The organism is Dyella marensis, assembly GCF_900112865.1.
GTDB lineage: Bacteria > Pseudomonadota > Gammaproteobacteria > Xanthomonadales > Rhodanobacteraceae > Dyella_D > Dyella_D marensis_A.
On the sequence record NZ_FONH01000001.1, the window covers coordinates 57,672 to 173,014 of the forward strand.

Consider the following 115,343-nt stretch of genomic DNA (forward strand, 5'->3'; position numbering starts at 1 on the left):
AACGACTTCATCATGAAGGAGTGGCAGCTGCTGGCTACCGACGACGTTGCCGGCGGCGAGTGGATGCACTATCCGTCGTTGCTGCGCCCGGAACAGGTGTTTGCCTGGGCGGCCGCGGGCCGCGCCTATGCTGGCCAGATCGTGCGCGGGCCGGATCGCCGTTATTACTTGTATGCGCCGGTGGAAGAGCGCGATTCCGCCAACCCGGACAAGTTCGCCATCGGTGTCGCCGTTGCCGACAGCCCGCTAGGGCCGTGGCGCGACGCGCATCCGCAGGGGCCGATCGTGTCGCAGTCGCTGCCCGAAAAGAACGACATCCAGAACATCGATCCGACCGTGATGGTCGACGACGACGGCCGCGTGTATCTGTACTGGGGTACGTTCGGCCGCCTGCGCGGCATCGAACTGGAGCGCGACATGCTGACACCGAAGGGCAGGGCGGTCAGCGTGACCACGCTCGACGGCTACTTCGAAGCGCCGTGGTTGTTCAAGCGCAACGGTACCTATTACATGGTCTACGCCGGCAACAAGGCCGGCCGCAGCTCCGAGTGCACGCCGACGCTGTATCACGCCTGCATCGCCTACGGCACGGCGGATGCGCCGCTTGGGCCGTGGACCTACCGCGGCGTCATCCTGGCCCCGGTGTCTTCCACGACCTCGCATCCCGGGATCATCGAGTACAAGGGGCAGTGGTACATCACCTACCACACCGCCGATGCGCAGGGCGGCGGCCACTTCCGCCGCAGCGTGGCGATCGACAAGGTCGAATGGGACGACAGCACGACACCCGCGCGGATGCGCCGTGTGGTGCAGACGCATGCACCGAAGGCCGAGCCGCCGCCGCAGCGCAATATCGCGCCGGCGGCGCTGGCCAGCGCGTCCAACGGCCCCGATATTCCGGTGCAGTACTGGCTGCATGCGCTCAACGACGGCGTGGTGAAGAAGTCGCCGCTGCCGCCGGACATGTGGGGCAGCTGGACGCCGCACAATCCGCCGCGGCAGTGGATCCAGTACAGCTGGGACCGGCCGGTGACGATCGACCGATCGCGCATCGTGTTCTGGGCCGACCATCCCGCCGGTGCGGATGTCGGCATAACGCCGCCCAGATCCTGGCACCTGGAGTACCGTCACGACGGCGCATGGCGGCCGGTGCCGAAGGCCGTCAACTATGGGCGCAGACCGGGAGTCTTCGAACAGGTTGCGTTCGCGCCGGTGACCACGCGCTGCCTGCGCGCCATGTTCGACGCGTCCGGCGAGGGTGCGCGCCACGCCGCGCTGGCGGTGCAGGAGTGGGAGGTGCTGGCCACCGCGCCGCAGCGCCTGCCATCCGCCACGGCCGGCGCCGACGAGCGTTGCGATGCGCATTAGGGTCAAGACGCCACTGGCGATCTGTTCGATATTCCGTCATTCCGCTTTACGCCGATTCCATTCCGGAGTTCCCGCATGACCAGGCAACCGCTTTCCGCTGGAGAACATCACCAGGCTGCGCCGTCGACGGCGGATCTGTCACGCCGCCGCTTCATGCAGTGGAGCGCGCTCGCCATGGCCGCCGGTTTCCTTAAATTTCCGACGGAAGCGGCCGCTTCCACGCCGGGCCGGGTTACGGCCGTACCCCTGCAGGCGGTGCGCCTGAAGCCGTCGCTGTTCCTGGATTCGCTGGTCACCAACCGGCGCTACCTGTTCGAGCTGGAACCGGATCGCCTGCTGCATAACTTCCTGCAGTATGTGGGCCTGCCACCGAAGGGCGCGGTCTACGGCGGCTGGGAAGGCGACACGATCGCCGGCCACACGCTGGGCCATTACCTGAGCGCGCTGGCCTTGTTGTATGCGCAGACCGGCGACGCCGAGGCGAAGCGGCGCATCGACTACATCGTGGCCGAACTGGCGCGCGCCCAGGCGCAGGACAAGGACGGTTACGTCGGCGGCCTCACGCGCAAGGACGACAAGGGCAAGATCGACGGCGGCAAGATCGTGTTCGAGGAAGTGCGCCGGGGCATCATCAAAGGCAGCGCGTTCAACCTCAACGGCAGCTGGTCGCCGCTGTATACCGAGCACAAGCTGTTCGCCGGCCTGCTCGATGCCCATGCCCTGGCTGGAAGCACGCAGGCGCTGGAGGTGCTGGAGAAAGTGGCCGGCTACTTCGCCGGGGTGTTCGACGCGCTGGATCACCAGCAGATGCAGACGCTGCTGGACAGCGAATTCGGCGGCCTCAACGAGTCGTACATCGAACTCGGCGCGCGCACCGGCAACCCGCGCTGGACGGCGATCGGCAAGCGGCTGCGCCACGAGAAGGTCGTCGATCCGGCCATCGCCGGCAAGGACGACCTGCCGCACCGGCATGCGAATACCCAGGTGCCGAAATTCATCGGCGAGGCCCGGCAGTTCGAAGTCGCCGGCGACACCGACTCGGCCGCCGCGGCCCGTTTCTTCTGGGAAACCGTGGTCACGCACTACAGCTATGTGATCGGCGGCAATGCCGACCGCGAATATTTCCAGCAACCGGACACGGTCGCGTCCTTCCTTACCGAGCAGACCTGCGAGCATTGCAACAGCTACAACATGCTCAAGCTCACCCGGCATCTGTATCAATGGACGCCACAGAGCCGGTATTTCGACTACTACGAACGCACGCTGCACAACCATACGATGGCGGCCCAGCATGCCGAGACCGGCATGTTCGCGTACATGATGCCGATGATTTCCGGCGGCGAGCGCGCCTTCTCCGACAAGTTCGATTCGTTCTGGTGCTGCGTCGGCACCGGCATGGAAGCGCATGCGCAGTTCGGCGATTCGATCTACTGGCGCGACGAGCAGTCGCTCTACGTCAACCTGTATATCTCCTCCACCCTGGACTGGAAGGAGCGCGGCCTTGCGCTGCAGCTGGACAGCGGCGTGCCGGACAACGGCAAGGTCAGGCTGCAGATCGACCGCGCGGACGGCAAGGCACCGCGGCGGCTGCTGCTGCGCGTCCCGGCCTGGAGCGAAGGGCGCTTCTCGCTGCGCGTGAACGGCCAGGCGCAGCATGCCAAGGCCGAGGACGGGTATGTGGTGCTCGCGCGTGCATGGAAGGCCGGCGACGTGGTCGACGTCGAGTTCGACATGCCCTTGCGGCTGGAGCACGCGGCGGGCGACGAGAACAGCATCGTGGTGATGCGCGGCCCGCTGGCACTGGCGGCGGACCTTGGCCCGGTCAGCGAGCCGTACGATCAACCCGACCCGGCGCTGGTGGCGGATGCCTCGCCGCTGTCGGGATTCAAGCCGCTGCCGCAGCCGGGACGCTTCCTGGCCGCCACCACGCGGCCGCAGGCGCTGACCTTCGTGCCGTTCTTTGCCCAGTACGAGCGCCGCAGCGCGCTGTATTTCAAGCGCATGGATTCGCAGCAGTGGGCGCAGGAGGTGAAGCGGCGGGAGCAGGCGAGGGCGGAGCAGGCCGCCTTGCAGAGCAGCGCGGTGGACATGATCCAGTTCGGCAACGAGGCATCCGAGAAAGCCCATAAGCTGGCCAGCGATACCTCGTTCGGCGGCGCCTACCGCCGCAAGGAATGCCGCGATGTGCGCGGCAAGGGCTTCGTCGAATTCGAGATGAAGGGCGATGACCGCCCGCTGGCCTTGCGCCTGCGCTTCTGGGGCAGCGACAAGGGGCGCTTCAATATCCTGGTCGACGGCAAGCTGGCGGTGGAAGTGAAGGTCGAGCGCGGCAACGTGATCGACTTCGTGGACCGCGACTATGCGCTACCGCCTGCACTCACCCGCTCCGCCAGAACCTTGAAGTTCCGCATCGAACCGCAGCACGGCGACACCGCCGGCCCCCTGTTCGGCGGCTGGCTCATCCCCGCCTGACCCGACGGCGTAGGTTGGGGTGAGCCGAAGGCGAACCCCAACGAACCCTCCAGACACAGGAACCCCCATGGGAATCTCGAGCGAAGCCCGGAGCCCCCGCACCCGCTGGCTGCTTTGCGCGCTACTGGCACTGGCCTGGATCAACGGCGGTGTACACGCGCAGCCGCAGACCGGCACGCCAGCCCCATCCCTGGAAGGCATCTGGGTTTTCGACAGCGGCCCATCGTTCCCCGGACCGCGCTACCTGCGCATCACGACCGCTGCCGGACCAGCCAAGGGCGCGCTCACCACCGACTGGTACGGCGACCTGCCGATGAACAAGTTGCACATCGAAGGCGACGTCGCGCATTTCGAGATCGACAACGGCAACCCGCGCCTGCCACCCAAGCCGTGGACCGCAACCCTGGCCGGCGGCAACTTGCGGGTGGTCGGCGACATCTGGTCCACCCACGTCGACATCAAGGGCCGCCGCGGCAGCGAGGCCGATGCGCAACGCCTGGCTTTCAAACCGGCAGCGCTGCCGCCGCCGCAGAAACTGGCGCCGGATGGCCAGGCGCCGACTCCGCCGATGGGCTGGAGCAGCTGGAACAAGTTCGCCGAGCATATCGACGACCAGACCATCCGCGGCATCGCCGACGCGCTGGTGTCATCCGGCCTGCGCGATGCGGGCTATGTCTACGTCAATATCGACGACGGCTGGCAGGGCAGGCGCGATGCCCATGGCGTGCTGCAGCCCAATCCACGCTTCCCCGACATGAAGGCGCTCGCGAACTACGTGCACGCGCGGGGGCTGAAGCTCGGCATCTACAGCTCGCCCGGCCCGCGCACCTGCGCCGGCTACGAGGGCAGCTACGGCCATGTCGAACAGGATGCGCAGACCTGGGCGGCATGGGGCATCGATTACCTGAAGTACGACCTTTGCTCGGGCGAAGGCATCTTCCGCCAGCCGCAGGAAGTCCGGCTGGCCTACCAGCAGATGGGACAGGCGCTGCGCGCGACCGGCCGGCGCATCGTCTACAGCCTGTGCCAGTACGGCCGCGACGACGTCGGCAGCTGGGGGCGCGAGGTCGGCGGACACCTCTGGCGGACGACCGGCGACATCGAAGACAAGTACGAAGTGATGGCGCGCATCGGCTTCGACAGGAACGGCAATCCGGCGCATGCGGGGCCGGGCGGCTGGAACGATCCGGACATGCTCGAAGCGGGTAACGGCGGCATGAGCGAGGACGAGTACCGCACGCACATGTCGCTGTGGGCGCTGTCGGCTGCGCCGCTGCTGCTGGGCAACGACGTGCGCGACATGTCGGCGCGGACGCTGGCCCTGCTGCTGAATCGCGAGGTCATCGCCATCGACCAGGACGCCCTGGGGCGGCAGGGCAAGGCCCTGCGCAAGGCCGGCACGACCGAGATCTGGACCAAACCACTGGCGGACGGTTCGGTCGCAGTGGGTTTGTTCAATCGCGACGCGCAGATGCACGAGATCGCGTTCTCGCCGGCCGAAGCGGGGATGCCGGATGGCGCGGCGATCCGCGATGTGTGGCGTGGAGCATCGATCAAGGGAAGCGAGCACACCTTCAAAGTGCCGGCCCATGGCGTCGTGCTGCTACGCCTGTCGCGGGTCGGAAGCGGTTGACCGCACGGATGGAGCTAGACTTCCGGCCCCATCCTCGATGGACAAGGAAGCCGCAATGAAGCTCCTCCTCACCTCTGGCGGCGTCAGCAACCCGAGCATCCGCAATGCCCTCGTCGACATGCTGGGCAAACCCATCGCCGAGTCGACCGCGCTATGCATTCCCACCGCGATGTACGGCATGCTGCCCAGGACCGCGGTCATGACGTGGCGGCAGATCGCCGGGCAGACGCCCACGCCCATGGTCGAGCTGGGATGGAAGTCCGTCGGCATGCTCGAGCTGACTGCGCTGCCCAGCATCGACAAGGAGAACTGGATCCCCTTGGTCCGGGAGACCGATGCCCTGCTGGTCTGCGGCGGCGATGCCCTGTATCTGCACCACTGGATGCGCGAGTCCGGCCTGGCCGATCTGTTCCCGTCGCTCAGCAAGACGGTCTATGTGGGATTGAGCGCCGGCAGCATGGTGATGGCGCCGCACATCGGCGAGGCATTCGTGGGCTGGAAGCCGTCCGCCGGTGGCGACAGCGCGCTGGGCATGGTCGGCTTCTCGATCTTCCCGCACCTGGATAATCCCATGTGCCCGGAGAACAGCATGGCCGATGCCGAGCAGTGGGCCGCGCGCGTGCCGGTGCCCGGATATGCGATCGACGACGAGACGGCGATCAAGGTGGAGGACGGGGCCTTGGAGATCGTCTCCGAAGGGCACTGGAAGTTCTTCGAGCGCTAGACGCGCTGCATCCCGGAGGCCGTACCAGCAGCCCGCGCGAGGCCATGAGACCTTGAGTTCTCGCCCGTGGCGTCATTGCGGCAAGAGATTCGCCTCAGGCCGCAGGCCGCGGCCGTGTTCCCGGTGACGAAGTCGCAATACGAACGCATGACGCCGGCACCGGGAAGGCAACCCCAAAAAAATCCCGCGAATGGTGACGCACATCGTCTTTTCGCATTTCACCTGATCGGCCAGGCGTCATACGGCCATCCGTCGAATTGCGTCGTCTTTCGGGCGCGCGTATCAACGCCGCGGAGCAGGGGACTCAAGTTCCGAACCATTACAGGGAGGGTGCCGCCATGGTGGCCACGAGCCGTTGGATAGTGCTTGCCTTGGTCTGTGCAGGATTGATTGCCGGCACCAAGAGCAACGCACAGGCCGCTGCTGGAACTGCACCCACCGATGCCGTGTCACTCGGGCTGACCGAGCTCAAAGACGACCTGTCCCGCCAGCAGCTGTTCGGTGAAATACAGGCCACCGACCGGCGCAGCGGCAGCGCATCTGCCCGGCGAGCCGAGGAGGCGGCCGAGTCCTTCGATCTGCGCGGACCATTCCGCTTTCCCGCAGACACCACCTACGACCCCTCGGCGAACGACGGCGCCGGCGGACCGCGCGTCGACTCGTACTTCGGCATCGACATCAGCCACTACACGAGCCCGTCCTTTCCCTTGGACCTTCTGAAGATTCGCAATGTCCAGTTCCTCTACATGAAGGCCACCCAGGGCGCGAAAGGGCTCGACGGAAAGTTCGCGTATTTCTGGAAGCGCGCAGGCGAGCTGCCCAAGGGCAGGCAGGTTCATCGTGGCGCCTATCATTTCCTGTCGGCGTGCCAGGACGCGGACTGCGCGATCGCGCCCGCCGCCTGGGGCAAGTTGCAGGCTGAAACGTTCGTCAGAGTAATCAACGCGAACGGCGGCCTGCTACCCACCGATATGCCGCCGGTCGTCGATCTCGAATGGGACAAGGCGAGCGCCAACGGGCCCGATCGCTGGCAACGCCGGTCGCCGCAGGAGATCGTGCAGATCGTCGACGCATTCCTGGCCGAAGTGCAGGCCGGGCTCGGCCGCACGCCGATGATCTACACCGCGCAGGCCTGGTGGAATGAGCGCATGAAGGCCACGCCCATGAGCCCCGCGATGAAATCGGCATCGCTGTGGCTGGCCGATTATTCGAAGTCCTCGCGCGCCATCGAGGTCCCGCGCACGATCAACGCGACGAAATGGGCGCTATGGCAGTTCACCGATGCGGGAACCATGGCCACGGGTTTCGCCGGGGCGTTCGACACCAACATCTACAAAGGCTCCCTGCCTGATCTCTACCGCTCGCTTGGGGTGCAGGACTTTGCGCCATGACGGCCCGGCCCGGCATGGCGAGGGCCATGGCGGCCGCCTGGGCACTGCTGGCCCTGTTGCCGGCCGGGCCGCTGCGCGCGCAGAGCCCGCCGGCGCCGTTCGAGGGCACCTGTCCCAGCGGCGCACCCGCGAAGGAGCACTACTGCGCATTCTTCGTGCGCTACAACACCGGCGACGGCCCTCTTCAAGCGATGGTGGGGGATTTTCTCGGCGTCACGGAGGCGTCGCAGACACGATCCGTCGGCCTCATTATCGCCATCGACGACTACCCGAACCTGCCCGGGCATAACTTGACCGCTGCCGCGGTGGACGCCCGGCGACTGCAGGATTTCCTGATCAACGACCAGCATTTCGACGAAGTCATCGTGCTGCGCAATGCAGATGCCTCCGCCGAGAACATCAACTATTTCCTGGAAGACTATCTGCCCAGGCATGCCGACGACTACAAAGGCAGCGACGGCAAGAGCAGGGCCAGGCTCCTGATCGCCTACAGCGGGCATGGCAGGGGACGCAGCCCGAGCGCGCAACCCGCCTTCATCCTGAGCGGCGCGACGGATCCGGAGGGCTCGGACGGCATCTACAAGATGACGGAATTCACCGGCGACGTCGCGAACCTGGCGACGCATTATTTTCACGTGCTGACGCTGATCAATGCATGCTTTGGCGCCAATGTCTTTCCGAGCGGCAGTACCGGTGCGGCAGCGTCGCCGACGGCGCCGGGCTCCTTCATCATCACGGCCGGGTCGCCGAATGACGAAGTGCAGGCATTGATTCCGTCGCGCGGCAGCCTTTTCTTCGACCTGGTCGTCAACAGCATTACGCAAGGGGAGGCCGACCCGCAGAGCTATCAGTACTACTCCTCGAACCAGGACGGTTCGGTCCAGTCCGCGGGCACGCTCACCCTCACGCTGGCCCTGGACAGCTATCTGACGGCGGCCTTCTATCGGATCAATGCCATCCAGAAGAAAACCGATCCGGCGTTTCATGCGATCAGCCCGCCGTATTTTGGGCCGGTGCAATCCGGTGTGGCGCAAGGCGGATTCTTTTTCGTGGCGAACAAGCCGCCGGGCGATCCTCTTGCCAGCATCAGTCCATACCTCAAGCCGCTGGCGCCCGGATCACCGATTGAGACGGCGTCGATCGGCGAGATGCCACCCGCACCCGGACTCCCGTCACGAAGCTACGCTTTCTCGCCAAGGCCGGCATCGACGGAGGCTACCGCCGACCAGAGCGTTCCCGTCGGCCCGGTCAGCAGCATCAAGGGGCACCCCGATATCAAGATTTTCAAGCCGCCCGTGATCTATCCGATCAAGGGCTACGACCTATCGTCCGCCGATGGACGGATCGATTGGAATGCCTTTGCCCGATCGCCACGCCCCAACTTCATCTATGCACGCGCGCTGGGCTGGGCCGGACCCGATCCGACCTTCGCCGATCGATGGTCGCATGTGAAAGGGCTGGGGATCGATCGCGGCGCGTACATCAAATTCAATTTCTGCCTTTCGGTCCAGGACCAGCTCGACCAGTTTCAGCGCCTGGTCGAAGCCGACCCGGACATGCTCCCCGTGGGCATCGAGCTGGTGACGCCGAGCGTCGACCAGAGCCAAGGCGCTCGGCAACTGGCCTGCTACCAGCAGCTTGGCGCAGCGCAAGCCCGCGAGCGGATTCTGCAGCTGGCCCAAGGGATCAAGCTGCAATCCCGCAAGACACCGATCCTGCTCGGCAACAGCTACAACCTCTCCGTCCTGACCGACGAGCGGTCGGAAACCTACATGATCTGGCTCAATGCCTATGGCCCCCACAACGCGATCAGCAGCAAGCTGAAGCTGCGCGGCCGCAATCCGTGGACCATGTGGCAATACTCCGGAACGCTGCCGGTGCCCGGCATCGGCGCGCAGACCACCGGCGAGGTATTTTTTGGAACGCCATTGCAATACGAGGCGTTTCGGCGCGGGGAGGGCAATGTGGGGCTCGAGGCGGCGCGATAAGGACTACTCATCGCGCCACGGCGATTCGCACCGGCTACGGCATCTTCTGTACGCTCAGCAAAGCAGTCCCGTGCGCCGGCAGGCTCAGGCTCAAGCTGCCGGATGCCCTGGAGCTTCGTCCGCTCCATAAGTCGCGCGCGGCGTACCTGCCGGACTCCAGGCCCAGTTCGCCCCAGGCCGCTTTCAGCGCGAACGGCTTCTCGCCCAGATTGAACAGCGCCAGGTAGCGCTCGCCGTTGCGCCCGGACGCCACCCAGGCGCGCACCTGTTCGTAGCCCTCGGGAAGGCGATCGACCGGATGGTTGTCGTGGCTGTGCTGATCGAGCGCGATGACATCCTGGTTAGTAATCAGGGCCCTGGTCGTCTCGTCCAGCCGGGTAAGATTGGCGCCCAGGACCAGCGGCGAGCGCGCCATGGCATGCAGGCTCAGCAGCGTGCGCTGTTCTTCCGCCGTCAGGCGCGAGCTGCGCGCATCGCCCCAGCCGGGATGCGGTGCAAGCGTGCCCAGCGGCAGCATGTCGGCATCGGGCCAGCGGCCGTCGCGAGCCTGGCCGGCCCAGGCGGGCAGGCGGTCGAAGAGGTCGCGCACGCCCATCGGAAAATCGTCGTTGGGATGCTCCCGGGTGAAGGTCCATCCGTCCCAGACATCATTGGAGATGCGCCACATCTGGCCGAACTGGCGAATCTCCGCGGCATGCGCGAGCTGGGTCGGGCCGGGCGACAGGCTGAGCACGATCGGACGGCCGGACTTGCGGATCGCCGCCGCGATCTGGCGAATTTCGCCGATCTTGTAAGGGTGGTCGGCGATGCAGTCGACCTTGAGAAAATCCACGCCCCAGCGAGCATACAAGGCCAGCATGGCGTCGTAATAGGCCTGTCCGGCGGGTGTGTCGCGCACGCCGTAGTTGCTGTCGTCCCAAGGGCAGGTGTCCGTGGTGTCGGCAGCGTCTTTCGCGCGGAACGCGGAGTCGGCGATGGGCAGGTTCGATGTCACGGCCTGCTTGGGAATGCCCCGCACGATATGGATGCCGAATTTCAATCCTTGCGCATGCACCCAGTCGGCCAGCGGCTTGAAGCCCTGGCCAGCGGCGGCGGAGGGGAAGCGATTGAGCGCCGGAATCAGCAGGCCGTTCGCGTCCAGCGCGTAGTCACGGGTCTGCAGCTTGTCGCCGAAAGGCTGGCGCATGTACCAGCCCTGGTCGATGACCGCATAACTCCAGCCGTGGGCGCGCAGTCCGGCGAGCACGCTGGCATTGGCCTTGAAATCCGCCTCGTCGATGGTCAGGCCATAGGCATCCCAGCTGTTCCAGCCCATGGGCGGGGTGGGGCTGACCTCTTGGGCCGCTGCCGTCCCGGCCAGCGTCAGCACGCAAATCAGCAGTGTGCGCATCGCATTCCACATGAGGCTTGCTCTCGCCATGCCGTCGGCAACGCGCCATGAGACGCCAAGCCGCTCTGCGCCGCATTACGTAGAACGACAGACGTCGTTATGAAATTTGCAAGAGACCGGGGTGTTTCCATGCGAAGCGCTTACCGCGCGGCGTCCCGACGGCTCGCCTTGATCCCCTGATCACGTTGCGGCCAGAATGCTGCGGATCGGATATCGATATCCAACCGAGGGTTGCAGCGCCCATGACGGAAGAATCGAAAATCACGAAAGAGCAGCAGGACCAACAGGTCGGGGGAGCCTCCGGGAATACGGAGGCGCGCGGCAGGATCTCACGCCGCGAATTCCTCACCGGCACGGCCATCGCCGCGGCCGGGCTGATGATCGTGCCCCGCCACGTCCTGGGCGGACCCGGCCACACGCCGCCCAGCGATCGATTGAACATTGCCGGCATCGGTGTCGGCGGCATGGGCCTGCACAACATGCGCGCGCTGGCCGGCGAGAACATCGTCGCCTTGTGCGATGTGGACTGGGGCTATACGGAGAAGTCCTTCCGCGGGATGGTGGACGGCTTGCCGAAAACGCAGGCACGCCTCGACAAGGCCCAGACCGCTAAGGAACGCCGGGAACTGCAAGAAGAGATCGCGCAGACAAAGCTGCTTTCCGGCAAGTTCAACTCGGCCAGGCGCCACACCGATTACCGCCGGATGCTGGAACAGCAGAAGGACATCGACGCGGTGGTCATCGCGACCCCGGACCACCTGCATGCAGTGATCGCCAGCGCGGCGATGAGCCACGGCAAGCACGTGTATCTGCAGAAGCCGCTCACCTGGTCGATTTACGAAGCCCGCGAACTGTCCAGGAAAGCGCAGGACCATCCCAAGCTCGTCACGCAGATGGGCAACCAGGGACACTCGACCGACGACGCCCGGCTGATCAACGAGTACATCGCGGCCGGGGCGATCGGCGAGGTTCGCGAGGTCCACGCCTGGACCAATCGCCCGCTTGCCTTCTGGCCGCAGGGCATTCCACGCCCGCAAGCCAGGCCGCGGCCGGACGATGCGAGCTGGAGCGAGGACGCGGTGATGGACCGGCTCGCCAACGCCATGGCCGGCAACTATCCGAAGCCCGAAGGGTTGGTCTGGGACCTCTTCCTCGGTCCCGGCCCCGTCGTCGACTACCACCCGGTGTATCACCCGTTCAACTGGCGCGGCTGGGTGGATTGGGGTGTGGGTGCGATCGGGGACATGGGGGCACACCTGATCGACTCCCCGTTCTGGTCGCTGGACCTGGGCTTCCCGACCGCCGTGGAGACCGTCTCGACGCCATTCAACGAGGCGTCGTATCCCATGGCGACGATGACGCATTACGAGTTCCCCGCGCGTGGCAGCAGGCCGCCGGTGAAGCTCACCTGGTATGACGGCGCGTTGCTGCCGCCGCGGCCGAAAGGGTTGGGAGCAGGGCAGATCAGCAAGGACGGCGGTGTCCTGTATGTGGGCGACAAGGGCGAACTGATCCACGAGACCTACGGCGCGAACCCGCGCCTGTTGCCGCAGTCGCTGCATGACGCGGTGGGCACGCCTCCGCAACGGTATGCGCGCATCAAGACCTCGCACGAGATGAACTGGGTGGATGCCTGCAAGGGGAGGGCGGAAGCATCGTCGCCGTTCTCGTACGCCGCACGGCTGACGGAGGTCATGCTGCTGGGGGTTGTGTCGCTTCGCGCCGGGGGAAGGATCGAGTACGACGCGGAGAACATGCGCATCACCAATATGCCTGACGCCAATGCGTTTCTGCGGCGTGAGTATCGCGACGGGTGGGCGCTCTAGGGATTGCTGCGATACACAGAGGACGTGTTCTTGGACGTTTTCGATCTAGCCAAAAACCCCGACCAGATTGGCCCGGACTATCTGTTCCATCTCATCTTCGTGGTGCTCGGCCTGGGCGGGTCGGGCTTCATGCTGTACCTGATCCGCAGCGGACGAAAAGGTGCGTGGTTCTATCTTTTGCTTACCGTGGCCATCACGGCGGGCGCGTGCTGGGCGATGCTGCATGAGATCCGTCATGCCGGCATGGTGAAGGCGCAAGTCCTGAGTGGCCGCTTTGCCAGCGTCGAGGGTTGCCTCGATCAGTTCCACCCAGGGCTGGCCTCATCGAGCGAGGCCGATGCCGGCGTGGAGCAATGGTCCGTGGCGGGGCAGCGGTTCGATTACGCAGCGGACGAAATCCGGCTTGGCTACCATGCGACCGAGCCCGCGGGCGGCATGGTCCATGCGGATTCCTGGGTTCGGGTCGGTTATGTCCGTGACGACGTGCTTGCACGCAACGACATCGTACGGCTTGAGGTAACCCGGCATGCGTGTCCGGTGGCGCCGGATTTCGCCAGGTAGGCTGTCGAAAAGTGCTGCGCAGCCTCGGTACCGCGTACCGATCGCGCACTTCAGCTTGACAGCCAATCCCTATCTTCCAGGCCGAGAGCTTCATGCAGTCTTCGCTCGCCGGATTCCGGCCGACCGCGCTCACATCCGCATCGTCCGCGATCCGTACAGCCGTTCCGCCGTCAGTCCGGCTTCCCGGCAGCGACCGATGAACTTGTCGGACTCGACGATCTGCTTGCTCTGCGGGGTGTATTGCAGTCCGGCAACGAAGCGCAGCCAGGGCTCCTGCCCCATGGCGTAGACATAAGCCGTCTTGCAGCCGATTTCCTCCACGATCCTCCAGGCGTTTTCGCTGCCGGATCCGGACAGACGCCGCGAGTCATCATCCTTGCGGCTGATCGGCTGGCTCAGATAAGGGCCGTAGAGCCAGGTGAGCGGCGCGCCATCGCATTCCATGCCGATGAACAAGGTATCGACCTTGCCCAATCTCTGCACGATGCGCCGATAAAGCGCGCGATCCTTGCCGTCGGAGTCCGCCAGGAACATCAGCGTCCTGCCTTGCAAGTCCACATGCAGGCCGTGCTTGCTGGCAATGCTCAGGTCGGCGTGCTCGCCATAGAAAGGCAAGGCGGTAAGGTGGCCGCCGGGAATCGCGACGCGCTCCATCGGGTCGAGTACCTGCACGCGCGGCTGGCCGATGGCCTGTAGCGCAAGTTTCATCGACGGGTCGGCAAGACTGTTGGCGTTATTGCGCGGCACCAGGATCGTGCCGATACGGTCGCGCAGCTGCAGCAGCGTCTCGACGCTGAAATGGTCCTGGTGGTTGTGGGTGAGGAAGACATAGTCGATGCGGTCCGGCAGGTCGTGGAACGTAAGCCGGCCGTCGTCGCCGTCGTCCCAGGCCAGGAAAGGATCGATCAGCACCGAGACCTCGGCACTCTGCACCAGCACGCAGGCGTGTCCGAAGTAGCGCACGCGCACTCCTTCGCCAGCAAAATTCGGTTCCTTGCGCGGCGGCGGCGTCTGCGCGAAATAGCCGCGCAGACGCGCGCGCTCTGCATCGCCGTCGACACCCAGCGCATTAGCCAGGACGCCGAACGGGACCGGCGAGAGTCGGCTGCGGGACACCAGATCGTATGCGGCACTGTCGAACGGCAGCGGCACGACGAAGCGGTCCTCACCGTCCAGCCGCGGTGTGTTGATGAAGAAGCTGCGTTCCGCGTCCGGCGTCTTGCAGAAGGCGATCTCCTGCGCCGCCGTGCCGGCCAGTTCGCCCCGGTAGATCAATTCCTCGAGCACGCGCAGCGAAGGATGGTGATTGAGGTCGTAGTTGGCCTCCACCAGGCCCGCGAGCGATGCGGGCAGCGCACCGTAATGGTGGTCGAGGCTGAAGCCGGTCTCACTCTTTTGCAGCTGGCGGTCCAGCTTGAGCAGATCTTCGGCGAAGCCGAGCAGATCCGCTCCGCGCGTCAAGATGTCCTGCTGCAAAGCGCGCACGGCTGGCAGATCACGCTGGCCCAGCTCCAGAAACGACCCGCCAAGCATCTTCGGGTTTTTCCTGGCCGCCTCGTGCACCGCCGGATTGGCGACGAACGATTTCAGCATCGGCAGGTGGCGAAAGGCCAGCGACAGCGCCAGTTGCACCGGCGAGACCAGATGGCCCCAGGCATACCAGCGGAAGACCAGCGGCTCGAGCTTGGTATCGGGTGCGAGGCATACCAGGTCGCTGTCGGCGGCGGTGGCGTTCATGCTTTCTCCATGGCGAAAATCGGATCGCAGGCTGGGGCGCGGCGAACGGCGCGCCGGAATCGCGCGTAACGGATGGCGTCGTTCACAGCAGCGAGGCTCCTTCCGTATCGCGAACCGCCAGCACGATCTTGCCGATGTTCCGGTTCTCCTCCATCTCGGCTTGGGCCAGCGCGAGATCGGCAAGGGCATAGGTGGCGTGGATGACGGGACTTATGTCGCCCTGTTGAAGGGGCTTGGCCCAACGCTGGCGGAAGCGCGCGTTCACGCCGCGCTTCTGGGCCATCGGGCGCAACCGCAGCGACGAACCCTTGATCTGCAGACGGCGCTCCACCAGGAACAGCAGGTCGATTTCCGCCGACAGTCCGTCCAGCAGTCCCGCCGACACCATGCATCCGCCAGGGCGAAGCGCGCGAAGGTTGCGCTCCAGATACGCACCTCCAACGAAATCCAGGACCAGCGCAACGCCCTCGCCGCCGGTCAGGCGCAGCACCTCGGCGAGGAAATCCTGTGTCCTGTATTCGATGACGTCCGCGGCGCCGAGTCCGCGCAGCGCCTCGGCCTTGGCCCGGGAGCCGACGGTGCAGATCGGCCGCGCCCCGGCGTGCAAGGCCATCCGCATCGCCGTGGTGCCGATACCGCTGGCGCCGGCGTGGATAAGCACACTGTCGCCCGGCGCCAGGCCGCCGAGTTCGAACAGGGTTTCGTTGCAGGTCAGAAAGGACTCGGCCGTCGCCGCGGCCTCTTCGAAACCCACTCCGTCGGGAATCGGGTTGGCCATGAGGCGGTCCAGCAGGCAGAACTCGGCGAAGCCGCCGCCTTCTACCACGCCGTAGACACGCTGGCCGCGGGAGAAACCCGAGACATGCTCGCCCCAGGCTTCCACCGTGCCCGCGATTTCCACGCCGGGAATGGTCGATTGCCCGGCGGGTATCTCGTATTCCCCTTCGCGTTGCAGCACGTCGGCCCGGTTGAGGGCGCTGGCATGCACCTTCACCAGCAGCATGTCCGGCGTGCACACCGGCATGGGCAGCTCGCGCCGCGCGATGACATGCGGACCGCCGGCGCCTTCGTAGACCATCGCCAGCATCCGCTCAGTATCCGGCATGGTCTTCAGTCTCATGGCCGCGCGTCGGCACCAGGAAGCTGCGCTCGAACGTGAGGAATACTTCGCCCGTGGACAGCAGCCCCCGCGTCAGGCAACTGACGATCCCCGCGCCCGGTCGGGTCTGCGAAAGCCGCTTGGCCAGGATCTCGCTCTCTGCATAGATGGTGTCGCCGGCGAAGACCGGGTGGGTGAGGCGCACCTTGTCCCAACCCAGGTTGGCGAGCGCGCGGCCGCTGGTGCTGCGCACGCTCATGCCGCAGACGATGCTGAAGGTCACCAGGCTGGACATCAGTGGCCGTTTCCACGGCGTATGCGCGCAATACTCGGTATCGATGTGCAGCGGCGAAGGGTTCATGCTGAATCCGGCCATCCACAGATTGTCCGATTCGCCCAGCGTGCGTCCTGGACGGTGCTCGAACACGTCGCCCGGGCGGAAGTCGTCGTAGCAAAAGCCGATGACCTCGCGATAGCGGTGCTCGCCGACGGCCCGGTAACCCCATAAACGATCGTCTCGATCCATGCTCAAGCGCTCTCCTGACGGCATCGGGCTCATGCGCTGGCCATCAGTGATTCGACGGCATCACAGAAATGATCCAGGCGGTCGGCTTCCAGATCGGCGCGAAGCATCACCCGGACGCCGGCCGCACCTCGCGCGACGATCGGGAAGAACACCGCCGAGCAGTAGTAGCCGGCCTGATAAAGCTGTTCGGACAAGCGCACCGCCAGATCCTCGTCGCCCACGTCGATCAGGCGGATGGGCAAGCCGTTGCCTGAGAAGCGGGTGGGGAACCGTCGATCGAAGACATCGATGTTCCGCTGCAGCTTCGCCTGCAGCTGGCCGAGTTCCGCCGTGCGGTGCAGTTCTGCGCTCGCGAGGCAGGCGCCTACCGCGGCCACATCCATGTTCTGCGACCAGGTCACCGGACCCGCATTGCGATAGAGGAACTGGAAATCGCGCTCGCTGCCGAGCATGGCGACGCCGCCCGACGCACCGAAAGCCTTGGCCAGGGAGCCCACGATCATGGTCAAGGGATTCATCTCCATCCTGGAACGGACATAGCCCTCGCCATGCGGGCCCTCGATCGACAGCGCATGGGAGTCGTCGAAATAGAGGAACAGTCCGTAGCGATCCTGCAGCTCGATCAGGCCCTCCAGCGCGGTGCGTCCGCCCATGGAATAGGCACCGTCGGCGACATAGGCCACGCGCGGGTATTTCTTGCAGATGTCCTCCAGATAGTTCAAGTCGTTGTGCGGGCAATTCAGCACCAGGGCTTCGTCCCCGCAGATGGGCTTGATGTAGGCCATCGAGAAGTGACAGAAGCGGTCGAAGACCATCACTCGCGGTCCGCTGCCGCCGCCGATGTGTCCGGAGGCGATCAGGGGCAGGATGCCGGCGGTGAGCACGCTGCAGCTCACCCCGGGCAGCGCGGGCGCGCCATAGAGATCGCGCAGGCTTTCCTCCAGTTCGACCAGCAGGTTCAGCCGGACCCGCACTTCCGCGATCGACAGCCCGGTGGTCCCGGCCTTGCGCAACGCGGACACCGCGCCCTCGATGATCTTCGGGTGGTGGTTCAGGCCCAGGTACGAGCAGGAGCACAGCAAGGTGAATTCGTGCCCGCTATCGCGGACGATCAGGCGATCGTTGGACTCGTGGTCGACCTGGATATTGAGCAATCCGCTGTCAGCCGCGCGCAGCCACACCCGCTCGCCATGGGCGAGCATGGCTTCGGCATTCCGATAACGACGCGGTCCGACGATTTCGTTCGAGTCGCTCTGGTCCATGGCGGTCTCCTGGCTGATGGGTGTCGGCGATGCGCCCGGACGGCGCGCCGATGCGTAGGGAAAGGGCGGCACGGGACGGCTCATCCGCGCTCCAAAGGCAAGGTCAGGCAGTGCGGCCCGCCCCACCACGGCCACAGATCGCGGCCGTCGAAGGCCTGCACATCGACACCCCGGGCTTGCAGCGCCGCATGGGTGCGCGGCGCATCGGCATACGCGAGCACCCGGCCGGGTGCGGTAGCCACCAGATTCGATGCTTGCTTGTCGTGCTCGGCGAGCACCACGCGGAAGAAATGCTCCAGGTCGAGTGCATCCGCGGCGCCGCCGACGAAGTCCACCTGCCACCCCCATGCGCGGACCAGGTCCACCAGCTTCATGCCTTCGCAGCTGTCATCCACATCGCCGCTTCCGGCCCGGTAGCGACGAACCCATCCGATGCCCGCCAGGTTGGCGACGGCGGCATCCGCCTGCTGAGCGTCCACGGTGGGCTCCACCAGCAAGCCTTTGAGAAACCGGGTCAGCGGGTCCCGGCCCGCATATCCGGCTTCGAGGAAATAGGGCAGGGCGACCGCGAGCTTGTGGTCCACACGTGTGAAACAGCTGTCCAGGTGCAGGAACATATGCGCCAGGACGCTATCGTCCGGCTTCCACCGCACCGTACTGTCGCCGCGCATCCGCACGGCGATCACATCCATGTCGAGCCGCCTGGCCAACAACGGGGCAACGCGCGGATCCGTGCAATGGCCCACCCCGACCAGCAGAGTTCGCTCGTCTACGACCTGCAGGTCTCCGCCCACCAGGCAAAGCCCCGCTTCGAGGGCGTCGAACAGCACGGGATATTCGCGCAGCGAGGGCGAGAATTCCGCCGCGAACCGCATGAGCGAAGCCTCGCCTCGCCGCGAAGGCGAGATGAAGTTGCCGAGTATCCATCCGCGTGGCGTCATGACGGCCAGGTCACGGGTGAAAGCAAGCCCGAGACGGTGATCGACGATATGGCGGTAGACACCCTCGGCATCGGTCTGGAACTGCACGTGCCCGGCCCGGGCCAGCAGCGTTGCACCGGTCGCCGAGCCGGCCCAGGGCGCGAGCCGGGGCAGGGCGGCGCGCAGCCAGGTCGCGAACTGTCCTTTCCGGCGGGCTTCCTCGATCGCTTCGTCCAGCAACCGCTCCATCGAGAGCACTTCCGCGCCGGAGGCCGCAAGCAGGCGTTCGAGTTCCCCGTGCTGTCGCGCGGCCGCTACCGGTGGCGGGTTGTAGTGCAGGAAATTGCCGGTTGCGACCTCAAGGTGATAGTCGGCGGGCGACGGTGCATTCACGATCACACGCCGCAATGGCGCGATGTCGGAAACCACATACGGCGTCGCCGATACGGCGGCCTCCTCGAACGGCACCCTGTGCGTCAGGCGATTCATGCCTGGCCCATGTTCGCGGGTTCCGCGTAATAGCCCGTGGCCATCGGCCGTGGCGCGTCGAACTCTTGCAGCAAGCGCCGGGCGGATTCGATGAACGGCGCGCCGACGGCGATTCCATCGATCAGGCATATGCCACTGCCGTCGCGGGCGCTCGCGGCGACCAGGCGCCTTGCACGATCGATGTCATCCTGACTCGGCGAAAAAATCTCATTGATGATCGGCACCTGGCATGGATGCACCGCGCCCATGCCGCTGTAGCCGAGCTCGCGGGCGCGCCTGGCCGCGATCGTCAAGCCTTCCGCGTCGCGGACATCGAACCAGGGCGAATCGAGGGGATGCAGACCCGCGCCGCGCGTAGCGGTGGCCAGGCGCGAGCGCGCGTAGTGTTGCGACTGCCAATCGATCGACATGCCGGTGGTGAGCGCGAAATCGGCGGCCCCGAAAATCGTCGCGGTCAAACGGGCCCGCGTGGATACCGTGGCGGATATGTTCTCGATGCCCAGCGGCGTCTCGATGATCGCAATCAGCTCGACCCCGTCCCCCAGCAGGCTCCCGGCGATCTCCAGATCGCGCGGCGATTCGACCTTGGGAACCATCACCACTTCGGGCTTGTACGGACAGCCGCACAGCGCCAGCAGATCGAGCAGTCCGTCGGCGCTGCCCAGGTTGTTGATCCTCACCGCGCGCCGGCACGAAGTTATCGGTGGCCTGGAGAAGAAAGCCACGGCCCGGTTCCTGGCCTCGGCCTTATGGACCGCGGCGACGGAGTCCTCAAGATCGATCAATGCGATATCGGCGTCCGCGGCGTCCGCGTTGACCGATCGCTCGGCCACCAGGGCGGGCGTGAAGAGGATCGATCGGCAATAACGGCTGAACTTTTTCATGTTCACCACCCATCGGCTGACAACTCTCTCTGAGTTGAAATGCCGGCTCTGTGCTGCATGCGCAGAGCCGGGACGCATCCCGCGACCTCACCCGCCGGCGCCAGGCCGCCGCTACCACAGCATGGATGTCTCCTGATCCAATCGCGCTCCATGCCCGGCGGACCGCTGCGGCGCCGTAATGACGAGGGTCGAAGCGATATGAGCCGGAAGCACCGGGCTCAGGCAGCCTCGAAGCTCATCCGCATCCACGGATTGGCCAGGTCCGGTGATGACATACGACACCAGTTGCTTACGTCCGGGTTCGTCCTCCCGCAGCACGCTTGCCGCGTGCGCGATCGCGGGATGCGCGCGCAGCAGGGCGTCGACCCGCTCGATGTCGATGGCGCAATCCGTGCCCTGTGCAGGGCGCTCGGCGGGTGCGTGGAGCATCAACGAACCGTCCGGCGACCAGGATGCAAGATCCCCGGTCCGGTACAGGCGACGGCCATCGGCGAACGGATGGGCGATGAAGCTGCACGCGGTCGGCGCAGGCGAGCCTGCGTGATGGTTTTCGATGCCGTCCCCGGCGAGATACAGCGCTCCGGTCACTCCCGCCGGTACTGGCTGGAGCGTGCCATCGAGGATGTAGGCACGAACCCTCTCCGCGCGCAGGCCTGCCGGCATCGACACGCCGGGAACCGCGCGCGTGTCGGCCGACCATTCGCCAAGGATGCGGGCGGTTTCATCGTCGTCGAGCAGGCTGCGCGCACCCACGGGTGCGTCCGGAGCCTCGGCCATCGTCTGCAGGATATCGGCATAGCCATCCGCGTAGCGCTGTAGCGTAGCCCGGTCGTAGAGATGGCTGTGACCGGTGACCGTAGCGGTGATTCCGTTCGCGTCGCGCTGGAAATCCATGCCCAGCGGGAAGGCCGAATGCCCCTCGCCACTGCCTACGTCGAGTTTCTTGCCCAATTCGTCCAGCTGGTCGTAAACGTGGAAGTGGATGTAGTTGAAGATGACGCCTATCCCGTTCCTCAAACCGCTGTCGCCCAGGATCGCAGGCAACGGGTAGCGCCGGTGGGGGAACAGGCGACTCTCCGCCTCCATGACGTCCCGGATCAGGCCTCTCCAGCTGACGCTGCCGATGCGCATGCGCAAGAACACCGCATTGAGGAACAGGCCGATCAGCTTTTCGGCATCGACGGCTTCGGGGCGGCCGTGGCAGACGATCGCCGTCGCCACGTCACGGCTGCCGGTCAGCACGCTCAGCGCGGCCATGTGGGCGGACAACAGGATCGTCTTGAGCGGAACCTGGCTTTGCTGGGCCAGGTCGACCAGGCCCTCGAAGGTCCGCTGCGAAATCCGGATGACGGCAAAGTCTTCCGGCTGCGCGTGGGACGCGCCTCGCCGCGCCGGCAGGACGCTGCGTTGCGGCTCTACCGGCCTATAGCCTGCCAGCATGTCACGCCAGAAGCGCTGCGTGGCCTCCGACGCGATCGCCTGCTGCTCCAGCGCGATGTAGTCGCGATATCTGACGGGCAAAGGCACGGCGGGCAGCGCGCGCCCTTCGAGCCTGGCCTGGTAGCGCTGCATGAATTCAGTCACCAGGCTGGCGTCGCTCCACCCGTCCAGGACGGCGTGATTGAAGCTGAGGGTAAAGCGGAACTCCACGTCGGTCATGCGATGCACGAAGACGCGCAGCAGGGGAGGCACGTGAACATCGAAGGGGCTTCGCGCCTCCTGTCCGCACCAGCGGTCGAACGCCGCTTCCCGCTCTGCCTCGTCCAGGCCGCGCAAGTCGTCGACAACCAGCGGCACGCGGGCGGATCGATGCACCAGTTGCAAGGGCACGCTGTAGCGATCGAAGTCGTAGCTGGTGCGCAACACCTCATGGCGCAGGGCCAGCTCATCGAGCACGCCACGGATCATCGCCTCTTCGAAAGGCAGGCGCATGGATGCGCAGAAGACCACGTGATACACGGATGAGGCGGTGTCGTAGCGGTTGTAGAACACCATGCCCGCCTGCACCTGGCTGAGCGGGTAGGCGTCCTCGACGTGGTCGGGGACGCACTGGCGATCCGCTTCGGAAATGAGTTCGAAAGCCTCTACCGGGCGCGCGCTCCCGCCCACCGAGAAGGTCGCGATCGCCGCCAGCCTGGCGACGCTTTGATGATCGAAAAGATGGGCCAGATCGAACGCGACGCCGGCGTTCTGCGCGCGCGCCTTGAGCTGTATCGCCAGGATCGAATCCCCGCCCAGATCGAAGAAGCTTTCGTCCATGCCGACCTGTTCCAATCCCAGGATGTCGGCGAACAGCCGCGCCAGCAGAACCTCTTGCGAGGTGCGCGGCTCGCGGCGTCCGGCCGGGGCGAAATCCGGCGCGGGCAGCGACTTATGATCGAGCTTGCCGTTGTGCGTGAGTGGCAACGCCTCGAGCAGCACGATCGCCACCGGCACCATGTATTCGGGCAAGCGCTCGCCGAGTCGGCGGCGCAGCGCCGCAGGATCGGGAGCCTGGCCCGGAGCGGCCACCACATAGCCGACCAGACGCTTGTGCCCGGGCTGGTCTTCGCGCGCAACGACTACCGCCTGAGCTACGCCGGCCTGCTCGCGCAAGGCCGCCTCGATTTCGCCCGGCTCGATGCGGAAGCCCCGGACCTTGACCTGGCCATCGATGCGGCCGACGAAAACGAGCTGGCCATCGGCGCGCCAGCGCACCAGATCGCCGGTGCGGTACAGGCGGCTGCCCGGCGGGCCATAGGGGTCGGCCACGAAGCGCTCGGCCGTCAATGCGGGACGTCGCAGATAACCGCGCGCAAGCCCCGAGCCGGCGATGTAGAGCTCTCCGGGCACGCCGATCGGAACCAGGCGCAACCTGCGATCCAGGACATAGGCGCGTGTATTGTCCATGGGAGCGCCGATCGGCACGCCGCCGTCGGCGCGCCAGCGCGGCGGCAGCGGATGGCAGGTCGCGAAAGTCGTGGTCTCGGTCGGACCGTAGACGTGCACGACCGTTGCGTGCGGACAGGCGTCCAGCACTTTCTGGAAGGCTTGCGGCGATGCCGCCTCGCCTCCGCTCCACAGGGTGCGTACGCCGGCCAGGCAGTCCGGCATGTCGGCGATAAGGCGAAACAGCGCGGTGGTCAGGAACAGCGCCGTGACCTGTCCCTCCACGATCGTTCGCGCCAACGCGTCGATATCGGTCTTGCCCGGCGGGGCGATCACGATCTCGCGCCCACTCAGCAAAGGCACCCAGATTTCGTAGGTGGACGCGTCGAAGACCTGCGGCGAGTGCAACAGCACGCGCAGTTGGCGCTCGTCTTGCCAACGCCGGTCCAAAGCCAGATCCAGCACGTTGCGATGGGTGACCGCGATGCCCTTGGGCAAGCCGGTCGAGCCGGAGGTATACATCGCATAGGCCAGATGGGCCGCTTGCAATGCGTGCCCGGGCGCGGTCCGCGGCTGCTGCGCGATTGCCTCGGCTTCTTCCTCCAGCACGACCAGCGCTCCCCAGTGCGCGGGCAGCCGATCGACCAGCTCCGCCTGCGTGACCAGCACCGGCGACATGGTCTCGCCCAGCATCTGCGCCAGGCGCTCGGCCGGGTAATCCGGATCCAGCGGCAGATAGGCGGCGCCCGCCTTGACGATGGCCAGGGTGGCCGTCAGCAGTGCGGGCGAACGCTCCAGGCACAAGCCCACCAGCACATCCGGTCCTACGCCCAGCGACTGCAAGTGGTGCGCGAGACGATTAGCGTCCGCGTCGAGCTCGCCATACGTCACCGCCCGTTCGCCGGCCCGCATCGCAATCGCATCGGGCGTGCGCGTGGCGACGGCGGCGAAAGCATCGGCCAGATTGTCCGCGGGCACCGGGTGAGCCGTCGCGTTCCAGTTTTCCAGCACATGCCGGCGCTCGGATTCCTCGAGCAGGTCGATCCGGTCCAACGGCAGATCCGGCTGCCCGGTGGCTTCCGATAGCAGCCGCAAAAACCGGTCGACCAGACGTTGCGCGGTGTCCGGCTCATACAGGTCGAGCGCGTATTCCAGGTCGCAACTCAGTCCCGTGGGCGCACCATCCTCGTCGAATGCTTCGACGAAGCCGAACCCAAGATCGTATTTGGCAACGGCCACGTGCATGAAATCGAAAGTCAACTGCAAGTCCGCGAAATCGCTCGCGGCGGAAGCATTGTTATTGAGCACCAGCGCGACCTGAAACAAAGGGTGCGCGCCCTGGGTACGCAGCGGATTGACTGCCTCGACGACGCGTTCGAAGGGCAGCGCCTGGTGGGAAAATGCCGCCAGATCGACACTGCGCGCGCGGCGGAGCAGTTCGCGGAAACTTGGATTGCCCGAGGTATCCGTGCGCAGCACCAGCAGGTTGACGAACAGGCCGACCATCGCCTCCATCGCTTCGTCGTCGCGACCAGCCACGGAAGTGCCGATCGGCAGATCCTCGCCCGCGCCATGCAAGGACAACAGCGCCGCCACCGCGGCGTGCAGCGCCATGAACAAGCTTGACTGGGTCTCGCGGGCCAGCTCGCGCAGACGGCGGTGCACCGATGCGGAAACCTTGAAGACAACGCTCGCCCCGCGGTGGCTGGCATGCGCAGGGCGCGGCCGATCGGCGGCGATCGTCAGCTGCTCCGGCAGACCGGCCAGTGTCGACGTCCAGTAGGCGATCTGGCGCGCCACGCTGCTGTCCGGATCGCGCTCCTCGTTCATCCATTCGCGTTGCCACAGGCTGTAATCCGCATACTGCACCGGTAGCGGCTCCCACGCCGGCGCCTGGCCGCGGCGGCGCGCCGCGTAGGCAGTCGCCAGGTCGCCGATGAGCGGCGCCAGCGAACTGCCATCGCTGGCGATGTGATGCAACAGCAGCAACAGGACATGCTCGTCCGGCCGCAGCCGGAACAAGGTGGCGCGGATGGGAATTTCTGTAGCCAGATCGAAGACGTGTTCGGCCGCCTGCCGTTGCGCGGCTTCCAATGCGCCGGCATCGACCTCGCGCAGCTCGAATGGAACCCGGGCCTGCCCGGCGCCGCGCACGATCTGCCGGCCCACGCCGTCGACGTCGGCGAACACGGTGCGCAGGCTTTCATGTCGGTTTGTCACGTCATCCAGCGCCGTCTGCAGCGCGTTCGCGTGCAGCACGCCGCGCAACCGCAGCAGCAGCGGCACATTGAACAAGGTGTTCGGGCCCTGCAGCTGCTGCAGGAACCAGAGCCGTTGCTGGGCGTAGGACAAGGGGATCATGAGGGAGATTCCGTGGCGCGCATGGGTCGCAGCGGCGCACGGGCAGGGCGGCGCGTCGTCTCCATCCGTGCCGCGAGCTGGGCGACCGTCGGCGCGTCGAAAATATCGGCCAGCGGTACCTCGGCGCTCATGACGCTGCGGATGCGGGAGATCAGGCGCGCCGCCAACAGGGAGTGGCCGCCCAGTTCGAAAAAACTGTCGTCCACGCCGACCTGGTTCAGGCCTAGCACTTCGGCGAACAGGCCCGCCAGGACCTGCTCTTGCGGCGTGCCCGGCGCACGCACCTGGGTGCGGTCGAAATCCGGCGCAGGCAAGGCTCGATGATCGAGCTTGCCGTTGGCGGTGAGCGGCAGCGCGGGTAGCGGCACGATCGCAGCCGGCACCATGTAGGCGGGCAGACGCTCGCCGAGCACCCGGCGCAAGACGACGGTATCCAGCGTCAAGTCTGGCGCGCCAACGATGTAGGCCACCAATTGCTTTTGTCCGGGCCGATCCTCGCGAACGACCACCGCCGCCTGCCTCACGCCACGCTGGGCAAGCAGGGCCGTTTCGATCTCCACCGGTTCGATGCGAAAACCGCGCAGCTTCACTTGCCGATCCGCGCGTCCGACGAAGTCCAGCGTCCCGTCCGCGCGCCAGCGCACCAGGTCGCCGGTGCGATACAGACGCTCGCCGGCATGGAACGGATTCGCCACGAAGCGCTCCGCGGTCAACGCGGGACGCGCCAGATAGCCGCGGGCGAGGCCGGACCCGCCGAGGTACAACTCGCCCACCTGGCCGACCGATGCCAGTTGCAAGGCGCTATCGAGCACGTAGGCGCGCATGTTGTCGATCGGCGCACCGATGGGCAGGGCTCCGGCCGGTTGCGATCCGGCGCGCATGGGGTGCAGGGTGGCGAACGTCGTCGTTTCGGTCGGACCATAGGCATTGCACATGGTCAGTTGCGGACAGGCTGCCAGCAGCTTGGCGACGTGCGGTGGCGACAATACTTCGCCTCCGGAAATGACCCGCCGCAGACCACTGAAGGATTCCACGTGGTCGTCGACCATCAGATGGAACAAGCCCGCCGTGACCCATAGATCCGTGATCCCGCCCTCCACGACGGCGCGCGCCAGCTCCCGGGCGCCGATCTTGCCGCGCGGAGCGACGACGATCCGCCAGCCGCGCAGCAGCGGCACCCAGATCTCGAAGGTGGAAGCGTCGAACGCCAAGGGCGCATGCAGCAGCAGGCGTCGCTCGTCGCTCTCCTGCCAGCGGCGGTCGAACGCAAGATCGACCACGTTGCGATGCGTGACCACGATGCCCTTGGGCGCGCCGGTAGATCCCGATGTGTAGGTGGCGTAAGCCAGATGCCCGGCCTGCAGCCCGTGCGGCGGCGCCAGCTCCGGCTGCGCATCGATCTCCGCCTCGTGTTCCTCCAGAACCAGCAACACGCCCCAGTGCACCGGAAGCCGGTCGCGAAACGCCGTCTCGGTGAGCACGATGGGCGCCATGCTTTCGTTGAGGATGGCGGCGAGCCGCTCGGTGGGATGCTCCGGGTCCAGCGACAAATAGGCGCCGCCCGCCTTGAGGATGGCCAGCATGGCCACCAGCAGGTCCAGCGAACGCTCCATACACAGCCCTACCAGCACGTCCGGGCCGACGCCCAGGCCTTGCAGATAGTGCGCGAGCCGATTGGCGCGGCGATCGAGTTCGCCGTAGTTGAGCGTGCGCTCGCCGTCGGACGCGACGACGGCATCCGGATGGCGCGCCGCCTGCGCCGCGAACAGATCGGGCAGGGTGCCGGACGGCACGGATCGAGCGGTGCCATTCCACTTGTTCAGCAGGCGATCGCGTTCTTCTTCGCCGAGCAGGTCGACACGACTCAAAGGCAGATCCGGCCGCTTCGTCACCGTCTTGATCAGGCGCGCGAGTTTTTCGGCGAAGCCGTCGACGGTGACGCGGTCGTAGAGATCGACCATGTACTCGATGTTGCATGAAAGTCCGCGCGCGCTTCCGTCGGGATCCGACTGCTCGACGAATTCGAACGTCAGGTCGTACTTGGCGGTGCCCAGAGGCAGGAATTCCGTGCGCACCGCCAGGTCCGGCATCGAAACGCTGGCGTCACGGTTGTTCTGCAGCACCATCGCCACCTGGAATAAGGGATGCTGCGACGATTGGCGCAACGGATTGACCATGTTGACCAGGCGTTCGAACGGCACCTCCTGGTGCGAATAGATCGCCAGGTCGGTTTCACGCACCCGGTCGAGCAGTTGATGGAAGGAGGGATCGCCGGAAGTATCGGTGCGCAATACCAGCAGGTTGACGAAGAAACCCACCAGGTTGTTCAAGGCCTCGTCGTGGCGCCCGGCTACCGAGGTGCCGATGGGCAGATCGGTTCCGCCGCCCAGCTTGGTCAACAGCGCGGCGACCAGCGCGTGCAAGACCATGAACAGGCTGCAGCGGTGCTGGTTCGCCAGCTCGCGCAAGTCGCGCAGCACCTTGGGGCCGAAGTCGATCTCGACGCTGTCGCCGGCGTGGACCGTCCTGGCCGGGCGCGGGCGATCCGTCGCTAACCCAATCTGCTCGGGAAGTCCGACAAGATTGTCTTTCCAGAACGCGAGCTGCCGCGCGATGTCGCTGTCGGGATCGGATTCCTGGGCCATCCACTCCTGCTGCCACAACGAGTAGTCGGCGTACTGCACCGGCAACGGCGCTTGATGCGGCGCCTCGCCCTGACGGCGGGCGGCGTAGGCGACGCCCAAGTCCTCAATCAAGGGCGCCCAGGACCAGCCATCGCTGGCGATATGCTGGACCAGCAACACCAGCGTGTGGCGGCGAGGCGCCGACCGGAACAGCGCGGCGCGTAGCGGAATATCCCGGGTCAGGTCGAAGCGGTATTCGGAGAATGCTCTTGCCGACTGCGCCAACGTTTCCTGGGAAGCATCGATCCGCTCGAAGGTCAGTTCGACCGCGGCGGGATCGAGCACGATCTGCTCGCCCACGCCGTTCGCTTCACGGAAGATGGTGCGCAGCGTTTCGTGCCGGACAACCACGTCGCGCACGGCGGCCTGCAAGGCGTCCGCGTCCAGCTCGCCTTCCAGGTGCAATGCCAATGGCACATTAAACGTGGTGCTGGGACCCTCGAGCTTGTGAAGGAACCATAGGCGCTGCTGGGCCAGGGACATGGGGATCATTGGGCAGACTCGCGTGGTTGCATGCGGCGCAAGCGCAGGCGGGTGGAATGGCGCGCATGGGCCAGCTGTTCGGCCAGCGCAGACAGGGTAGGAGCCTCGAACAGGGTGCGGATCGGAACATCCACATGGAGCGCGTCGCGCATGCGGCTCGCGAGCTGGATCGCCAGCAGCGAATTGCCGCCGAGCTCGAAAAAGTGATCGCTGCGTCCGACTTGCCAGACCCCCAGCAGGCTCTCCCACAGCTCCGCCAGCAGTTGTTCGACATCGCCCTGCGGCGGCTCGTAGGCGCGGCGCAGCACGGCGGCACCGGTCGGCGCAGGCAAGGCCTGGCGATCGAGCTTGCCATTGGCGGTAAGCGGCAACTCGGCCAGCACGACGATCGAGCCGGGCAGCATGAAAGAGGGCAGGTGTTCGCCGAGGCGTTCCCGCAGCGCAGCCACGTAACCGCGATGGTCCTGCATGGCGCCAGGGTCGTGGCAGAGCGGCGAGCCGGCTGCGATGGTCGGCGCGAGATACAGGCTGTCGAGCGCGGCGCCACGCGCGTCGGACACAGGCAGGAACACGGCGTCGAAATGTCGGCCGGTGCGGTCCGGCGACCAGGTTACGGCCATCTGGTAGCCGAGCTCGGCTCCGAGCGTCCTCAGGTCCTCGGGGTCGACGGCAGGCGCCGATGCATCTTCGCGTCCGCCCCAGATCCGGTGCGAGATCTCGAACTCGCTCGTCAATCGAGCGTTGACGATGGCGCTTACCCGCAGACCTTCAGAACGCACAGCCAACAGGCGTTGACGCAGCGACGCCAACGTATCGATGTCGCGCCCCCACGCCAGGGTGGGCAGCGCGGCGGCGGAATGCACGGGTGTGCCGCGCATATGCAGCACGACGTCGTAGCGATAGCGCGTCATTTCGTTGCGGGCGCGCCCCCGTTTGAGCTGGATGTCGACACCGACCAGATCGCCGATCTGTTGCGGCAGCGCCGAAAAATAGCCTGGATCGACCAGCATCTCGTTTTCCAGCCGCATTTCCTCTTCGGCCACGTGGCGAATGGCGCGCGAATCGCCGCCGCCAGCCCGGTGCCAGGCGACGGATGTGGCGAAGCAGCGCATGAGGCGGAAATCGGGCACGTCGCCGATCAACATGCGCCCACCTGGGGCCAGCAGCGCCGCGCACTGCCGCAGCACCGCGCTCAGGTAGCCGGCGCCGGGAAAGTATTGCAGGACCGAATTGATGACGATGGTATCGAAACCGCCCATCGGCAAATCGCCGATCTCATGCGCAGGCTGGCAACGCAGATCCACGCGCTCCCGCAGCTGCGGATGGCCCGCCACGCGCGCCTTCAGGGAATCGATGACCGGCAGCGAAAAATCCGTGCCGCAATAAAAGGCGCAATGCGGCGCCACTTTCCACAGGATCAGGCCAGTGCCGACGCCAATCTCCAATAACCGCTGCGGTCGCAGGTCCAGGATCTTGCCTACGATCGCATCGCGCCATTCGCGCATCTCTTCCAACGGGATCGGAGCGCCGTCGTAGCTGCTGTCCCAGCCCCCGAAATCCTCGTCATCCGCCAGCTCCGCGTGCTGGCTGTACAGGCCGTCGTGCAATACCTGCCACTGCTCCACCTGTTGCATCTCGTAGCCCGCATCGCGCATCGCCTCCTGCCGCCCATGCTTCGGCACGACGTAGCCGACCAGTTGCCGGTGGCCGATACGATCCTCGCGCATCAGCACGGCCGCCTGCGCCACGGTGGCGTCGCGCCTCAGCCAGGCTTCGATCTCTTCGAGTTCGATGCGCAAGCCATTGAGCTTGACCTGCTGATCGGCGCGGCCGACGAAGCACAGCGAGCCATCCGCTAGCTGCCGCACGACATCGCCGGTCCGATACATGCGGGCGCCCGGAGGGCCGAACGGGTCGGGATGAAAGCGGGCCGCCGTCAAACCGGGGCGTTGCAGGTAGCCGCGCGCCAGGCCCGGGCCGGCCAGATACAGTTCGCCTTCGTCGCCTTCCGGCACACGCCGCAAGGAGGCGTCGAGAATGTATGCGGCCGCGTCAGAGACCGGGCTTCCGATGGGTACGGCGGCCTTCGCCTCGGTGTCGATCGGCGCTGAAATCAGTGCATCGACGGTAGCCTCGGTCGGTCCGTAGCAATTGACCAGGCGATGCATGCGAGCCCACTTGGCGGCAAGTTCCGCCGGACACGCCTCACCGCCCACGACCAGGGTCTCCACACCCGGAAGATCGCCGGGCGTCATCAACGCCAACAGACTCGGCGGCAGCGCCAGATGGGTGATGCGCTGTCGCTCGCACAGCGCCGCCAGGTTCGTGCCAGGGAGCAGATCGTCAGACGGAGCCATGACCAGACGCGCGCCGAGCGCAAGCGCCATGGCGATCTCCGCGAAAGAGGCGTCGAAGGATAGCGACGCAAACTGCAATACGCGGCTTTCCGGTTCGATGCGCAGCCGCTCGCGGTAGGTGGTCACCAGCGCGGCGACGCCGGCATGGGTCGCCACCACGCCTTTGGGTTGGCCCGTCGAACCCGAGGTATAGATCACATAGGCGGCGTGTTGCGCGGCCTTCGCATCGTGCGCGATCCCGATCCGGGAGGGCGGCAGCGCTTCGATCTCGGCTCGGATATCCGCATCGTCCAGAAGATAGACGGGCAGGGCAGGCGGCGTCTTCAAGACCGTCTCCCGGAACCCGAGCACGCAAGCCGGAGCCGCGTCTTCAAGCATGTAGATCAGCCGCTGCTCGGGATAATCAAGATCGAGCGGCAGATAAGCAGCGCCGAGCTTGTGCGCCGCCAGGATCGCCACGATCGATTCGAACGATCGCGGCAGTGCTATAGCGACGATATCTTCCGAGCGAATGCCTTTTTCGGACAGCCACGCGGCCAGGCGGTTGGCGCGCGCATCCAATTCGCCATAACTCAAGCTGGCATCGCCAAAGACCAGCGCAACGGCATCCGGGGTCAGCTCGACCTGCCGCTCGAACAGCGCGGCAAAACTGACGTTGGGAAGACCCTGTTGCGGGGCCTTCGGCACGTCAATGTAAGCGCCATCGAGCGAGAACCCTTCCATGGCCCATGAACCTCTTGTCGCCCTTGAACGGGCATGTTTGGTTCAATCGGTATGCCGACGTGTTGCTGCTATCGGCGTCCAGTTGCGTTTCTCTAACCGCTCGGATGCTCCATCGCCGCGACAAGGCTCCTGGGGCGCATATCGGTCCAGCTACGGTCCACATAGTCCATGCAGGCCGCTCGCGCCTCTGGCCCGAAAGCCGTAGTCCAGCCCGCCGGAATTGCCGCAAAATCAGGCCAAAGCGAATGCTGGCCTTCGTCGTTGACGAGCACCAGGAAGGTGCCCTTGTCGTCATCGAATGGGTTGCTCATGAGTTCCTTCTCCTCGCACCATTTGCCGCGATCATTTTCAATGACACTGTTAACAGCGTGACGAAAATATGAAATCGGTAGGCGCCCCATCCTGGATACGCGCGGGGTGCAGCAAATCAATATCCGCCGACGAGATGTGGCTGTCAATCGATACGCCGAATTGAGGAGCCCAGTAATAAGAGCCTGCAGGTCGCGCCCTACAACCACCGGCGGCCCCACCATTCGCCTGGTATGAAAACACCTGCTCAGGCAGATGTTTTAGCGTCCTGGCCTGGGCAGGATTCGCCGCCGGGGAAGGCCTGGCACCCCGATAAACACCCGTTTGAAAATGGCGATCAATGCATAGCCGAATGCTGCATGTCCCTGCCTGCCAGACGGCCCGATCCTTGCTCCACTATCGAACTGCAGCCACCGCACGCCCTTGCCCGCCACAGCGAGGCCTGGCGGCGTGAACGGATGCGCCGGCACCGGCGAAAACCGACCGAGGTGTGCGGCGGTCGCTTACCGATCGGTCACCGATCAGTAATATCACCCTTCGTCAAAGGCACAAATGCACTCCGCGCAAAGACGCGACCACGCTTAACGGTCATCAGCACGGATCGAAGATTCTTCAGGTCTACAAGCGGATTGCGGGCGAGGGCGACCATGTTGGCGAGCTTGCCCGGCTCGATACTGCCCATATCGCGTTGCTGACCTGCCGCGCGCGCGCCGATGAGCGTGGCCGATTGCAAAATCGCATCATTCGGCATGCCGGCCTTGGTGGCCAGGGCAGTGAGTTCGTGAAACACATCCGGCCATTGATCGGTCCAATCGCCGATGAAGTCGGTTCCCGCAGCGATCGGTACACCAGCGCGATAGGCCTGGCCGGTGATCTTGCCTCCCACCGCGTCATCGCAACTGCCAGGCGGTAGTGGCGGCATGGTCGTCGAGCTAGCGGTATCTGCGCTGTAGGCCCAAAGCGTGGCATCGAGGATCGTGCCATGCCGGACCATTTCCTTGAAAAGACGAGCAAGCGCCGGATGGTCACTACCGCGAAAGGGCGCCAGGTCGACACGCTCATGCGGCTCGTTCCAGCCAGGGATATGCGCATCGGGCTCGCGGATGAGCAAACAGGCATGCGAGATCGCGTCGACTCCCGCCCCAACCATGTCCGAGGGCTTGGCGGGATAGAGCGTTGCATGAGCCCAAACCAATAGACCCTGTCGATGCGCTTCGGCCGTGATCCGCGTGACAAGATCGGCAGGGAGATCGGCGTAGAGCTTGATCGCCGTTGCCCAGGTCCCTTTCGCTTGCGCGACTGCCAATGACAGATCGGAGTCTTTGGTAATGGCCTGCATCCAGGGCAGGTGCCCCGGCGTGCCGCCCATGGAAACCTGGCCGGCTCGCTCGTCGGTGAAGAAACTGGGGCCGGCCATCAGCGCGGCATAGTAAATATCAGGAGCGGGTATCTCGTTGACCAGGCTGGCACGAGTGAGCTCTCCCACCGGTCGAAGATCGTCGGCCATATCGCGAACCGCCGTCACGCCTCCGTACAGATCTCGCCTCAGGATCGCTTCGGCCTGCCGCCTGTTCGGCGGAGTAGCCAAATGGACGTGCGCGTCAATCATTCCAGGCATCAGAAACCGCCCACGCAGGTCGATCGTTTTTGCCTTGGCACGAACCGCCGGCTCCAATTCGGAGTCCGGCAGAACGCGAAGGATTCGCTCACCTTCCACAAGGACATCCATGCCGGGCCGTGCTGGAGCACCTGTGCCATCGATCAGGGTCGCCCCCTGGAACAGGGTGATGCGCGATTGCGAGGTTTTGTGAGCGGCAGATTCCGCCGCGGGCGCGAGCGCGCACCATAAGATCATGGCCAAAATAATGACCGGACGGACCGGAGACAGAATCAAGCGGATCCGCCGATGTGTTTTCGGCAATGCAGAAGTCGGCATTTGGTCCAATGACCGATGCCGGCGGGCGGGCAGGCGAGATTTGACAGGCATGATTGATTCGATGCCGCCTTTTTCGTCATCCATGCTGCCTCTCCCGTCACGGCGAACTATCAGTCAAGTCACCCGCACGGCCAAAACATTCGATCAACATCTCAGTAAGTACCCGGATCTTTCGTGCAGGGTAATGGCCAGGCGGTCTTATGACGTATATGCCTAACTCGGGTGGCGGATACCGTGTCATCACCGGCACGAGCGCGCCCGACGCCAGGTGGCTGGTGATCAGGTCCTCGGGTACCCCGGCGATACCCATACCGGCCACAGCCGCGGCGACGAGGGCGACGCCATTGTCCGCCTTGAACCTTCCCTGTGGCTTGATCATGACCACCCGGTCGCCGTCCATGACCGGCCAGCTCTCGTTGCCCTGCATTACCGCCTGATGGGTAATGAGCTCGTCGGGCGTTTCGGGCGCGCCGTACTTCTCGATGTATTCCGGGCTGGCCACCCATTTTGCGCACATCGGGCCAACACGCCGAGACAGCAGGTTGGAATCCGGCAGGCGTCCCACCCGGATTGCACAATCGAAGCCCTCGGCGATCAGGTCCACGAACCGATCGGTGTAGCTGATCTGCACATGGAGCTCAGGATTGCGTTTCGCCAGGTCCGCGAGGACGGAGGTGAAATGGGTGGGGCCGAATGACAGCGGCGCGGCGATGCGAAGGCGTCCGCGCAATTCGCCGGCAGGCAGGATCGTCTCCTTGGCGATATCGATCTCCGCGCACGCCTTGGCCGCGTGATCGCGGAACGTGAGGCCGGCCTCGGTAAGACCAGCGCCCCGCGTAGTGCGCGCCAGCAGCTGGATGCCAAGGTCTTCTTCGAGTCGCGCGAGACGCCGGCTGACGATCGACTTGGACACCCCCAGGCGAAGCGCAGCTTGCGTGATGCCGCCAGCGTCAGCGACTTCTACGAAGGTCCGTAGTTCTTCGATCTCCATGCGGTGTTCCCCGATGCGCGACACAGTTGATCTCAGAACGAGGCTACCGGATCAAATGCGGCAATGCGAATAATGACCAAGGGCGATGCATAAATCAGCCGGCGCATCCGATTACTCATACAGTTCATTGACAGCAAAGGAAACGACATGACCTTCCGCAATGGCCTCGATTCGCTGCTTCGTCCTGAAGACTCGGTACTTGTCCTGATCGACCATCAGCCCTACCAGCTTGCCAACCTCAATAGCCACGATCCGCAAATGGTGGTCAACAACGTGACGGGCCTGGCCAAGGCGGCGAAGGTGTTCAATGTACCGACCATTCTGACCAGCGTGGTCGCAGAGCGCGGTGGCCTTCTGTTCCCCACGATCACCGATGTGTTTCCCGGCCAGAAAGTCATCGACCGCACTTTCATCAACACCTGGGAAGACAAGGCTGTAGTCGATGCCGTCAAGGCGACCGGGCGCAAGCAGCTGATCATCGCCGGCCTGTGGACCGAAATCTGCGTAGCGATGCCGGCGATCCAGGCGCTCGGCGAAGGCTGGGATGTCACCGTAGTCACCGACGCATCGGGCGGTACGTCGCTCGAAGCGCACCAGGTAGGCGTGCAGCGCATGATCGCCGCCGGCGCGAACGTGATGACGTGGGTGGCCGTTGCGGCCGAATGGCAGCGCGACTGGGCCAGGTCCGAGTCCGCCGAAAAACTGAACATGGTGATCGGCCCACACTCCGCCGGCAGCGGCATCGCGTATTTCTGGGAGCAGCAATTGCTTCAAACGTCAAAGGCTGCGGGCAGGCAGTGACCCGGACGGGTGACGAGCCGAAGACGATAAGCGCCGTCATGAAGGACAGTGCCCACCAGGGCCAGCCGCCCTCTGACGCCAGCGGGCCCTCTCTTCATCGTCAACTCGATATGTGCCGCAAGCTCCGCGCGTAGCTGCGGAAACTGCAGCATGATGATCTAGGGCAAGTCGAAAAGGACGGCGGCGAAATTCGCCGCCGTCAATCTCGTGATCAGGGAAAATCGAGAGAAAAAGCAGCGTCAAGCCGCCTGTCTTTGCAACAGGCGTGCTTCGGAGGGTGCCTTTTCGGCGCCACCGATAGGAATGGTTCGTGGCTTGAGCGCTTCGGGTAGTTCGCGTTTAAGATCGATGACGAGCAGTCCGTCATGAAGCTCTGCTCGCGCGACGAGCATGTGTTCGGCCAGCTCGAATCGTCGGGTGAACGGGCGGTTGGCGATGCCGCGATGCAGAATTTCGCCGACATGGTCGGTTTTCCGCTCGCCAGTGACGGTAAGCAGGTTGTTCTGCACCTCGATCCGTAGATCGTCACGCGAGAACCCGGCGAGGGCCATCACGATGCGGTATTGGTCCTCACCGATCTTGACAGAATCGAAGGGCGGCCAATTGTCCGGCTGCGGCGTGCGAGCAGCCGATTCGAGCAGGTCAAAGACCCGGTCAAAGCCAATGCTGGAACGGTGAAGAGGGGAGAAATCAAGCACAGTGCGCATTGCCATATCCTCTTGGAAGCAACATGGAAGTGAGGACTGTTACCGCGTCGCTGGACGCGGTGTCCGCTGACCCCGTAGCGATCAGCGGGCAGAAAGATAATCATCCGCCGCACTCCTGCAAGATGCAAAATGATGGCCATTTAGCTATTGTTTTGAAATGTGCGTGCCCTGTGGAAATCACCATGGCGCCCTCCCATTGAGAAGCACTGGTGTCGTGACCGGACGGTTCGTCATCCAGCGTGGCAAGCACAAGACTCGCGCGACAAGGCTGCCGCAGTCGGCCCTGCAGCTGACAGATCTTTCCTCGACGGAAAACTCTCTGCCGTTTCCGTGATAGGGGATTGATCCGTGCGGGCAAGTTGCTGGGGGCAGGGCAAAATGTTGGGGATAGCGATGAGAACCGGACCGGTTTTGTTGATGATCGCCATGATGACCAACCAGGCCGTCGCCGGACCTTGGCCAGGCGGCAAGAGAGCGGCCGTGGTGCTGACCTATGACGACACGCTCGTCTCGCAGCTCGACATCGCGATTCCGGCGCTCGATGCCGTTGGCCTCAAAGGAACCTTCTTCCTGATCGGCAGCAAGATCACCCCGGACCAGATCGCGCGCTGGCGGGCTGCCGCCGCCGAAGGCCATGAACTCGGCAACCACACCATTCGCCACGCCTGTCCACAGGCCAACTATCCACCCGCGAAAAAAATCGACACCAGCGAAACCTACGATGTCGACACCATGCTGACAGAGATCCGCACGATGAACACGATGCTGACGGCGATCGACGGCAAGCAGCAGCACAGCTATGCCACGCCCTGTGGCCAGCACCGGGCCGGAGGCGTCGATTACCTTCCGGCGCTGCGCGCCAGCGGACTGACACGCCACACCCGTGCCGCGGACCCCTCGGAGCGCCCTCTCGATCCAATGGATGTGCCGAGTCGTTTTTTCCCCTCGAACGCGACCGGCGCCGACCTGATCGCCGCAGTCCAAGATGCCGAGCGCAAGGGCGAGATGATCGTGCTCGGCTTCCACGGTGTGGGCGGCGATTACCTCTCAGTGTCCGCAGAAGCTCACGCCAAGCTCCTTGCCTATCTCAAAGCCCATTCCGACACGATTTGGGTTGCGCCGTTCTCGACCGTGATCGATTACGCCACCAGCCACCCGGGCCATTGACGACCGGGGCTGATCACGAGCCCCGGCGCAAACATCCGGGGTTCGGTTAGCTGACTGCCCGGTCGTTGAGTGCGACAAATCTTTCTTGTAGCGATTAGGTCAAGTTATCGGAGGTGGAGCGAGTATTCGCTGCCGAGGTCTTCCGGCTGGGAGGTGAGACGGAACCCGCCAGTTCGCCAGCAGTGAACTTCGTGACTATCCGAAGCCCCTTCAAATGCCGAATACTGGCCGGCAGCTCCGTAGGGCTAAGATGCGCATGGCGGCGCCATCAGCGGCTGCCAAGAGTGCCAACGGTTCCATATCAGGGAAGATGTCGATACACACACCCTGCCATGGGAATGAAGTGACCAGGTCAAGGAGGGGGCCATGGAAAGCGTTACTCATGTTGTCCGCATCGCATCGCGGTTCGCGGCCGTTCTAGGTGTGCTACTTGCACTTCCAGCGTCGGCTCAAACGACTTTTGTACCACCCTTGAAAGCTGCACGGTCGACGCCTGCAACGCGGGTTGACCAACTTTATTATTTGCAGCCGCACAATACCTACATGCATGGCAAGGATTTCAGCGGATGGCTCAATGCGGGCTATCGCGCGGTCGAAATCGACGTGATTGATCGCGGCAATTGGGAAAACGAAGCTGCCGGCCCGTATGTGGCCCATGACTTGAATCCCATGAAAGCCAATTGCGGAACCGCCCAGCAAACCCGTTTGAAAGATTGCCTGGATGTGATCCTTGCCTGGAAGGCAAGCCATCCAGGCGATACCACGCCGCTGCTTGTTTTTGTGGACATGAAAGCCAGCTGGGATCCAGCCAGCGCATGGAAGAGCGACGAAGTCGGCATGCTGGATGAGTACATCAGCAAGGCGATTCCAGCGCAGAATCGCTACACCTATGCCGAACTCATGAGTTACATCAACAGTGCACCTGGCGCCTCGCCTCGTTTGAAACTGAAAAACCGCGGCTGGCCCGCCATCGGTTCGCTCGGCAACAAGATCATCGTGCTGCTGACTGGTGGGCACATAGGATCCGTCAACCAGAATATGAACGGCGGGCGTAAGTGGCTTTCGGATCGCGGCAAAAGTCAGAACACGTTTTTCTGTCCGGATGTCGATGCCGGCGACCCCGGGGAGATTACGACCCAGATCGACGGCATGAGTGCTTCTGACTCCGGTTATTTCTTCTGCGCCAATGTGAAGGCCGGCGACCACGATGAGCAGGTACTCAATCGTTCGGCCGAATATCGCCAGTTGTTACACCTATGGGGAAGCTCCGGCGATTTCACCAACAAGGACTACGCCTACGCCTATATCGGTGTCGCCCAAGGCGTGGGGGCATTGGGCATCGACGTAAGCGAGAGCCTGTCCAGCACGACTTATTACCGGCCCGATTGGATCGGCAGCATTCCTTATGTGGGGATCCGGCGCAGCCTGCCTGGCTACTTCATGATGCCCACCTTGACCAGTCAGCAAAGGGGTTGCATCGATGTGGAAGGCGGCTCATATGGGAACGGCAAATCCATCGTCCAGTGGACTTGCAACAACGGTGCCGGTAACCAGCAGTTTGTGTATACCGCCGAAGGGCAGCTAAGGCCAAAGGGCAACAACAAATATTGCCTGGACATCAAAGGCGGTACGGCGGGACAAAACAAGGAGATGAACTTGTGGGACTGCGATGGGGGTCGCTCCGAAAAATGGTACATCACCCCCGACGGCCTGATGGCGAATCGCGACCAGGATCGGAGATTTTGCATGGACGTGTACGGAAACTCGCCAGCCAATGGCACCCGCATGAAGCTGTGGCCGTGCGACAAGAATGACACCGCCCAGAGACTCGTTTTCCGGCAGGTACCCGACTGGTATCCCACCGGTTTCTGAAGGGCACAATATCCCTTGCTCAGGCAGATTTCATGGCTTGAGGTCGCGGATGACGGGCGAGGGAGCGGGCCGGTTCTATAACGAGTGGCTGATTGCGGGCCAGATGGTTTGTCGAGAAAGCTCCGGCGAGCAGGTGGGCGCAGGCAGCGTCCAACGGAAACCAGGCCGGTTCCAGCACAGGGAGCAATGATGGCCAGTCAGCTTGGGCGACACCGAGGGGCGGCGTCGCTGCTTTTCCTCGCTTTGTTGGTCGCGATCGGGATTTTCGGCAAGCCGGCGCGTTATTCCACCGCGGTATCGGCCGCGCTCACCCTGGGCCAGTTGCTATTGATGGGCGGAGCGGCGTTGGCCCTGATCCTGCCGGCTTGGCGTTCCGGCGACGAGCACCGGCGCGCGGTGGCGATCGCCGGAGCGTTGCTGATCCTGCCGTGGGCGCTGCTTACGCTGATGCCGGGTTATGGTCCACCGTTCGCCGCCAACCTCGCGATGAATCATGTGCGGTTCGTCATCCTGTTCGTCTCCACCGCCTTCCTCGGCGCGGGCTTGTTATTGCTCAAGGAGCCGCTCGCACATGGCGACACCGGAGACCGGCTGCTCGCCCCACTGGGTCAGGCCAGCGGCCTGCTCGCCGTGGGCGGCCAGCTCGTCTGGGCGGCCATCCTGATCGGTTGGACCATGTCGGCGGCGCGTGACCTGGCGCAGTATCGATCCTTGGATGGCACGCCATTAGCCAATGCCTCGGACGTGCTGCTCTTCTTCGCCGGACTGATGACGTACATGGCGACAGCCTTCTATGCGCTGTCTTTCATGCGGCAGGGCTGGCTTTCCCGAGGAGCCGCGTGGGTCATGGCGATCATCGCCGCGATCGCCATCGTGGGGCTGGTGACTCGCGGCCTGCAGTATCCCGATCTCTCGGAACGGTGGTTCACCATGCCGGGGATGATCGTGGGCATTCCGGCGATACCGTGGGTGATGCCATATGTGCTGGGGGTGGTGGCGTTGGTGCGGGCGGGGAGGGGCCGAGAATAAAATCGGCTTCGCTTTGAACTTCTTGCCCAGATACTCCGGAGCGACGCCAACCGTGACTTGCGATAGCGATTAGGCTGCGTTATCGCGAGTTCTGCGCCACGGGATTTTCTCGCCCGGCAATCAACCATGCCGTCATTGCCACCATGCTTCCCAGCGTGGCGGCCAGCATGTCCCGTTGCGCGTCCCAAGGGTCACCTTGCGTGCCGAGGTACGCCGCGCCCAGGTCGCCACCGAATGCCATGGCGGCGGCCCATTCGATCAATTCGTACAGCAGCGAATGGGACATGATGAAGCTCACCGGCAGGATCCAGCGCCAGATCCCGCGGGTTGGCGCTACCGCGGCAAGCCATTCGGCGGCGGCCGGAGTGACCAGGAGCCCGTACAGGAAGTGCACCAGACGGTCGTAGCTGTTGCGGCCCAGCCAGGTAAGCGACACGTTTACGTGCGACAGCCATTGCTCGTAGGGCACTTCGGAATAGGTATAGTGCGCGCCGATTTCGTGGCAGGTAAAGAACACGAACAGCGCCAGACAGGCAGCATTCGACAGGTGCAAGCGCCGATAGCCGTAAACCAGCAAGGGGATGGCGGCCACGACCAGAACGTTCTCCAGCAACCAGTCCTGCCGATACCGAGGCGCGATGGCCAGCGCACCCCAGATCGCCGCGAATGCCATGAGCAGGAGCAGCGGAAAGCGAGTGCTTCGATGCCATCCTCTTGACTCATGCATAGGTCAGCGCCAGGCGAGTACCGGAATGGCGGAAGCCTGCATCACGGCTTGCGCCTCTCGCGTGAAAAGGCCCGACACCATACCTGACCGCAGGGGTGCGGCCATCACGATCAGATCGCAGCCGTAGTCCCTGGCTACATCCACGATGGCTTCGTGGATGCGCGGGGCGAACGTGTAATCGCCTTCGCAGGCTACGCCCGCGCCAAGTGCATGCTCGCGCGCCTCGCCGAGCCATGCCAGGGCTCGCGCCCCGGCCTCCCGTTCGTAGAGTTCGCGCGTGGCGTGGACGCGTTCGGCCAGATATGCCACGGCCGGAAACGACGGAATCACATGGAGCAGATGGATGTCCGCCTTGCCAATACGTGCAATGGCGATGGCGGCATCCACTGCCTCCAGGGCCACGGGCGTACCGTCAACGGGAACCAGCAAGCGGCGGAACATGGTGCGTCTCAGCGCACGACCAGCACGGGCACGCTCGAACCGGCCAGCACCTTCACCACGACCGAACCGAGGAACAGGCTCTTCAGCGCGCCACGCCCATGCGAACCCATCACCACCAAGTCGTAACGGCCGCGCCTGGCCAGGCGCAGGATCTCGGTGGCCGGGTCGCCGGTCAGCAGGCATTCGTCGAACAGGTGGCCTGCCTTGGCCAGCGGGCGGCGCGCCGGACGCAACGCGGCTGAGCCGTTGTCGAGATGGAAGCGCGCCACGCTGTCCGCGTCGAGATATCCGGCGATCGTTTCGCGCAGCGGCGCATCCACATTGAGCAGGGTTACCGCGGCATCGGCTGGCCAATGCCTGGCAAGGTAGCGAGCGGCGCGCGTGCTGTAGATACTTCCATCCACTGGCAGCAGGATTTTCATGCAGCCTCCTTGCCGGCCGGGCCGGCGTGACGGCATTCATCAGAATGCGGCTGGCACGTGGCCGTATTGACCCGCATCAATGCCGGCTCAGTTCCCGACGAGTGAAGGCTTCCAGCGGCACAGGACGCGCCGGATGCCCTCAAGCCAAACCGCACAAAGCGATGCAAGCGCGGCTATCAGCAAGAGCGCTTCGCCGCCCACGCCATGGAGGCCGATCGCCGCTCGCAGCGGGGCCACGCCGGCCAGCAGCGCCAGCATGAACGCTCCCGCGCCCAATAGGCCCGGCAGCCAGGGATTCTCCCTCCAGGCGATGCGCCACAGCGGCTGCGCCGGCCGGCCATTGGCCAGCACCAGCAACAGCACCGTCAGCACCAAGCCAAGAAAAACCGCGCCACGGGCCAGTTCCTGCGACCCGCGCAGGATCAACGTCGCGCCGTAGCACGCCGCCAGGATCGCGGCCAGGCCGGCACCCTGGATGGCGCCCCAACCCAGATTGGCCAGGCGAAACGGCGATTCGCCTAGCGCTCGCGGCGGACGCCGCATGATGCGCGCAGACGCCGGTGCGGCCTCGAACACGATCGAACACGCCGGATCGATCAGCAGCTCCAGCAGCACGATCTGCAATGGCATCAACAGAATCGGCCAATGCAGCAGGCTGGGCAGCAGGGCCAGGACCACTACCGGCAGGTGCACCGCCACCACGAAGCGGACGGCCTTGCCGATGTTGTCGTAGATCCGCCGTCCCTGGCGGATCGCCGCTACCAGGCTGGCGAAATCGTCATCCAGCAGCACCAGAGCCGCCGCCTCGCGGGCGACGTCGGTGCCGCGGCCGCCCATCGCCACGCCGGCGTCCGCGGCTTTCAATGCGGGGGCGTCGTTCACGCCGTCGCCGGTCATGCCGACCACCTCGCCGCGTTGTTGCAGCGCGCGCACCAGGCGCAGCTTTTGGGTGGGCTTCACTCGCGCGCAGACTTCCACCTCGGCCAGGCGAATGGCCAGCTGTGCGTCATCGAGTGCGTCTATATCGGCACCGGAGATCGAACGCGGCGCATCACTGAGACCGACCTGGGCAGCGATGGCCCGCGCGGTGACTTCGTGATCGCCAGTCATCATCAGCACGCGGATGCCCGCTGCATGGCATTCGTCGACGGCAGCCCGCGCACCTTCGCGCGGCGGATCGATCAAACCCAACAATCCCACGAAGCGGAAAGGGAGTTCGCGTTGCGTGTCCGGCCATGCCTGTCCGGGCCAGTCCGCCGCTGCCACGGCCAGTACGCGCAGACCGCGCACGGCCATGGCATGCACCTGTCGGTTCCACGCCTCCTGCTGGGCGGCGTCGAGCCGGCACATGATCATCACCGCCTCGGGCGCGCCCTTGGCGCCAATCGCAAAACCGCCTTCGGCCAGCGGCGCCGCGCGGCTCATGGCCAGCAGATCCGGCGACAGTGCGTACTCCTTGATCGCGCTGTCGGCAAAGGCACGGTCGCCCTCGCTCAGATGCTGGGCGCCGAAAGCACGGATCGCGTGCTCCATGGGGTCGGCCGAATCGACCGGGGTGGCCAGCAACGCCAGCCTGGCCAGTTCATGAAAGGCGGACGGTGCGGCCTTGCCGTCCACGCGGAACAGGTCGTGGCCAAGCGCCAACTCGGCCACCGCCATGCGGCTTTGCGTGAGCGTGCCGGTCTTGTCCGCGGCAAGCACGGTGATCGCGCCCAGTGTTTCCACCGCGGCGAGGCGGCGGGTCAGCACCTTGTGCCGGGCAATGCGCCAGGCCCCCAAGGCGAGGAAGACGGTGAGGATCACCGGGAATTCCTCGGGCAGAATGGCGATCGCCAGCGCGACGCCCGACAGCAGGCTGTCGAGCAGGCCATGCCCGTCCCACAACCAGTTGAGCAAGGCCAAGCCGACAGCGCAGGCCAGCGCTGCCAGGCCGAAGCGGCGCACCAGGGTGCGCGATGCCCGTTGCAAGGGCGAGGCTGTTTCCACCGTGGCCGCCAGCGCCTCGCCGATACGGCCGGCCGCGGTATTCGCGGCAATGCCGATGACCCGTGCCATGCCGCGGCCGCGGGTGACCAAGGTGCCCGCGAAGACTTCGACGGCATCGCCTGCCGGCGACTTGCTTGCCGGCACGGACTCGCCGGTGAGCAGGGACTCGTCCGCTTCCAGCAGGCCTTCCAGCATGACGGCGTCCGCGGCGACGCGTTCGCCTTCGCCCAATGCCAGCACGTCGCCCAATACCACGTCCGTCGCTGCGACGCGCTGCTCCCGCCCGTCCCGGATCACGCGCGCCAATGGCGCCGACAGATCACGCAGGGCTTCCAGAGCACGCTGGGTCTTGCGCTCCTGCACCAGCGTGATGCCGATGATCACCAGCACCGACAGCAGCAGGAAGATCGCATCGGTGCGCTCGCCCAGTGCCAGGTAGATAGCGCCGGCGCACAGCAGCATCAGGAACATGGGTTCCATCACCACGGCGCCGGCGATCGCCCACAACGGGCGTGTCCGGTTGCCGGGCAGGGCATTGGGGCCATCCCGCTGCAAGCGTTCGCGCGCCTCGGCCTCGCTCAGGCCCAGGCCGGGCGCAGCCACGGGCCCTGCGCGGTTCACGCCTCGACCACCAGCAGGGGCAACTCGCCGTGCTGGAACATGTGGCGCGTGACGCCACCGAGCAGCCATTCGCTCATGCGCGAATGGCCCCACGCGCCCATCACCAGCAGGTCGGCCCCGCATTCGTGCGCGCGCGCCTGGATCGACGGGCCATTGTCATCCGCCTCGTCGAGGATTTCCCAGCGTGCTCGCAACGCGTGACGTTGCAGCCATGCATCCACCGCCAGCGGCATGCGCCGTGCATTGGCCTGGATGCGCGAAACGCCGTCCAGCACCACGATGTCGTCGGCGCGAAGCAATAGCGGAGTCGCCGCGCGAATCGCACGCGCCGCTTCGGCCGAGCCATTCCAGGCCAGCGCCACCTTGTGTACCCCCTTCGTGCCGGCCCAGTGCTCCGGCACCAGCAGCATGGGGGCGGCATCGGTAGACAGTACGCGGCCGAGCGGATGGAGACCGGAGGCGAGGCGTGCGGTTTCGCGTGAAAGCTGCCCCAATACCAGGTCGACGAGGCTGGCGCGGCGGGACAGCACCGACTCGTGCAAGCCGCGATGGGCCTCCCAGCTGCCCTCGACACCATGGCCGCGGCATAACTGGCGCCACCAGTCATGGCGCCCTCGTGCGGCCTGCTCTTGTTCCTCCAGCACCAGCATGGCATCCGGCATCGCCAGCATGGCGGTGGGGCTGAGCGTCACCGCCTGCAGGCCGGTCAGGTGCGCGCCGTGCTGGCGGGCCAGGCCGAAGGCGAAGCGCAGCAAGGCGGTGTCGCCGCGTTCCGGATCGATGTCGACAAGGTATTCCGGCATGGGGCGCCCCCTGGGCGCTAGGTGGTCCATTCCAACCACCAGAACGCCAGCAGGCAGACGAGCACGATCAACCCGATCGGCAACATGGGACGTTCGGCCGCTTCATCCGGATACCCGAGCTTGCGGCCCGTGATCATCGCCCCGACCAGGTTCTCGCGATGCAGCCAGCTACCTGCCAAGGCGCCGGCTACGTGCACGCCGACAAGAGCGATCATCACGTTGGCAAGCAGCTCGTGCGTTTCGCCGAGCCACTCGATATGCGTGGTGTAGGCCAGCCAGCCGAAGCAGGTCACCAGCAAGGTCATCGCCAGCAGGGCCAGGATCGCCACGGCGCCGGCGGGATTGTGTCCGGTGTAGTGCGGCGGATGTCCGTGCAGCATCTGGCGCACGTAGCGGACAGTCTCGCGCGGCCCGCGCACGAAACTGCCGAACTGGGCGTGTCGAGTGCCGATGATGCCCCAGTAGATACGGAAGCCAGCGAGCAGGGCCAAGCTATAGCCGAGCACGGCATGCACGCGCCGCCACTGATCTTCTTCAGCCGTGATCCACGCGCCGGCGAAACAGGCCACCATCAGCCAGTGCGACAGCCGCACGGGAAGATCCCAGACCAGGATGCGGCGGAGTGGCCGGTCCTGCGGCGCGCGGGTCTTGTCTGTCATGACCGGTATTCCCGATGCGATTCTGCGTGCCGGCATTACAGGACAGCCGTCCGGCCGATGGGTTGACATGAATCAATCGAATGCCAACCGGGGTCCCTAAGCTGGCATCGGCGATGCGGCCTGGGTCCGCCGCCCCCACGATCACAAAGGTGATGCCGCATGCGCGCCATGGTTCTCCATCGCTTGGCGACACCGCTGGTCCAGGAGGAGCGGCCAACGCCCTCTCTCGGCCGCGGCGAAGTGCGCCTTCGCGTCGAGGCATGCGGCGTGTGCCGCACCGACCTGCATCTGGTGGACGGCGAACTGCCGCAGGCCCGCCTGCCGGTCGTGCCCGGGCATGAAGTGGTGGGCACCATCGAAGCTGTCTGCCCGGACGTGAGCGCATGGAAACCGGGCGACCGCGTCGGTGTGCCATGGCTGGGTGGCGCGTGCGGCGTCTGCAGCTATTGCGCGCAGGGCCGGGAAAATCTCTGCGACACGCCAGTCTTCACCGGCTGCACGCGCGATGGCGGCTACGCCACTCACGTGCTGGCCAACGCAGATTTTTGCCTGCCGATGCCGACGCATGATTATCCCGACGCCGTGCTCGCCGCGCCCTTGCTGTGCGCAGGCCTGATCGGCGGCCGCGCCTTGCGCCTGGCGGGCGAGGGCACCGCCCTGGGCCTGTACGGCTTCGGCGCGGCCGCCCATATCCTGCTGCAGGTAGCGTGCGCGGAAGGTCGCCGCGTGTATGCCTTCACTCGCGCCGGCGACCTGGCAGCGCAAACGCTCGCGCGCTCGCTGGGCGCCACCTGGGCGGGCGCTTCCAATGAAGCGCCGCCGGAGCCGCTGGATGCCGCCATCATTTTCGCGCCCGCCGGCGAACTGGTGCCGGTCGCGCTGGCCGCGGTGCGGAAGGGCGGGACGGTGGTCTGCGGCGGCATTCATATGAGCGACATCCCCGGCTTTCCCTATCGCCTGTTGTGGGAGGAGCGCCGCCTGCTCTCCGTCGCTAACCTGACCCGGGCGGACGGCCATGCTTTTCTGGCCGCCGCGGCACGCGCGAGGGTGCAGGTGCAGGTGCACCGCTATGCATTGGACGCCGCCAACGAAGCCCTGGCCGATTTGCGCGCAGGCCGCATCCACGGCGCGGCGGTGCTGGTGCCGCCAGGATGGGTTTGACCCCGGTGTTGCGCCAGGGGCAGCTGATCGCACAACTCCGCGACGTCAGGCGAGGTGCCCTGGATCGACTGCAGGTACGTTGCCACTTCTTTCATTTCCTCCGGCTGGACCGCCAAGTCGTCGTGGCGACATTCACTGCTGCCGATATTGATGCATGTCAACACCACTGAGTGCGGGCGGAACATGCTTATGCGACCCCCCCCCTTGCCTGGCCAGTGCATCGGCTCGCCATGAAAAAACTTCCGCTCTTCGTGGTGGCGAAAGGCCCTGGCCCGAGCGTCGATCACTGGCAGCTCCGGCACGGCGAAGGGCGCTGTACGCATCTGCGGTCCTTGACCCTATGAACGGGATCATCCTCGCGCTCAATGCGGGCTCTTCGAGCATCAAGTTCGCGCTGCACGAGCACCGGCTGGCCGCGCAGCGCCTGATCCTGCGCGGGGCCATCGAAGGGATCGGCGCGGAACCCCGCTTCACGGCGTGGCAGCCCGATGGCGCAATCATCGACCGAGAGGCATGGGCGGACGCGGCCGCGCCGCATGAGCAACTGCTGCAGCCGCTACTTGCCTGGATCACCGCCCGTCTGGGCGCCGCCGAGCTTGCCGTGGTGGGGCACCGCGTCGTGCATGGCGGGCCCTCATTCGGCCAGCCCGTGCGCATCGATACGCCGGTCATGCAGGAGCTGGAACGGCTGGTGTCCTTGGCACCGCTGCACCAGCCCCATCCGCTGGCCGCGGCGAGGGCGATCGCCCGCCTGCGGCCCGGACTGATGCAGGTGGCGTGCTTCGATACGGCATTTCACCGCGGCATGCCGGCCGTCGCCGCCAGCCTGGGCCTGCCGCGCGCCTATGCCGACGATGGCATGCGCCGCTACGGCTTCCATGGACTGTCCTACGAATACCTCGCCGGCCGGCTGCGCGAGTTCGCCCCGGAGCTGGCGGACGGGCGCGTCATCATGGCGCACCTGGGCAATGGCGCCAGCCTGTGCGCGATGCGCCACGGCCGCAGCATCGATACCACCATGGGCTTCAGTGCACTGGATGGCCTGGTCATGGGTTCGCGCTGCGGCAGTCTCGATCCCGGGGCGGTACTGCATCTGCTGCAGGCGCGAGGGCTGAGCGTTGCCGCGATCGAGCACTTGCTCTACCAGGAAAGCGGCCTGCTGGGCGTCTCCGGGATCAGCGCCGATATGCGTGCGCTGCTGGCCAGCGACAGCGGCCACGCCAGGGAGGCGATCGAGTTGTTCGTCTATCGCATCGTCAAGGAAATCGGCGCGCTCACATCCGTGGCAGGCGGCCTGGACGCGCTGGTGTTCTCTGCCGGTATCGGCGAGCACGCCGCCAGTATCCGGTCGGCGGTGTGCCGGGCGCTGGCGTGGCTGGGCGTCGAGTGCGACGAATCGGCCAACGGCCTGCACAAGATGCTGATCAGCACCGCGCACAGCGCGGTGCGCGTGTTCGTCATCCGCACCGACGAAGAGGCGGTGATCGCCGCACATGCCGCCGGGGTCCTCCGCGCATCCTGTCCACCACAGGCCGCGGCCGGGTAGCGAGCGCGCAGGGCGGGCGCCGTCGCCTTCAGGCACTGCTGGCGGCAGGCGCCGGCACGCGCCACTGCCAGTGGCGCACCTCCGGCAGATCCTCGCCATGCTCGCCGATATAGAGCCGATGCTTTTCCATGATGGCCTCGTAGCGCTGCGTCGCCTCTTCGACATGATCGGCGAAGCGCTCGGCATGGCGGATGGCATCCAGCGACAGCTGGTAGCGGTCCAGGTGATTGAGCACGGCCATGTCGAACGGCGTGGTGGTGGTGCCTTCCTCCTGGTAGCCGTGTACATGGAAACGCTCGGGGCGGCTGCGCCGGTAGATCATCTTGTGAATCAGTGACGGATAGCCGTGGAAGGCGAAGATCACAGGCACGTCCTGGGTGAAGATCCGCTCGAAATCGCGGTCGGAAAGCCCATGCGGATGCTGCGACCGCGGTTCGAGCACCATCAGGTCGACCACGTTGACCACGCGGATCCGCAACGTGGGCAGGTAATCGCGCAACAGGCTGACGGCTGCCAGGCACTCCTGGGTCGGCACGTCGCCGGCACAGGCCATCACCACATCCGGATCGCCATCATCGTTGCTGGCCCAGTCCCAGATACCGGCGCCCGCTTCGCAATGCCTGGTCGCCGCGTCCATGTCGAGCCACTGCCAGGCTGGCTGCTTGCCGGCCACGATCAGGTTGATGTAACCGCGGCTGCGCAGGCAATGGTTGGCCACGGAAAGCAGGCAGTTGGCGTCGGGCGGCAGATAGATGCGCACGACCTCGGCCCTCTTGTTGGCCACGACATCCAGGAATCCCGGATCCTGGTGCGAAAGACCGTTGTGATCCTGGCGCCACACATGCGACGTCAGCAGATAATTGAGCGAAGCCACCGGCACCCGCCATGGCACGCGCTGGCTGGTCCTGAGCCACTTGGCGTGCTGGTTGAACATCGAATCCACGATGTGGATGAAGGCTTCGTAACAGGAAAAGAAGCCGTGCCGGCCGCTGAGCAGATAACCCTCCAGCCAGCCCTCGCACAGATGCTCGCTCAGCACTTCCATCACGCGACCGTCGGCGCTGAGATGGTTGTCGGAGGCCTCGATGCGATCCAGCCACATCTTGCCGGAGATGTCATAGACCGCATCCAGCCGATTGGAAGCCGTCTCGTCCGGGCCGAACAGGCGGAAATTGGCTGGCGCCAGATTGAGCCGCATGACATCGCGCAGGAATCCGCCAAGCACGCGGGTCGACTCCGCCTCGACCGCGCCAGGGCGCGGTACCGCGATCGCGTGGTCGCGGAACGCCGGCATGTCCAGGGGCGTGAGCAGTTCGCCTCCATTGGCATGGGGGTTGGCGCCCATGCGGCGGTTGCCGGTCGGGGCCAGCGCGGCGAGGGTGTCCTGCAACTTGCCGTCGGCATCGAACAGCTCCTCGGGCCGGTAGCTCTTCAGCCAGGCTTCGAGCTGGGCAACGTGCGCCGCGTTGTCGAAATGCGCCAGCGGGACTTGATGGGCGCGCCAGGTGCCCTCGACCTGTTCGCCATCGACGACGCCCGGGCCGGTCCATCCCTTGGGCGTGCGCAAGACCAGCATCGGCCAGCGCGGCCGGTGCGCGATGCCTTTGGCGCGCGCGGTCCGCTGCTCGGCTTGAATGCGTTCGAGCATTTCGTTCAGCGCGCGGGCCAGCTGTTGATGAATGGCCGACGGCTCGCTGCCTTCGACGAACCAGGGCTCGTAGCCGTAGCCGTGCAGAAGCGCTACCAGTTCAGTGTGATCGAGGCGCGACAGAATGGTCGGATTGGCGATTTTGTAGCCGTTCAAGTGGAGGATCGGCAACACGGCGCCATCGCGCACGGGGTTAAGAAACTTGTTGGAATGCCAGCTCGTGGCGAGCGCGCCCGTCTCTGCTTCGCCATCGCCGACCACGCACGCCACGATCAGATCGGGATTGTCGAACGCTGCGCCGTAGGCATGGGCCAGCGAGTAGCCGAGTTCGCCACCTTCATGGATGGACCCGGGCGTCTCGGGGGATACGTGGCTTGGCACACCATGGGGCCACGAAAACTGGCGAAACAGCCGAGCCAGGCCTTCCCGGTTGCGCTCGATCGCCGGATAACGCTCCGTGTAGGACCCCTCAAGATACGTCTGCGCCACCAGCGCCGGGCCACCATGCCCGGGGCCGGTGACGAAGATCATGTTGAGGTCATGCTGCCTGATCAGCCGGTTCAGATGCACGTAGAGCATGTTCAGTCCCGGAGCGGTGCCCCAGTGGCCGAGCAGGCGCGGCTTGATGTGTTCGTGCCGCAATGGTTGTTCCAGCAGCGGGTTGTCGCGCAGATAGATCTGCCCGGCGGAGAGATAGTTGGCGGCTCTCCAATAAGCGTCCATGCGCTGCAGGAGTTGGGGCGACAGTGGGCTATGCATGGGATGGTCTGTGCGGGTCAGGCTGGAAGATGAGTGCGCAACTGCGCGGGAGTGAGCGTCAACAGGTCGTTGCGCACCTCGCCGACGACACGCGCCGCCGTCTGCTCGTCGAGGCTGTCATGCAGTACGCCGAGGAAGCGTGGCGGCCCCATCAGGATCAGCTTGTCGTAGCAGCCATCCTGCCGCCCTTGCTGCACGACCGCGCTCAAGGTATCGGCGAACCGATGCGCATGCTTATCGCGCAGCGAGGTCCTCGGCTCGATGGCATGGCGGCTGGGGCTGTTGCTTTCCTGTACGCGAGGCAGCCGTCCGTGGTCCTGTTCGCGACCGGGCGAGCGCCCCTCCGGATACGAATAACAGGCTATCTCGGCCGGATCGGCTCCCTTGCGGGTCAATTCGAACAGCCGTGCCCTGGCGGCGTCCGCGACCAGAATCCACGTATTGGACATGGCGACCTCCGGAACCACCTTTGCATGAAGTGGCGGCTCCAGCTTAGGTGCCGTGCGTCGCGGCGCCTTGATCATGATCAACAAGCCGCGCGGATAGCCTGGAGCGGCCAGCCCATGGGATTGGCGCGAACGTCTGCGTTTTCATGCCACCTATCCAGCGCCTCCAAAAAGCATCCCGACCGCCGTCGTCATAGCCATGGCCAGCGCCCCCCATAGCGTGATCCGGGTGGCCCCGATGCGGACGTTTGCGCCTCCGATGCGGGCCGCCATGCCGCCAAGCACTGCAAGAAAGAACAGCGCCGTCATGAAGATCCACCCCAGGAGGCCGGCGGCCGGAGCCAGTGCGACGACGAGCAGCGGCAACGCCGCGCCGGCAGCGAAGCTGACAGCGGAAGCCGATGCCGCCTGCAGGGGGCGTGCCTTGAGTGTCTCGGTGATGCCCAACTCATCGCGGGCATGCGCATCGAGCGCGTCATGCGCCATCAGCTGATCGGCGACCTGCTGCGCCAACCGAGGGTCGAGTCCGCGCCCGACATAGATGGCAGCCAGTTCCCTGTGCTCGCCTTCCGTGTCGTTCGCCAGCTCCTCCACCTCGCGCGCCCGATCAGCTTTTTCGCTATCCGCCTGTGAATGGACCGATACGTATTCGCCTGCCGCCATCGACATGGCGCCGGCCACCAGTCCCGCGGTACCGGCGACCAGGATGGCGGACGGCGTGGCGTGGGCTGCTGCGACACCCATCACGAGACTGGCCGTGGACACGATGCCGTCGTTGGCGCCAAGGACGGCGGCCCGCAACCAGCCCATGCGCTCGATAACATGACGTTCCCGATGGCGATAGGTCATGGGTCGACTCCTGAACCTTGGTAAATCGGATCATGCGCCCTCGTCCTTGCAGTGGAGGTTGGCGCCACTTCGCCAGCGTTCGAGGACGAGGACGAGGACGGATTTAAGGATGTCGCGCCGCGGAACCGGCGGATTGACGGCGATCAAGTGGACGGGCATGCGCCGTGCCAACCGGCGGATAAGCTGGGCGCAGGAGCGCGAGCTTCGGTAGCCGAGACAATTCATGCGACCCGGCCTGGACAAGCGCGGCCCTGAAGCACGACACAGGCGACAGCGCATTTCCCGATGGGAACGGAGCGGCTTGATCCTCATCAATAGGGCGGGCAGCAGCAGGCGGCACTATGCATTCCAGCGGATGCCTGGCTGCATGGAAGGCATCGCCGCACCCTTGCATTGAAGAACACCCCGCAGACAACGCGCATGACCGTGCCCGAACGCAGGAGAACGCCGATGAAAGTCGCCGACGCGATGACTTGCCAGGTGCGCACCGTGCTCGCTACCGACAGCGTGTCGCTGGCCATGCAGATCATGCGCGGCGTCAGGGTCAGCGGACTCCCCGTCCTCGATGGCGATGGACATCTTGTCGGCATGGTGACCACCGGCGATCTGTTGCGGCGGGCCGAGCTCGGCACGGAGCGCCACCGCCCGCACTGGCTGGAGAAAATACTCGGCCCGCGCCGCATGGCGCAGGAGTACATGGCCAGCCATAGCCGCCGCATCGGCGACCTGATGACTGCGCCGGTGCTGACGATCGACGAGGGCGCTCCGCTGATCGACGCCGTGGACTTGCTCGAGAAGCATCACATCAAGCGGCTGCCGGTGACGCACAAGGGCAGGCTGATCGGCATCATCAGCCGCACCGACCTGATGCGGATACTGCTGGAGCGGTTGCCGAGTGCCGACGACGCAGCGACCAGGATGTGGTCGGATGCCCAGATCCAGCGGCATATCGCCGAGGAGATCGGTCAGCAGCCCTGGCTTGCCCAAGCCGCCGTCCAGGTCTCGGTGCATCGAGGCACGGTCGACATCTGCGGAACCGTGGCGCACGACGCCATGCGCCATGCCTTGCGCGTCTTGCTGGAGAACACGCCCGGGGTTTCCCAGGTCATGGACCGGCTGCTGGTGCAGCGACGGCGCGACAGGCGGCACAGCCTGGCGCATCGCTGACCGGGAACGTCCCTGCCTGACCCGACGCCATCGAGCCGGTTGACCTGCATCAATATGCGAGGCGCGCCGGCGGCGCACGTTCCCCTACGGATCCATCGAGGCACGCCGCCATGCTTGCCAGAGACATCGCCACCCACCGGGTGATCCAGGCCGACGCCGCGCAGAGCCTGCGGGAGGCGGCGCGCATCATGTACCGCCACCAGGTCAGCTGCCTGGTGGTGGTCGGCAGCCGCGGCCAGGAAAAAGTGCCGGTGGGGATGCTCGCGATCCGCGACGTGGCCACGGCGGTCCTGCTGGAGGGCAAGGATCCGGACGCCACGCCGATGGCGGCCATCATGGCGCGGCCGCCGGTGGTGGCGCGCGAAGACTGCACGCTGGCGGAGCTGATTGCCATCCTGCGCGGCAGCGGTTTGCGCCGGCTGCCGGTGGTCGATGCGTCCGGCGGCCTGGTCGGCATCGTCAGTGCGGACGACGTGATCGCGGCGATGGCCGAACTGATGGAAGACCTGGCCCACGCCCTGATCGTCGATCCGCAACTCGATCATGCCGCCCGCTAGGCGGACCTGCGCGATGACGGCACCCATCCCTCCCGCCGCCTGTCCGCTGCCCGATGCGGCCCCGCCGGAGATTCCCCGTCCAGTGCTGTCCTGCGCGCAGCTGCGGCGAGTCGGCATCGATACCGGCGACGAGCATGTGATCTACCTGCACGAGGATTCGCCGATCTGCCGCGCCGAAGGCTTCGGCGCGCACAGCCGCGTGCAGATCAGCATCGACGAGCGGCGGCTGCTGGCCCGCTTGAACATGGTGAGCGGCGGCTGGCTGGCCCCGGAGGAGGCCGGCCTGTCCGAGCCGGCCTGGTCGGCACTGGCGCCGCGGCTCGGCGAGACGGCCATGTTCGCGCACCCCTCCAGCGTGGAATCGCTGTCGCGGGTGCGCGCCAAGATCCACGGCCAGCCGCTCAACAATGAGGATTTCCAGGCGATCATGCAGGACGTCGCCCAGCGGCGTTATTCCGCGCTGGAACTGGCCGCCTTCGTCACGGCCTGCGCCAACGGCCATCTCACGCCGCGGGAAATCAGCAGCCTCACCGGCGCCATGGTCGCTACCGGCGCGCGGCTGGACTGGTCCCGCGCGATCGTCGCGGACAAGCATTGCATCGGCGGGCTGCCGGGCAATCGCACGACACCCATTGTCGTGGCGATCGCCACCTCCCTGGGCCTGGTCATGCCCAAGACGTCCTCGCGCGCCATCACGTCACCGGCGGGCACGGCCGATACGATGGAGATGCTCGCGCCGGTGGATCTCTCGCTGCCGCGCATGCGGGAGATCGTCGAACGCACCGGCGGCTGCCTTATCTGGGGCGGCTCGATCGGACTGAGCCCGGCGGACGACGTGATGATCCGGATCGAGCGCGCCCTGGACATCGACAGCGAAGGCCAGCTGGTCGCCTCCGTGCTTTCCAAGAAGATCGCGGCCGGCTCCTCGCATGTGCTGATCGATATGCCCGTCGGACCGACCGCGAAGATCCGCGACATGATCGAGGCGCGCTCATTGGCCGCCTGCCTGCAGCAGGTCGCGCGGGATTTCGGCATGCATATGCGCTGCGTGTTCACCGACGGCAGCCAGCCGATCGGCCGTGGCGTCGGCCCGGCGCTGGAGGCGCACGACGTACTGGCGGTGTTGCAAGGGCGGCCCGGTGCGCCGCTCGATCTGCGCGAGCGCGCCATCGCGTTGGCATCGGCGCTGCTGGAGCTGACCGGCGCGGCGGCCGGCGAGGTGTTGGCCACCCGGATGGCGACGGAGGCGCTCGATCGCGGCGCCGCCTGGCGGCAGTTCCAGGCCATCTGCGAGGCGCAGGGCGGCATGCGCACGCCGGGCCGCGCCGCCCAGCAGTACCCCGTGCGTTCCGCGCTCGGCGGCCGGGTGCATGCCATCGACAATCGCCAGTTGTCGCGCACGGCCAAGCTGGCCGGCGCGCCCATGTCGCCACTGGCCGGACTGGAACTGCACGTGCGGGTGGGCGACCGGGTGGAACCCGGCCAGCCGATCTTCACGGTGCATGCGCAGACGCGCGGCGAGCTGGCCTATGCGATGGAGTATGTGCGCCGCCATCCCTGCATCGTGACGCTGGCAGAAGCCCCGTGAGGCACGTCGTCTATGCCATGCCGGGCAACCAGGAACTGGCCGATGCGCTGGCCCATCGCCGGCGGATGGCGCGCCTGGCCCTGGAGCTGCACCGCTTTCCCGATGGCGAAGGACTGGTGCGAGTGGAGGAGCCGCCGGTCGGCGCCGAAGCCATCATCGTCTGCACGTTGGATCGGCCGGACGAGAAAACACTGCCGCTGCTGATGGCCGCCGATACCTTGCGCGAACTGGGCGCAGGCAGCGTCGGGCTGGTCGCGCCCTACCTGGCGTACCTGCGGCAGGATGCGCGTTTCCGGCCCGGCGAGGCGGTGTCGTCGGGCATCTTCGGACGCCTGCTGGCGGAACATTTCGACTGGCAGGTCACGATCGATCCGCACCTGCATCGCCTGCGCAGCCTGACCGAGGCCGGCATGCCGCAGGGCAGGGCGATCTCGGCGGCGCCAGCCCTTGCTGGATGGTTGCGCGAGCGGGTGGAGCTGCCGCTACTGATCGGTCCGGATGAGGAAAGCGCGCCATGGGTGGAAAGCGTCGCAGCCCTGATGTCGGCGCCGGCCGTCGTTGCCACCAAGCGCCGCTTCGGCGACCGCAAGGTGCAGGTGCAGCTGCCGGATCTATCCAACTGGCCTGGCCACAACCCGGTCTTGCTGGACGACATCATCTCCAGCGGGCATACCCTGCTCAAATCTATCGAGGGCCTGCGCGCGCTGGGCATGCCTGCGCCCTGGTGCGTCGCCGTGCATGGCCTGTTTGCCGATAACGCGCTGGAGCGCCTGCGCGTGGCGGGAGTGGCCGGCGTGGTCACCACCAACAGCGTGCCTGGCGAAACGGCACGGATCGACCTGTCGGAACTGCTGGCGGCGGCCCTGCCGGAACATTGAAGGGCACGCCCGACCTGAAGTGGACGGCATGCATGCCGATCAGGCACTGCCGGCATGCATGGCGACGGCCTTGATCGTCTCGTCCGTCGCAGGATCGGCCCACGCGTAGCGAATAGGTTCATCGATCCAGCCTTGCATGGCGTTGCGCAAGGCGTATTGCGCCGAGCGCGACATGCCGGCCAATTCGGTGCCCAGGCGATGCGCGGCATGCCGGGCATGCAGGCGTCCGGCGACGGTAAGCGCATAGCCGGGCGAGCAGATCGTGCGAACCGTATCGCCGTCGAGAATGGTCTGCACCTCGCCGCGCGCCAGCAGGGGATCCACGGCATCGGCGACGTTGTTGGCGAGCAAGGCCAGGCGCGGCTGCGGCTCGATGGCGGTGAGGCAGGCATGGCGCAGCCCTGCGCTTCCCGCATGCACGGGAAGCGCAGCAGACAGTTGATCCAGCCGACGACGCTGCTGCGGCGCCTCCGCCAGCGCGAGCCCTGCGCCGCGCTCGTGCGCCAGGCGAAGACTTTCGCGCAGGCAGCCGCGCGCCAGGCTGCCGGCGATGTTCTGTGCTATCCGGCGGCCTTGCTCGCTGTCGTAGGCCTGCCCCAACTGCAGCAGGGCATCGGCCAGGCCGATGATGCCTACGCGCAGATGGATGCCGGGCCGCCCCTGGCCGACCAGCAGGCTGGCATTGTCCAATGCGCGCACCGCCAGCTCGGCCGTCGCCTCGAACGCTTCGTACCTGAAGCTGGCCTCCGCGGTGAACGGCGACCTGACAAAGACTGCGGGATTGAGCACGGCCCCGAGCCCGTCATGCGGCCAGCCCAGCCGTGACGTGCCCGCATCGGCGAGGATGCGTTCGTCCAGCAGCAGGCGCCAATCGGCACAGGCGTCGAACAGTTGCCGCTCCCAGGCGGAGCGGGTCGCCGGCGGTTCGGCCGACGAGAGCGAACGGGTGACGCGAAACCAGGTGTCGCCGATCGACAGGTCGCGGATCAGGCCTTGGTCGCGCCAGCGGAACCAGGCGTCCCAGGCTTCGACGGCGACCATATCGAGAAAAGGAGAGCGCTGCATATCCGGTGGCCGGCTGAGTGATGGCCAGCATGCACGGCCGTGGCGGCGCGGCCTTGAGGCAGGTCAATCGCCACGCGCGCCGCTCCCGGCGTTACACACGGTTACAAACCGTTGCCGTGCCGCCATCGCCTGGTGACGATGCGGCGCTAGCTTGGGTGGCGCGGAAGGGACCGCGCACTCGATGGGGAATGCCATGAACATGCAAGCTGAAGCCACCGATACGCGCACGGCGCATGCCGCGGCATTCGCCGACCTGGACTTCGACCTGCTGCGCCGATACGTGCAGGTCATCCGCCACAAGCTCACCGCCGACCAGTATCTCTACCATGCCGGCCAGCCTTTCCAGGCGCTGTACTTTGTGCATTCGGGCTGCCTCAAGACAGTGGAGCTGGCCGACGACGGCCGCGACCAGGTCACCGGCTTCCGCATGCGCGGCGATCTGCTGGGCATCGAGTCGATCGGCCTGCGCCAGCATGCCTGCAGCGCAGTGGCGCTGGAGCAGGGCGAAGTGTGGGAGCTGCCGTATCCGGCGATGCTCACCGCCTGCCGCGAGCTGCCCGAGCTGCAGGCCAAGCTGACGGCCGCGCTGGCCGAGCAGATCCGCCAGGATCACGCCTGGATGCTCAATGTCGGCACGCTCAACGCCGAGCAGCGCGTGGCCAGCTTCCTGGTCGACGTGGCCGCGCGTTACGCCCGCCTGGGCTACAGCGCGCGCCACTTCATCCTGCGCATGCGCCGCACCGACATGGCCAACTTCCTGGCGCTGAAGCATGAAACGGTGAGCCGTGCGATGACCCGCCTGGACGACCTGCGGCTGATCGCGGTGGAACGCCGCGAAGTGCGGGTACTGGACGACGCGGGACTGCGGCGGATGGCGGCCGGCTGCGCCAGCTGAGCGGCGGCGTTTATCGCTCTTTGTATGCGGCCAAGGCATGGCGCAGGGAGGCCGACAGCTGTTCGATGCGATACGGCTTGCGCAGCAGTTCCACGCCCTGGGCTGAGAGGTCGTCCGCGTCCAGCGAGCCGCGCTCATAGCCGGACGTCAGCAGCACCGGCAAGCCGGGGCGCAGGCCGCGCGCGGCCTTGACCAGTTCCGCGCCGGTCAGGCCGTTGCCCAGCACGACATCGGAGAACAGCAGGTCGATGTCCGGATGGTTTTCGAGCTGGGCGAGCGCCGCCGCGGCGCTGTCGGCCTCGCGGGTGGCGTAGCCGAGCGAGCGCAGGAAGGCGAGGGCGATGGCGCGCACTTCCGGTTCGTCCTCGACCACCAGAATGGTTTCCTGCCCGTGGCGCACCGGGGCTTTCATCGCGGCAGGTTCATGCGAGGCGACGTTTTCCAGGGCCGGGAAGTACAGGCTGATGCGCGTGCCATAACCGAGCTGGCTATCGACGCTCAGATAACCTCCCGATTGCTTGACGAAGCCATACACCATGCTCAGGCCGAGGCCGCTGCCCTTGCCAAGCTCCTTGGTCGTGAAGAAGGGCTCCAAGGCACGGGCTTGGACCTCGGGCGTCATGCCCATGCCGGTGTCCGCGACGCGGAAGACCACATAGGTGCCAGCCGGCAGCTTCGGTGACGCATGGGCGCCCTCGATATGCTCCACGCTCACCGACAGCGTCAGCTGGCCGCCGCGCGGCATGGCGTCTCGCGCATTGACCGCGAGATTGACCAGGGCGGTATCGAATTCGGCCGGATCCACATGGATCTGCGGTACGTTGCGGGGGCACTCCGTCGTTACGCGAATGCGCTCGCCGAGCGTGCGCGCGAGCATTTCACGCAGGTCGTTCAGCGCCTGTGCGGGACGTACCGCGCGCGGCATGAGGCGGCGGCGGCTGGCGAAGGACAGCAGCTTGGCGGTCAGCGTGGCACAGCGGTCGGCGGCACGCGTCGCGCTATCGACGATCTCGCCTTCCGGCGAGTCCGGCGGCAGCGACATGCCCAGCAGCTGCAGATTGCCGGAGATCACCGTCAGCATATTGTTGAAGTCATGCGCGATGCCGCCGGTGAGCTGGCCGATCGCATCCAGGCGCTGCGCATGCGACAGCTGCTCCTCGCTGCGGCTGCGCTGTACCGCCGCGGCCAGCATATTGGCCACCGATTGCAGGAAGTGCAGCAGATCGTGGCCGAAGCTGTCCGCTTCGCGCGCGGGCACCACCAGCAGCCCCATCGGGCCATGGCGGTCCGGCAATGGAACGATGGCGGCATCGCGGAAGTCGGTACCCTTGAGCAGAGCGGCGGCGCCTTCGGCGGAACGCGACAGCACGGCGGCGCCGTCTTCGCCGCGCGAGACTGCGCTCATCCATGGGCCGCGGGAAAGGCGCCGGGCCAGGCTGCGCAACAGCTGGTCGGGCAAGCCGATGGCGGCGCGCACGTGCAGGTCAGAATCCTGCGTATCGCGAAACAGAATCAGGGCCGCCTCGGTGTGCAGTGCAGACGCTACCAGGGCGGCGATGCTGTCTACCGCCACGTCCAGGTTCGGCGATTCCAGCAGCAGCCGGCTGGCCTGCGCCAGGAAGGCGTCGTAGCGAGCGCGCGCCAGCGCCTGCCGCGCGCGCTGCGTTTCGGAGATGTCGCGGATGGAGGCGGCGAACAGCGTGCGCTCGCCGTCCTGGACCGGACTCAGGCCGATCTCCACCGGGAAGGGTTGGCCGTTGCGGCGCACGCCGGTCAATTCATAGCCGGCGCCCATCGGCCGCACGCGCGGCGTGGACATGTAGCGGGCGCGGTGCTGCGTATGCATCTGGCGCACCTGCTCGGGCAGCAGGACCTCGACCGGCAGCCCCTGCAGCTCGCCTTCGCCGTAGCCGAACAGACGATCGGCCTGTGGGTTGGCCAGCACGATCACGCCATCGTGGCCGACCACGACCATCGCGTCCGGGGCCGTATCGAACAGCGCCTTGAACAGGGTCACGGGCGGCGCACCTGGCCGGTGAACATGTAGCCGGCGCCGCGCACGGCCTTGAACAGCGGCGGCCGGTCGGTGGCGGTATCGATCTTGCGGCGCAGGCGGCTCAGCTGCACGTCGATCGCGCGATCGAACGGACCGCTGTCGCGGCCGTGGATGCGGCTCATGATGTCGTTGCGCGACAGCACCCGGTTGGGGTGGTCCAGGAACAGGCACAGCAAATCGTACTCGCCCGTGGTCAGCGGGATGTCCCTGCCGTCGGCGCCTGACAGTGCGCGGGCGGCCGGATCGAGCCGGTAGCCGGCGAATTCCAGCACGCCGGAAGCCGGTGCCGGCGGCGGTTCATTCGCGGCTTTTGCCGCCGAACGGCGCAACACACTGCGCACGCGCGCCAGCAGTTCGCGCAGATCGAACGGCTTGGTGATGTAGTCGTCGGCGCCCAGTTCCAGGCCCACCACGCGGTCCACCGACTCGCCGCGGCCGGAGACGATGATCACCGGCCCGCGCCAGTGCTCGTGCAGATAGCGGGTCAGGGCGAAGCCGTCTTCGCCGGGCAGGCCAAGATCCAGCAGGATCAGGTCGACCGGGCCCTCGGCCAGGGCCTGGCGAAGCATGGCGCCGTTGGCGGCGAGCCGGACCTGGAAACCCTGGCCGGACAGATAACGACTGACCAGCGCGGCAATCTCGCTGTCGTCCTCGACGACCAGCAGGCGGACGGACGGCGATTCCGTGGATGGATCCTGGCCGGTATGCATGAAAGTCCCAAAAAGGAGGGTAGCCCCCAAACGGATGGGCTCGTGACCTGCAAGAGATTACATCCGCGCCGGCTTGATCGGCATCAATATGCCCGATCCGCCGTTACGCCTAGATCGCCGTCATGCCCATCGATACCGCCACCCCCATGGATGCAAACGCTCCGGCCCCTCCAGCCAGGCGGCACTGGCTGCGCCGCCTCGGCGCTGGCCTGATCGCCGGCGCGGCCGACGATGACCCCAGCGGTATCGCCACCTATTCGCAGGCGGGCGCGCAGTTCGGCTATGCCACGCTGTGGACCATGCTATTCACGCTGCCGCTGATGATCGGCATCCAGACCGTGAGTGCGCACGTGGGCCGGGTCACCGGGCGCGGCCTGGCGGCCAATATGCGCCGGCATTTTCCACGGCCCGCGCTGCTGTTGCTGGTGTCGTTGCTGCTGGTGGCGAACGTCGTCAACCTGGCCGCGGACATCGGCGCGATGGGAGCGGCGATGCGCCTGCTGCTGGGCGGTCCGCCGGTGCTGTACGCGCTGGCCTTCGCCTCGTTGTCGCTGTTGCTGGAAGTGGCGATTCCGTTCCCGCGCTATGCGCCGCTGCTGAAAGTCATGACCCTGAGCCTGTTCGCCTATGTGGCGACGGTGTGCGTGATCGACGTGCCGTGGCGCGAGATGTGGCGTTCGCTCATACCGCACGATCTGCCCTGGCACGACTACATGGTGACGGTGGTGGCGGTGTTCGGCACCACGATCAGCCCGTACCTGTTCTTCTGGCAGGCCTCCGAAGAAGCGGAAGAGGAGGAGGTCGACGCGGCGCAGTCGCCGCTGACCGCGGCGCCCGAGCAGGCCGGCGAGGCCTTTGCACGCATCCGCTTCGATACCGACGTGGGCATGATCTATGCGGGCGTGGTGGCATTCTTCATCACGCTCACCGCCGCCGCGGTGCTGCATGCGCATGGCGTCACGCGGATCGAGACCGCGGCCGACGCGGCCAGCGCGCTGCAGCCGCTGGCGGGTCCTTTCGCGGCAACGCTGTTCGCCATCGGCATCGTCGGCACTGGCCTGCTGGCGGTGCCGGTACTGGCCGGCTCGGCAGCCTACGCCGTGGCCGAAGCGTTCGACGTCAAGGCCGGGCTGGGCAACAAGCCCGGCGATGCGCGCGTGTTCTATCTGATCATCGCCGGCTCGACCGTGCTGGGCGCGTTGTTGAGCGTGTCGCGGATCGATCCGATCCGCATGCTGTTCTGGGCGGCCGTGGTCAACGGCGTGATCTCGGTGCCGCTGATGACGGGAATCATGCTGGTCGCCACGCGGGAAGCGGCCATGGGCGCTTTTCGCGTTACCGGCGCGCTGCGCTGGCTGGGCTGGCTCGCCACGTTGGCGATGGCGGCGGTGGTCGCGGCGATGCTGTTCTGAGGCTTCAGTCGGCCAGCACGGCCAAGCCGAAAGCGAGCGCCATGGCGAGCGTGCCCGGCGTCACGCGCCAGGCGTAGGCCGGCGTGCCCTTGAGGAACGCCATCGCGCATTTCAACGTGGAGTTGGCCGCCAGCGCGGCCAGGATGCCGAGCACCGCGTCCTGGCGCCCGATGCGTCCCACGGCATCGAGCTGTGCCGCCGACGCTGCGGCCGCATGAACATCAATCAAGCCGGAGAGCGCCATCACGCCGGCCGTACTGCCTGGCCCCAGCCATTCGCGTGCCATCGCGGCCACTGTCATCACGCCGGCGAGCAGGACGACGAAGCGGATCGCCGCCAGCGGCTCGAACGGGCGCGTGCCTGCCAGCGCCCGCACCTGCTCGCGGTCGGCCAGCAGATGGCGGCTCGATAGCAGGGCGGCCAGCACGGCCACCGCGCCGGCGGCAGCCAGCGGCACGGCCAGCAGGCGCAACAGCGGCGGCGAGATCGTGCCCAGCACCACCGCCAATTGCGCGATGGTGCCGACGTTCGACATCAGCCCCGCGCTGGCGGCCGCCGGCGCCAGCGGCGGAGACGAGCGCGCCCGCTCGCCCATGCCGGCGATGGTGGCGGTGCTGGAGACGAAGCCGCCGGCCAGGCCGGCCAGGCCCAGCCCCAGGCGCGAACCGAACACGCGCAGCGCGATATAGCCCAGCGAGGCGATCGTCATGATCGACACCGCCAACTGCCACAACTTGCGCAAGTTGAGCACCTGCCAGGGATCGACTGCGCGATCGGGCAGCAGTGGCAGCACCACGAACACCGCCGTGGCCAGGATCAGCAGATCGTGAAGTTCGCGCTCGGAAAGCCAGTGCCTGGCCATGGCATGCAGCCTGGCCTTGCCCGCCAGGGTCACGGCCACGATGACCCCCAGCGCGCCGGCCAGCGCACGCTCATGCAGCGCGAGCATGCCAAGCAGGAAGGTGGCCAGCATGGCGACCTCGGCGGATGGCCCCGCGCCCTCGGCCCGGCGCTGCCAACGGCTCATGGCGAGCAACGCGGCCACTCCCAGTCCCGCGGCCAGGATGGCCGGCGTGCCCAGCAGATCGGCCATGGCACCGACCAGCGCCAGCAGCAGGCAGGTGCGCAAGCCCGGCTCGCCCCCGGGGCTCTCCACCCGCCCCTTGGCACGCTCGCGCTGCAGCCCGATCAGCAGCCCGATGCCCAGCGCCATGGCCAGGCCGGCAAGGTCGGGGAAGCCGCCGCCATTCACCGGCAGACCAGCACCGACACATCGCAGTTGAGAATGACCTTGCGCGTGGCATCGCCCTGCAGCAGCTCGCCGAGTCCGCCGCCGGCGTGCGCGCCCATCACGATCAGATCGCAGCGATGCTTGCCGGCCGCGCCGGCGATGGCGGCATAAGGCCGGTTGTCGAACACGTGCTCGGTCGTGCACGAAATGCCGGCTGCGGCAGCCGCCGCCTGTACCTTGGCCAGGTGCTCGTTGGCGTGCAGCAGTGCACGCAAGGCGGGCACCTCGCCCTGGATCACGTCGGCCACCAGGCTTACCGCCGGCTCCGGTTCCAGTACACGCAGCACGTGCAGATGCGCGCCCAGCCGGGCAGCCAGTTCGATGCCGGCATCTTCCGCGCGGCGCGCGGCCGGCGAACCATCGGTGGCGAGCAGGATGTGTTTGTACATGGGGATGCTCCCGCGAGCGGCGGCCCGCGCATGGATCCAGCTTGCAGTGCCCATGCCGGACGCTTGTTGACGCCGGTCAAGCGAATGGCTGGCGGAGCGCCAGCTTGACCTTTGTCAACCGGGCGGGGCGCGGCCCGCTGCTCGCGCACTGAAAGCGCGCCGCAGTTGACCGACGTCAAATCGCCATGGGCAAAGGCGGCATACACAGGACTCGAGCGCATCCGCTCTGCCCAGGGCGACGCCATCACTCGGCCAGGAGCCAGTCATGACCACCAGCGCACCGCAGCCCGCCAAGGGCTCTTTCGAAAACTTCCCGCACCTGCTCACCGGCACCCACTGGATCGAGCATCTCCGTGACGGCAGGCCGGTGCTGATCCGGCCGCTGCGCGCCGAGGACCGGGAGCGCGAAGAGGATTTCATCCGCCGCCTGTCGCCCACGGCGCGCCGCTACCGCTTCCTGGGCGATTTCCGCCAGGCCAGCCCGGCGCTGGTGGATCAGCTGATGCAGGTCGACTTTCCGCGCCAGGTCGCCTTCGTGGCGCTGTTGCATGAAGACGGCAAGCTGCGCGAGATCGGCGTGAGCCGCTACGCCGCCACCAGCGAGGAGCGGCAATGCGAATGCGCGGTGACCGTGGCCGACGATTGGCAGAACAAGGGCCTGGGCGTGCTGCTGATGCGGCACCTGATCGATGTGGCGCGCGGCAATGGCTTCAAGCGCATGTTCTCGATCGACGAGGCCTCGAACCAGAACATGCACCACCTCGCCGATTTCCTGGGCTTCCGGCGTGAGCTGTCGCCGGACGATCCCGCCCGCGTCGTGCACACCCTGGACCTGTGACCGGAGCCGTCCATGAGCCTGCGCCTGCGCCGCTCCGACGAACCGCGCCACGCGGCCGGCACGCGCGGCGAGAGCCGCCATTTTCCCGCCGAGATCCTTGCCCTGGTCACTTCGTCCGGCCCCTGGAGTCCCGCCGTCATGGCGGCATTCGCTCTGGCCAAGCCCTGGGACAGCCACGTCACCGGTTGCTTTATCGATCCCGCGCTGCGCACCCTGCGTGGGCTGGATGCCGAGCCCAGCGTGCTGTCGCTGCTGCTGGAACTGCCGCGCGACACGCAAGGCGAGGCCGAGGCCTTCGCGACGCTGGCGCGCCGCTGCGGCGTGGAAGGGGCGACCTGGATCTGCGCGCAGACCGGACTGGCGCGCTCGATGCACCAGCTGGGCGCCTGGCATGACCTGATCGTGCTGGAGCGCGATACCGGCAACGACGATGGCGGTTTCGAGCTGCTCGGCGAAGCCTTGCTCGGCTGCCGCAAGCCTTGTTTCGTGCTGCCGCCGCGCTGGGACAAGGAGCTGGCGTTCGAGCGCGTGCTGCTGGCCTGGAACGGCAGCCTGGAGGCCGTGCGCGCCATGCATGCCGCGCTACCGTTCCTGGCGATGTCCCGCGAGGTGGTGCTGCTGGACGGCGCAGCCGCAGTGCTGGAGGACGAAGGCACGATCATGCCGAACTTCCATCCGCTGGAGCATCTGGCGCGGCACGGCATTGCCGCCACGCGGCGGCGCATCCACGCCACCGCCCACGAAGCCGGCGACGCGCTGTTGCACGAGGCCAAGCGCATGAATGCCGACCTGCTGGTGATGGGCGCCTATGGGCGGTCGCGGCTGCGCGAGCGCATCCTGGGCGGCGCGACCCGGCGGGTGCTGGGGCAGGCGACTTTGCCGGTGTTGATGCAGCACTGAGCCGGCGTCTGTCCCGCACGACTTTCAATCCAGCACGATGGGCTCGTGCATGTCGGGAATCCGGCTGGCGATATCGCGCTGCTGCAGCGCTTCGCCCATCGCGGCCATGCCGCGCTCGTATTCGCCATGTACCAGGAAGACCTCGCGCCGCGGCGAGCGGCCCAGCCAATCCAGCAGCGCCGCCTGGTCCGCGTGCGCCGAAAAGCCGTTGATCGTCCAGACCTGCGCGCGCACCTGGATCTCCTCGCCGAACAGACGCACCGACCCGGCGCCATCGACGATGCGCCGCGCCAGGGTGCCCTCGGCGGCATAGCCGACAAAGACAATGCTGCAGCGCTCGCGCCACAGGTTGTGCTTGAGGTGATGGCGGACGCGCCCGCCGGTGCACATGCCCGATCCGGCGAGGATCACCGCGCCGCTTTCGATGCGGTTGATCGCCATCGATTGCTCGACGTCGCGAGTGAAGTGCAGGCCGGGCATGGCAAAGGGGTCGCAGTCGCGCAACAGCGCAAGGAAGGGTTGGTCGAAGCATTCCTGATGGCGCCGGAAAATCTCCGTCGCCGAGATCGCCATGGGCGAGTCCAGAAACACCGGCATGCGCGCGGGCAGCTTGCCCTCGGCCGCGCCCAGATGCAGGTAATAGAGAATTTCCTGTGCGCGTTCGAGCGCGAACGTCGGGATCACCACGTTGCCGCCACGCTCGAAGGTTTCGCGGATGGCGCGATACAGCTCGTCGACCGAGTCGGGCAGGGCACGATGCGGGCGATTGCCGTAGGTCGTTTCCATCACCACGTAGTCGGCCGGGGGCGCCGGCGTGGGGTCGCGCAGGATCGGGCGCCCGGGATTGCCCAAGTCGCCCGAGAACAGCATGGTGCGGCTGCGCCCCTGGTCCTCCAGCGTGAGCAGGATCGAGGCGGAGCCGAGAATATGGCCGGCATCGAGGAAGCATGCGGTGATGCCGGGCGCCACCGGCACGGTCTGCCCATAGGCCGCCGGCGGGTCGAAGTAGTCCAGGCAGTGCAGCGCAGCGTCAATGGTAAACAGCGGCTCCCTGACGTGCTCGCCACGGCGGCGCCCGCTGCGTTCGGCGCGGGCGGCGTCCTCTTCCTGCAGGCCGGCGGCATCAAGCAGCACGATGCGCGCCAGGTCGCGGGTGGCTGCCGTGGACAGGATCCTGCCGCGGAAACCCTGCCGCACCAGGCGCGGAATGCGCCCGCAATGATCCAGGTGCGCGTGGGTGAGCAGCAGGACGTCGATGTCCTCCGGCTCGAAGCCGAACGGCTGATAATTCAGGTCGCGGTGCTCGCTGCCGCCCTGGAACATCCCGCAGTCGATCAGGATACGCCGCTCGCCGCAGCTCACCAGGTGGCACGAGCCGGTCACTTGCCTGGCGGCGCCGTGGGCGCTGTAGACCATGCTTGCGTTCATGCCTGTGCGCTCTCCCTCTATGTCACCGTGGCCACCGCGGGCGCGAACCGCGCTTCAACGGCAGACCAGCACCGGCACCGGACTGGTCTGCAGCACCCGCTGCGTTTCGCTGCCCAGCAGCAGCTTGGTGATGCCGCTCCAGCCATGCGAGGCCATCACGATCAGATCGCATTGATGGCGCTGCGCCTCATGCACGATCCAGTCGCTGGGCACGTCGCTGACCACGTGTCCGCCGTCGGAGGCCACGCCAGCCTTCGCCGCCAGGTCGCGCACGTCGGCGACGTAATGCTCGGCGCGCTCGACGGCGCCTTCCATATAAGTGGCCTCGGTCGCCGCCAGCATCTCCGCCACATAGGTGAAGGTATGGAAGGGAGGGATAACGTGCAGGGCATATATACGGGCCCCGCACGAACGGGCCAGCTCGATGCCGAGCTGCACGCCGCGCAGGGATATGTCGGAGCCGTCGGTCGGCAAAAGAATGTGCTTGAACATGAGTGATTCCTCCTGCTCAGCGGCAGCGGTAGCCGCCGTCGGTCGCCAGCTTGCTGGCGGTGCCATGGGTGCGGGAAAAGCATGCGTCGCAAGCTCGTACCGCCCATTGACCAGGATCAAGGCAACCGATCGCCTGCGCGGCATCGCGGCGGCTGTTGACCTGCATCAAGGCATGCCGCGTACATCGCCGCGAAGCTTCGTCCAGGAGGCAAGCCGCCATGACCCGCATGACCCGCTGGAATCCGTTCCGAGGCATCGCCCATATCGACCCGACGGCCGACGCCGAGTACCGCGGCCCAGGACCGCATCCGCGCTGGAACGAGCCGGCGATCGCACCGGACATGGACGCGGAGTTGTCCAAGGCCGATGCCAGCCGCCCCGAAGAGAAGGGCGGCACTCCTTCGAACGCCCCGGCGAGACCGACAGCAGCGACGCCGTGCGTCGCGCCGACATCAGTGCCGAAGCCATAGCGGCAGCCCGGCATGCGCGAGCACGCAGCGCCTCACGCCGCCAGGCACCCATTCGCGGAAGCGGGCGTGGCCATAAGCCCCATCACCAGCAGACCCGCACCGGCCTCGCCGGCGGCATGCAACAGCGCCGCGCCACCTCGTCTTCTTCGATCGCCGGCCCCCGATGTCGCGCATGGCGTGGCTCCGGTGGATATGGGTCAGTTCAATCCACGATAAAGCTCACGCGCAGGCAGGCGCGCCATTCGGTGATGTCGCCGCCCGGGGTGGTGCGCACCTTGATGTCGCTGACCCAGGCGCCCTGGATCTTGTCGATGGTGACGGCGACTTTGCGCAGGCCTGACTGCACCGCGTCCTCCAGGCTCTGAGGAGAGGCGGCGCTGATCTCGATGATCTTGGCGACTTCATTCATGGCTTGTCCCTCGGGCGCGTGGGTGACTGCCGCCGCGGCGACTGCATGCCGTCCCGGCAGCTCGCGGACAATGTAGGCAGGCCACGCTCGTGGCTTGTTGACCTGCATCAATGGGCATCCAGCCGGGCGGGCGGAGCATGTTGCGCGACGGAGTGGCCGATGCGGGCGACTCCGCGCCAGCGCCCGAGAGCCGGAGATCCGCCATGAAAGTCCGCCACGCCATGTCCACCAACGTCATCGCGGCCACGCCGGATATGCCGCTGATCGATGCCATGCGCACCATGCTGCGCGAACACATCAGCGGCCTCCCGGTCATGGATGCGCACGGCGCCGTGGTCGGCGTGCTCACCGAAGGCGACCTGATGCACCGGGCCGAGATCGAGACTGAAACTGGACGCACCCATCCGGCCTGGTTGGATTTCGTGCTTGGGCCAGGCCGGCAGGCGCGCGAGTTCATTGCCTCCCATGCGCGCCACGTCGGTGATGTGATGACGCGCGATGTGATCACGGTGGATGCCGGGGCGCCCTTGGCGGAGGCCATTGGGCTTATGGAGAGGCACGCAATCAAGCGGCTTCCCGTGCTACGCAACCAGTTGCTCGTCGGCATCCTCAGCCGTGCCGACCTGCTGCGCGCTTTCGTGCGTGCGCTTCCGGATGCCACGCCCGACGATCTCTCGGATGCGGCGATCGCTCGTCGGCTGCGTGCCGAGTTCGACGCCAGGCCATGGGCGCCGCGCGGCACGGTACATGCCGATGTGCATGATGGCGTAGTCACACTGCGCGGGGTGATCGTCAACGATGACGTCCGCTGTGCCTTGCTTGTGCTGGCCGCGAACATGGCCGGCGTAGTGCGCGTCGATGACCAGGTTACGACGATCGAGCCCATGACCGGGATGGTGGTTCACGAGCCCGGGATGTAAGTGAGCCGGCGGCGCTGGAAGAGGTCAATGTAGCGGACGGTCCAGCACGCAGATCAGCCGCCCTTGTTCGGGCACCACAGGATTACTCAAGACGCGTCCCGCCACGCCCCCAGGGTGCTAGCAATCGAACGCCAACCACTTCCCAAGAACCGGCATGCCCCACCGCGCAACCAACGGACCGACCAGCGTCGCCACCGACATTGCCGCCAACAACGCAGCCCCCGCCCGCCGAAATCCCGCCCGCCCGAACCACCGCGACAACGTCCCGCCACCCATTCCCACCGTCAGCATCGCCGGCAACGTCCCCGACCCGAACGCCACCATGGCGGCTGCGCTGCGCCACGGATCGAAACTCGCCAACGCAAGCAACAGCACCGTGTAGACGAAACCGCACGGCATCCAACCCCACAGCATGCCGACGCCAAGCGCACGCGCCGCCGTGTTCACCGGGAACAGCGCACGCGCCCTGGGCGCCAGTCGCCGCCACAGCCGCGCACCCACCATCCGTTCCAGCCAGCCGCGCCCGCCGAGCAGCGCAACCGCCGCCAGCGCGAACGCACCCGCCGCAATCACGCGCAAGGCGATACGCAGGCCATCGTGGTCGAACAACTCGAACAAACCCGCGCCGATCGAACCGAACAAAAGCCCGGCAAGCGCATAACCGCCGATGCGGCCCAACTGATACGCCGCCAGCAGCCGCAACAAGGGCCGCCCATCCGCGCCACGCCGCGTGCCCAGCGCGAGCGCACCGGAAATCCCGCCGCACATCAGCACGCAATGCCCCGAAGCGGCCAATCCCAGCCACAGCGCCGCAAGCACGCCCAGGCCGGCGCTCATGGCGGCGGCTCCTCCGGCGGTTCGGGGCGCTCCGGCGCATGGTCGGTCAATGGCAGTAGGCCAGCGCTGTCCAGATCGTCGAACTGCTCGTGATTCACCGCCCAGAAGAACGCCGCGCCAGCCACCAGCAACAGCAGGAAGGTGAGCGGGATCAGGATCAGCATGGTGGTCATGCATGGACCTCACGCAGCGCGGCGGCCTCGGCCGGCGGCATCGACTCGGCGCGGCCGATGCGCAACGCATTGAGCACCACCAGCAGCGAACTGGCCGACATGCCGATCGCGGCCAGCCACGGCGGCATCAGGCCGAGCGCGGCCGGCGGCACCACGCACAGGTTGTAGCAAAGCGACCAGCGGTGGTTCTGGCCCAGGATGCGCAGCGTCTGCTGCGCCAGCCGGCGCGCTTCGGGCAACGCCTGCAGCCGACCGCCGGTAAGCACGATGTCGCTGCTGACCTGCGCCAGCGGGGTGCCGTTGCCCATCGCCACGGCGATGTCGGCGCCGGCCAGCACGGGGGCGTCATTGATGCCGTCGCCGACGGCGATCACCCGCGCGCCTTCCGCGCGCAATTCGCGCAGGCGCGCCAGCTTGTCCGCCGGCGTCTGGCGCGCATGCCATTGGCCGGCGCCGATCGCCTGCGCGATGGCGCCGACGCGGTGCGCGGCGTCCCCGCTGAGCACTTCTACAGCCAAGCCCTGGGCTTGCAGCGCGTGCACGCAGGCAGCAGCCCCATCGCGCAGGCGTTCGCGCGGGTGGAAGGTGGCGAGCACGCCATGGCGATCGGCCAGCACCACGGCGTCTGCCAGCGCATGGGCGTCGAGCGTGCCGCGCAAGGCGAAGTCGGCGCGGCCCAGGCGCAGCCGGCGGCCGGTGACAGTGCCTTCCACACCCATGCCTGGATGGGCGGCCACGTCGGTTGCCGCGGGCAGCGCATCCTCCCCGGCGGCGATATCGACGATGGCACGCGCCAGCGGATGACTGCTGGCGCGTGCCAACGCAGCCGCCAGCGGCAGCGCCGCTGCATCGCCACCCACTTGCTGGACGTGCGGCGAGGTCAGCGTGCCGGTCTTGTCGAAGACCACGTGATCGGCTTCGGCCAGCTTTTCCACTGCGTCGGCATGCGCGACCAGCACGCCGCGATGCGCCAGCACGGCGAGCGCACGCGTCATCGCCGCCGGCACCGCCAGCGCGAAGGCGCAAGGGCAGGACACCACCAGCACGGCCAGCGTGGCGGTGAGTACACGCGAAGGATCGAGCAGGCTCCAGCCCAGCGCGGTCAGCGCGGTCAACGCCAGCACGCGAGCCACGAAGCGCGCGGCGGCACGTTCGCCGGCCAGGGCCAGGCGCGGGCGTTCGGCCTGCGCGCGATGCACCAGCGCGACGATGCCGGCCAGCGCGGTGTCGGCGCCTACGCGTTCCACGCGCAGGCGCACCGGACCGTCCTGCAGCACGCTGCCGGCGATCAGCGAGTCGCCGGGGTGCCGCGCCACCGGTTCGGCTTCGCCGGTAAGCAGGGCCTCATCGACATGGCAGGCGCGATCGAGCAACACGCCATCGGCCGGCACGCCGCCGCCTTCGGCCACATGCACCACGTCGCCCACGCGCAGCTCTGCGGCGCCGATGCGCTCGAACGCGCCATCCGCGCGGCAACGGTCGGCGAACATCGGCGTGAGCCGCGCCAGCGCATCGACCAGGTCGCCCGAGCGATGCCGCGCGCGCATCTCCAGGAACCGGCCCAGCAACAGGAAGAACACGAACATGCTGACCGAATCGAAGTACACCTCGGCGCCGCCGCGCAGCGCCTCGGCCAGGCTGGCGGCATAGATCAGGCTGACCGCCAGCGCCACCGGTACGTCCATGCCCAGCCGCCGCGCGCGCAGGTTGCGCAGCGCGCCGGCGAAGAACGGCCGCGCTGCGTACAGCACCACCGGCGTGGCGAGCAGGAAGCCGATCCAGCGCAGCAGTTCGCGCGTGCTGGCGTCCATGTCCTGGAAGGCGCCGACATACAGCGCCACGCCGTACATCATCGCCTGCATGGAACCGAAGCCGGCCACCGCCAGGCGCTTGAGCGCGTCGCGGGTTTCGCGGCGGCGCGCATCGTCCAGCGCGCGCGCGTCCAGCGGCAGGGCGCGGTAGCCTGTGCGGGCGAGATTGTCGAGCAGTGCCGGCAGCGGCGTGCGCGCCGGATCCCACACCACGCGGCAGCGCGCGGCGGCGGCATTGACCTGCACTTGGGCGACGCCGGGCAGGGTGCCCAGGCTGCGCTCGATCAGCCACACACAGGCGGCGCAGCGCACGCCTTCGATCAGCAGACAGACTTCGCTGCGTGCACCATCGAGAGGGCGCACGACGTGGCGGTCCAGCTCCGGGCACGACCAGGTGGCACTGGCTTCCGTGCTTTGCTCCGCCTTGCGCGCGGGGGCGCTGCGCAAGCGGTAGTAGTCGCCCAGGCCCAGCTGCTCGATCCATTCGGCGGCAGCGCGGCAGCCGATGCAGCAGAACGCGCAGGGTTCGCCGCCGATGCGGGCGAGGACCGGTTCGTGTGGCAGTGGCTCGTGACAGTGGAAGCAGGCGCTCATCGCCGCGGCTCGCGCAGTTCGGCCAAGGTGGCGCCGAGCGGCCATTCGCCGACCAGCGCGTCGTCGCGCTGCGGCGTATCGATGCGCACATGCATGTCCTGCGGCGGCAAGGGCGGCAGCGGCGCGGCATAGCTGCCGTCGGATTGGCGCTGCAACTGCAGCATGACATCGTGCTCGGCGCGCGTGGTCCAGAACAGCAGCTGCAGCGAGGCAGGGGCCTGGTGCGCGGCTTGCGCCTGCACCACCAGCCGGCCGCCGTCGCGCGCCAGCCGCGCATGCGACGGCAAGGTGGCGGACAGGCGCTGCGCCGATACCTGCATGCGCGCGCGATGCGCCACCGGCTCGGGCAGCTCGGCGTCGACATGGCGCGATGCCGTGCGGATCAGCGAGATGCAACCGCCGATCGCCGTGGCCAGCACCGCGGCGCCCAGCCAGGCCACGGGCTCGCGGTACCAGCGGAAGGCGCGCGCAGCGGCGCTCATGGCGCCGCCGCCACCGGCGCGGCCTGCGGCGGGCGCTCGCGCAGCGTGTGATGGCGCAGCCAGGCGGCGATCATGCGCACCTGGTCTTCGCCCAGGCGGTTCTTCCAGGCCGGCATGATGCCGTTGCGGCCATGGCGGATGCTCTGCGTGACGCTGGCCAGGTCGCCGCCGTAGATCCAGCTGCGGTCGGTCAGGTCCGGCGCGCCCACCGCCTTGCTGCCCTTGCCGTCGGCGCCGTGGCAGGCCACGCAGGTCTCCTTGAAGCGTGCCGCGCCGGCCTGTGCACGCGCCGCATCATGCGGCGAACCGGAGAGGCTGAGCACGTAGTTGGCGACTTCGCTCACGCCCTGTTCGCCGAGCACGGCGCCCCAGGGCGGCATCACGCCATTGCGGCCATTGAGCGCGGTGGCCATCACGAAGTCGCCGTCGTCGCCGTTCACGGTGAGCGCGGGGAAGCCGTAGCCGCCCTCGGCCATGGCGCCATGGCAGGCCGCGCAGTTGTCCTGGAACAGGCGATGGCCGTACTGCAGGGCTACGTCGTCTTCCGACAGGCGATCCACCGAATACAGGCGATAGCGCGCGAACAGGGCATCGAGTTTGTTTGCGTTCTCCTCGCGTGCCTGCCGGACTTCCTGCGCCGAGGTCCAGCCGAGCACGCCCTTGAAGTTGCCGAAGCCGGGGAACAGCACCAGGTAACCGATCGCCGCCACCAGCGAGGCCAGCGACATCAGCGCCCACCAGCGTGGCAGCTTGCGCACCGATTCGCGCAGCTTGCCGTTATCCCAGCTGTGGCCGGTGGTGCCGTCGCCCTCGATCGGGATCTTCACCCGCGTGCCGTAGAAGTACAGGAAGGTCGCCAGGCCGAGATTGCCGGCGATCAGCACGCCGACGTAGATGCTCCAGAACAGGCTCATCGGGTGTGCTCCTCGCACTGCCGCGACAGGCGGTCGTGCTCCAGCGGCAGGCGCGCGGCGGCGTCGAAGGTCTTCTTGTTGTGGCGGCTCCAGGCCCAGGCCCAGATGCCGAGGAACAGGCCCATCAGCACCAGGATGCTGATGCCGTACAGATGTCCGATCCAGCTGCTGCTCATGGGGCGTTCTCCGCGGGAGTGGCGGCGTCGTGCACGCCGGCGGCGGGCAGGGCGGTGCCCAGGCCTTGCAGGTAGGCGACCAGGGCGTCCAGTTCGGTCTTGCCCTGCAGCGTCGCGGGCGCGGCGGCGATATCGGCGTCGCGGTATGGCGTGCCGAGCTGGCGCAGCACCTTCATGCGCGCCTGCACGTCGGCCGCATCGAGCGGGCGCGCAGCCAACCAGGGGTAGCCGGGCATGTTGGAGTCCTTGCCGCCGGGTACGTCGCGCGGATTCATCAGATGCCGGCGCTGCCAGTCGTCGCTGTACTTGCCGCCGACGCGGGCCAGGTCGGGGCCGGTGCGCTTGCTGCCCCACTGGTGCGGGTGGTCGTACACCGATTCGCCGGCATCCGAGTAGTGGCCGTAGCGCTCGGTCTCGGCGCGCAGCGTGCGGATCATCTGCGAATGGCAGCCGTAGCAGCCCTCGCGCACATACACGTCGAAGCCGGCCAGGCGCAGCGGGTCGCGTGGCTCCACTCCGGGCGAGGGCTTGATCACATGGGCCTGGAAAAACAGCGGAATGATTTCGGCCAGGCCGCCGAAGGAGACCGCGATGGCGATCAGTACGCCGAGCAGGCCGGCATGGGTTTCGATGAACTCGAAGTAGCGATAGCGGCGGAAGCCGGTCCCGGGAGCGGCGCTCATGCGGAGGCTCCCTGCGGAATGGCCACGGGTTCGACGCCGTACGCGCGGGCCGGCGCCCAGGTGCGCCACATGTTCCAGGCCATCACGCCCATGCCGCTGACGATCATGGCGCCACCCATGGCGCGGATCACGTACATCGGATGGATCGCGCGCAGGCTGTCCATGAAGCTGTAGGCGAGCGAACCGCTGGGCAAGGTGGCGCGCCACATCACGCCTTCGGTGACGCCGGCGGTCCACATGCCGAACACGTACATGATGGTGCCGCCCGCATGCATCCAGAAATGCACGTTGATGGCGCGCACCGAATGCATGGAAGGGCGACCCAGTACGCTCGGCGCCATCGAGTACAGCGAGCCGATGGTGATCATCGCCACCCAACCCAGCGCGCCGGAGTGCACGTGGGCAATAGTCCAGTCGGTGTAGTGCGAGAGCGCGTTGACGCTCTTGATCGCCATCATCGAGCCTTCAAAGGTGGCGGCGGCGTAGAACACCAGCGCCATCACCATGAACCTGGTGACCGGATCGGTGCTGAGCTTGTGCCAGGCGCCGTTGTAGGTCATCAGGCCGTTGGCAGCCGAGCCCCAGCTGGGCATCAGCAGGACCAGCGAGAAGATCATGCCCACCGACTGCACCCAATCCGGCAGCGCCGTGTACAGCAGGTGGTGCGAGCCCGCCCACATGTACATGGAGATCAGCGCCCAGAAGTTGACGATGGAGAAGCGGTAGCTCCACAGCGGGCGGTCGGCCTGGCGCGGCACGAAGTAGTACATCATGGCCAGGAAGCCGGCGGTGAGGAAGAACGCCACCGCGTTATGGCCGTACCACCACTGCACCATCGCATCGACCGCGCCGGAGTACACGATGTACGACTTGGTCGCCGACACCGGAATGGCGATGTTGTTGACGATGTGCAGCAGGCCCACCGCGATGATGAAGGCGCCGAAGTACCAGTTCGCCACGTAGATGTGGCGGATGCGTCGGCGCGCCAGGGTGCCGAAAAAGTTCCAGCCGAAGGCCACCCACACCACCGCGATGAGCAGGTCGATCGGCCATTCCAGCTCCGCGTATTCCTTGCTCTGAGTGATGCCCAGCGGCAGGGTGATCACCGCCGACACCAGCACGGCCTGCCAGCCCCAGAAAGTGAAGCTGGCGACCCTGTCGGAGAACAGGCGGGCATGGCAGGTACGCTGCACCACGTAGTAGCAGGAGGCCATCAGCGCGCTGCCACCGAAAGCGAAGATCACCCCATTGGTGTGCAGCGGGCGGATGCGGCTGTAGGTCAGCCAGGGAATGTCGAAGTTGAGCGCGGGCCAGGCCAGCTGAGCGGCGGCGAGCAGGCCGACGGCCATGCCGACGATGCCCCAGAAGATGGCGGCGGCCAGGAACTGGCGAACGACTTTGTCGTTATAAGTGTGTAGTTCTGGCGGGGAGGTGCCCATGGCGTGAGGCCTGCGTGATGTTGGCGCGCAGGGTAGGGAGGGGGCGCGTTGGGCTTATTGACCGAGGTCAATCGAGGTGGGCGGATTGCCATGGCGCGCGAGGGTGTGCGGCGTTATGCCGCTGCCGTCATCCGGTGCAGGCCGGAATCGGTCACGCCTGTCCGCAACCCGATGCGAGCCAGGTCGGGCAATGACCTCCTGCGCGATCGTCGGCTATGGCGGTCGGGTTCGGAATGCGCACTTCCACTGACCCAGGTCAAGACGGATACCCCGGGCATTGCCCACTCTCGCCGCCATGAGCCCGATCCTCGACACCCTTGAATTCGATGCGGACCTGATCTCCCGTTACGACGGCACCGGGCCGCGCTATACGAGCTATCCGACGGCGCTGCAGTTCCACGGCGGCTTCGGCGAGGCGCAGCTGCGCCTGGCGGCCAAGGCATCCAATGAGGATCCGATCCCGCGGCCGCTGTCGCTGTATGTGCACGTGCCGTTCTGTTTCAGTCCCTGTTTCTACTGCGGCTGCAATCGCGTGATCACTCGCGATATGGCCAAGGCCGACCGTTACCTGGAACAGCTCTATCGCGAGGCCTCGCTGGTCGCCCCGCTGTTCGACCGCGACCGGCCGGTGCGGCAGCTGCACTTCGGCGGCGGCACGCCCAATTTCCTGGACATCCGCCGCATGGCGGAACTGATGGATTCGCTGGCGCGGCATTTCAGCTTCCTGCGCGGCGACGAGCGCGAGTACGGCATCGAACTGGACCCGCGCTTCGCCGACGCCGGCTACGTGCGCGCGCTCGGCAGGCTCGGCTTCAACCGCGTCTCGGTCGGCATCCAGGATTTCGATCCGCAGGTGCAGCAGGCGGTGAACCGCGTGCAGAGCGAGGCGCAGACGCGCAAGGTGATCGAGGCGGCGCGCGATGCGGGTTTCGGATCGGCCAGCGTGGATCTGATCTACGGCTTGCCACGGCAGAGCATCGATGGTTTCCGCCGCACGCTGCAGCAGGTCATCGAGCTGGATCCGGATCGCGTGGCCGTGTACGGCTATGCGCATCTGCCCGCCTTGTTCAAGGCGCAGAACCAGATCAAGGCGACGGATCTGCCCGACCCGGCAACCCGGCTGGGACTGCTGCGCACCGCGCTGGAAATGCTCACCGCCGCCGGCTACATCTATATCGGCATGGACCACTTCGCCCGCGCCAACGACGAACTGGCACGGGTGCAGCAGGCCGGCAGCCTGCAACGCAACTTCCAGGGCTATTCCACCCACGGCGGCTGCGACATCGTCGGCCTGGGGGTGAGCGCGATCAGCCGGGTCGGCGACAGCTACAGCCAGAATGCGCGCGACCTGGTCGGCTATTACGCCGCGCTGGACGGCGGACGCCTGCCGGTGGCGCGCGGTATCGCGCTGGGCGAGGACGACCTGATCCGCCGTGAAGCGATCAACCAGCTGATGTGCCACGGGTGGCTGGACAAAGCGGCCTTCGGCGAGCGGCACCGTCTGCTGTTCGATGTCTATTTCGCCGAGGTGCTGGAGCGGCTGGCAGCGATGGAACAAGACGGGCTGGTGCGCATGGATCCACACCAGATCCGGGTGACGCCGCGCGGGCGCATGCTCTCGCGCATCATCGCCATGTGCTTCGACGCCTACCTCGGTGGAGCGCAACCCGCGCAACGCTATTCGCGCACCATCTGAGCCGGCGGCACGCCAGCGCTTGATACACATCAATGAGAAGGACGCCTGGCCACATTACGCTCAGCCCGATTCGTATCGAGCGCAATCACTGATGCCACGGGCGGTCGCCATCATGAAGGAAACAGGCGATTGGCCGGGGCGAGGGTAACCGCGGCACTGCGCTCACTCCACCCAACCATGTCCCGCCGACCGGGTTACCGATGGCGTGGGCAGCGCGCTGAAGAGGCCAGGCATGTCTTATGCAACGATCAACCCCTACACCGGCGAAACCGTCAAAACCTTCCCAAGCGCCACCGATGCGGAAGTGACGCAGGCTCTCGACCAGGCCCAGGCGATGTTCGAGGCATGGAAAGATGTCGGCGTCGCAGCGCGCGTAAAGGTGCTGCAGAAGGCTGCCGACCTGCTGCGCGAGAGTCACACGCAGTACGCGAAGGTCCTCACGCTCGAAATGGGCAAGGTGATCGGGGAGGCCGAGGGTGAGGTCGAACTGTGCGCGCAGATTCTGGAGTACTACGCCGACCACGCCGAGCAGCTGCTGGCACCCGAGAAGCTGTCGAGCAGGCATCCGTCCTACACGCAGTCGTGGGTCGAGCATGTGCCGCAGGGCATCCTGCTGGCGGTCGAGCCATGGAACTTCCCGTACTACCAGATCGTCCGCATCGCCGCGCCGCAACTGGCGGCCGGCAATGTGCTGATCCTCAAGCACGCCTCCAATGTGCCGCAGTGCGCAGCTGCGTTTGAACGACTGTTTCGCGAGGCCGGCTTGCCGCAGGGCGGCTTCACCAATCTCTATGCCACGCGCGATCAACTGAAGGCCATCATCGAAGATCCGCGCGTGCAGGGCGTGGCGCTGACCGGCTCGGAAGGTGCCGGCGCGGTGGTGGCGGCACAAGCCGGCCAGGCATTGAAGAAATCCACGATGGAGCTCGGCGGCGCCGACGCCTTCGTGGTGCTGGCGGATGCCGACCTGGACAAAGCCGTGCAGTGGGCCGTTACCGGTCGCCACTGGAATGCCGGCCAAGTGTGCTGTTCCTCCAAACGCATCATCGTGGTAGATGAGATCTACGACGCCTTCCTGGAAAAGTACAAGGCGGGCGTGGCCAGGCTCCGGGCCGGCGACCCCATGGAGCCGTCCACCACGCTCGCGCCGATGTCATCCCGGGGCGCGGTGGACGATCTCAAGAAGCAGCTGGAGCAAGCCGTTGCGCATGGCGCCAAGGTCGAGGTCATCGGCGCGGAAGTGCCGTCCAGGGGCGCGTTCTTTCGCCCCGTGCTGCTGAGTCATGTCAGCGATGACAACCCTGCGCGCTACTGGGAGTTCTTTGGCCCGGTTTCGCAGGTGATCCGCGCCAGGGACGAAGCCGACGCCATCCGCATCGCCAACGATTCGCCGTTCGGGCTCGGCGGCTCGGTATTCACCACGGATATCAAGCACGGCATCGAGGTGGCAAAGAAGATCTCCACCGGCATGGTCTACATCAATCATCCCACCGGCGTGGCGGCGGACCTGCCGTTCGGCGGCGTGCGCCGCTCCGGCTATGGCCGCGAGCTAACGGGCCTGGGCATCAAGGAGTTTGTGAACCACAAGCTGATTGCCGTGACTGACATCGACGGTGCGTTTTGATCGCCGGTTCACTACAGATACGAGGAACCTAGTCATGAGCAAGACCATGAAAGCCGCGGTGGTACGCGCATTTGGGCAGCCATTGAGCATCGACGAAGTGCCGGTGCCCACGCCGGGCCTGGGCGAAGTGCTGGTAAAGATCGAGGCCTGTGGCGTGTGCCACACCGACCTGCACGCCGTGGACGGCGACTGGCCGGTAAAGCCCAAGCCGCCGTTTATTCCCGGCCACGAAGGCGTGGGCTACGTGGTGGCGATCGGCCCGGGCGTGACACATCTGAAGGAAGGCGACCGCGTAGGCATTCCCTGGCTGTATTCAGCCTGCGGCCATTGCGAGCATTGCCTGGGCGGCTGGGAAACCCTGTGCGAGTCGCAGCAGAACACGGGCTACTCGGTCAATGGCGGCTTTGCCGAGTACGCATTGGCGGCGGCGGATTACGTAGGGCACTTGCCCGATGGCATCGGTTTCGTCGAGATCGCGCCGGTGCTGTGTGCGGGCGTCACGGTGTACAAGGGCCTGAAGGTCACCGATACGCGCCCGGGCAACTGGGTGGTGATCTCGGGCATCGGCGGCCTCGGTCACATGGCCGTGCAGTACGCCGCGGCCATGGGGTTGAACGTGGCGGCGGTGGATATCGACGATGCAAAGCTCGACCTCGCCCGTCGGCTCGGCGCGCAGCTCATCATCAACGCGCGGCATGCCGATCCGGTCGCCGTGGTGAAGAAGGAAATCGGCGGCGCGCACGGCGCGCTCGTCACGGCGGTATCGCCCAAGGCCTTCGGACAGGCCATGAATATGGTGCGCCGCGGCGGCACGGTATCGCTCAATGGCTTGCCTCCGGGCAGCTTCGACCTGTCCATCTTCGACATGGTGCTCAACGGCGTGACCGTGCGCGGCTCCATTGTCGGAACGCGACTGGACCTGCAGGAGTCGCTGGACTTCGCCAAGGCAGGCAAGGTCAAGGCTACCGTGACCACCGATCGGCTGGAGAACATCAACGAGGTGTTTCGTCGCATGCATCAAGGCCAGATCGAAGGACGCGTTGTGCTGGACATGGCTAGCCAGTGAGTCACTGCAGGTTGCCGCCTTGGATTCGGCCCGTTCACTTAAAAACAGAGAGATCACGCCATGTTCTATAGCAGCGGCAACTACGAAGCCTTCGCGCGCCCGCGCAAACCCGCCGGGGTGGAGCATAAGACGGCGTGGTTCGTGGGTTCGGGCCTGGCCTCGCTGGCGGGAGCCGCTTTTTTGATTCGCGACGGGCACATGCCCGCAAAGCAGATCACTATCCTGGAAGAGCTTCAGGTTCCCGGCGGTGCGCTGGATGGCATCAAGGAGCCGGAGAAAGGCTTCGTGATCCGTGGCGGACGCGAGATGGAGGATCACTTCGAATGCCTGTGGGATCTCTTTCGCTCGATTCCCTCGCTGGAAATCGACGGTGCCAGCGTGCTGGACGAATTCTATTGGCTCAACAAGGACGATCCGAATCATTCCCTGCGGCGCACGACGATCAACCAGGGGCAGGGCGCGCCCACGGATGGTCTTTTTACGCTGAGCGATGCGGCCCAGAAAGACCTCGTCAAGTTGTTCCTGGCTACCCGCGAGGAGATGGAAAACCGACGCATCAACGAAGTGCTCGGCGAAGACTTTCTCGCCAGCAACTTCTGGCTCTATTGGCGCACCATGTTTGCGTTTGAAGAGTGGCACTCGGCACTGGAAATGAAACTGTATCTTCACCGCTTCATCCACCATATCGGCGGGTTGGCGGATTTCTCCACCCTGAAGTTCACCAGGCACAACCAATATGAGTCGTTGGTGCTGCCGCTGGTAAGCTGGCTGCGAGGGCAGGGTGTGGTGTTCCAGTACAACACGGTGGTCACGGATGTGGCATTTGCCGCGGCGTCTGGACGCAAACAGGCCACGCATATTCGCTGGACGCAGCATGGGGCGGCAGGAGGTGTCGAGCTGGGGCCGGACGACCTGGTGTTCATGACCATCGGCTCGCTGACTGAGAATTCCAGCAGCGGCGACCATCACACCCCCGCCGCACTCAACCAGGGGCCGGCGCCGGCATGGGATCTGTGGCGCCGTATTGCCGCCCAGGCCCCTGCGTTCGGCCGTCCTGATGTGTTCGGCGCCCATATCCCCGAAACCAAATGGGCATCGGCCACGATTACCACCTTGGATAAGCGCATTCCGGGGTATATCCGAAAGATCGCGCAGCGCGATCCGTTCAGCGGCAAGGTGGTCACCGGCGGCATCGTAACCGCCCGAGATTCCTCCTGGCTGCTGAGCTGGACGGTCAATCGCCAGCCGCACTTCAAGCAACAGACGAAGGATCAAATCGTCGTCTGGTTCTACGCTCTATTCGTAGAGAAGCCCGGCGACTACATAAAGAAACCAATGCAGGACTGCACCGGCGAGGAAATTACGCGGGAATGGCTGTACCACCTCGGCGTGCCAGCCAGCGAGATCGACGAACTGGCTGCAACCGGCGCAAAAACCGTACCGGTGATGATGCCGTACGTCACAGCCTTCTTCATGCCCCGCCAGGCAGGCGATCGACCCGACGTCGTCCCTGAGGGGGCGATCAATTTCGCCTTTATAGGTCAGTTCGCAGAATCGAAGCAGCGCGATTGCATATTTACCACCGAGTACTCGGTACGCACGCCGATGGAGGCTGTCTACACGCTTCTCGATATCGAACGCGGCGTGCCGGAAGTATTCAATTCGACTTACGACATTCGAACACTGCTGGCGGCAGCTGGCCGGCTGCGTGATGGCAAAGCTTTTCATTTGCCGAGCCCACCGCTCCTGCGCAGCGCGCTCGAGAGGAAGATCGACAGTACGCAGATCGGCGTGCTGCTGCGCCAATTCCATCTTCTGTCGGATTAACGGTCGCCGCTCCAGCACAAAGTGCCTTGGGCTCTGGGTATGCCATTGGTATGCATCTAGCGATTAGGTCAAGTTATCGAGGGTAGGTCGCGGCGATCGCGCCTCCCTAGCATGCCGCGTCGATATACAGGCGGCCGTCTTTTGCAGTGACATACGCGACCCATTTCTGGCGCGGTGCGATTTGAGTACGCGCCGCGCCCAATACTTGGATGGCCGTAAATACGGGGTCGAACTTGCCCTTAAGCGGGCATGACACGATTAACGGGACAGACGACCGAATTAAGAGGACTGCGACAGAAAGCACGGAGCATGCCGGCCACGCGCCGGACACCTAGAATTGCGCATAATGTATATTATGTAAAATAATGGAAAGCGTTTGGCCAAGATCGGCACGTGGTCTGGGTCAGCGTTCTTTATCGCCCACTACCCTGGCCTCGGCCTGTACTTGTTCTTCATATCGCGGCGCGGGACTAAGGGGCCGGATAACACTTCAGAACGGGAGACTTAGGCGCCAGCCGAGCAACACCCTGGCCATCGATCACAGCTTCTACCGCATAGACGATGACGCTGGGATCCCTTCGCAGGCTGTCCAGCCCCTCCGGAGGCGTTGTCATCTCTCCGGCCTTATAGGCAGCATCGCAATCCGGCACGGTCGACTGGGTCAGTCCAGTGGCGCGCTTGATCAGCGCCCAGCAACGGGTAGGTTCGCTGCGCATCGAGCAAGGTGCGCTATAGACCTTTCGATAATTCAACACTAGTGGACTGTAATACCAGGGGCGCAGGTCGGGGTCGCGCGGCGGCAGCATGGGATCAATGGACGAAAGCGTATCGGCGACGTCAGTGAACACCTTTGTATTCGAGTCGTCGTACACGGTAAAACCCTCGCCGCCATTGACGCCGTCATCCCCGCTGAAGAACACATAGCCCTGACGCACGCCGCGGAAATGACCACTCCAACTCTTTGCGTCAACAATGTACTCACCGTCGACATTCTCTCGGCGACAGGCTGGATCCACGCCGCCTTTGGAAATGTGGACCATGGAAAGCTGGGCCGCCCCCTTCGTCCCATCGAGGCTCACCTCCTTGACCATGAGACCGGGGTAATACCAGCAAGAGACCCCGGATTGCTCCTCCTGGCTGGAATCAGCGGGAATGAGAGGTGGCGTGATGTGCTGTTCGCGCAATGGCTTGTCGAACAGTTTCGGCGCCTCGGCCGCCCCACTGTGAGCGCTGAAGATCAATGAACCCATGATCATCAGGCCAAGCACGCATCTGCGCATCTCGTGATTACTCTTTTCGTGTGACGTGATCGTTCGTTACAACAACACCCGGATTCTACCTAGCCTCCTCGGGCGGCATTGTCACGCACGATGAGTGGGCCGATGCGGCGCCCTTCCCCGCTATACCGCTATAGCCCCGGCTGACAAACGCGCTCCTTGTCATTCCGCCACTGCTCCGTGGAAGCGGCGGACGCATCCGCATGAACACCCAGCATGCCACCGCGAACCCTCATGCCTCAAAAATGAGAAGCCCGGTGCGAAACTCGGCTCGCGGAGCCTCCATGATTCAGCGGCATCGGCGCTTGAAGCGCCCCGCAACTGTCGAATTGGCACCTGCTCGCCAGGACCACTTAAAGGCACGGACTGCTAAGCACGCAAACACCGGGCAAGACACGCCCTTTTTTTGGATTCCGAATTTAGATCGATCCAGCCTCATCCGGCAACACCGGGGAGCAAGCGACAAACCCGCCGGATCACCGCCCACGGTCCGGCGATGGATTGGCGGATGGCGTTGTTCTCCATCACTTCGTGGGCATCCGAAAGGAGCGCTTCCGATCATGAAGCTCGAAGCCTTACGCATACGCGTCCGGACACTGCTGGTCGCGGCCGCCCTGGCGGTAACGGCCACCGCCACCAAGGCCATCGAACCCGTCTACCCGACCAACCCTCGAGTCGACGGCTCCACAGCCGTCGCCCGCGCCCGCGTGGCGGCAGACGTATTGATGAATTCCTATGAGCCCGGCAAAGCCTGGTTCCCATCCAGCTGGTGGAACTCGGCGGTCGCCTTGCAGACCATCGGCGACTACATGCAACGCACCGGCGATCGCCGCTATCTCGCTCAACTGGACAACACCTTCGAAAAGGACAAGGGCGTATTTCCACCCGGAGTCCTCTCGGGCGATCCATTGCTGGGCAATTTCACCAGCCGCGCCATCGACGATTCGGCATGGTGGGGCCTGACCTGGCTGCAGGCCTATGACCTGACCAGGAATCCCAAATACCTGGACATGGCCATCACCATCGCCAACTACGTCGACGGCTATTGGGATACCAGCACCTGTGGCGGTGGCGTCTGGTGGAACGCCGAGCGCACTTACAAGAATGCCGTCACCAACGGGCTGTGGATCCGGCTCACCGCCGAATTGCACAACCACATCCCTGGCGACCAGCAATGGCTGGCCCGATCCCGCACTGCCTGGGCATGGTTTCAGCACAGCGGCATGATCAACGCCGGCGGACTGGTCAACGATGGGCTCACCGACGCCTGCACCAACAACGGCCAGAACGTGTGGACGTACAACCAGGGCCTGGCGATCGGCGCCGGCCTGGAACTGTGGCGCGCCACCAGGGACCCGGCCATCCTGGCCAGCGTGCGGCGCCTGGCCGATGCCGCGATCGGCCCGAATGGGTTGGCGACCGATGGCGTCCTGACCGAGTCCTGCGATGCCGCCACCCAGACCTGCGACGACAACGGCAAGCAGTTCAAGGGCATCTTCATGCGCTACTGGACCGACCTCGTCGACACCACTGGAGATAACCGCTACGCCGCCTTTCTCGAGCAGCAGGCGCAAAGCATCTGGAACGACGATCGCGATGCCGCCGGCAGCCTTGGCACGCGCTGGTCCGGCGCCACCAGCGACGAGCATCCCAATGTGTTCGACTGGCGCACCCAGGCCAGCGCGCTCAGCGCATTGATCGGCAACGTACCGATCCCGACGCCGATGACATCGCTCGCCGCGACCATGTCGCCGGCGCAACCAGTGATCATGCCGGCCGCTTCGGGCGCCACGGCCATCGCCATGGACCTGGGCGCCACGGCAACCGGATTCCTGCCGCTGCAGACACTCATCTCGATCGACGTGCCTGCCGGTTGGAATGTTTCTCCGCGGGCCGCGCAGTCGCGCCTGCAACCGCATGGCAACGCAACTCCGGTGAGCGGCACCGTTCCATTGCAAGTCACCGTGCCGAGCTCGGCGACCGATGGGCATCACATGATCACCGCGAACCTGATGGCGGCCGGACTGCATTTCACCACGCAGGCTGACGTGCTGGTGGCGCACAAGATCGATTTCGACACGGGCACCGTCGACGAAAACCCCTGGCTGTTCGATGCCGACGGCTCGCAGAGCAACGGCGTGCAGAACCGCTTCGCCGACGGCAATGCGCACTTCACCTACCGCTTCCCCTTCCCCGCCGACACCACCTCGGCGCAGGTCACCCTGACCATCGACGCCGAGTTCGTGGTGCAGGTGAGCGCCGACAACCAGCACTGGACGACCGTGCTGCAGGAGGATCGGCGCATCACCGACGGCTCGAACAAGGCCGACCGCAGCATCGACCTGATACCGTATCTCGGCGCTCCCGCCAATGGCTCGCGGCCGCTCTACCTGAAAGTGTCCGACGCCTTCCCCGACGATGGCTGGGGCGGGCGCGTGTATCACGTCGCGGCAACGATCGTCGAATAGTCCTGCCGGCATCTGCGCCCCCTGCCCTGTGGGGGGCGCAGATATCCGGGATTGCTTCGCCCTGCCCGCGCCCCGGCGATCAGCCCAGCGCAGGAAACGCCGTGATGCGCAACTTGGCGCCCGCATAAGGCACCAGCGCGATGGATTGGACGTCTTCGTCAGCGGACGGCTCGGGCTTGGCCGGCACGACATCGGCGCTGCCTTCCGAAGCCTTCCAGGCCGGCACGTAGCGTCCTTGCATGGCAAGTTGAACTGCCGGAGTAGCACCGGCAAATGGCTTTTCCCCAACGGGATGCTCACTCGCGGTGATCGCCGCATCCGGCTTGATGCCGATATTCCAGCGCGAAGCCGGATACACCTGCCAATCGTTAGTCGGGCCGCGCTTGCGCAAGATCACCCAGTTTTCCTTGATCGGCAAGGCATAGACCAGCGCACCGCGGCTGAAACTCAGTGCGCCGTTGTGTCCTCGCTCGACCTTGACGGCAGCATCGAAGACGATTTCAACGGTATCGCCCGGCGCCCAGATCCGCTCGATCGTAGTGAACCCGGCGGTAGTCCTGACCGACTTTCCATTGACCGAGATACGCGTGCCTTGCGACCACGCCGGCATGCGCAACCGCAACGGGAACGCCACCGCACGTTCCGGCTTCAAGGTGATGCTGACGGCCTGCCGGAAGGGATAATCGCTGACCTGCTCGACCACCACCCGCACGGCCCGCACGGCGGTCGTCACCGTACACGGCGCGTAGCTCATTGCCGCCAGGCCATGATCGGCCGTCGCCATCCACAAGCTGTTGGCGAACTTGGGCCAGCCCTGATGAAAATTCGCGGTGCAACAGCGGAAATTGGGCTCGAGGCCAAACAGATTCGACTCCGGTCCGTCGGTGGTCCACGGCTCGCGATGAAGGCTGCATTCGACCTGGTTGGCCTGCTGGTTGTACTGGTGCGCCCACATGTCGTCGGTCAGCGCGGCGGGCAGAGCATTGAAGGCGATGCGCTCCAGGCGATCGCCCAGCGCGGCATCGCCGGTGATTGCCAACGCCACTTCCAGCGAGAACATGGTCTCCACCACGGTGCACAGCTCGGTGCCTTGCGAAGGACTGCGTCCGGCAAGATGCTCGTCCGCGGAAAACATGCCGTTGGGCAGTCCGTGATACGTATCGAGCATCTTCAGCTGATGATGGATGGCCTCGCGATCGGACGCACTGCCGGAGGCGACCGACCACGCCGGCGACGCTTTCAATGCCTGCGCGATGTTGACGCCGTGCACCTGCAGGCCGAGATCCTGCATGAATGCATCGGAGGCGCCCGCCTGCTTGCGCAGGGCCTCGGCATCGGTTTTCTGCGTGAATGGAAAGCGGGCAAACATGCCCTGCCAGTCGTAACCCTGCTGCTTGAGCAGATGCGCAAGTTCGAGCAAGGCCTGGTCATCCGTGCGCTGATATAGCCACAGCACGGAAATGAGCTCGTCCTGCCAGCGCATACGCCCCCAGTCGCGTAACGGCCGGCCGGGCAATGCCTGCAGCTGATGATGAAAATACCGCGTCATCAATGGCATGACGCGGCTGTCGCCGGTGAGTTCGTGGTACTGCGTCAGCACCTTGAGCATGACCATGCGCGGCCACCAGTCGTCATTGCCGCGCGGGCCGAACATGCCGTTTTCCCAGGGATGGTCCAGCGTCCAGTCGATGAAACGCATCGCCTTGGCCTTGAGCTTCGGCGAATCCAGTTGCCATGCCAGGGGCACCAGGCCATCGAGAAAGTACGGGCCGTCTTCCCAGGACTCGCCCGTGCCGCCCGACCATCCGCTGTCCGGCCCCACGATCGGCCAGAACTCGTCGAGATGCCCGCCAAGGCCATCGGCCTGGATCTGCAGCTGCCGCAACAACCAGCCGGTTGCCTTGATGGAACCGGTCGGAAGCAGCGCAAAGGGTTGCTGCGCCAGCGGCGCCCGGGGAAACGGCGGCGCCTGCTGCGCACGCCCCGCCACTGCTTCAGTCGTCGCGGCGCGAAGCGGGCGAAAGGTCATCGCACTCATCGCCCCCGCCAAGATCACGCCCTGCAGAAAAGACCGGCGGCTCATCGAAGACAGCGCAGGCATGCATCGACTCTCGGACTGTGGCGATCTTTCGAGTGTTGCCCAATTGTCCGACAAATTCAAATAGTCCCTGGAAAATCGGCCGCATTTGCTACCGGAAACGGCGTCGACCGGCAGGCCCCGAGCCCGGATGGCCCATGTAACCGCTCCATCGTGACGAACGAATCTACTTGCCAGCAGGTTCACCTCTCACGACGGACAACCCATGAACACACTTCGCAACTTCTACCTCCTCCGCGCCGGCGCCGCTTTCATCTGGGTAGCCCTCGCCATCCTGCTCGCTTCGGCGCCCGTCCCCGTAGTGGGCTTGCTGCTCGTGCTCTATCCCACCTGGGACGCGTTCGCCAATGTGATCGACGCGCGGCGAAGCGGAGGACTCCAGATCAATCCCGGGCAGAAGTACAACGCGCTTGCCAGCGCCGTGACCGCGGCCTGCATGGCCGTCGCCTTCGCTTTGCATGGCAATGCAGGAGGCGTGCTGGTGTTCGGTGCCTGGGCATTTCTTGCAGGCCTCTTCCAGCTGGCGGTGGGCATCCGGCGGCGCAAGCTGGGCGGCCAGCTGTTCATGATCATCAGTGGCGCGCAGTCCGCTCTTGCGGGCGTGTTCTTCATCATGAAGTCGTTCGGGGAGGCGCCCACCATTGCCCAGCTCGCGCCTTATGCCGCATTCGGCGGCTCTTACTTCCTGTTGTCGGCGCTTTGGCTGACCTTCAAGCGGAATCGCGTGGATGCAGCGGCGGCGTGAAGTATGCAGCAAGCACCATTGCCGCTGACCCTCCGCAGCCCTGACCCACCCGCCGCATGTGCGCGTCAAGCCTCATGCGGCGGGCTCAAGACCGCTAAGGCGTCCTCAACGCATCCATTTGCCGGTCCACCTGATCCAGCATGGCCTGCAACGCGCATTCCAGGCCGTCCAGCAGCGCGGGACGCAGCGGCTCGTAGGCAAACCCCTCGAAATCCTCGCGCAGCCCCCGACGCTGGCGATCCGCGCGCATGACATCGGCAATCGCATGGATGCCGCGAAGCTGGCGATCGATCTCGATCAGCGCACTGCGCACCCTGGGCGCAAGCTCGACCCGAGACCAGATCTCCTCGAGCCAGTCCACCCGCTCGCTACTGAGAAAAAGCGGTTCGACGGATTCTCCGTCCGACGGTGATGCGAATTTGATATCCATGAATGCATGCTCTCCCGAGTTGCCGATCCAGCGGCCGGCGTATCCAGCCGCCCTCTTCTCGCGCTCTTCCTCTTCAACGCGAGCAATCGAGGCCTAGCATCGGCCCTGCGGCGGCAAAACGCGCCGTAACGCCACTCGATTCAGACCACTCCAAATCCACTTCGCCGGACCGAACGATTAACTTCGTGGCAGAGGAGACTGCGGAATTCATATGAGCATCAAACTCGTCATCGGCATCCTGCTGTTCCTGGTCGCCGCGCTCGGCCTCGCCTGGTTCTCGGCATCGAGGCTCCATCCGGCGAGCGCCCCGCCGGCGCTGATCGCCCACCGCTGCGGTACGGCGGACGCTCCCGAGAACACGCTGACCGCCTGCCGCATGGCGCTTTCCTACGGCGTCAAGAAGCTCTGGGTCAGCGTGCAGGTCACGCAGGACGATATTCCGGTGCTGTATCGACCGCGCGACCTCTCCGCCTTGACCGACGGCGCCGGCGACATCGCCACCACGCCGTATCGAACCCTGGCAAGGCTCAACGCCGGCTGGCAATTCAAGGAAACGAATGCCTCCGGCGAAGTCACCTATCCGTATCGAAAGGCTCCGGTGCCGATCCCGGCGCTCGAGGATGTGATCGAGGCCCTGCCGGACGATGTCGAACTCTTCATCGACATCAAGACGCCGGATTCCGCACGCGCCGCCCCGGCCGTGGCCGCCGTGCTGCAGCGACATGATTTCTGGTCGCGCAGCTGGATCTATTCGACGCTCGCCGACAACCTGCGCGCCTTCGACGCCTACCCCCTGGCCCGCCGTTTCGAGGCGCGGGAGGAAACCCGGCAGCGGCTGGTGACCCTCGCATTGGAGCGGCGCTGCGCGAGCGCGCCACCTCCCGGCGCCCACGTCGGTTTCGAGCTGCGCCGCGACATGGAAGTCACCGAGCCGCTGACGCTGGGCGGCGGCACCTCGAAGGTTCTCGCGCTGCTGTGGGATGCGCGCGCCATGGATTGTTTCAATGCGACCGAAGGCACCCGGATCACGCTGTTCGGCATCAACAGCGAAAGCGACTACCAGGCCGCGGCCCGCCTGGGCGCCGATGCGGTGATGGTCGACTCGCCCAAGGCGGCGACGGCCTACCGGCTCGATGGCACCAGCGCGCTGCAGCGCTGGCTGGACCGCTGGGTGCGGCGCAGCCCGTAAACGCACCATTGTTACGCCGCCGTAACTTTTGCGACTTGTCATCTTGCTTTTGGACCGGACCCACCTCCCGGGCAACTGTGCTAATTTTCGCCGGAGCAGCGGAATGCATTCCCGCTCGCTCCAGAAAGCCTCTCGAGCCGCATCGCCGCCCTTCGCCGGACGGCATGTCCAGCCAACTGACGGGAGCATCACAGCGATGGCACTTACTCGTCGCGAGTTCATCAAGATCACCGGCCTGGGCCTGGCCGCATCCGGATTGGGCGTACTCGGCTTTGCCGCCTCGGGCGAGGCGCAGGCCGCCGCGGTGCGCCCCTTCAAGCTCACCCACGCCACCGAGACGCGCAACACCTGCACCTATTGCTCGGTGGCCTGCGGCATCCTGATCTACAGCATGGGCGACCGCGCCAAGAACGCGCGTTCGAACATCATCCATATCGAGGGCGACCCGGACCATCCGGTCAACCGCGGCACGCTGTGCCCCAAGGGTGCCGCCCTGCTCGACGTGGTGCATGCCCCGACCCGCCTGAAGGCGCCGCGCTACCGGCCCGCCGGCGGCACCGAGTTCAAGGAAGTCTCCTGGGACTTCGCGCTCGACCGCATCGCTCGGCTGATGAAGGAAGACCGCGACAAGCACTTCATCGCCAAGAACCCGGCCGGCACCACGGTCAACCGGTGGACGACCACCGGCATGCTCGCCGCGTCGGCCTCGTCCAGCGAAACCGCCTACCTGACCTGGAAGGTGGTCCGCTCACTCGGCATGGTGGTGTTCGACAACCAGGCGCGCGTCTGACACGGACCGACGGTGGCCAGTCTGGCCCCATCATTCGGTCGCGGTGCGATGACCAACACCTGGCAGGACATCAAGAACGCCAATGTAGTGGTGGTGATGGGCGGCAATGCCGCCGAGGCCCACCCGTGCGGTTTCAAATGGGTGATCGAGGCGAAGATCGAGAACGGCGCCAAGCTCGTCGTGGTCGATCCGCGCTTCACGCGCACGGCCGCGGTGGCCGATTACTACGCGCCGATCCGCCCCGGCACCGACATCGCCTTCCTCAACGGCGTCATCCACTACCTGCTGGAAAAGGATGCGATCCAGCACGAGTACGTGCGCGCCTATACCAACGCCAGCCTGATCGTGAAGGAGGGCTTCGACTTCCAGGACGGCCTGTTCAGCGGCTACAACGAGGAAAAGCACAGCTACGACAAGTCCAGCTGGGACTACGAACTGGACAAGGACGGCTACGCCCAATCCGACGACACCTGGCAGAACCCTCGCTGCGTCATCAATCTGCTGAAGCAGCACGTGTCGCGCTACACGCCGGAGATGGTCTCGCGCATCTGCGGCACGCCGCAGGACAAGTTCCTGCACGTATGCGAGCTGTTCGCCAGCACCGCCGCGCCGGACAAGGCAATGACCTCGCTGTTCGCGCTGGGCTGGACCCAGCACTCGGTCGGCTCGCAGAACATCCGCAACATGGCGATGGTGCAGCTGCTGCTGGGCAATATCGGCGTGGCCGGCGGCGGCATGAATGCGCTGCGCGGGCATTCCAACATCCAGGGCCTGACCGACGTCGGCCTGCTCTCCAACCTGCTGCCGGGCTATATGAACCTGCCGGTGGACAAGGAGACCAGCCTCGACGAGTACATGAGAACGAAGCAGTTCAAGCCGCTGCGCCCGGGCCAGACCAGCTACTGGCAGAACTACCGCAAGTTCTTCGTGAGCCTGCAGAAGGCCCTGTGGGGCGATGCCGCCAGCAAGGACAACGACTGGGCCTACGACTGGCTGCCCAAGCTCGACGTGCCGCTGTACGACGTGATCAAGGCCTTCGAGATGATGGATCAGGGGCAGATGGGCGGCTACATCTGCCAGGGCTTCAATCCGCTGCAGGCCTTCCCCGACCGCGGCAAGATCCGCCGGAGCCTGAGCAAGCTGAAGTTCCTGGTCACGATGGACCCGCTGGATACGGAAACCTCGCGTTTCTGGCAGGACTTCGGCCCACAGAATCCGGCCAAGTCCGCCGAGATCCAGACCGAAGTCTTCCAGCTGCCGACCACCTGCTTCGCCGAGGAAAACGGCTCGCTGGTCAATTCCGCGCGCTGGCTGCAATGGCATTGGAAAGCCGCCGACGCCCCGGGCGATGCGAAGTCCGACATCTGGATCATGACCGGCCTGTTCCAGCGCCTGCGCGAGTTGTACCGCAAGGAAGGCGGCGCCTTCCCCGACCCGGTGCTCGGGCTGACCTGGAAATACACCGACCCGCACGAGCCGGATCCGGAAGAACTGGCCAAGGAAATGAACGGCCGCGCCCTCACCGACCTGGTCGATCCGGCCACCAATACGGTGGCGACCAAGGCCGGCACCCTGCTCGACGCCTTCGCCCAGCTGCGCGACGACGGCAGCACCTCGTCCGGCTGCTGGATCTTCACCGGCTGCTTCACCGAGAAGGGCAACCAGATGGCGCGGCGCGACGCCACCGACCCGCGCGAACAGGGCATCGCACCGAACTGGGCCTGGGCCTGGCCGGCCAACCGCCGCATTCTCTATAACCGCGCCAGCGCGGACCCCGACGGCAAGCCGTGGAATCCGGCCAAGCCGGTGATCTCGTGGAACGGCAGCAAGTGGGTGGGCGTCGACGTGCCCGACTACGGCCCTACCGTAAAGCCGTCCGACGGCGTCGGCCCCTTCATCATGAACGCCGAAGGCATGGGCCGCCTGTTCGCCCGCGACATGATGGGCGACGGCCCCTTCCCCGAGCACTACGAGCCGCTGGAATCGCCGGTGGAGAACGTGCTGCACCCAAAAGTCAGCTCCAATCCGGTCGCCCGCGTCTTTCCCAATGACCGCGCCTCGTTCGGCAGCCCGAAGAACTTCCCCTACGTGGCCACCACCTATCGCCTGACCGAGCACTTCCATTACTGGACCAAGCATGCGCTGATCAACGCCGTACTGCAGCCGGAGGAATTCATCGAGATCGGCGAGGCGCTGGCCAAGGAGAAAGGCATCGAGCAAGGCGGCTGGGTGAAGGTGAGCTCCAAGCGCGGCGAGGTGATCTGCAAGGCCTACGTGACCAAGCGCATCAAGCCGATGACGGTGGACGGCAAGCCCACCCATGTGATCGGCGTGCCGATCCACTGGGGCTTTACCGGCCAGGCCAGAAAAGGCTACGGCGCCAACACGCTGACCCCATCGGTGGGCGACGCCAATACGCAGACGCCGGAGTTCAAGGCGTTCCTGGTCAATGTCGAACGAACCGCGGCACCGGCAGCCTGAGGACTCAACGTCATGTCAGATCTGCAATCGCAAGACTACGTCCGCCGCTCCGCCACCACCATGACGCCGCCGATGGCGCGCAGCCATGAGGACCAGGTGGCCAAGCTGATCGACGTCAGCCGCTGCATCGGCTGCAAGGCCTGCCAGTCCGCCTGCATGGAATGGAACGACCTGCGGCCGGAGATCGGCCATTTCGAAGGCTCGTACGAGAACCCCGCGGACCTCGGGCCCAGCGTGTGGACGCTGATGAAGTTCGCCGAGCACGAGAACGAACAGGGCAACCTCGAATGGCTGATCCGCAAGGACGGCTGCATGCACTGCGAGGACCCGGGTTGCCTGAAGGCCTGCCCCGCACCCGGCGCGATCGTGCAGTACGCCAACGGCATCGTCGATTTCATCAGCGACAAATGCATCGGCTGCGGCTATTGCGTGAAGGGCTGCCCGTTCAATATCCCGCGCATCAGCAAGCAGGACCACAAGTCGTACAAGTGCACGCTGTGCTCGGATCGCGTCGCGGTCGGCCTGGAGCCGGCCTGTGTCAAGGCCTGCCCCACCGGGGCGATCATGTTCGGCTCCAAGGCGGACATGCAGCACCAGGCGAAGGAGCGCATCGTCGAACTGAAATCCCGCGGCTTCGACAACGCCGGCCTGTACGACCCGCAGGAAGTCGGCGGCACGCATGTGATGTACGTGCTGCACCACGCGGACCGGCCTTCGCTGTATTCGGGCCTGCCGGACAAGCCGCGCATCAGCGCCACGGTGGATCTGTGGAAAGGCTTCATCAAGCCGCTGGGCCTCGCCGGCATCGCCCTCGCCGCGCTGGCCGGCTTCTTCCACTGGATCAGCGCCGGCCCGAACGAAGTGACCGAGGAAGACGAGGCCGAAGGCGAGCGCGTGCTGCGCGAAGGCGAGGAGAAAGTGTCATGACCCGCCCGAAGAACGCCATCGTCCGCTACACCCTGGCCAACCGGGTCAACCACTGGATCACCGCGATCTGCTTCGTGCTGCTGGTGCTGTCGGGTCTGTCGATGTTCCATCCGATGCTGTTCTTCCTATCCGGCCTGTTCGGCGGCGGGCAATGGGCGCGCGCGGCGCATCCGTGGATCGGCGTGGTGCTGCTGCTCAGTTACCTGGGCCTGATCGTGCAGTTCTGGCGCGAGAACCTGTGGAACCGGGACGACTCGGCGTGGATGAAATCGATCGATGCCGTCGTCGCCAACGACGAGGAACGCTCGCCGCCGGTGGGCCGCAACAACGCCGGCCAGAAACTGGTGTTCTGGTCGATGACCCTGCTGGTGCCGGTGCTGTTCTTCAGCGGCCTGGCGATCTGGGAGGTGTACTTCGGCGCGGCCACCTCGATCCCGACGCAGCGCGCGGCGGCCTTGATCCATAGCGTGGCCGCGCTGGCGGCGATCATCATCTGGATCATCCACGTCTATGCCGCCATCTGGGTGCGCCATTCGGTGCGCGCGATGACCCAGGGCTATGTGACGCCGGGCTGGGCCTGGCGCCATCACCGCAAATGGCTGTTGGAGCTGGCCTCCCACCAGCACGGCAAGACCGACACCAGGAAACGCACGTGAGACAAGCCGAAGCGCCGCCCAGCGGCAAGTGGACCGGGCCTGCGCATGCCGGCGTCAAGGCGCCGGAGCCGATCGTGCTGCCCGATCCGGCAAGGCGTTTCGCCGCTACCGCGCAGCGGCTCGAACAGCTCGCCGAAGGCCATCCGATGGCGGCCTGGCTGCGTTTTCTCGGCCGCCTGGCGCGAGCGCAGCACGAAGCGGCGACGACGCTTGCGCCAGGCGCCGCACTCGATCCGGCCGCGATCGCGCAGGCGATCGACGCACGTATTCCGCCATTGGCCGCGGATGGCCATCGCCGCGATGCGTCCTGGCGCGAAGGGCTTGCACGGTTGCTCGAACGGATCGACCGCGACGCTCTGCCGGACGCGGCGTTGCAAGTCATCGAACAACTGCAACGCAGCGATGCGGCCGCCCAGGACCGCCTCGCCGACCGGTTCCTGCGCGGCGGCCTGGCTGCCGACGATGCGGGCGCGGCGATCTACGTCGCCGCGGCGCTGCAGGTCTATTTCACTTGCGCGGCCGCGCGCCTCCAGGCGGAAGACCTGCGCTTGCTGGAAGAACGCGGACTGTGTCCTTGCTGCGGCTCGCCCCCGGTCGCCGGCGTGGTGACCGCCGGCGGCACCACGCCCGGCATGCGCTATCTGCATTGCTCGCTGTGCTCGACGGCATGGAATCACGTGCGCGCCGTCTGCATCACCTGCGGCGGCACGCGGCACCTGGCGCTGCAGGCCATCGATGGCGATGCGGGACTGGTGAAAGCCGAGACCTGCGGCGAATGCCATACCTACGCCAAGCTGCTCTACCAGATCCACGACATGCAGGCCGATCCCCATGCCGACGACCTGGCGTCGTTCGGCCTGGACATCCTGGTCGCCGAGGCAGGCTTCGCGCGCCACGCCCAGAACCCCCTGCTCTTGCTATGACGTAGGTTGGGGTGAGCCGCAGGCGAACCCCAACGTGGCGGTCACGTGTACGGCTTGTTGGGGTTCGCCTGCGGCTCACCCCAACCTACGCCAGTTAAGCCAGGTGCAACCACGCCGCGACGGCGCCGCCCAATACGCCGAAGCCCACCACCGCCAGCGCAACCGCCAACAGCACCCGCCACGGAAACGAGCGCGCCAGCATCGCCAGCGACGGCAGGCTCACCGGCGGCAAGGTCAGCAGCAGGGCGGCCGCCGGCCCACTACCCATGCCCAGCGCCAGCATCGCCTGCACGATGGGCACTTCGCCGGCCGTCGGGATCACGAACAGCATGCCGGCCAGCGCCATGGCCACGATCCAGAACCACTGGTCGCCGATCGCCGGCCCGATCGCCGGGAACATCCAGGCGCGGAACGCCCCAAGCAACAGGACGATCACCAGATACTCCGGCAGCAATCGCACCGCCATCCGCGCGAAGATTTTCGCCCAGCGCCTGACGGCCTCCGCCAGCGAGTACGGCTCGGGCTCCGTGTCAGGCATATCGACCGTCGCCACCGAACCCGACCCCGTCATGCGGCTGGCCAGATAGCCGAGCCCGAACACCATCGGCACACCAAGACACAAACGCAGCAAGGTCCAATGCCAACCCAGCACGAAGCCGGTGAACACCAGCGTCGCGGGATTCAATACGGTATTGCCGAGCCAGAACGCGATCGCCGCGCCGGGCGCCGCCCGCTGTCCGCGCATGCCCGCCACCACCGGCGCCGCGCAACAGGTGCACATCATTCCCGGCAAGGCCAGCAGCCCGCCGGCCAGCACGCTACCGAAGCCGCGGCCACCCAACATGCGGCGCACCCAGTCGGCCGGCAGCAAGGCCTGGATGCCCGAACCCAGCAGCAGGCCCAGCACCATCGCCTGCCAGATCGCCTTGCCGTAGGCCAGCGCATAGGCGAACGCCGCCTGCCACGACGGCGCCGGCGCGGCGGCCGCATCGCCCATCAGGATCGAATGGCCGATGGAATGCCCGGACGCGGCGACGAAGGCGCGGTCGTAGTACGGATGCCACTTCACATAGAACAGGCCGGCAATCGCCAGCGACACGAACACGCCCAGGCGCAACATGCGCCCTGCCGGCAAAGCGATGGCCATCGCCACTCCGCGAAGTTTCGGCACGTGACGGCCCTACAGGGCACGAAGCTCCCACGCATGCCGCAGGACAGACGCGCGGCGGAGGGGCAGGATGCGCGAGCGGCCAGGGCTCGTCGCGCGCCAGGCAGGATGCTACGGCCGGCGCTCGAAGTCACTACGGCACGCCGCCTTGACCCCGGCCCGACCCGCAACGCAGCATAGGTCCCGCTCCACGCCCCGGTTGTGACGCCAGCTTCGCAAGCACGTGCTGCCATCGGCGCCTGGATACCCGGCAATGCCATCGGACGAGCTACGTGACCGGACCTGAGGCCAGCTCCCTGCGCAAGCTCCCCGCCGTCGCCACCGTGCTGGCGACCGGCGTGGCCGCCGCCTTGGTGGAACGGCACGGTCGCGTCGCCGCCACCGACGCGATCCGCGCGGCGATCGACGAGGCCCGCGACGCCATGCGCGGCACCGCGGCGAGCGCACCCGATGCGGCCGAACTCGCGCAACGCGCCGCGGTGCGCCTGGACGCCCGCCTGCCCGGCCTGCGCCCGCTGTTCAATCTCACCGGCACGGTGCTGCATACCAACCTCGGCCGCGCCCTGCTCGCCGAAGCCGCCATCGAGGCGGCGGCCGCCGCGATGCGCCATGCGGTGGCGCTGGAATACGACCTGGACGGCGGCGAACGCGGCGAGCGCGACGATCACCTGCGCGGCCTGCTGTGCGAACTGACCGGCGCCGAGGACGCCACCGTGGTCAACAACAATGCCGCGGCCGTGCTGCTGTGCCTCAACAGCCTGGCGTTGGGGCGCGATGCGGTGGTCTCGCGCGGCGAGCTGATCGAGATCGGCGGCGCCTTCCGCCTGCCGCAGATCATGGAGCGGGCCGGGGTGCGCATGGTGGAGGTAGGCACCACCAACCGCACCCATCCGGCCGACTATCGCGAGGCCATCGGCGAACGCACCGGCCTGGTGCTGAAGGTGCATACCTCCAACTACCGCATCCAGGGCTTCACTGCGGAAGTCGGCGCGCGCGAGCTGGCGGCGATCGCCAACGCTGCCGGCGTGCCGCTGCTCAACGACCTGGGCTCCGGCATGCTGGTCGATCTGTCGCGCTACGGCCTCGCCAGGGAACCGACCGTGCGCGAGGCGGTGGCCGAAGGCGCCCGGCTGGTCACCTTTTCGGGCGACAAACTGCTGGGCGGACCGCAGGCCGGCTTTATCGTCGGCGAGCGTGCGCTGATCGAGCGGATCAACCGCAACCCGCTCAAGCGCGCGCTGCGCGTGGACAAGCTGCGCCTGGCCGCGATCGAAGCGACCTTGAACCTGTATCGCGATCCGGATCGCCTGGCCGAACGGCTGCCCACCTTGCGTTTCCTCGCACGCCCTCAAGTGGACATCGAGGCGCAGGCGCAGCGCCTGCGCCCGGCGGTTGCGCAAAAACTTGCCGACACCTTCGTGGTGACCGTCGGCGCCTGCGCCAGCCAGGTGGGTTCCGGCGCCCTGCCCCTGGACACGCTGGCCAGCGCCGCCCTGCTGATCCGCCCGCACGGCAGCCAGCTCATGCTCGACCGACTGGCCACCGCCATGCGCGCGCTGCCGCAGCCGATCATCGGCCGCATCGCCGACGGCGCCCTGCAGCTGGACCTGCGCTGCCTGGCCGACGCCGACGAAGACGCCTTCCTGGCGAGCCTGACCCGGCTCGATCTCGACGCCACGCGCAGCGCTCCATGATCGTCGGTACCGCAGGCCATATCGATCATGGCAAGACTTCGCTGATCAAGGCCCTCACCGGCGTCGACGGCGACCGCCTGAAAGAAGAGAAGGCGCGCGGCATCACCATCGACCTGGGCTTTGCCTACCTGCCGCTGGCCGACGGCACCACGCTGGGTTTCGTCGACGTGCCTGGGCATGAGCGTTTCGTGCACACCATGGTGGCGGGCGCCAGCGGCATCGACATCGCGCTGCTGGTGGTCGCGGCCGACGACGGCGTGATGCCGCAGACGCTGGAGCACCTGGCCATCCTCGATCTGCTGCAGATCCGGCGTGGCCTCATCGCCTTGACCAAGGTCGACCTGGCCCCGCCGGGACGGCTCGCCGAAGTCGGCGCGCAGATCCGCGCGGCCACCGCCGGCAGCGTGCTCGAAGCGGCGGATGTCTTCCCCATTTCCTCGACCACCGGCCTGGGCATCGACGCCCTGCGCGAGCGCCTCGCCGCTGAAGCGCACACCCTGGGCGAGCGCGCCGCCGACGGCCGTTTCCGCCTGGCCGTCGATCGCGTCTTCACCCTGCCCGGGATCGGCCTGACCGTGACCGGCACGGTGCTGTCCGGCGCGGTGCGCGTGAAGGACCAGATGATGCTCAGCCCTTCCGGCCTGAGCGCGCGCGTGCGTTCGCTGCATGCGCAGAATCGCGCGGTGGAACTGGGCCGCGCCGGCGACCGCTGCGCGCTGAATCTCGCCGGCGACGGTGTCGCCAAGGACGCCATCCGGCGCGGCGACATGGTGGTCGATCCTTTCCTGCATGCGCCGGTCGATCGCATCGACGCGCGGCTGCTACTGCTGCCGGGCGAGCCGAAGCCGATCGGCCAGTGGTTTCCCGCGCGCCTGCACCATGGCGCCAGCGAAGTGGGCGCGCGCGTCGTGTTGATCGAAGGCGAACAACTGGCACCCGGCCACGCGGCCGACGTGCAGCTGGTATTGAACCGCCCGATCGCCGCCGCCGCGCTCGATCGCTTCGTGCTGCGCGACGTCTCCGCGCAGCGCACCATCGGCGGCGGCCAGTTCCTCGACCTGCGTGCGCCGCCGCGCCAGCGGCGCACCGCCGAGCGCCAGGCGCAACGCGCCGCGCGATTGCTGGCCGATCCGCTGGAAGCGTTTGCCGCACTGCTCGATACACCGCCGTTCGCCTGGGACCTGACGGCGTTCGCACGGGATCGCGCCCTGTCGCAGTCCAGGATCGACAGCATCGTCAAGTCGCTTGCGCCGGTGTTGTTCGCCACCGGCGAGGAGCGCATTGCGGTCGGCCAGGTCCATTGGCAGCGCTTCGTCGCCAGGCTGGTCGAGCACCTGGAGACCTTCCACGCCGCCAACCCGGACCTGCAGGGGATCGGCCGCGAGCGCCTGCGCCTGGCCCTGCAGCCGCGCCTGCCCGCCCCCGCCTTCGCGCTGGCCCTGCAGCACCCGGACCTGGCCGCGCGCATCGTGCGCGATGGTGCCTTCGTGCGCCTGCCCGGCCACACCATGCGGCTCGGTCCGGAACGCGAGGCGCTATGGCAGGCGCTGGCGCCGCTGCTGGGCGGCGAGGCCCGCTTCCGCCCGCCGCGGGTGCGCGACCTGGCCTGGATGCTGGCGCGGCAGGAAGCGGAGATCCGGCAGCTGCTGAAGTTCGCCGCGCGTCTGGGCCGGGTCGACGAAGTGGCGCACGATCATTTCTTCCTGCGCGCGACCATGCATGAGATGACTCTGATCGCCGCCGATCTCGCCGCCGGAGCGCCGGACGGCTGTTTCACCGCCGCGCAGTTCCGCGACCGGGTGGACAACGGTCGTAAAGTGGCGATCCAGATCCTAGAATTCTTCGACCGGCAAGGTGTCACGCTCAATCGCGGCACGCTGCGCCGGGTACAGCCGCGCTATCTGGATTTGTTCGCGCCGGCGGCGGGCGCGACGCATGGAAGAGAATCGTCTCCGGTGGGGCGTCCGGACTTCAAATCCGGGTGAGGCAGATCAGACTGTCTCGGGTGGGTTCGACTCCCACTCTCTTCCGCCATCCGCACGGCGAAGCGGCAAGGCTGTGTAGGTTGGGGTGAGCGCAGCGAACCCCAACACGGCCATCTTCGGGCGCACCGCCTGTTGGGGTTCGCTGCGCTCACCCCAACCTACGCCGGGGCGCGACGCGGGCTGGCTTGCCGATTCAAATCACTTCGATGCCGGGAACGCCTGCCGCGACCGCTCCGATGATGCTCGCCCGCGGATATCCCGCCGCCTCGATCGTCGCCCGTAGCGCCTCCGCCCTCTCCGCCTTGCACGCGACCAGCAAACCGCCGGACGTCTGCGGATCGGTCAGCAAGGCGCGCCGCCATTCCGGCAAGTCCGCCGGCAACGCGACGCCATCGCCATAGCTGCTCCAGTTGCGTTTCGACGCCCCGGTCACGTAACCCGCCTCGGCCAGCGCCTCGGCCTTGGCGAAGAACGGCAGACGCGCCTGCTCGATCCGGATCCGTACGCCGCTGCCACGCGCCATCTCCAGGCCATGCCCGAGCAGGCCGAAGCCGGTGACATCGGTGATCGCGTGTACATCGTCGTCCTGCGCCAGCTCGTGGCCGATCCGGTTGAGCAGCGTGGTCGACGCCAGCATCTCGTCGTACGCGTCCGCCGGCAGCACCTGCTTCTTGAATGCCGCCGAATAGATGCCCACGCCCAGGCCCTTGGTGAGAATCAGCGCATCGCCCGGCCGTGCGCCGGAGTTGCGCCGCAGTTGCGCCGGCGTGCACAGGCCGATCGCCGCCAGGCCATAGATCGGTTCCGCCGCATCGATCGAATGCCCGCCGGCCACCGGAATGCCGGCCTGCGCGCACACCGCCTCGCCGCCGGCGAGGATCGCGCGCACCGTGTCCACCTCGAGCTTGCCCAGCGGCATGCCCAGGATGGCCAGCGCCATGATCGGCTTGCCGCCCATCGCGTACACGTCGGACAAGGCATTGGCGGCGGCGATGCGGCCGAAGTCATAGGGGTCGTCCACCACCGGCATGAAGAAATCGGTGGTGGCGATGACGCAAGTTCGTTCGTCGACCTGCCATACCGCGGCGTCATCGCTGGACTCGGTGCCCACCAGCAGTTGCGCGAATGGCATCGCCGCGGCCTTGCCGGCGAGCAGTTCCTGCAGCACGGCAGGTGCGAGCTTGCAGCCGCAGCCGCCGCCGTGGGCCAGATCGGTCAAGCGTTCAGAGGCCATGCCGGATCCCTCGATTGCCGATAGCCCGATGCCAGGCGTCGGCCAGCATAACGGAACGCCTGCGCACTTTCCGTCATGCGACGCCGCTATAGTCGGACGTCCGTTCCGCCGAGCCGCACACTCATGCCGATCCTTTCCCGCATCGCCTTCGCCCTCGCCCTGAGCACCGCCGCCGTCTCCGCCTGTGCGGGAGAACTCAAGGTGATGACCTTCAACGTCCGCACCCTGGCCGCGCAGGATGGTCCCAATGCCTGGGACAAGCGGCGCGAGCTGTTCGCCGACACCATTCGCCAGGTGCACCCGGACGTGATCGGCACGCAGGAGCTGTTCAAGCAACAGGGCGACGACACCGTCGAGCGCCTGCCGGAATACACCTGGTTCGGCCGCGACCGCTTCGGCAAGCATGCCGAGGAGCACATGGGCATCTTCTATCGCAAGGATCGCCTGAAGCTGGTGAAGTCCGGCGACTTCTGGCTGTCGGATTCCCCTGACAAGGTCGCCAGCATCACCTGGGGCAATGTGTTCCCGCGCATGGTCAACTGGGCGCTGTTCGAGCGGCTGGACGACCACAAGCAGTTCTACCTGCTGGACACCCATTTCCCCTATCGCGACCAGGACGAGGACGCGCGTACCAAGGGCGCGCGCGAGATGGCCGCATGGATCGCCAGGCTGCCGGCCAAGGTGCCGGTGATCGTCACCGGCGACTTCAACACGGAGCCGAGCAGCGAAGCGCACAAGGTGCTCACTGCCGGGCTGAAAGATGCCTGGGATACCGCACCGAAGCGCGAAGGCCCGGCCAAGACCTTCCACGACTTCACCGGCCAGCCGACCGTGCAGATCGACTGGATTCTCTACCGCGGCGTGACGGCGAACGCCATCCGCACCCTGACCACCTCGAAGGATGGGCGCTATCCGTCGGACCATTTCCCGGTCGCCGCGGATTTCACGCTGTAAGCCGCAGGCAGCACGCAACCATTCGTCGCGCCGGGGCGACTCAGGAGTAATCCGACCTTTTCGCCCCGACCGATGAATGCGCCCCTGCCCCGTTCCGCCACCAGCCTCGGCCTCCTGGGCGATACCGTCGCCCGCGACTATTCGCACAAGCTGCGGCTGTTCAACGCCTTCGCCGCACCGGAACTGCGCGAGGCGATCGCCGCGCTGCAGCTGAAACCGGGCATGCGTGTCCTCGATGCCGGCTGCGGCACCGGCGAGGCGCTGGGCTGGCTCGGCGCCGAAGTCGGCCATGACGGCATGGCGGTGGGCATGGACCTGGCCGCGGCGCACACCTCCGCCGCCCGTGCCATCGCCCCGCGCGAGGCCTGGATCATGCAGGCGAACCTGCTGATGGCGCCGCTGGCGCGCGAGACCTTCGACTTGGTCTGGTCGGTCAACACGGTCAATCACCTGCGCGATCCGGACCAGGGCGTGCATGCCCTGGCCACCCTGCTGCGCCCCGGCGGCCGCATCGCGCTGGGCCAGAGTTCGCTGCTGCCGGACATGTATTTCGCCTGGGATGCCCGCCTGGAACGGGTGACCAATGAGGCTGTGCGGCGCTACTACCGCGATCGCTATGGACTGGACGAACGCGATCTGACCGCGGTGCGCTCCCTGGTCGGCCTGCTGCGGCGCTGCGGCCTGCGCAAGGTCACGGTGCGCACCTGCCTGATCGAGCGGGTGGCGCCGGTCAGCGCGGCGGACGAAGCCTATCTGGTCGAGGCGATCTTTCGCGGCAGCTGGGGCGAGCGGCTGCGACCGTATCTGTCGGACAGCGATTACGCCGAACTGGGCCGCCTGTGCGATCCGCAGCATCCGGACTACGCGCCGCGGCGTCCGGACTTCCATTTCCTGCAGAGCTTTACCTTGGTGCTGGGCGAAGTCTGAGCCCGGCCCGTCGTTCAGTTTTCCGTCCGTGTGATAAGGTCGGCCGCCTGTCCGACCGGGAATCTTGTATGGCCATCAATCTGAAGTCGCTGTCCGCCGACGAATTGTCGAAACTCATTTCCAGCGCACGCTCCCAGCTCGAGCAATCGCGCAGCCAGCAGGTCAGCGAAGTGCGCAGCAAGATCGAGGCGTTGCTGAAGTCGAGCGGCGTGACCCTCGCCGAGGTCTTTCCGCGCCAGGTCGGCAAGGGCAAGAGCAAGGGCAGCGTCGCCGCCAAGTACCGCAATCCGGAAGACGCCAGCCAGACCTGGTCCGGCCGCGGCAAGCGGCCGCTGTGGCTGGTCGCCCAGCTGAAGAAGCGCGGCGTGACGCTGGACAGCCTGCTGATCGACGGCGCCGCCGCGCCGGCCCGCAGCAGCGCGGCGACCAAGCGCGCCGCGAAGCCCGCCGGCAAGCGCACGGCGAAGAAGGCGGCAAAGAAAGTGGCGAAGAAGGCCGTCAAGAAAACCGCCAAGCCCACCCGCCGCGGCCGCAAGGGCTGAGGCCAGACCCCCGAATGCAAAGTGCCCCGCATCGCGGGGCACTGGGTGCAACTCAAGCAAAACCGATGCTACTTGCTTACTGGTGCACCTGCACCGGATTGCAGTTCGGCGCGCTCAGCGTCGGCGGCGAGGCCAGCAGGCCCGGGGTCTGCACCGACGAGCAATTGAACACGCGACCCTTGGTGGTGGTGGCGGTATAGGTCAGCTGCTGGCCGCCGAGCTTGTCCGGCTCGCCTGCCTTCACGTTGGAGATGGTCAGCTCGTCCGACGAGGCCAGGCCGATCATCTTGGCCGTCTCGGTCTGCAGCGGCACGATCGCCTCATTGACGCTCATGGTGGAGCAACCGGCGAGCGCCAGCATCGACAACAGGCTCAAAGTCTTCCTCATGATTCCCTTTCCTTTTCCATGGTCGGTGTTGTCCCGCCGCCGTCGCGAACAAGCGGAGGAACGCCAGAAGCGCGTGGGGTGGATGGTCTTGCTGGTATCCCCTGAGCAGCGTGGAATCTCCCTTTCGACGCCGTAGCGCTTCGCGGCAAGATCCTTTTCCGCCGACCGAGACACCGGCAATGCGACTGATCCGACAGGGTGTTCCTGGATCGGACGCATGACCGGCGCGCCTCGCGGGCGAGCATAGCATGCAGGTTCTTGCGTACCAGCCGCGGATCGCGGGTCCTGGATATGCGTCACGTAATGCGTGATTGCGTCGACGCGAATGCAGGCACGGCCACCAGGAAATGGCCGCGCCCGGCACTGGTCGCATCGCGACATCGAGCTTCGATCAATGCGCGACGGCACCGATCTCAAGCATCGAGACCGTCCTCGCCGCGCTTGCCCGACGTCTCCGCCACGAGCGACTCCAGCTCGCAGCGAGCCATGCCCGCATCGCCCTGCTCCAGATAACCGAGCGCCTTCAGCAGGCGCTCGTGCAGCACCTGCGCCTGCGCTTCGCGGCGAGCACGGAAACGCGCCTGGCGCTGGGCGCCGGTGAGCGGACTTTCCTTGCGCGGCCGACCGCGGCTGCGCTTGAAGGCCAAGGGCAACTGCAAGGTGCCGGGATCGCGTATGTCGACCATGGTCGTGCTCCTGGTTAGGTGGCGCTTATTTTAAGTTACGTAACTATAAATAGCAAGCAGAAAGATCGAATTTCTTGAAGAAATTTTCTTGATAAATAAGTTTGTTAAGCGACTTTCTTTAAGTGATTTGTCCCGCCGTGGCGCGGCCGATCGGGCGCCATATCGCGCCGACGGCGTCACGTGACGGCGTCGGACCGGTGCTGCGATCGAGGGATGCCTGGCGCGATGCGCTCATGGCGACCGGGCCGTCATGGCGGATTTTGTAAATGCCGGTCGCGGATACCGTAACGGCCTCTTTGCTATACGGGTCGCTTCGCGTTTCTCCCAGGCAAAGGACCCGGCATGCACCGTCAATTCCTGCACTTCCTTCTGGCCGGCGCGCTGTGCGCCCTGCTCGCCCCGGCATCGGGCCTGGCGGCGCCCGCCCGCGACAAGGCATCGAAGGAGCGATCCTGGGTCGCCGCCTGGGCCGCGGCGATGGATTCGCCGGGACCGCGGCTGTCCGACCAGACGGTGCGGCAGATCGCGCGGGTCAGCATCGGCGGCACGGCGGTGCGCGTGCGCCTCTCCAATCTTTACGGCGATGGCCCGGTCACGCTCGGACCGGTGCATGTCGCGCTGCGGACGGAAGGCTCGTCCATCGCAGGCGGCAGCGACCATGAGCTGCGCTTCGGCGGCAAACCGACGGTGACCATCCCCAAGGGCGGCAGCGTACTCAGCGACGCGGTGACGATGGAGGTGAAGCCCCTGCAGGAACTGGCCGTCAGCCTCTATGTCCCGGCGAGCGCGACGCCTGGCCCGTCGACGTTACATAACGCCGGCCTTGCCACCGCTTATCTGACGGAAAACGGCAACGCCACCGCGAGCCAGCCATACCCTGGCACCGAAGTGCATGGCAGCCGCTTTTTCCTCAGCGGCATCGAGGTCGCCGGCCCGGCCGAACGCCACGTGGTGGTGGCCTTCGGCGACTCGATCACCGACGGCGTCGGCGCCAGGCCCGATACCTACGAGCGCTGGCCCGATCATTTCGCCGCGCGGCTGCGCGCCGAGCCGTCGCTGGCCACGGTCGCGGTGGTGAATTCCGGCATCGGCGGCAACCGCGTATTGAACGACAGCTTCGGCCCGAGCGCGCAGGCGCGCCTGGACCGCGATGCGCTGGACCAGCCCGGCGTGCGCTGGATCGTCCTGCTGGAAGGCATCAATGACATCGGCGGCTCCGGCCAGCCGGCCACGCCGAAGGACGATGTGTCGGCCGAGCAGATCATCGCCGGCATGAAGGCCCTGATCGAACGCGCACATGCCAAGGGCGTGAAGATCTACGGCGCCACCTTGACGCCGTTCGGCGGCGCGGGCTGGCCATACCACTCGTCACGTAACGAACAGAAGCGACAGGCGGTGAACGCGTGGATCCGCGATGGCGGCGCGTTCGACGGCGTGGCGGATTTCGACCAGGCGATCCAGGATCCGACGCATCCGGAGCGAATGCTGTCGGTCTATGACAGCGGGGATCATCTGCACCCGAACGGAGCGGGGTTCGAGGCGATGGCGAAGGCGGTGGACCTATCGTGGTTCAAGCCGTAGGTTGGGGTGAGCCGAAGGCGACTGCGAAGGCAGGATGCCGTAGCGAACATCCGCGTAGCGGATGGCCCGAAGGGCGAGCTGCTGATGCAGCCCGTAACCCCAACGTGGCGGCCATGTGTGATGCCCGTTGGGGTTCGCTGCGCTCACCCCAACCTACGCCGCTCACACGCCGTGCTGCTTGCCGCAACCAAGGCAAGGCCGATACGGCCCCCACCGCCCTTCCCTGGCCCGCCCCAGCAGGCAGCCGCAGACATAGCAGGCCGCGCCCCGTCCACGCCGCCAGCGCAGCAGACGTCCGGCCTGCACGGCATACAGCGCGACGCTTGCCGCGCCGCCGGCGACGATCAGGTAGGAAGGAAGATCCGGCGCCGATCCGCCGCCGGCTGGCCGCGGCAAGCCGAGCAGGCCTTCCGCACTCCAGGCGAACAGTGCGCCGCACAAGGCCGGCAGCAGGCAGGGCGCCATCAGGCGCAGGCACATCCGATCGACGTAGGACATGGCGGGCGGTTCCGGGGATGAGCCCGAAAGCGTCGCCGAGTCACATCTCAAAAGCTGAGACCGGACCGCACACGCCTAGGCCGCATGAATCAGCGGCCGCCCATCGCCGTCGCGCACGCAGGCCAGCGGCAGGCCATAGATCTTCGACAGCATCGGCGCATCCAGCACCTGTTCGCGTCCGCCGTGGCGCACCAGCCGCCCCTGCGCCAGCAGCGCGACATCGTCGGCATAGCGCGCGGCAAGATTCAAATCGTGCAGCACGGCGATCACGCCAAAGCCCTGCCCCGCCAGCTGCCGCGCCTGCGCGAGCAGTTCGTGCTGATGCGCGATGTCCAGGCCGGCTTCCGGCTCGTCCAGCAACAACCATCCCGGCGCATCGCGGCAATCCCAGATCTGCGCCAGCACGCGCGCCAGCTGCACGCGCTGCTGCTCGCCGCCGGACAGCTCCAGATAGTTGCGCCCGAACAGCGACCATGCCCCCGCGGCCTTGAGCGCTTCCTCCACGATGCGACCGTCGGCGGACCTGGACGAGGTCGCGCCATGCGGACTGCGCCCGAGCATCGCCACCTCCTCCGCGCGGAAGCCGAAACCCAGCTGCACGCGCTGCGACAGCATCGCGCGGCGGCGCGCCAGTTCGGTGGCGGGCCAGCGCTCCAGCGCCACGCCATCCAGTGTGGCGGTGCCCACCGAGGGTTGCAGCGCGCCGGCCAGCACGCCGAGCAGGCTGCTCTTGCCGGCGCCGTTCGGGCCGATCAGGGCCAGCACGCGTCCCGGTTGCGCGCGCAGATTCACCGCCTGCAGCACGCGGCGCTCGCCGTAGTGCAGGTGCACGTCGCGCGCCTCCAGCCAACGCTCTTCGCCATCGGAGAGGGCACGCCAGTCCATCGCCAGGCTCATGCCGTGCCTCCGACGCGCAGGCGCGACAGCAGCCACAGGAAGAACGGGCCGCCGAGCAAGGCGGTGATCACGCCCACCGGCAGCTCCGCCGGCGCCACCGCCACGCGCGCTACCGCATCGGCGCCGATCATCAGGCTGGCGCCGGCCAGCGCAGACCCCGGCAGCAGCAGGCGATGATCCGGCCCCCACGCCAGCCGCAGCACATGCGGCACCAGCAGGCCGACGAAGCCGATCACGCCGCACATCGCCACCGCCGCGCCCGTGGCCAGCGCCACCAGCGCGACCAGCCGGCGCCGCAGGCGGCGTGGCTCGAAACCCAGCAGGCTTGCCTCGCGCTCGCCCAGCAACAAGGCATTCAAGGCGCCCGCATGCGCCGGCAGCCACAGCAGCGGCAGCAGCATCAGCGGCGCCACCGCGCCGAGCCGCGCCCAGCTGGTGCCGCCGAAGCTGCCAAGGGTCCAGAAGGTCAGGTCGCGCAGCTGCTGCTCGTTCGCCACATAGGTGAGCACGCCCACGCCGGCCATCGCGATCGCATTGATCGCCACGCCCGCGAGCAGCAAGGTGGCCACGCCCGGATGGCGGCTGCCGAACAGATAGACCAGCAAGGTCGCCAGCAGACCGCCGGCGAATGCCGCGGCGGCGATGCCGAACGAGCCGAGCAAGGGCGGCAGCGTCGCCGTCGCCGCGCCGCCCAGCACGATCATCCCGATCGCACCGAGCGCCGCGCCGGCGGATACGCCGACCAGCCCGGGCTCCACCAGCGGGTTGCGGAACAGGCCCTGCATGGTCGCGCCGCTGCAGGCCAGTGCCGCACCGACCAGGCTGGCCATCAGCACGCGCGGCAGGCGCAGGGTCAGCACCACGGCATCCTGGCCTTGCGCCGGCGCACCGTCCAGCCAGCGCAGCAAGGCGCCCAGCACCTGCGCCGCCGAGAGCGGCATCGCGCCGACCGCCATGCCGCCGATCGCCGCGGCGGCCAGCCATGCGGCCAGTCCGCCCAGCGCCCAGGCGCGCGCGCTCAAGGCGCGGCGTTGCGGCAGCGCGATGCTGTTCATCGCCGCGCGCCCGCCAGTTCGCGCTGCAGGGCCAGTTCGTGCTCGGCGTTGCGTGGGCCGAAGCCGAGCAGCGCCTGGCCGTCGACGAACACGATGCGCCGCGCCTTGCCGGCCGGCGTCAGCGCGATGCCGGGCAGGCGCAGCACGCCATCGACGCCGCCCACTGCCTCGGCGCGCTCGCGCATCAGCAGGATCACCTCGGGCGCCAGCGCCACCAGCGCCTCGGGCGACACCGCCTTGTAGCCGCTGAAGTCATCGGCGACCGGCGTGCCGCCGGCGAGCGCGATCGCGCTGGCGGCGGCGGTCTCGCGTCCGGCGGCCATGGGACTGCCCTCGGTGGCCATCAGGAACAGCACGCGTGGATGGCCTGGCATCGCGGCGACGGCCTTGGCCAGCTCGGCGTATTGCGTCTCCAGCCGCTGCACCAGCACGCCGGCCGCCGCATCGCGCTGCAGGGCCCGGCCGATCTCGCGCACTTTTGCTACCACCGCTTCCGGCGTGCGCGTGACCGGCATGGTCTCGATGCGCACGCCGGCCTCGCGCAATTGCGCAAGCACCGGCGGCGGACCCGCGTCGTGGGTGGCGAGGATCAAGCCGGGGCGCAACGCCAACACGCCTTCGGCGGCAAGCTGCCGCACGTAGCCGACATCGGGCAGCTTGCGCGCGGCGGCCGGCCACACGCTGGTGCTGTCCACGCCGACCAGCGCCTGCTGCGCGTCCAGCGCATACACGGTCTCGGTGATGTCGCCGCCCAGCGCGACCACGCGCGGCATCTCCGCCGCCAATGCGCCCTGCGCGCACCAGGCCAGCACCAAGGCGCTCAACCAGCCACGGCTGCGCTCAAACATGCGACACCTCCGCGCCGGCCAGGCCTTCGGCCAGTTCGCGCCATGCCGTCAGCTCCGGCGTGCCGGGCTTGCGCTTGCCGAAGAACTGCACGATCTGGCCACCGTCGGCGTCGTACAGCTCCAGCGAGGTGACCTGCCCTTCCGGACTGGGCTTGCGCACCACCCAGCTCTCGGCGATGCGGTCCTCGCGCAGGTGCAGATTGAACTCGTCGTCCAGCACATTGAGCCAGGGACCGACCATTTTGATGTTACGTACCGGACCGGTATGGATCTGCACCACGCCGGGCGAACCGACGAACACCATGATCGGCAAGCCGCTGGCGGCCGCCGTATCCAGCACGGTGCGCACGGCACCGTGATCCACGCGCCGCGCGAATTCCTCGCCGACCAGGCGCAGCGCCTGCGTGCGCGTGACCTCGTGCCGCTTGAGCAGCGCAAAGAAATCGTGCGGATCGCGCATGCGGCGCCATTGCTCGCGCAGCGAGGCGAGATCGATATCCCCGTCGTCGCGCCGCCGCGGCAGCGGATTCTCCACCGCCGCCAGTTCCAGCAGCGGCGACTGCACCGGCGCGGCGAAGCGCGCCACCAGGCCGGACCAGGCGTCGTCCCGGCTGCGCTCGGTGAGATACAGCTTGTGCACCGCGCGCCCGTCGCCGTCGAAGAACTGCAGGCTGCGCAGCCAGCGCCCGCGCATTTCCTCGCGCACGGCGAAACCGAATACCCAGTGGCGCAGGAACAGGCGCAGGTCGATCGCCTCGTCCAGCACCACGCCCATGCTGCCGCCGATGTCGATGTTGGCGAACGTGCCGTACTTTTCGTGCACGCAGTTTTCGTTACGTGTCAGCACCATCACGTAACCCAGTTCCGGCAAGGCCCGGATCACCTCGGCCCACGGTCCCTGCAGCCGCGTGACGCCATCGCCGCAACGGCTGGCGACCAGCTCGGCCTCGCTCACGCCGAGGCGTTCGGCCAGGTCGCGCGCGCGCAGGTTGGGCTCTTCCTCGCGCAGGCGGCGCCAGGCGTCGAGCAGTTCCGGCAGCGAGGGTGCGGCGGCGGTAGTCATTTCGTTCAACATGTTTGGCACTCCGGTCAGAACGCGATGCGCGCAGCCACGCTGAAAGCGCGGCCGGGCATGCTGAGGCGGTCGGCGGGGACGCCGGCGGTGCCGGCATCGTTGAGGCCATTGCCGCTGACCAGGTTGCCGAGCGCGCCGCTGTTGAGGCTGCCCCAGTCCCAGTACTTGCGGTCGGCCAGGTTGCTCACGCCGGCATACAACTCGAGGTTGGCGATCGGCGAGTAGTGCGCGTACAGATCCACGGTGGCGTAGCCGCCGGGCCGGAATGCGCTGGCATTGCTCAAGCGGCTGTGCCGGCGCACACCGGTGCCGATCAGCTCGGCGCCCCATTGCTGCGCGTCGTAGGCGACGCCGAGCACCAGCTTGGCCGGATCCACCGTATTGAGCGGGCTGTAGCCGCTCGCGCCGGGCTCGATCAGGCGCCCGCTGGCGACCGCGGCGCTGCCGCGCAGGGACCAGCCCTGCAGCGCGCCGCTGAAATAGCCCAGCCGCAAGGCGCCGCTGGCCTCGGCACCCTTGATAGAGGCCTTGCGCGCATTCACCGCCTGGTAGAACAGGTTCATGCCGGGAGTGACCTGCACCCAGTCCGGCACCTGGCCGGCCTTGAGCTGGTAGCCCGACCAGATGAAGTCGCGATAGCGGTTGTAGTACGCCGCCACGTTGAACCAGCCCGCCTCGCCCTTGCCGCGCAGGCCCAGTTCCATGCCGCGGCTGGTCTCGGCCTTGAGCTTCGCGTTGGGCAGGAAGGCGATGTTGATGCCTGGGAACGGCTGTTCGTTCCACGCGCCGGCGATCTCGCTGTACAGCGGCGGGCGAAAACCCTGCGCGTAGCTGGCGTACGCGCTGAGCGCGCCGTTGACATGCCACAGCACGCCGAGCTTGGGCGAGGCGCGGGTCTTGCTGTAGTCGCTGCGCACGTAGCCGGGGTTGTAGGCGGCGTACAGCGCATCGTCCTGCGGCTTGTAGGCGTAGCGGTCCACGCGCACGGCGGGCGTGATTTCCAGCCTGCCGCCGAACAGGCCGAGCTCGTCCTGCACGAAGGCCGCGTAGCGATCGGTCTCGCTGTCCGGAATCAGATGCAGGGGATAGTTGCCCGGCATGAACGCCTTGCCGCTGCCGCTGGCGCCGGTGCGCTTGTTGACGCCGTAGCCGCCGGCGTAAGACTGCGCATCGGTACGCGACAGCTCCACGCCATAGCTGACCGTCTGCGTGACCGCGCTGCCCTCGCCCACCTGCTTGACCGCCACCAGCTTGCCGCCGAAGACCCGCTCCTGCAGCGGCAGGCTCTGGAAATAGCGCGCCACCGTCGCCGTCTCGGTCTGCGTGTTGGTGCGGGTGCGGCTCTCCTGCCAGTAGACGTTCCAGTCCAGCGTATCGGCCAGCACGCCGCCCAGTTGCGGAAACCACTGTCCTGCCGTGGCGCGCACGCGCACGTTCTCGTCCTGCGAGCGGTAGTAGCCGACGCTTGGCGTGATGTTCGACAGCGAGTCGGTGCGCGTGCGCGTCTGCGCGCCATCCAGGCTGATGCGGTCGGCGCGGCCGCTGTCGGCGGTATGCACGTACTTGCCGAGGAAGCTGTCCGCGCCATAGCTGCGCGGATCGGGCCGCGTGCGCGCGGCGCCGGTGCCGCCCACCTCGCCCTGGTTGGCAAGCGCCTGGCCCTCGCGATGGTTGCCGACGAACAGGAGGCCATTGCGCTGGTTGCCACCCGCCATGGTCACCGTGGAAGTGAGGCTGCGGTCGCTGCTGTCGTAGAGCTCCTTGACCGACACATAGGTATCGCGGCCGTCGCGCAGGTAATCGGCCGGATCCTTGGTGCGCAGGCTGACCACGCCGCCGAGCGCATCGGACGGATACAGCACCGAGGCCGGCCCGCGCACGATCTCCACCGACTTCAGCTGGTCCAGGTCGATAAAGTTGCGGCCGGCGCGGAAGCTGCCGCCGGCCACGCCGGCGCCGAACGAGGCCGGCATCGACACGCCATCGATCTCGATGCGCGTGCGGTTGCCGGACAGGCCGCGGATATTGAAGCTGTCCAGTCCGAAGCGTCCGCCGGTACCGATGGCCGACACCCCGGGCTCGTAGCGCACCAGGTCGCGGATCGACACATTCAGATGCCGGTCCATCTGCACGCGATCGATGGTCGACACCGTACCCGGCACATTGAGTTGGATGGATGGCGCCAGCGCGGTCACCTGCACGCGCGGCAGGTCGGTGGCGTCGGCGGGAACGGCCGCCTCGGCGGCCAGGGCAGGAACGGAAAGCAGCGCGCCGATCACGGCGGCCAGCGGGGCGATGCGAAACATGGGCGAACCAATCCTTTGCCTGGGCGTGGAATCACGCGGCGGGCTGGCAAAGGAAACGCGGAGCAGTCCCTGAGGCTGGCGGCCGATCGAAGAAGCGCGGCGAGGCTC

The 115,343-nt window shown here is 66.4% G+C and carries 94 protein-coding genes and 1 tRNA gene (1 of these 95 only partly in view); 42 read left to right on the forward strand and 53 right to left on the reverse strand.

Going from position 1 to position 115,343, the window contains the following annotated elements:
* From BM172_RS00205 to BM172_RS00230, 6 genes are all read left to right on the forward strand, one after another.
* Nucleotides 1–1,368, forward strand: partial view of a family 43 glycosylhydrolase gene (locus tag BM172_RS00205; RefSeq protein ID WP_026634114.1) — the 3' portion only. Its footprint begins 216 nt before the window's first position; only the last 1,368 of its 1,584 coding nucleotides appear in the window; its start codon lies off the left edge, out of view; its stop codon occupies nt 1,366–1,368.
* Between the two features lie 75 nt (nt 1,369–1,443).
* Nucleotides 1,444–3,840 (forward strand): glycoside hydrolase family 127 protein, encoded by a 2,397-nt coding sequence (locus tag BM172_RS00210; protein WP_026634115.1) that lies wholly within the window; start codon nt 1,444–1,446, stop codon nt 3,838–3,840.
* A 67-nt stretch (nt 3,841–3,907) separates the two neighbouring features.
* A complete protein-coding gene (locus BM172_RS00215) occupies nt 3,908–5,473 on the forward strand; it encodes a glycoside hydrolase family 27 protein (RefSeq protein ID WP_026634116.1) in 1,566 nt (521 codons plus the stop codon).
* A 55-nt stretch (nt 5,474–5,528) separates the two neighbouring features.
* The gene (locus tag BM172_RS00220; RefSeq protein ID WP_026634117.1) at nt 5,529–6,197 is read left to right on the forward strand and encodes a Type 1 glutamine amidotransferase-like domain-containing protein; all 669 of its coding nucleotides are present in this window, start codon (nt 5,529–5,531) and stop codon (nt 6,195–6,197) included.
* Between the two features lie 338 nt (nt 6,198–6,535).
* Entirely contained in the window at nt 6,536–7,588 is a 1,053-nt protein-coding gene (locus BM172_RS00225; protein ID WP_026634118.1) for a glycoside hydrolase family 25 protein, read from the forward strand.
* Nucleotides 7,585–9,576 (forward strand): GH25 family lysozyme, encoded by a 1,992-nt coding sequence (locus BM172_RS00230; protein WP_081805059.1) that lies wholly within the window; start codon nt 7,585–7,587, stop codon nt 9,574–9,576. Before BM172_RS00225 ends, BM172_RS00230 begins: the two co-directional genes overlap by 4 nt.
* A 34-nt stretch (nt 9,577–9,610) precedes the next feature.
* On the opposite strand, the gene BM172_RS00235 is transcribed toward BM172_RS00230, so the two are convergent.
* Nucleotides 9,611–10,966 (reverse strand): glycoside hydrolase family 27 protein, encoded by a 1,356-nt coding sequence (locus BM172_RS00235; protein ID WP_231504143.1) that lies wholly within the window; start codon nt 10,964–10,966, stop codon nt 9,611–9,613.
* Nucleotides 10,967–11,208: 242 nt separating this feature from the next.
* On the opposite strand from BM172_RS00235, the gene BM172_RS00240 reads away from it, so the two are divergent.
* Together BM172_RS00240 and BM172_RS00245 are read left to right on the forward strand one after the other, a co-directional pair.
* Complete coding sequence (locus BM172_RS00240) at nt 11,209–12,792, forward strand: Gfo/Idh/MocA family protein (protein ID WP_051548412.1); 1,584 nt, start codon at nt 11,209–11,211, stop codon at nt 12,790–12,792.
* A 30-nt stretch (nt 12,793–12,822) separates the two neighbouring features.
* On the forward strand, nt 12,823–13,353 hold the full coding sequence (locus tag BM172_RS00245; RefSeq protein WP_143096401.1) for a hypothetical protein: 531 nt from the start codon (nt 12,823–12,825) through the stop codon (nt 13,351–13,353).
* Nucleotides 13,354–13,482: 129 nt separating this feature from the next.
* Here BM172_RS00245 and BM172_RS00250 read toward each other — a convergent pair whose 3' ends face one another.
* The 12 genes from BM172_RS00250 to BM172_RS00305 all read right to left on the reverse strand — a co-directional run bounded on the left by BM172_RS00250 (nt 13,483) and on the right by BM172_RS00305 (nt 34,982).
* Nucleotides 13,483–15,090 carry an MBL fold metallo-hydrolase gene (locus tag BM172_RS00250; protein ID WP_035322763.1) on the reverse strand — a complete coding sequence of 536 codons (1,608 nt, stop codon included), beginning with the start codon at nt 15,088–15,090 and terminating at the stop codon, nt 13,483–13,485.
* Between the two features lie 82 nt (nt 15,091–15,172).
* Nucleotides 15,173–16,177, reverse strand: a complete 1,005-nt coding sequence (locus BM172_RS00255) for an NAD(P)H-quinone oxidoreductase (RefSeq protein WP_026634124.1) — start codon at nt 16,175–16,177, stop codon at nt 15,173–15,175.
* Between the two features lie 4 nt (nt 16,178–16,181).
* A complete protein-coding gene (locus BM172_RS00260) occupies nt 16,182–16,715 on the reverse strand; it encodes a MaoC family dehydratase (RefSeq protein ID WP_026634125.1) in 534 nt (177 codons plus the stop codon).
* Nucleotides 16,716–16,744: 29 nt separating this feature from the next.
* Entirely contained in the window at nt 16,745–18,106 is a 1,362-nt protein-coding gene (locus BM172_RS00265; protein ID WP_197022839.1) for an aminotransferase class I/II-fold pyridoxal phosphate-dependent enzyme, read from the reverse strand.
* Entirely contained in the window at nt 18,058–19,386 is a 1,329-nt protein-coding gene (locus tag BM172_RS00270; RefSeq protein ID WP_026634127.1) for an arginine deiminase family protein, read from the reverse strand. The genes BM172_RS00265 and BM172_RS00270 overlap by 49 nt, the downstream gene beginning before the upstream one ends.
* Entirely contained in the window at nt 19,383–20,270 is an 888-nt protein-coding gene (locus BM172_RS00275; protein WP_081805062.1) for an HpcH/HpaI aldolase/citrate lyase family protein, read from the reverse strand. Before BM172_RS00275 ends, BM172_RS00270 begins: the two co-directional genes overlap by 4 nt.
* Nucleotides 20,271–20,381: 111 nt before the next feature.
* On the reverse strand, nt 20,382–25,499 hold the full coding sequence (locus BM172_RS00280) for a non-ribosomal peptide synthetase (RefSeq protein ID WP_051548413.1): 5,118 nt from the start codon (nt 25,497–25,499) through the stop codon (nt 20,382–20,384).
* Nucleotides 25,496–28,666, reverse strand: a complete 3,171-nt coding sequence (locus BM172_RS00285) for a non-ribosomal peptide synthetase (protein ID WP_051548414.1) — start codon at nt 28,664–28,666, stop codon at nt 25,496–25,498. The genes BM172_RS00280 and BM172_RS00285 overlap by 4 nt, the downstream gene beginning before the upstream one ends.
* A 5-nt stretch (nt 28,667–28,671) precedes the next feature.
* Nucleotides 28,672–31,746, reverse strand: coding sequence for an amino acid adenylation domain-containing protein (locus BM172_RS00290; RefSeq protein ID WP_026634128.1), 3,075 nt, complete (start codon nt 31,744–31,746; stop codon nt 28,672–28,674).
* Between the two features lie 92 nt (nt 31,747–31,838).
* Nucleotides 31,839–32,057, reverse strand: a complete 219-nt coding sequence (locus BM172_RS00295) for an MbtH family protein (protein WP_026634129.1) — start codon at nt 32,055–32,057, stop codon at nt 31,839–31,841.
* Nucleotides 32,058–32,569: 512 nt separating this feature from the next.
* Complete coding sequence (locus BM172_RS00300; protein WP_231504144.1) at nt 32,570–34,075, reverse strand: amidohydrolase family protein; 1,506 nt, start codon at nt 34,073–34,075, stop codon at nt 32,570–32,572.
* Between the two features lie 13 nt (nt 34,076–34,088).
* A complete protein-coding gene (locus tag BM172_RS00305) occupies nt 34,089–34,982 on the reverse strand; it encodes a LysR family transcriptional regulator (protein WP_026634131.1) in 894 nt (297 codons plus the stop codon).
* A gap of 147 nt (nt 34,983–35,129) precedes the next feature.
* On the opposite strand from BM172_RS00305, the gene BM172_RS00310 reads away from it, so the two are divergent.
* Nucleotides 35,130–35,783 (forward strand): hydrolase, encoded by a 654-nt coding sequence (locus tag BM172_RS00310; RefSeq protein WP_026634132.1) that lies wholly within the window; start codon nt 35,130–35,132, stop codon nt 35,781–35,783.
* Between the two features lie 239 nt (nt 35,784–36,022).
* Here the strand turns inward: BM172_RS00310 and BM172_RS00315 are convergent, their stop codons facing one another.
* Entirely contained in the window at nt 36,023–36,490 is a 468-nt protein-coding gene (locus tag BM172_RS00315; protein WP_026634133.1) for an Hsp20 family protein, read from the reverse strand.
* A 417-nt stretch (nt 36,491–36,907) separates the two neighbouring features.
* Between BM172_RS00315 and BM172_RS00320 the strand changes: the two genes are divergently transcribed.
* The 3 genes from BM172_RS00320 (at nt 36,908) to BM172_RS00330 (ending at nt 40,558) form a co-directional block, all read left to right on the forward strand.
* Nucleotides 36,908–37,657, forward strand: coding sequence for a polysaccharide deacetylase family protein (locus BM172_RS00320; protein ID WP_051548415.1), 750 nt, complete (start codon nt 36,908–36,910; stop codon nt 37,655–37,657).
* 366 nt (nt 37,658–38,023) lie between these two features.
* Complete coding sequence (locus tag BM172_RS00325; RefSeq protein WP_081805064.1) at nt 38,024–39,529, forward strand: ricin-type beta-trefoil lectin domain protein; 1,506 nt, start codon at nt 38,024–38,026, stop codon at nt 39,527–39,529.
* 189 nt (nt 39,530–39,718) lie between these two features.
* Nucleotides 39,719–40,558, forward strand: coding sequence for a hypothetical protein (locus tag BM172_RS00330; protein ID WP_143096402.1), 840 nt, complete (start codon nt 39,719–39,721; stop codon nt 40,556–40,558).
* 79 nt (nt 40,559–40,637) lie between these two features.
* Here BM172_RS00330 and BM172_RS00335 read toward each other — a convergent pair whose 3' ends face one another.
* The 6 genes from BM172_RS00335 to BM172_RS00360 all read right to left on the reverse strand — a co-directional run bounded on the left by BM172_RS00335 (nt 40,638) and on the right by BM172_RS00360 (nt 46,217).
* Nucleotides 40,638–41,231, reverse strand: a complete 594-nt coding sequence (locus tag BM172_RS00335; protein ID WP_231504145.1) for a DUF2238 domain-containing protein — start codon at nt 41,229–41,231, stop codon at nt 40,638–40,640.
* Nucleotides 41,232–41,288: 57 nt separating this feature from the next.
* Complete coding sequence (locus BM172_RS00340; protein WP_051548417.1) at nt 41,289–41,726, reverse strand: universal stress protein; 438 nt, start codon at nt 41,724–41,726, stop codon at nt 41,289–41,291.
* An 8-nt stretch (nt 41,727–41,734) separates the two neighbouring features.
* Entirely contained in the window at nt 41,735–42,148 is a 414-nt protein-coding gene (locus BM172_RS00345; RefSeq protein WP_026634136.1) for a universal stress protein, read from the reverse strand.
* 87 nt (nt 42,149–42,235) lie between these two features.
* Complete coding sequence (locus BM172_RS00350; RefSeq protein WP_051548418.1) at nt 42,236–44,755, reverse strand: cation-translocating P-type ATPase; 2,520 nt, start codon at nt 44,753–44,755, stop codon at nt 42,236–42,238.
* Complete coding sequence (locus BM172_RS00355; protein WP_051548419.1) at nt 44,752–45,558, reverse strand: universal stress protein; 807 nt, start codon at nt 45,556–45,558, stop codon at nt 44,752–44,754. The genes BM172_RS00350 and BM172_RS00355 overlap by 4 nt, the downstream gene beginning before the upstream one ends.
* A gap of 17 nt (nt 45,559–45,575) precedes the next feature.
* Nucleotides 45,576–46,217, reverse strand: a complete 642-nt coding sequence (locus BM172_RS00360; RefSeq protein WP_081805068.1) for a cytochrome b/b6 domain-containing protein — start codon at nt 46,215–46,217, stop codon at nt 45,576–45,578.
* A 159-nt stretch (nt 46,218–46,376) separates the two neighbouring features.
* Here BM172_RS00360 and BM172_RS00365 point away from each other — a divergent pair, with 159 nt between their 5' ends.
* Nucleotides 46,377–47,378 (forward strand): zinc-dependent alcohol dehydrogenase family protein, encoded by a 1,002-nt coding sequence (locus BM172_RS00365; RefSeq protein ID WP_026634138.1) that lies wholly within the window; start codon nt 46,377–46,379, stop codon nt 47,376–47,378.
* Nucleotides 47,379–47,718: 340 nt separating this feature from the next.
* Nucleotides 47,719–48,924, forward strand: coding sequence for an acetate/propionate family kinase (locus BM172_RS00370; RefSeq protein WP_026634139.1), 1,206 nt, complete (start codon nt 47,719–47,721; stop codon nt 48,922–48,924).
* A gap of 28 nt (nt 48,925–48,952) precedes the next feature.
* Here the strand turns inward: BM172_RS00370 and BM172_RS00375 are convergent, their stop codons facing one another.
* The 3 genes from BM172_RS00375 to BM172_RS00385 form a co-directional block, all read right to left on the reverse strand.
* Entirely contained in the window at nt 48,953–51,331 is a 2,379-nt protein-coding gene (locus BM172_RS00375) for a phosphoketolase family protein (protein ID WP_026634140.1), read from the reverse strand.
* Nucleotides 51,332–51,348: 17 nt separating this feature from the next.
* Complete coding sequence (locus tag BM172_RS00380; RefSeq protein ID WP_081805069.1) at nt 51,349–51,855, reverse strand: host attachment protein; 507 nt, start codon at nt 51,853–51,855, stop codon at nt 51,349–51,351.
* 75 nt (nt 51,856–51,930) lie between these two features.
* Nucleotides 51,931–52,626, reverse strand: a complete 696-nt coding sequence (locus BM172_RS00385) for a VIT1/CCC1 transporter family protein (RefSeq protein WP_026634142.1) — start codon at nt 52,624–52,626, stop codon at nt 51,931–51,933.
* Between the two features lie 450 nt (nt 52,627–53,076).
* Here BM172_RS00385 and BM172_RS00390 point away from each other — a divergent pair, with 450 nt between their 5' ends.
* The 4 genes from BM172_RS00390 to BM172_RS00405 all read left to right on the forward strand — a co-directional run bounded on the left by BM172_RS00390 (nt 53,077) and on the right by BM172_RS00405 (nt 56,816).
* Entirely contained in the window at nt 53,077–53,793 is a 717-nt protein-coding gene (locus BM172_RS00390) for a CBS domain-containing protein (protein ID WP_051548420.1), read from the forward strand.
* Between the two features lie 110 nt (nt 53,794–53,903).
* Nucleotides 53,904–54,350 (forward strand): CBS domain-containing protein, encoded by a 447-nt coding sequence (locus BM172_RS00395; protein WP_035322769.1) that lies wholly within the window; start codon nt 53,904–53,906, stop codon nt 54,348–54,350.
* A 13-nt stretch (nt 54,351–54,363) separates the two neighbouring features.
* Nucleotides 54,364–55,938, forward strand: coding sequence for a thymidine phosphorylase family protein (locus tag BM172_RS00400; RefSeq protein ID WP_081805071.1), 1,575 nt, complete (start codon nt 54,364–54,366; stop codon nt 55,936–55,938).
* Nucleotides 55,935–56,816, forward strand: coding sequence for a ribose-phosphate diphosphokinase (locus BM172_RS00405; RefSeq protein ID WP_026634145.1), 882 nt, complete (start codon nt 55,935–55,937; stop codon nt 56,814–56,816). The genes BM172_RS00400 and BM172_RS00405 overlap by 4 nt, the downstream gene beginning before the upstream one ends.
* A 39-nt stretch (nt 56,817–56,855) precedes the next feature.
* On the opposite strand, the gene BM172_RS00410 is transcribed toward BM172_RS00405, so the two are convergent.
* On the reverse strand, nt 56,856–57,881 hold the full coding sequence (locus BM172_RS00410; protein WP_081805072.1) for a hypothetical protein: 1,026 nt from the start codon (nt 57,879–57,881) through the stop codon (nt 56,856–56,858).
* Between the two features lie 193 nt (nt 57,882–58,074).
* On the opposite strand from BM172_RS00410, the gene BM172_RS00415 reads away from it, so the two are divergent.
* On the forward strand, nt 58,075–58,776 hold the full coding sequence (locus BM172_RS00415; protein ID WP_051548421.1) for a Crp/Fnr family transcriptional regulator: 702 nt from the start codon (nt 58,075–58,077) through the stop codon (nt 58,774–58,776).
* Between the two features lie 10 nt (nt 58,777–58,786).
* On the opposite strand, the gene BM172_RS00420 is transcribed toward BM172_RS00415, so the two are convergent.
* Both BM172_RS00420 and BM172_RS00425 read right to left on the reverse strand, forming a co-directional pair.
* Nucleotides 58,787–60,793 carry a PAS domain S-box protein gene (locus BM172_RS00420; protein WP_051548422.1) on the reverse strand — a complete coding sequence of 669 codons (2,007 nt, stop codon included), beginning with the start codon at nt 60,791–60,793 and terminating at the stop codon, nt 58,787–58,789.
* The gene (locus BM172_RS00425) at nt 60,790–61,542 is read right to left on the reverse strand and encodes a response regulator transcription factor (protein ID WP_051548423.1); all 753 of its coding nucleotides are present in this window, start codon (nt 61,540–61,542) and stop codon (nt 60,790–60,792) included. The genes BM172_RS00420 and BM172_RS00425 overlap by 4 nt, the downstream gene beginning before the upstream one ends.
* Before the next feature lie 122 nt (nt 61,543–61,664).
* On the opposite strand from BM172_RS00425, the gene BM172_RS00430 reads away from it, so the two are divergent.
* Entirely contained in the window at nt 61,665–62,954 is a 1,290-nt protein-coding gene (locus BM172_RS00430) for an Nramp family divalent metal transporter (RefSeq protein ID WP_231504146.1), read from the forward strand.
* A 4-nt stretch (nt 62,955–62,958) separates the two neighbouring features.
* Here BM172_RS00430 and BM172_RS00435 read toward each other — a convergent pair whose 3' ends face one another.
* Together BM172_RS00435 and BM172_RS00440 are read right to left on the reverse strand one after the other, a co-directional pair.
* On the reverse strand, nt 62,959–64,206 hold the full coding sequence (locus BM172_RS00435) for an MgtC/SapB family protein (protein ID WP_026634149.1): 1,248 nt from the start codon (nt 64,204–64,206) through the stop codon (nt 62,959–62,961).
* Nucleotides 64,203–64,634 (reverse strand): universal stress protein, encoded by a 432-nt coding sequence (locus BM172_RS00440; RefSeq protein ID WP_026634150.1) that lies wholly within the window; start codon nt 64,632–64,634, stop codon nt 64,203–64,205. The genes BM172_RS00435 and BM172_RS00440 overlap by 4 nt, the downstream gene beginning before the upstream one ends.
* A gap of 265 nt (nt 64,635–64,899) precedes the next feature.
* Between BM172_RS00440 and BM172_RS00445 the strand changes: the two genes are divergently transcribed.
* A complete protein-coding gene (locus tag BM172_RS00445) occupies nt 64,900–65,472 on the forward strand; it encodes a GNAT family N-acetyltransferase (RefSeq protein ID WP_026634151.1) in 573 nt (190 codons plus the stop codon).
* 12 nt (nt 65,473–65,484) lie between these two features.
* The gene (locus tag BM172_RS00450; RefSeq protein WP_081805074.1) at nt 65,485–66,372 is read left to right on the forward strand and encodes a universal stress protein; all 888 of its coding nucleotides are present in this window, start codon (nt 65,485–65,487) and stop codon (nt 66,370–66,372) included.
* A gap of 24 nt (nt 66,373–66,396) precedes the next feature.
* Here BM172_RS00450 and BM172_RS00455 read toward each other — a convergent pair whose 3' ends face one another.
* The 3 genes from BM172_RS00455 to BM172_RS22375 are packed head-to-tail and all read right to left on the reverse strand — an operon-like array spanning nt 66,397 to nt 68,458.
* The gene (locus BM172_RS00455; protein ID WP_231504147.1) at nt 66,397–67,800 is read right to left on the reverse strand and encodes an MBL fold metallo-hydrolase; all 1,404 of its coding nucleotides are present in this window, start codon (nt 67,798–67,800) and stop codon (nt 66,397–66,399) included.
* Between the two features lie 54 nt (nt 67,801–67,854).
* A complete protein-coding gene (locus BM172_RS00460) occupies nt 67,855–68,292 on the reverse strand; it encodes a universal stress protein (RefSeq protein WP_026634154.1) in 438 nt (145 codons plus the stop codon).
* Nucleotides 68,293–68,308: 16 nt separating this feature from the next.
* The gene (locus tag BM172_RS22375) at nt 68,309–68,458 is read right to left on the reverse strand and encodes a hypothetical protein (RefSeq protein ID WP_155964689.1); all 150 of its coding nucleotides are present in this window, start codon (nt 68,456–68,458) and stop codon (nt 68,309–68,311) included.
* 52 nt (nt 68,459–68,510) lie between these two features.
* On the opposite strand from BM172_RS22375, the gene BM172_RS21940 reads away from it, so the two are divergent.
* Nucleotides 68,511–68,762, forward strand: coding sequence for a hypothetical protein (locus tag BM172_RS21940; protein WP_143096403.1), 252 nt, complete (start codon nt 68,511–68,513; stop codon nt 68,760–68,762).
* A gap of 202 nt (nt 68,763–68,964) precedes the next feature.
* On the opposite strand, the gene BM172_RS00465 is transcribed toward BM172_RS21940, so the two are convergent.
* Complete coding sequence (locus BM172_RS00465; RefSeq protein WP_428844749.1) at nt 68,965–69,279, reverse strand: dodecin family protein; 315 nt, start codon at nt 69,277–69,279, stop codon at nt 68,965–68,967.
* A gap of 95 nt (nt 69,280–69,374) precedes the next feature.
* Here BM172_RS00465 and BM172_RS00470 point away from each other — a divergent pair, with 95 nt between their 5' ends.
* The gene (locus tag BM172_RS00470; RefSeq protein WP_026634156.1) at nt 69,375–70,091 is read left to right on the forward strand and encodes a CBS domain-containing protein; all 717 of its coding nucleotides are present in this window, start codon (nt 69,375–69,377) and stop codon (nt 70,089–70,091) included.
* Between the two features lie 117 nt (nt 70,092–70,208).
* Here the strand turns inward: BM172_RS00470 and BM172_RS00475 are convergent, their stop codons facing one another.
* From BM172_RS00475 to ccoN, 8 genes are read right to left on the reverse strand one after another with little or no spacing between them, the layout of a single operon-like run.
* A complete protein-coding gene (locus BM172_RS00475) occupies nt 70,209–70,928 on the reverse strand; it encodes a sulfite exporter TauE/SafE family protein (protein WP_026634157.1) in 720 nt (239 codons plus the stop codon).
* Nucleotides 70,925–71,101 carry a cbb3-type cytochrome oxidase assembly protein CcoS gene (gene ccoS, locus BM172_RS00480; RefSeq protein ID WP_026634158.1) on the reverse strand — a complete coding sequence of 59 codons (177 nt, stop codon included), beginning with the start codon at nt 71,099–71,101 and terminating at the stop codon, nt 70,925–70,927. The genes BM172_RS00475 and ccoS overlap by 4 nt, the downstream gene beginning before the upstream one ends.
* Complete coding sequence (locus BM172_RS00485) at nt 71,098–73,506, reverse strand: heavy metal translocating P-type ATPase (RefSeq protein ID WP_177218760.1); 2,409 nt, start codon at nt 73,504–73,506, stop codon at nt 71,098–71,100. The genes ccoS and BM172_RS00485 overlap by 4 nt, the downstream gene beginning before the upstream one ends.
* On the reverse strand, nt 73,503–73,988 hold the full coding sequence (locus BM172_RS00490; protein WP_035322773.1) for a FixH family protein: 486 nt from the start codon (nt 73,986–73,988) through the stop codon (nt 73,503–73,505). The genes BM172_RS00485 and BM172_RS00490 overlap by 4 nt, the downstream gene beginning before the upstream one ends.
* A complete protein-coding gene (ccoP, locus tag BM172_RS00495; RefSeq protein WP_026634160.1) occupies nt 73,985–74,902 on the reverse strand; it encodes a cytochrome-c oxidase, cbb3-type subunit III in 918 nt (305 codons plus the stop codon). The genes BM172_RS00490 and ccoP overlap by 4 nt, the downstream gene beginning before the upstream one ends.
* Nucleotides 74,899–75,078, reverse strand: coding sequence for a cbb3-type cytochrome oxidase subunit 3 (locus BM172_RS00500; protein ID WP_026634161.1), 180 nt, complete (start codon nt 75,076–75,078; stop codon nt 74,899–74,901). Before BM172_RS00500 ends, ccoP begins: the two co-directional genes overlap by 4 nt.
* Nucleotides 75,075–75,761 (reverse strand): cytochrome-c oxidase, cbb3-type subunit II, encoded by a 687-nt coding sequence (ccoO, locus tag BM172_RS00505; protein WP_035322776.1) that lies wholly within the window; start codon nt 75,759–75,761, stop codon nt 75,075–75,077. The genes BM172_RS00500 and ccoO overlap by 4 nt, the downstream gene beginning before the upstream one ends.
* On the reverse strand, nt 75,758–77,200 hold the full coding sequence (gene ccoN, locus BM172_RS00510) for a cytochrome-c oxidase, cbb3-type subunit I (protein WP_035322778.1): 1,443 nt from the start codon (nt 77,198–77,200) through the stop codon (nt 75,758–75,760). Before ccoN ends, ccoO begins: the two co-directional genes overlap by 4 nt.
* Before the next feature lie 295 nt (nt 77,201–77,495).
* On the opposite strand from ccoN, the gene hemN reads away from it, so the two are divergent.
* The 4 genes from hemN to BM172_RS00530 all read left to right on the forward strand — a co-directional run bounded on the left by hemN (nt 77,496) and on the right by BM172_RS00530 (nt 83,413).
* Complete coding sequence (hemN, locus tag BM172_RS00515) at nt 77,496–78,896, forward strand: oxygen-independent coproporphyrinogen III oxidase (protein WP_026634162.1); 1,401 nt, start codon at nt 77,496–77,498, stop codon at nt 78,894–78,896.
* Nucleotides 78,897–79,101: 205 nt separating this feature from the next.
* Entirely contained in the window at nt 79,102–80,520 is a 1,419-nt protein-coding gene (locus BM172_RS00520; protein ID WP_231504148.1) for an NAD-dependent succinate-semialdehyde dehydrogenase, read from the forward strand.
* Nucleotides 80,521–80,554: 34 nt separating this feature from the next.
* Nucleotides 80,555–81,586 carry an alcohol dehydrogenase AdhP gene (gene adhP / locus BM172_RS00525; RefSeq protein ID WP_026634164.1) on the forward strand — a complete coding sequence of 344 codons (1,032 nt, stop codon included), beginning with the start codon at nt 80,555–80,557 and terminating at the stop codon, nt 81,584–81,586.
* A 60-nt stretch (nt 81,587–81,646) separates the two neighbouring features.
* Nucleotides 81,647–83,413: an oleate hydratase gene (locus BM172_RS00530; RefSeq protein ID WP_026634165.1), complete on the forward strand. Its 1,767-nt coding sequence runs from the start codon at nt 81,647–81,649 to the stop codon at nt 83,411–83,413.
* Nucleotides 83,414–83,883: 470 nt separating this feature from the next.
* On the opposite strand, the gene BM172_RS00535 is transcribed toward BM172_RS00530, so the two are convergent.
* Complete coding sequence (locus BM172_RS00535) at nt 83,884–84,681, reverse strand: hypothetical protein (protein ID WP_143096404.1); 798 nt, start codon at nt 84,679–84,681, stop codon at nt 83,884–83,886.
* Between the two features lie 569 nt (nt 84,682–85,250).
* Between BM172_RS00535 and BM172_RS00540 the strand changes: the two genes are divergently transcribed.
* Complete coding sequence (locus BM172_RS00540; protein WP_026634167.1) at nt 85,251–87,158, forward strand: glycoside hydrolase family 76 protein; 1,908 nt, start codon at nt 85,251–85,253, stop codon at nt 87,156–87,158.
* Between the two features lie 79 nt (nt 87,159–87,237).
* On the opposite strand, the gene BM172_RS00545 is transcribed toward BM172_RS00540, so the two are convergent.
* Nucleotides 87,238–89,259, reverse strand: coding sequence for a beta-L-arabinofuranosidase domain-containing protein (locus BM172_RS00545; RefSeq protein WP_090423516.1), 2,022 nt, complete (start codon nt 89,257–89,259; stop codon nt 87,238–87,240).
* 202 nt (nt 89,260–89,461) lie between these two features.
* Between BM172_RS00545 and BM172_RS00550 the strand changes: the two genes are divergently transcribed.
* Nucleotides 89,462–90,001 (forward strand): hypothetical protein, encoded by a 540-nt coding sequence (locus BM172_RS00550; RefSeq protein ID WP_026634169.1) that lies wholly within the window; start codon nt 89,462–89,464, stop codon nt 89,999–90,001.
* 94 nt (nt 90,002–90,095) lie between these two features.
* Here BM172_RS00550 and BM172_RS00555 read toward each other — a convergent pair whose 3' ends face one another.
* Nucleotides 90,096–90,431 (reverse strand): hypothetical protein, encoded by a 336-nt coding sequence (locus BM172_RS00555; protein WP_026634170.1) that lies wholly within the window; start codon nt 90,429–90,431, stop codon nt 90,096–90,098.
* A gap of 211 nt (nt 90,432–90,642) precedes the next feature.
* Between BM172_RS00555 and BM172_RS00560 the strand changes: the two genes are divergently transcribed.
* From BM172_RS00560 to fdhE, 5 genes are all read left to right on the forward strand, one after another.
* Nucleotides 90,643–91,620 (forward strand): glycerophosphodiester phosphodiesterase family protein, encoded by a 978-nt coding sequence (locus tag BM172_RS00560; protein ID WP_051548425.1) that lies wholly within the window; start codon nt 90,643–90,645, stop codon nt 91,618–91,620.
* Nucleotides 91,621–91,816: 196 nt separating this feature from the next.
* Complete coding sequence (fdnG, locus tag BM172_RS00570) at nt 91,817–94,891, forward strand: formate dehydrogenase-N subunit alpha (protein WP_143096405.1); 3,075 nt, start codon at nt 91,817–91,819, stop codon at nt 94,889–94,891.
* Between the two features lie 12 nt (nt 94,892–94,903).
* Complete coding sequence (gene fdxH, locus BM172_RS00575) at nt 94,904–95,818, forward strand: formate dehydrogenase subunit beta (protein ID WP_026634173.1); 915 nt, start codon at nt 94,904–94,906, stop codon at nt 95,816–95,818.
* Entirely contained in the window at nt 95,815–96,474 is a 660-nt protein-coding gene (locus tag BM172_RS00580; RefSeq protein ID WP_026634174.1) for a formate dehydrogenase subunit gamma, read from the forward strand. Before fdxH ends, BM172_RS00580 begins: the two co-directional genes overlap by 4 nt.
* Nucleotides 96,471–97,397 (forward strand): formate dehydrogenase accessory protein FdhE, encoded by a 927-nt coding sequence (gene fdhE, locus BM172_RS00585; protein WP_026634175.1) that lies wholly within the window; start codon nt 96,471–96,473, stop codon nt 97,395–97,397. Before BM172_RS00580 ends, fdhE begins: the two co-directional genes overlap by 4 nt.
* Nucleotides 97,398–97,491: 94 nt before the next feature.
* On the opposite strand, the gene BM172_RS00590 is transcribed toward fdhE, so the two are convergent.
* Nucleotides 97,492–98,544 (reverse strand): permease, encoded by a 1,053-nt coding sequence (locus BM172_RS00590; protein WP_035322781.1) that lies wholly within the window; start codon nt 98,542–98,544, stop codon nt 97,492–97,494.
* Nucleotides 98,545–98,837: 293 nt separating this feature from the next.
* Here BM172_RS00590 and selA point away from each other — a divergent pair, with 293 nt between their 5' ends.
* From selA to BM172_RS22380, 3 genes are all read left to right on the forward strand, one after another.
* Entirely contained in the window at nt 98,838–100,259 is a 1,422-nt protein-coding gene (gene selA, locus BM172_RS00595; RefSeq protein ID WP_026634177.1) for an L-seryl-tRNA(Sec) selenium transferase, read from the forward strand.
* Nucleotides 100,256–102,244 (forward strand): selenocysteine-specific translation elongation factor, encoded by a 1,989-nt coding sequence (selB, locus tag BM172_RS00600; protein WP_026634178.1) that lies wholly within the window; start codon nt 100,256–100,258, stop codon nt 102,242–102,244. The genes selA and selB overlap by 4 nt, the downstream gene beginning before the upstream one ends.
* Nucleotides 102,197–102,293 (forward strand) — tRNA-Sec (locus tag BM172_RS22380). The genes selB and BM172_RS22380 overlap by 48 nt, the downstream gene beginning before the upstream one ends.
* 144 nt (nt 102,294–102,437) lie before the next feature.
* On the opposite strand, the gene selD is transcribed toward BM172_RS22380, so the two are convergent.
* The gene (selD, locus tag BM172_RS00605; protein ID WP_026634179.1) at nt 102,438–103,478 is read right to left on the reverse strand and encodes a selenide, water dikinase SelD; all 1,041 of its coding nucleotides are present in this window, start codon (nt 103,476–103,478) and stop codon (nt 102,438–102,440) included.
* A 123-nt stretch (nt 103,479–103,601) separates the two neighbouring features.
* Between selD and BM172_RS00610 the strand changes: the two genes are divergently transcribed.
* The 3 genes from BM172_RS00610 to BM172_RS00620 all read left to right on the forward strand — a co-directional run bounded on the left by BM172_RS00610 (nt 103,602) and on the right by BM172_RS00620 (nt 105,901).
* Nucleotides 103,602–104,432 (forward strand): endonuclease/exonuclease/phosphatase family protein, encoded by an 831-nt coding sequence (locus BM172_RS00610; RefSeq protein WP_026634180.1) that lies wholly within the window; start codon nt 103,602–103,604, stop codon nt 104,430–104,432.
* Nucleotides 104,433–104,504: 72 nt separating this feature from the next.
* Nucleotides 104,505–105,359, forward strand: coding sequence for a class I SAM-dependent methyltransferase (locus BM172_RS00615; protein ID WP_051548426.1), 855 nt, complete (start codon nt 104,505–104,507; stop codon nt 105,357–105,359).
* Between the two features lie 68 nt (nt 105,360–105,427).
* Nucleotides 105,428–105,901 (forward strand): H-NS histone family protein, encoded by a 474-nt coding sequence (locus BM172_RS00620; RefSeq protein WP_026634181.1) that lies wholly within the window; start codon nt 105,428–105,430, stop codon nt 105,899–105,901.
* Nucleotides 105,902–105,977: 76 nt separating this feature from the next.
* Here BM172_RS00620 and BM172_RS00625 read toward each other — a convergent pair whose 3' ends face one another.
* Both BM172_RS00625 and BM172_RS00630 read right to left on the reverse strand, forming a co-directional pair.
* Nucleotides 105,978–106,289, reverse strand: coding sequence for a hypothetical protein (locus BM172_RS00625; protein WP_026634182.1), 312 nt, complete (start codon nt 106,287–106,289; stop codon nt 105,978–105,980).
* 413 nt (nt 106,290–106,702) lie between these two features.
* Nucleotides 106,703–106,975, reverse strand: coding sequence for a hypothetical protein (locus tag BM172_RS00630; protein ID WP_026634183.1), 273 nt, complete (start codon nt 106,973–106,975; stop codon nt 106,703–106,705).
* Between the two features lie 342 nt (nt 106,976–107,317).
* On the opposite strand from BM172_RS00630, the gene BM172_RS00635 reads away from it, so the two are divergent.
* Nucleotides 107,318–108,556 (forward strand): SGNH/GDSL hydrolase family protein, encoded by a 1,239-nt coding sequence (locus BM172_RS00635; protein ID WP_051548427.1) that lies wholly within the window; start codon nt 107,318–107,320, stop codon nt 108,554–108,556.
* A gap of 162 nt (nt 108,557–108,718) precedes the next feature.
* Here BM172_RS00635 and BM172_RS00640 read toward each other — a convergent pair whose 3' ends face one another.
* The 6 genes from BM172_RS00640 to BM172_RS00665 form a co-directional block, all read right to left on the reverse strand.
* On the reverse strand, nt 108,719–109,054 hold the full coding sequence (locus tag BM172_RS00640; protein ID WP_026634185.1) for a hypothetical protein: 336 nt from the start codon (nt 109,052–109,054) through the stop codon (nt 108,719–108,721).
* 75 nt (nt 109,055–109,129) lie between these two features.
* Nucleotides 109,130–109,951 (reverse strand): heme ABC transporter ATP-binding protein, encoded by an 822-nt coding sequence (locus BM172_RS00645; protein ID WP_197022840.1) that lies wholly within the window; start codon nt 109,949–109,951, stop codon nt 109,130–109,132.
* Complete coding sequence (locus BM172_RS00650) at nt 109,948–111,006, reverse strand: FecCD family ABC transporter permease (RefSeq protein ID WP_026634187.1); 1,059 nt, start codon at nt 111,004–111,006, stop codon at nt 109,948–109,950. The genes BM172_RS00645 and BM172_RS00650 overlap by 4 nt, the downstream gene beginning before the upstream one ends.
* Complete coding sequence (locus BM172_RS00655; RefSeq protein WP_026634188.1) at nt 111,003–111,854, reverse strand: heme/hemin ABC transporter substrate-binding protein; 852 nt, start codon at nt 111,852–111,854, stop codon at nt 111,003–111,005. The genes BM172_RS00650 and BM172_RS00655 overlap by 4 nt, the downstream gene beginning before the upstream one ends.
* The gene (locus BM172_RS00660; RefSeq protein ID WP_197022841.1) at nt 111,847–112,929 is read right to left on the reverse strand and encodes a hemin-degrading factor; all 1,083 of its coding nucleotides are present in this window, start codon (nt 112,927–112,929) and stop codon (nt 111,847–111,849) included. The genes BM172_RS00655 and BM172_RS00660 overlap by 8 nt, the downstream gene beginning before the upstream one ends.
* 14 nt (nt 112,930–112,943) lie before the next feature.
* Nucleotides 112,944–115,235 (reverse strand): TonB-dependent hemoglobin/transferrin/lactoferrin family receptor, encoded by a 2,292-nt coding sequence (locus BM172_RS00665; RefSeq protein WP_026634190.1) that lies wholly within the window; start codon nt 115,233–115,235, stop codon nt 112,944–112,946.
* Between the last annotated feature and the right edge of the window lie 108 nt (nt 115,236–115,343).

Coding starts and splice junctions, on each gene's coding strand:
- BM172_RS00210 (WP_026634115.1), top strand. CDS start 1,444: ATGACCAGGCAACCGCTTTCCGCTGGAGAACATCACCAGGCTGCGCCG.
- BM172_RS00215 (WP_026634116.1), top strand. CDS start 3,908: ATGGGAATCTCGAGCGAAGCCCGGAGCCCCCGCACCCGCTGGCTGCTT.
- BM172_RS00220 (WP_026634117.1), top strand. CDS start 5,529: ATGAAGCTCCTCCTCACCTCTGGCGGCGTCAGCAACCCGAGCATCCGC.
- BM172_RS00225 (WP_026634118.1), top strand. CDS start 6,536: ATGGTGGCCACGAGCCGTTGGATAGTGCTTGCCTTGGTCTGTGCAGGA.
- BM172_RS00230 (WP_081805059.1), top strand. CDS start 7,585: ATGACGGCCCGGCCCGGCATGGCGAGGGCCATGGCGGCCGCCTGGGCA.
- BM172_RS00235 (WP_231504143.1), bottom strand. CDS start 10,966: ATGCGCACACTGCTGATTTGCGTGCTGACGCTGGCCGGGACGGCAGCG.
- BM172_RS00240 (WP_051548412.1), top strand. CDS start 11,209: ATGACGGAAGAATCGAAAATCACGAAAGAGCAGCAGGACCAACAGGTC.
- BM172_RS00250 (WP_035322763.1), bottom strand. CDS start 15,090: ATGAACGCCACCGCCGCCGACAGCGACCTGGTATGCCTCGCACCCGAT.
- BM172_RS00255 (WP_026634124.1), bottom strand. CDS start 16,177: ATGCTGGCGATGGTCTACGAAGGCGCCGGCGGTCCGCATGTCATCGCG.
- BM172_RS00260 (WP_026634125.1), bottom strand. CDS start 16,715: ATGGATCGAGACGATCGTTTATGGGGTTACCGGGCCGTCGGCGAGCAC.
- BM172_RS00270 (WP_026634127.1), bottom strand. CDS start 19,386: ATGAATCGCCTGACGCACAGGGTGCCGTTCGAGGAGGCCGCCGTATCG.
- BM172_RS00275 (WP_081805062.1), bottom strand. CDS start 20,270: ATGAAAAAGTTCAGCCGTTATTGCCGATCGATCCTCTTCACGCCCGCC.
- BM172_RS00280 (WP_051548413.1), bottom strand. CDS start 25,499: ATGATCCCCTTGTCCTACGCCCAGCAACGGCTCTGGTTCCTGCAGCAG.
- BM172_RS00285 (WP_051548414.1), bottom strand. CDS start 28,666: ATGTCCCTGGCCCAGCAGCGCCTATGGTTCCTTCACAAGCTCGAGGGT.
- BM172_RS00290 (WP_026634128.1), bottom strand. CDS start 31,746: ATGGAAGGGTTCTCGCTCGATGGCGCTTACATTGACGTGCCGAAGGCC.
- BM172_RS00295 (WP_026634129.1), bottom strand. CDS start 32,057: ATGAGCAACCCATTCGATGACGACAAGGGCACCTTCCTGGTGCTCGTC.
- BM172_RS00300 (WP_231504144.1), bottom strand. CDS start 34,075: ATGGATGACGAAAAAGGCGGCATCGAATCAATCATGCCTGTCAAATCT.
- BM172_RS00305 (WP_026634131.1), bottom strand. CDS start 34,982: ATGGAGATCGAAGAACTACGGACCTTCGTAGAAGTCGCTGACGCTGGC.
- BM172_RS00310 (WP_026634132.1), top strand. CDS start 35,130: ATGACCTTCCGCAATGGCCTCGATTCGCTGCTTCGTCCTGAAGACTCG.
- BM172_RS00315 (WP_026634133.1), bottom strand. CDS start 36,490: ATGCGCACTGTGCTTGATTTCTCCCCTCTTCACCGTTCCAGCATTGGC.
- BM172_RS00320 (WP_051548415.1), top strand. CDS start 36,908: ATGATCGCCATGATGACCAACCAGGCCGTCGCCGGACCTTGGCCAGGC.
- BM172_RS00325 (WP_081805064.1), top strand. CDS start 38,024: ATGGAAAGCGTTACTCATGTTGTCCGCATCGCATCGCGGTTCGCGGCC.
- BM172_RS00330 (WP_143096402.1), top strand. CDS start 39,719: ATGGCCAGTCAGCTTGGGCGACACCGAGGGGCGGCGTCGCTGCTTTTC.
- BM172_RS00335 (WP_231504145.1), bottom strand. CDS start 41,231: ATGGCATTCGCGGCGATCTGGGGTGCGCTGGCCATCGCGCCTCGGTAT.
- BM172_RS00340 (WP_051548417.1), bottom strand. CDS start 41,726: ATGTTCCGCCGCTTGCTGGTTCCCGTTGACGGTACGCCCGTGGCCCTG.
- BM172_RS00345 (WP_026634136.1), bottom strand. CDS start 42,148: ATGAAAATCCTGCTGCCAGTGGATGGAAGTATCTACAGCACGCGCGCC.
- BM172_RS00355 (WP_051548419.1), bottom strand. CDS start 45,558: ATGCCGGAATACCTTGTCGACATCGATCCGGAACGCGGCGACACCGCC.
- BM172_RS00360 (WP_081805068.1), bottom strand. CDS start 46,217: ATGACAGACAAGACCCGCGCGCCGCAGGACCGGCCACTCCGCCGCATC.
- BM172_RS00365 (WP_026634138.1), top strand. CDS start 46,377: ATGCGCGCCATGGTTCTCCATCGCTTGGCGACACCGCTGGTCCAGGAG.
- BM172_RS00370 (WP_026634139.1), top strand. CDS start 47,719: ATGAACGGGATCATCCTCGCGCTCAATGCGGGCTCTTCGAGCATCAAG.
- BM172_RS00375 (WP_026634140.1), bottom strand. CDS start 51,331: ATGCATAGCCCACTGTCGCCCCAACTCCTGCAGCGCATGGACGCTTAT.
- BM172_RS00380 (WP_081805069.1), bottom strand. CDS start 51,855: ATGATCAAGGCGCCGCGACGCACGGCACCTAAGCTGGAGCCGCCACTT.
- BM172_RS00385 (WP_026634142.1), bottom strand. CDS start 52,626: ATGACCTATCGCCATCGGGAACGTCATGTTATCGAGCGCATGGGCTGG.
- BM172_RS00390 (WP_051548420.1), top strand. CDS start 53,077: ATGAAAGTCGCCGACGCGATGACTTGCCAGGTGCGCACCGTGCTCGCT.
- BM172_RS00395 (WP_035322769.1), top strand. CDS start 53,904: ATGCTTGCCAGAGACATCGCCACCCACCGGGTGATCCAGGCCGACGCC.
- BM172_RS00400 (WP_081805071.1), top strand. CDS start 54,364: ATGACGGCACCCATCCCTCCCGCCGCCTGTCCGCTGCCCGATGCGGCC.
- BM172_RS00410 (WP_081805072.1), bottom strand. CDS start 57,881: ATGCAGCGCTCTCCTTTTCTCGATATGGTCGCCGTCGAAGCCTGGGAC.
- BM172_RS00415 (WP_051548421.1), top strand. CDS start 58,075: ATGAACATGCAAGCTGAAGCCACCGATACGCGCACGGCGCATGCCGCG.
- BM172_RS00425 (WP_051548423.1), bottom strand. CDS start 61,542: ATGCATACCGGCCAGGATCCATCCACGGAATCGCCGTCCGTCCGCCTG.
- BM172_RS00430 (WP_231504146.1), top strand. CDS start 61,665: ATGCCCATCGATACCGCCACCCCCATGGATGCAAACGCTCCGGCCCCT.
- BM172_RS00440 (WP_026634150.1), bottom strand. CDS start 64,634: ATGTACAAACACATCCTGCTCGCCACCGATGGTTCGCCGGCCGCGCGC.
- BM172_RS00445 (WP_026634151.1), top strand. CDS start 64,900: ATGACCACCAGCGCACCGCAGCCCGCCAAGGGCTCTTTCGAAAACTTC.
- BM172_RS00450 (WP_081805074.1), top strand. CDS start 65,485: ATGAGCCTGCGCCTGCGCCGCTCCGACGAACCGCGCCACGCGGCCGGC.
- BM172_RS00455 (WP_231504147.1), bottom strand. CDS start 67,800: ATGAACGCAAGCATGGTCTACAGCGCCCACGGCGCCGCCAGGCAAGTG.
- BM172_RS00460 (WP_026634154.1), bottom strand. CDS start 68,292: ATGTTCAAGCACATTCTTTTGCCGACCGACGGCTCCGACATATCCCTG.
- BM172_RS22375 (WP_155964689.1), bottom strand. CDS start 68,458: ATGCAGGTCAACAGCCGCCGCGATGCCGCGCAGGCGATCGGTTGCCTT.
- BM172_RS21940 (WP_143096403.1), top strand. CDS start 68,511: ATGACCCGCATGACCCGCTGGAATCCGTTCCGAGGCATCGCCCATATC.
- BM172_RS00465 (WP_428844749.1), bottom strand. CDS start 69,279: ATGCAGGTCAACAAGCCACGAGCGTGGCCTGCCTACATTGTCCGCGAG.
- BM172_RS00470 (WP_026634156.1), top strand. CDS start 69,375: ATGAAAGTCCGCCACGCCATGTCCACCAACGTCATCGCGGCCACGCCG.
- BM172_RS00475 (WP_026634157.1), bottom strand. CDS start 70,928: ATGAGCGCCGGCCTGGGCGTGCTTGCGGCGCTGTGGCTGGGATTGGCC.
- ccoS (WP_026634158.1), bottom strand. CDS start 71,101: ATGACCACCATGCTGATCCTGATCCCGCTCACCTTCCTGCTGTTGCTG.
- BM172_RS00485 (WP_177218760.1), bottom strand. CDS start 73,506: ATGAGCGCCTGCTTCCACTGTCACGAGCCACTGCCACACGAACCGGTC.
- BM172_RS00490 (WP_035322773.1), bottom strand. CDS start 73,988: ATGAGCGCCGCTGCGCGCGCCTTCCGCTGGTACCGCGAGCCCGTGGCC.
- ccoP (WP_026634160.1), bottom strand. CDS start 74,902: ATGAGCCTGTTCTGGAGCATCTACGTCGGCGTGCTGATCGCCGGCAAT.
- BM172_RS00500 (WP_026634161.1), bottom strand. CDS start 75,078: ATGAGCAGCAGCTGGATCGGACATCTGTACGGCATCAGCATCCTGGTG.
- ccoO (WP_035322776.1), bottom strand. CDS start 75,761: ATGAGCGCCGCTCCCGGGACCGGCTTCCGCCGCTATCGCTACTTCGAG.
- ccoN (WP_035322778.1), bottom strand. CDS start 77,200: ATGGGCACCTCCCCGCCAGAACTACACACTTATAACGACAAAGTCGTT.
- hemN (WP_026634162.1), top strand. CDS start 77,496: ATGAGCCCGATCCTCGACACCCTTGAATTCGATGCGGACCTGATCTCC.
- adhP (WP_026634164.1), top strand. CDS start 80,555: ATGAGCAAGACCATGAAAGCCGCGGTGGTACGCGCATTTGGGCAGCCA.
- BM172_RS00530 (WP_026634165.1), top strand. CDS start 81,647: ATGTTCTATAGCAGCGGCAACTACGAAGCCTTCGCGCGCCCGCGCAAA.
- BM172_RS00540 (WP_026634167.1), top strand. CDS start 85,251: ATGAAGCTCGAAGCCTTACGCATACGCGTCCGGACACTGCTGGTCGCG.
- BM172_RS00545 (WP_090423516.1), bottom strand. CDS start 89,259: ATGCCTGCGCTGTCTTCGATGAGCCGCCGGTCTTTTCTGCAGGGCGTG.
- BM172_RS00550 (WP_026634169.1), top strand. CDS start 89,462: ATGAACACACTTCGCAACTTCTACCTCCTCCGCGCCGGCGCCGCTTTC.
- BM172_RS00555 (WP_026634170.1), bottom strand. CDS start 90,431: ATGGATATCAAATTCGCATCACCGTCGGACGGAGAATCCGTCGAACCG.
- BM172_RS00560 (WP_051548425.1), top strand. CDS start 90,643: ATGAGCATCAAACTCGTCATCGGCATCCTGCTGTTCCTGGTCGCCGCG.
- fdxH (WP_026634173.1), top strand. CDS start 94,904: ATGTCAGATCTGCAATCGCAAGACTACGTCCGCCGCTCCGCCACCACC.
- BM172_RS00580 (WP_026634174.1), top strand. CDS start 95,815: ATGACCCGCCCGAAGAACGCCATCGTCCGCTACACCCTGGCCAACCGG.
- BM172_RS00590 (WP_035322781.1), bottom strand. CDS start 98,544: ATGGCCATCGCTTTGCCGGCAGGGCGCATGTTGCGCCTGGGCGTGTTC.
- selB (WP_026634178.1), top strand. CDS start 100,256: ATGATCGTCGGTACCGCAGGCCATATCGATCATGGCAAGACTTCGCTG.
- selD (WP_026634179.1), bottom strand. CDS start 103,478: ATGGCCTCTGAACGCTTGACCGATCTGGCCCACGGCGGCGGCTGCGGC.
- BM172_RS00610 (WP_026634180.1), top strand. CDS start 103,602: ATGCCGATCCTTTCCCGCATCGCCTTCGCCCTCGCCCTGAGCACCGCC.
- BM172_RS00615 (WP_051548426.1), top strand. CDS start 104,505: ATGAATGCGCCCCTGCCCCGTTCCGCCACCAGCCTCGGCCTCCTGGGC.
- BM172_RS00620 (WP_026634181.1), top strand. CDS start 105,428: ATGGCCATCAATCTGAAGTCGCTGTCCGCCGACGAATTGTCGAAACTC.
- BM172_RS00625 (WP_026634182.1), bottom strand. CDS start 106,289: ATGAGGAAGACTTTGAGCCTGTTGTCGATGCTGGCGCTCGCCGGTTGC.
- BM172_RS00630 (WP_026634183.1), bottom strand. CDS start 106,975: ATGGTCGACATACGCGATCCCGGCACCTTGCAGTTGCCCTTGGCCTTC.
- BM172_RS00635 (WP_051548427.1), top strand. CDS start 107,318: ATGCACCGTCAATTCCTGCACTTCCTTCTGGCCGGCGCGCTGTGCGCC.
- BM172_RS00640 (WP_026634185.1), bottom strand. CDS start 109,054: ATGTCCTACGTCGATCGGATGTGCCTGCGCCTGATGGCGCCCTGCCTG.
- BM172_RS00645 (WP_197022840.1), bottom strand. CDS start 109,951: ATGAGCCTGGCGATGGACTGGCGTGCCCTCTCCGATGGCGAAGAGCGT.
- BM172_RS00650 (WP_026634187.1), bottom strand. CDS start 111,006: ATGAACAGCATCGCGCTGCCGCAACGCCGCGCCTTGAGCGCGCGCGCC.
- BM172_RS00655 (WP_026634188.1), bottom strand. CDS start 111,854: ATGTTTGAGCGCAGCCGTGGCTGGTTGAGCGCCTTGGTGCTGGCCTGG.
- BM172_RS00660 (WP_197022841.1), bottom strand. CDS start 112,929: ATGTTGAACGAAATGACTACCGCCGCCGCACCCTCGCTGCCGGAACTG.
- BM172_RS00665 (WP_026634190.1), bottom strand. CDS start 115,235: ATGTTTCGCATCGCCCCGCTGGCCGCCGTGATCGGCGCGCTGCTTTCC.